The 90,285-nt window shown below is 41.9% G+C and carries 90 protein-coding genes and 1 tRNA gene (1 of these 91 cut by a window edge); 54 read left to right on the top strand and 37 right to left on the bottom strand.

What is annotated here, in order from left to right; all coding sequences use genetic code 11:
• The 4 genes from HY063_03230 to HY063_03215 form a co-directional block, all read left to right on the top strand.
• A partial coding sequence (locus HY063_03230; GenBank protein MBI3500783.1) for an aminotransferase class V-fold PLP-dependent enzyme occupies nt 1-919 on the top strand: 919 nt, incomplete at its 5' end.
• A gap of 99 nt (nt 920-1,018) precedes the next feature.
• Complete coding sequence (hemF, locus tag HY063_03225) at nt 1,019-1,918, top strand: oxygen-dependent coproporphyrinogen oxidase (GenBank protein MBI3500782.1); 900 nt, start codon at nt 1,019-1,021, stop codon at nt 1,916-1,918.
• A gap of 209 nt (nt 1,919-2,127) precedes the next feature.
• A complete protein-coding gene (locus tag HY063_03220; protein MBI3500781.1) occupies nt 2,128-2,376 on the top strand; it encodes a DUF433 domain-containing protein in 249 nt (82 codons plus the stop codon).
• Nucleotides 2,360-2,680 carry a DUF5615 family PIN-like protein gene (locus HY063_03215; protein MBI3500780.1) on the top strand — a complete coding sequence of 107 codons (321 nt, stop codon included), beginning with the start codon at nt 2,360-2,362 and terminating at the stop codon, nt 2,678-2,680. Before HY063_03220 ends, HY063_03215 begins: the two co-directional genes overlap by 17 nt.
• Nucleotides 2,681-2,711: 31 nt before the next feature.
• Here HY063_03215 and HY063_03210 read toward each other — a convergent pair whose 3' ends face one another.
• From HY063_03210 to HY063_03200, 3 genes are read right to left on the bottom strand one after another with little or no spacing between them, the layout of a single operon-like run.
• Nucleotides 2,712-4,289: a hypothetical protein gene (locus HY063_03210; protein ID MBI3500779.1), complete on the bottom strand. Its 1,578-nt coding sequence runs from the start codon at nt 4,287-4,289 to the stop codon at nt 2,712-2,714.
• A 21-nt stretch (nt 4,290-4,310) separates the two neighbouring features.
• Entirely contained in the window at nt 4,311-4,595 is a 285-nt protein-coding gene (locus HY063_03205; protein MBI3500778.1) for a type II toxin-antitoxin system RelE/ParE family toxin, read from the bottom strand.
• Nucleotides 4,579-4,788 (bottom strand): hypothetical protein, encoded by a 210-nt coding sequence (locus tag HY063_03200; protein MBI3500777.1) that lies wholly within the window; start codon nt 4,786-4,788, stop codon nt 4,579-4,581. The genes HY063_03205 and HY063_03200 overlap by 17 nt, the downstream gene beginning before the upstream one ends.
• Nucleotides 4,789-5,332: 544 nt before the next feature.
• Here HY063_03200 and HY063_03195 point away from each other — a divergent pair.
• The 5 genes from HY063_03195 to HY063_03175 all read left to right on the top strand — a co-directional run bounded on the left by HY063_03195 (nt 5,333) and on the right by HY063_03175 (nt 8,498).
• Nucleotides 5,333-5,674: a hypothetical protein gene (locus HY063_03195; GenBank protein MBI3500776.1), complete on the top strand. Its 342-nt coding sequence runs from the start codon at nt 5,333-5,335 to the stop codon at nt 5,672-5,674.
• 402 nt (nt 5,675-6,076) lie between these two features.
• Nucleotides 6,077-6,847, top strand: a complete 771-nt coding sequence (locus tag HY063_03190; GenBank protein MBI3500775.1) for a hypothetical protein — start codon at nt 6,077-6,079, stop codon at nt 6,845-6,847.
• Nucleotides 6,848-7,045: 198 nt separating this feature from the next.
• On the top strand, nt 7,046-7,243 hold the full coding sequence (locus tag HY063_03185; protein MBI3500774.1) for a T9SS type A sorting domain-containing protein: 198 nt from the start codon (nt 7,046-7,048) through the stop codon (nt 7,241-7,243).
• A gap of 53 nt (nt 7,244-7,296) precedes the next feature.
• Nucleotides 7,297-8,301: a T9SS type A sorting domain-containing protein gene (locus HY063_03180; GenBank protein MBI3500773.1), complete on the top strand. Its 1,005-nt coding sequence runs from the start codon at nt 7,297-7,299 to the stop codon at nt 8,299-8,301.
• A gap of 41 nt (nt 8,302-8,342) precedes the next feature.
• Nucleotides 8,343-8,498 (top strand): hypothetical protein, encoded by a 156-nt coding sequence (locus HY063_03175; protein MBI3500772.1) that lies wholly within the window; start codon nt 8,343-8,345, stop codon nt 8,496-8,498.
• On the opposite strand, the gene HY063_03170 is transcribed toward HY063_03175, so the two are convergent.
• A complete protein-coding gene (locus HY063_03170) occupies nt 8,488-8,793 on the bottom strand; it encodes a type II toxin-antitoxin system RelE/ParE family toxin (GenBank protein MBI3500771.1) in 306 nt (101 codons plus the stop codon). The genes HY063_03175 and HY063_03170 overlap by 11 nt on opposite strands.
• On the bottom strand, nt 8,769-9,065 hold the full coding sequence (locus HY063_03165; protein MBI3500770.1) for a hypothetical protein: 297 nt from the start codon (nt 9,063-9,065) through the stop codon (nt 8,769-8,771). Before HY063_03165 ends, HY063_03170 begins: the two co-directional genes overlap by 25 nt.
• A 44-nt stretch (nt 9,066-9,109) precedes the next feature.
• Here HY063_03165 and HY063_03160 point away from each other — a divergent pair, with 44 nt between their 5' ends.
• From HY063_03160 to HY063_03125, 8 genes are all read left to right on the top strand, one after another.
• The gene (locus tag HY063_03160; GenBank protein MBI3500769.1) at nt 9,110-9,505 is read left to right on the top strand and encodes a hypothetical protein; all 396 of its coding nucleotides are present in this window, start codon (nt 9,110-9,112) and stop codon (nt 9,503-9,505) included.
• 114 nt (nt 9,506-9,619) lie between these two features.
• The gene (locus tag HY063_03155) at nt 9,620-11,155 is read left to right on the top strand and encodes a PAS domain S-box protein (protein MBI3500768.1); all 1,536 of its coding nucleotides are present in this window, start codon (nt 9,620-9,622) and stop codon (nt 11,153-11,155) included.
• Between the two features lie 97 nt (nt 11,156-11,252).
• Entirely contained in the window at nt 11,253-11,885 is a 633-nt protein-coding gene (locus HY063_03150) for a response regulator transcription factor (protein ID MBI3500767.1), read from the top strand.
• An 18-nt stretch (nt 11,886-11,903) separates the two neighbouring features.
• Nucleotides 11,904-11,975: transfer RNA gene (locus HY063_03145), tRNA-Met, on the top strand.
• A 162-nt stretch (nt 11,976-12,137) separates the two neighbouring features.
• Nucleotides 12,138-12,716 (top strand): hypothetical protein, encoded by a 579-nt coding sequence (locus tag HY063_03140; GenBank protein MBI3500766.1) that lies wholly within the window; start codon nt 12,138-12,140, stop codon nt 12,714-12,716.
• Between the two features lie 213 nt (nt 12,717-12,929).
• Nucleotides 12,930-13,304, top strand: a complete 375-nt coding sequence (locus HY063_03135) for a response regulator transcription factor (protein ID MBI3500765.1) — start codon at nt 12,930-12,932, stop codon at nt 13,302-13,304.
• An 8-nt stretch (nt 13,305-13,312) separates the two neighbouring features.
• Nucleotides 13,313-15,334, top strand: coding sequence for a T9SS type A sorting domain-containing protein (locus HY063_03130; protein ID MBI3500764.1), 2,022 nt, complete (start codon nt 13,313-13,315; stop codon nt 15,332-15,334).
• Nucleotides 15,335-15,341: 7 nt separating this feature from the next.
• The gene (locus HY063_03125; protein MBI3500763.1) at nt 15,342-15,797 is read left to right on the top strand and encodes a hypothetical protein; all 456 of its coding nucleotides are present in this window, start codon (nt 15,342-15,344) and stop codon (nt 15,795-15,797) included.
• On the opposite strand, the gene HY063_03120 is transcribed toward HY063_03125, so the two are convergent.
• The 10 genes from HY063_03120 to HY063_03075 form a co-directional block, all read right to left on the bottom strand.
• The gene (locus HY063_03120) at nt 15,794-17,614 is read right to left on the bottom strand and encodes a tetratricopeptide repeat protein (GenBank protein ID MBI3500762.1); all 1,821 of its coding nucleotides are present in this window, start codon (nt 17,612-17,614) and stop codon (nt 15,794-15,796) included. The genes HY063_03125 and HY063_03120 overlap by 4 nt on opposite strands.
• Nucleotides 17,611-17,847 carry an ATP synthase F1 subunit epsilon gene (gene atpC / locus HY063_03115; GenBank protein ID MBI3500761.1) on the bottom strand — a complete coding sequence of 79 codons (237 nt, stop codon included), beginning with the start codon at nt 17,845-17,847 and terminating at the stop codon, nt 17,611-17,613. Before atpC ends, HY063_03120 begins: the two co-directional genes overlap by 4 nt.
• Nucleotides 17,848-17,957: 110 nt before the next feature.
• A complete protein-coding gene (locus HY063_03110; GenBank protein MBI3500760.1) occupies nt 17,958-19,163 on the bottom strand; it encodes a homoserine dehydrogenase in 1,206 nt (401 codons plus the stop codon).
• A 42-nt stretch (nt 19,164-19,205) separates the two neighbouring features.
• Complete coding sequence (locus tag HY063_03105; protein ID MBI3500759.1) at nt 19,206-19,760, bottom strand: thioredoxin family protein; 555 nt, start codon at nt 19,758-19,760, stop codon at nt 19,206-19,208.
• Between the two features lie 9 nt (nt 19,761-19,769).
• Nucleotides 19,770-20,555, bottom strand: a complete 786-nt coding sequence (locus HY063_03100) for an SDR family oxidoreductase (GenBank protein MBI3500758.1) — start codon at nt 20,553-20,555, stop codon at nt 19,770-19,772.
• Nucleotides 20,556-20,651: 96 nt separating this feature from the next.
• Nucleotides 20,652-21,092, bottom strand: a complete 441-nt coding sequence (locus HY063_03095) for a peptidylprolyl isomerase (protein ID MBI3500757.1) — start codon at nt 21,090-21,092, stop codon at nt 20,652-20,654.
• 63 nt (nt 21,093-21,155) lie between these two features.
• Nucleotides 21,156-22,367 (bottom strand): NAD(P)/FAD-dependent oxidoreductase, encoded by a 1,212-nt coding sequence (locus HY063_03090; GenBank protein MBI3500756.1) that lies wholly within the window; start codon nt 22,365-22,367, stop codon nt 21,156-21,158.
• 1 nt (nt 22,368) lies between these two features.
• Nucleotides 22,369-23,187, bottom strand: a complete 819-nt coding sequence (proC, locus tag HY063_03085; protein ID MBI3500755.1) for a pyrroline-5-carboxylate reductase — start codon at nt 23,185-23,187, stop codon at nt 22,369-22,371.
• A gap of 32 nt (nt 23,188-23,219) precedes the next feature.
• On the bottom strand, nt 23,220-25,247 hold the full coding sequence (locus HY063_03080) for a urocanate hydratase (GenBank protein MBI3500754.1): 2,028 nt from the start codon (nt 25,245-25,247) through the stop codon (nt 23,220-23,222).
• A gap of 11 nt (nt 25,248-25,258) precedes the next feature.
• Nucleotides 25,259-25,447: a hypothetical protein gene (locus tag HY063_03075; protein ID MBI3500753.1), complete on the bottom strand. Its 189-nt coding sequence runs from the start codon at nt 25,445-25,447 to the stop codon at nt 25,259-25,261.
• 26 nt (nt 25,448-25,473) lie between these two features.
• Here HY063_03075 and HY063_03070 point away from each other — a divergent pair, with 26 nt between their 5' ends.
• Both HY063_03070 and HY063_03065 read left to right on the top strand, forming a co-directional pair.
• On the top strand, nt 25,474-26,370 hold the full coding sequence (locus HY063_03070; GenBank protein MBI3500752.1) for a 1-aminocyclopropane-1-carboxylate deaminase/D-cysteine desulfhydrase: 897 nt from the start codon (nt 25,474-25,476) through the stop codon (nt 26,368-26,370).
• A gap of 77 nt (nt 26,371-26,447) precedes the next feature.
• The gene (locus tag HY063_03065; protein MBI3500751.1) at nt 26,448-27,398 is read left to right on the top strand and encodes a glucosaminidase domain-containing protein; all 951 of its coding nucleotides are present in this window, start codon (nt 26,448-26,450) and stop codon (nt 27,396-27,398) included.
• A gap of 414 nt (nt 27,399-27,812) precedes the next feature.
• Here HY063_03065 and HY063_03060 read toward each other — a convergent pair whose 3' ends face one another.
• Genes HY063_03060 through HY063_03050 form a run of 3 tightly spaced genes read right to left on the bottom strand, consistent with a single transcriptional unit; the run spans nt 27,813 to nt 31,219 of the window.
• Nucleotides 27,813-28,112: a GIY-YIG nuclease family protein gene (locus HY063_03060; protein MBI3500750.1), complete on the bottom strand. Its 300-nt coding sequence runs from the start codon at nt 28,110-28,112 to the stop codon at nt 27,813-27,815.
• A 23-nt stretch (nt 28,113-28,135) separates the two neighbouring features.
• Nucleotides 28,136-29,368 (bottom strand): hypothetical protein, encoded by a 1,233-nt coding sequence (locus HY063_03055; GenBank protein ID MBI3500749.1) that lies wholly within the window; start codon nt 29,366-29,368, stop codon nt 28,136-28,138.
• 18 nt (nt 29,369-29,386) lie between these two features.
• Nucleotides 29,387-31,219 (bottom strand): T9SS type A sorting domain-containing protein, encoded by a 1,833-nt coding sequence (locus HY063_03050; protein MBI3500748.1) that lies wholly within the window; start codon nt 31,217-31,219, stop codon nt 29,387-29,389.
• Nucleotides 31,220-31,305: 86 nt separating this feature from the next.
• On the opposite strand from HY063_03050, the gene HY063_03045 reads away from it, so the two are divergent.
• From HY063_03045 to HY063_03035, 3 genes are all read left to right on the top strand, one after another.
• The gene (locus HY063_03045) at nt 31,306-31,716 is read left to right on the top strand and encodes a BrxA/BrxB family bacilliredoxin (GenBank protein ID MBI3500747.1); all 411 of its coding nucleotides are present in this window, start codon (nt 31,306-31,308) and stop codon (nt 31,714-31,716) included.
• Nucleotides 31,717-31,760: 44 nt separating this feature from the next.
• Nucleotides 31,761-32,168, top strand: coding sequence for a single-stranded DNA-binding protein (locus HY063_03040; GenBank protein MBI3500746.1), 408 nt, complete (start codon nt 31,761-31,763; stop codon nt 32,166-32,168).
• A gap of 70 nt (nt 32,169-32,238) precedes the next feature.
• Entirely contained in the window at nt 32,239-33,555 is a 1,317-nt protein-coding gene (locus HY063_03035) for an adenosylhomocysteinase (GenBank protein ID MBI3500745.1), read from the top strand.
• 8 nt (nt 33,556-33,563) lie between these two features.
• Here HY063_03035 and HY063_03030 read toward each other — a convergent pair whose 3' ends face one another.
• Together HY063_03030 and HY063_03025 are read right to left on the bottom strand one after the other, a co-directional pair.
• Entirely contained in the window at nt 33,564-34,535 is a 972-nt protein-coding gene (locus HY063_03030; protein ID MBI3500744.1) for a universal stress protein, read from the bottom strand.
• A gap of 198 nt (nt 34,536-34,733) precedes the next feature.
• A complete protein-coding gene (locus HY063_03025; protein ID MBI3500743.1) occupies nt 34,734-35,789 on the bottom strand; it encodes an AI-2E family transporter in 1,056 nt (351 codons plus the stop codon).
• Nucleotides 35,790-35,828: 39 nt separating this feature from the next.
• Here HY063_03025 and HY063_03020 point away from each other — a divergent pair, with 39 nt between their 5' ends.
• Complete coding sequence (locus tag HY063_03020; protein ID MBI3500742.1) at nt 35,829-36,860, top strand: metal-dependent hydrolase; 1,032 nt, start codon at nt 35,829-35,831, stop codon at nt 36,858-36,860.
• Nucleotides 36,861-36,888: 28 nt separating this feature from the next.
• Entirely contained in the window at nt 36,889-38,793 is a 1,905-nt protein-coding gene (locus tag HY063_03015) for an amidophosphoribosyltransferase (GenBank protein MBI3500741.1), read from the top strand.
• Here the strand turns inward: HY063_03015 and HY063_03010 are convergent.
• Nucleotides 38,790-42,380 (bottom strand): hypothetical protein, encoded by a 3,591-nt coding sequence (locus HY063_03010; GenBank protein ID MBI3500740.1) that lies wholly within the window; start codon nt 42,378-42,380, stop codon nt 38,790-38,792. The two genes, HY063_03015 and HY063_03010, sit on opposite strands and share 4 nt — an antisense overlap.
• A gap of 74 nt (nt 42,381-42,454) precedes the next feature.
• On the opposite strand from HY063_03010, the gene xth reads away from it, so the two are divergent.
• On the top strand, nt 42,455-43,222 hold the full coding sequence (gene xth / locus HY063_03005) for an exodeoxyribonuclease III (protein MBI3500739.1): 768 nt from the start codon (nt 42,455-42,457) through the stop codon (nt 43,220-43,222).
• A gap of 93 nt (nt 43,223-43,315) precedes the next feature.
• Nucleotides 43,316-45,076 carry an ABC transporter substrate-binding protein gene (locus tag HY063_03000; protein MBI3500738.1) on the top strand — a complete coding sequence of 587 codons (1,761 nt, stop codon included), beginning with the start codon at nt 43,316-43,318 and terminating at the stop codon, nt 45,074-45,076.
• 42 nt (nt 45,077-45,118) lie between these two features.
• Here the strand turns inward: HY063_03000 and HY063_02995 are convergent, their stop codons facing one another.
• Complete coding sequence (locus HY063_02995) at nt 45,119-45,841, bottom strand: hypothetical protein (protein ID MBI3500737.1); 723 nt, start codon at nt 45,839-45,841, stop codon at nt 45,119-45,121.
• Nucleotides 45,842-45,991: 150 nt separating this feature from the next.
• Between HY063_02995 and HY063_02990 the strand changes: the two genes are divergently transcribed.
• Nucleotides 45,992-46,138, top strand: coding sequence for a hypothetical protein (locus HY063_02990; protein MBI3500736.1), 147 nt, complete (start codon nt 45,992-45,994; stop codon nt 46,136-46,138).
• Complete coding sequence (locus HY063_02985; protein ID MBI3500735.1) at nt 46,135-47,154, top strand: OmpA family protein; 1,020 nt, start codon at nt 46,135-46,137, stop codon at nt 47,152-47,154. The genes HY063_02990 and HY063_02985 overlap by 4 nt, the downstream gene beginning before the upstream one ends.
• A gap of 26 nt (nt 47,155-47,180) precedes the next feature.
• On the opposite strand, the gene HY063_02980 is transcribed toward HY063_02985, so the two are convergent.
• The 4 genes from HY063_02980 to HY063_02965 all read right to left on the bottom strand — a co-directional run bounded on the left by HY063_02980 (nt 47,181) and on the right by HY063_02965 (nt 50,388).
• Entirely contained in the window at nt 47,181-48,581 is a 1,401-nt protein-coding gene (locus HY063_02980; GenBank protein ID MBI3500734.1) for a T9SS type A sorting domain-containing protein, read from the bottom strand.
• 234 nt (nt 48,582-48,815) lie between these two features.
• Nucleotides 48,816-49,628, bottom strand: coding sequence for a hypothetical protein (locus HY063_02975; protein ID MBI3500733.1), 813 nt, complete (start codon nt 49,626-49,628; stop codon nt 48,816-48,818).
• An 11-nt stretch (nt 49,629-49,639) separates the two neighbouring features.
• Nucleotides 49,640-49,939: a hypothetical protein gene (locus tag HY063_02970; GenBank protein MBI3500732.1), complete on the bottom strand. Its 300-nt coding sequence runs from the start codon at nt 49,937-49,939 to the stop codon at nt 49,640-49,642.
• Nucleotides 49,940-50,046: 107 nt separating this feature from the next.
• Nucleotides 50,047-50,388 (bottom strand): hypothetical protein, encoded by a 342-nt coding sequence (locus HY063_02965; protein ID MBI3500731.1) that lies wholly within the window; start codon nt 50,386-50,388, stop codon nt 50,047-50,049.
• A 280-nt stretch (nt 50,389-50,668) separates the two neighbouring features.
• Between HY063_02965 and HY063_02960 the strand changes: the two genes are divergently transcribed.
• Complete coding sequence (locus HY063_02960) at nt 50,669-52,534, top strand: hypothetical protein (GenBank protein MBI3500730.1); 1,866 nt, start codon at nt 50,669-50,671, stop codon at nt 52,532-52,534.
• A gap of 111 nt (nt 52,535-52,645) precedes the next feature.
• Here HY063_02960 and HY063_02955 read toward each other — a convergent pair whose 3' ends face one another.
• From HY063_02955 to HY063_02945, 3 genes are all read right to left on the bottom strand, one after another.
• A complete protein-coding gene (locus tag HY063_02955; GenBank protein ID MBI3500729.1) occupies nt 52,646-53,101 on the bottom strand; it encodes a hypothetical protein in 456 nt (151 codons plus the stop codon).
• A gap of 70 nt (nt 53,102-53,171) precedes the next feature.
• Nucleotides 53,172-55,265: a DUF1736 domain-containing protein gene (locus HY063_02950; protein ID MBI3500728.1), complete on the bottom strand. Its 2,094-nt coding sequence runs from the start codon at nt 55,263-55,265 to the stop codon at nt 53,172-53,174.
• On the bottom strand, nt 55,265-55,684 hold the full coding sequence (locus tag HY063_02945; protein ID MBI3500727.1) for a GNAT family N-acetyltransferase: 420 nt from the start codon (nt 55,682-55,684) through the stop codon (nt 55,265-55,267). Before HY063_02945 ends, HY063_02950 begins: the two co-directional genes overlap by 1 nt.
• Nucleotides 55,685-55,820: 136 nt before the next feature.
• On the opposite strand from HY063_02945, the gene HY063_02940 reads away from it, so the two are divergent.
• From HY063_02940 to HY063_02865, 16 genes are all read left to right on the top strand, one after another.
• The gene (locus tag HY063_02940) at nt 55,821-57,425 is read left to right on the top strand and encodes a T9SS type A sorting domain-containing protein (protein ID MBI3500726.1); all 1,605 of its coding nucleotides are present in this window, start codon (nt 55,821-55,823) and stop codon (nt 57,423-57,425) included.
• Between the two features lie 71 nt (nt 57,426-57,496).
• Nucleotides 57,497-59,089: a T9SS type A sorting domain-containing protein gene (locus tag HY063_02935; GenBank protein MBI3500725.1), complete on the top strand. Its 1,593-nt coding sequence runs from the start codon at nt 57,497-57,499 to the stop codon at nt 59,087-59,089.
• Between the two features lie 30 nt (nt 59,090-59,119).
• Nucleotides 59,120-59,914, top strand: coding sequence for an orotidine-5'-phosphate decarboxylase (gene pyrF / locus HY063_02930; protein MBI3500724.1), 795 nt, complete (start codon nt 59,120-59,122; stop codon nt 59,912-59,914).
• Between the two features lie 42 nt (nt 59,915-59,956).
• Entirely contained in the window at nt 59,957-61,225 is a 1,269-nt protein-coding gene (locus tag HY063_02925) for a DUF2851 family protein (protein ID MBI3500723.1), read from the top strand.
• 49 nt (nt 61,226-61,274) lie between these two features.
• On the top strand, nt 61,275-61,505 hold the full coding sequence (locus HY063_02920) for a PspC domain-containing protein (GenBank protein MBI3500722.1): 231 nt from the start codon (nt 61,275-61,277) through the stop codon (nt 61,503-61,505).
• Nucleotides 61,506-61,608: 103 nt separating this feature from the next.
• Nucleotides 61,609-62,616 carry a potassium channel protein gene (locus tag HY063_02915; GenBank protein MBI3500721.1) on the top strand — a complete coding sequence of 336 codons (1,008 nt, stop codon included), beginning with the start codon at nt 61,609-61,611 and terminating at the stop codon, nt 62,614-62,616.
• Nucleotides 62,617-62,682: 66 nt separating this feature from the next.
• Entirely contained in the window at nt 62,683-63,630 is a 948-nt protein-coding gene (locus HY063_02910) for an SDR family oxidoreductase (GenBank protein MBI3500720.1), read from the top strand.
• A gap of 44 nt (nt 63,631-63,674) precedes the next feature.
• The gene (locus HY063_02905; GenBank protein MBI3500719.1) at nt 63,675-64,328 is read left to right on the top strand and encodes an outer membrane beta-barrel protein; all 654 of its coding nucleotides are present in this window, start codon (nt 63,675-63,677) and stop codon (nt 64,326-64,328) included.
• Nucleotides 64,329-64,348: 20 nt separating this feature from the next.
• Complete coding sequence (locus HY063_02900; protein MBI3500718.1) at nt 64,349-64,960, top strand: hypothetical protein; 612 nt, start codon at nt 64,349-64,351, stop codon at nt 64,958-64,960.
• 106 nt (nt 64,961-65,066) lie between these two features.
• On the top strand, nt 65,067-65,378 hold the full coding sequence (rplU, locus tag HY063_02895; protein MBI3500717.1) for a 50S ribosomal protein L21: 312 nt from the start codon (nt 65,067-65,069) through the stop codon (nt 65,376-65,378).
• A gap of 39 nt (nt 65,379-65,417) precedes the next feature.
• Nucleotides 65,418-65,675, top strand: coding sequence for a 50S ribosomal protein L27 (gene rpmA, locus HY063_02890; protein ID MBI3500716.1), 258 nt, complete (start codon nt 65,418-65,420; stop codon nt 65,673-65,675).
• 63 nt (nt 65,676-65,738) lie between these two features.
• Nucleotides 65,739-67,004, top strand: coding sequence for a hypothetical protein (locus tag HY063_02885; protein MBI3500715.1), 1,266 nt, complete (start codon nt 65,739-65,741; stop codon nt 67,002-67,004).
• Between the two features lie 30 nt (nt 67,005-67,034).
• Entirely contained in the window at nt 67,035-68,306 is a 1,272-nt protein-coding gene (gene serS / locus HY063_02880) for a serine--tRNA ligase (GenBank protein ID MBI3500714.1), read from the top strand.
• An 80-nt stretch (nt 68,307-68,386) separates the two neighbouring features.
• The gene (gene lpcA, locus HY063_02875) at nt 68,387-68,959 is read left to right on the top strand and encodes a D-sedoheptulose 7-phosphate isomerase (protein MBI3500713.1); all 573 of its coding nucleotides are present in this window, start codon (nt 68,387-68,389) and stop codon (nt 68,957-68,959) included.
• Nucleotides 68,959-70,497, top strand: coding sequence for a YifB family Mg chelatase-like AAA ATPase (locus HY063_02870; GenBank protein ID MBI3500712.1), 1,539 nt, complete (start codon nt 68,959-68,961; stop codon nt 70,495-70,497). The genes lpcA and HY063_02870 overlap by 1 nt, the downstream gene beginning before the upstream one ends.
• Nucleotides 70,498-70,507: 10 nt before the next feature.
• The gene (locus HY063_02865; protein MBI3500711.1) at nt 70,508-71,506 is read left to right on the top strand and encodes a glycosyltransferase family 9 protein; all 999 of its coding nucleotides are present in this window, start codon (nt 70,508-70,510) and stop codon (nt 71,504-71,506) included.
• 4 nt (nt 71,507-71,510) lie between these two features.
• Here the strand turns inward: HY063_02865 and HY063_02860 are convergent, their stop codons facing one another.
• Nucleotides 71,511-72,023, bottom strand: coding sequence for an acyl-CoA thioesterase (locus HY063_02860; GenBank protein ID MBI3500710.1), 513 nt, complete (start codon nt 72,021-72,023; stop codon nt 71,511-71,513).
• Nucleotides 72,024-72,066: 43 nt separating this feature from the next.
• Here HY063_02860 and HY063_02855 point away from each other — a divergent pair, with 43 nt between their 5' ends.
• Entirely contained in the window at nt 72,067-72,615 is a 549-nt protein-coding gene (locus tag HY063_02855; GenBank protein MBI3500709.1) for a CopD family protein, read from the top strand.
• Between the two features lie 3 nt (nt 72,616-72,618).
• Here HY063_02855 and HY063_02850 read toward each other — a convergent pair whose 3' ends face one another.
• The 3 genes from HY063_02850 to kdsB are packed head-to-tail and all read right to left on the bottom strand — an operon-like array spanning nt 72,619 to nt 75,230.
• A complete protein-coding gene (locus HY063_02850; protein MBI3500708.1) occupies nt 72,619-73,383 on the bottom strand; it encodes a hypothetical protein in 765 nt (254 codons plus the stop codon).
• Nucleotides 73,384-73,422: 39 nt separating this feature from the next.
• On the bottom strand, nt 73,423-74,487 hold the full coding sequence (locus tag HY063_02845; GenBank protein MBI3500707.1) for an HU-CCDC81 and SPOR domain-containing protein: 1,065 nt from the start codon (nt 74,485-74,487) through the stop codon (nt 73,423-73,425).
• Nucleotides 74,484-75,230 carry a 3-deoxy-manno-octulosonate cytidylyltransferase gene (gene kdsB / locus HY063_02840; protein MBI3500706.1) on the bottom strand — a complete coding sequence of 249 codons (747 nt, stop codon included), beginning with the start codon at nt 75,228-75,230 and terminating at the stop codon, nt 74,484-74,486. Before kdsB ends, HY063_02845 begins: the two co-directional genes overlap by 4 nt.
• 63 nt (nt 75,231-75,293) lie before the next feature.
• On the opposite strand from kdsB, the gene HY063_02835 reads away from it, so the two are divergent.
• From HY063_02835 to HY063_02825, 3 genes are all read left to right on the top strand, one after another.
• Complete coding sequence (locus HY063_02835; GenBank protein ID MBI3500705.1) at nt 75,294-76,133, top strand: DUF1571 domain-containing protein; 840 nt, start codon at nt 75,294-75,296, stop codon at nt 76,131-76,133.
• A gap of 49 nt (nt 76,134-76,182) precedes the next feature.
• Nucleotides 76,183-76,353 carry a T9SS type A sorting domain-containing protein gene (locus tag HY063_02830; GenBank protein ID MBI3500704.1) on the top strand — a complete coding sequence of 57 codons (171 nt, stop codon included), beginning with the start codon at nt 76,183-76,185 and terminating at the stop codon, nt 76,351-76,353.
• A gap of 90 nt (nt 76,354-76,443) precedes the next feature.
• Nucleotides 76,444-76,554 (top strand): T9SS type A sorting domain-containing protein, encoded by a 111-nt coding sequence (locus tag HY063_02825; GenBank protein ID MBI3500703.1) that lies wholly within the window; start codon nt 76,444-76,446, stop codon nt 76,552-76,554.
• 12 nt (nt 76,555-76,566) lie between these two features.
• Here HY063_02825 and HY063_02820 read toward each other — a convergent pair whose 3' ends face one another.
• A complete protein-coding gene (locus HY063_02820) occupies nt 76,567-79,038 on the bottom strand; it encodes a TonB-dependent receptor (GenBank protein MBI3500702.1) in 2,472 nt (823 codons plus the stop codon).
• Nucleotides 79,039-79,105: 67 nt separating this feature from the next.
• Here HY063_02820 and dprA point away from each other — a divergent pair, with 67 nt between their 5' ends.
• From dprA to frr, 4 genes are all read left to right on the top strand, one after another.
• A complete protein-coding gene (dprA, locus tag HY063_02815; protein MBI3500701.1) occupies nt 79,106-80,221 on the top strand; it encodes a DNA-protecting protein DprA in 1,116 nt (371 codons plus the stop codon).
• Nucleotides 80,222-80,459: 238 nt separating this feature from the next.
• Nucleotides 80,460-81,434, top strand: coding sequence for a ribonucleotide-diphosphate reductase subunit beta (locus tag HY063_02810; GenBank protein ID MBI3500700.1), 975 nt, complete (start codon nt 80,460-80,462; stop codon nt 81,432-81,434).
• Between the two features lie 118 nt (nt 81,435-81,552).
• Nucleotides 81,553-84,015, top strand: a complete 2,463-nt coding sequence (locus HY063_02805) for a ribonucleoside-diphosphate reductase subunit alpha (GenBank protein ID MBI3500699.1) — start codon at nt 81,553-81,555, stop codon at nt 84,013-84,015.
• Between the two features lie 113 nt (nt 84,016-84,128).
• Nucleotides 84,129-84,692, top strand: a complete 564-nt coding sequence (gene frr, locus HY063_02800) for a ribosome recycling factor (protein MBI3500698.1) — start codon at nt 84,129-84,131, stop codon at nt 84,690-84,692.
• 30 nt (nt 84,693-84,722) lie between these two features.
• Here frr and HY063_02795 read toward each other — a convergent pair whose 3' ends face one another.
• From HY063_02795 to HY063_02785, 3 genes are all read right to left on the bottom strand, one after another.
• Nucleotides 84,723-87,278 (bottom strand): T9SS type A sorting domain-containing protein, encoded by a 2,556-nt coding sequence (locus HY063_02795; protein ID MBI3500697.1) that lies wholly within the window; start codon nt 87,276-87,278, stop codon nt 84,723-84,725.
• 398 nt (nt 87,279-87,676) lie between these two features.
• On the bottom strand, nt 87,677-88,336 hold the full coding sequence (locus HY063_02790) for a T9SS type A sorting domain-containing protein (GenBank protein MBI3500696.1): 660 nt from the start codon (nt 88,334-88,336) through the stop codon (nt 87,677-87,679).
• An 80-nt stretch (nt 88,337-88,416) separates the two neighbouring features.
• Nucleotides 88,417-89,430: an SPASM domain-containing protein gene (locus HY063_02785; protein MBI3500695.1), complete on the bottom strand. Its 1,014-nt coding sequence runs from the start codon at nt 89,428-89,430 to the stop codon at nt 88,417-88,419.
• Between the two features lie 96 nt (nt 89,431-89,526).
• On the opposite strand from HY063_02785, the gene HY063_02780 reads away from it, so the two are divergent.
• A protein-coding gene (locus HY063_02780; protein ID MBI3500694.1) for an MMPL family transporter crosses the window boundary here: on the top strand, nt 89,527-90,285 show its beginning. The gene runs 1,665 nt beyond the window's last position; 759 of the gene's 2,424 nt are visible here — the first part of the coding sequence; the start codon lies at nt 89,527-89,529; the stop codon falls past the right edge of the window.

The following is a 90,285-nucleotide window of genomic DNA, read 5'->3' as shown; positions in this document are numbered from 1 at the left end:
TGCTGTGTTCGCAAGTTTCATGGCATTTCTGAAAACAGGAGACCATATTATTTCCGCGCGCGCAATTTTCGGAAGTACGCATACCATGCTCGTAAAATATTTTCCGAAGTGGGGAATTGAACATTCCTATTTTGACGGTGATAATCCGAAAGAGATTGAAAAACTCATTAAGAAGAATACGAAAATGCTTTTCGTGGAAACCCCTTCCAATCCCGGGCTGGAAATTTTTGATCTGGAAGTTCTCGGAAAAGTTGCGAAGAAAAATAAATTACTTTTCCACGTGGACAATTGTTTCGCCACGCCTTATTTGCAGCAGCCCGTAAAATACGGAGCCGATTTGATTACACATTCCGCCACAAAATTTATTGACGGACAGGGAAGAGTTCTCGGTGGCGTGGTATGCGGAAAAAAAGATTTAATAAAAGAAATTTATTTATTCTGCCGCAACACGGGTCCGGCAATTTCTCCCTTCAATGCGTGGGTGCTTTCAAAAAGTTTGGAAACACTTGCCGTGCGCATGGACAGGCATTGCGAGAATGCGTTGCATCTGGCAGAACATTTAAGCAAGCATAAGGAAATTGAAAAAGTAAATTACCCCTTCCTGCCTTCACACTCACAATATAAAACCGCGAAGAAGCAAATGAAAGCGGGCGGAGGAGTGGTAACTTTTGCCGTGAAAGGCGGCTACGAGCGCGCAAAAAAATTTATGGACGCGCTTGAATTGATTTCTCTCTCGGCAAACCTGGGCGATGCGCGCACCATTGCAACACATCCCGCTTCTTCCACCCATCAAAAACTTTCGGAAGAAGAAAGAAAAGCGGTGAATATTTCTTCCGCGCTCATCCGCGTTTCTGCGGGGCTGGAACATATTGACGATATTATTTCAGACATTGAACAAGCGCTCAAGAAATCAAAGTAGCAGTCGGCAAAGATTCTGTCACATAATTGTAATTTTCTTTTTGGCATTTACTCTCATCGGCTGTTATTAGTACATTAGTACGCATTAGTAAATTAGCAGATGAAAGCGGAAGCAGCAAACTATTTTAGAAATCTTCAGGATACTATTTGCAAAGGGCTGGAAGAACTTGACGGCTCGGCAACGTTTCAGGAAGATGTATGGACGCGCGAAGGCGGTGGCGGAGGAAGAACGCGTGTGATTCAGCAGGGAACTGTTTTTGAAAAAGGCGGAGTGAATTTTTCGGAAGTGTTTGGCAATGCGCCTGAATTTCTTTCAAAAGAAGCGGGAGATAATAAAGCAAAAACTTTTTTTGCAACGGGTGTTTCACTGGTGATTCATCCGCAAAGCCCCATGGTTCCCATTATTCACATGAACGTTCGTTATCTCCAACTTGAAACGAAAGAATGGTTTGGCGGGGGAATTGATTTAACCCCCATTTATATTGAAGAAGCCGATGCAAACTATTTTCATCAAACGCTGAAAGCAACCTGCAGCAGGTTTCATCCTTCGTTTTATCCCGAATTCAAAAAACGGGCGGATGACTATTTTTTCATCCCGCATAGAAATGAAACGCGCGGCATCGGGGGAATTTTCTTTGACCACATGGGCAGGGATGAATCGCAGTTAAAAATACCGCTGGGGCAATTTTTCGAATTCGTCATGGCTGTCGGAAATATTTTTCTTCCTATATATATGCACCTCGTCCGGAAAAACAAAGACAAGCCGTTCGCAGAAAAAGAAAAGCAATGGCAACTGCTGCGCAGGGGAAGATATGCCGAATTCAATTTAGTGTATGACCGCGGAACCAAATTCGGATTGGAAACAAACGGGCGGACAGAATCCATCCTGATGAGTTTGCCGCCCGAAGCAACATGGCTCTATGATTTTATTCCCGAAAAAAATTCCGCGGAAGAAAAAACAAGTTCATTGCTGAAGAAAGGAATGGAGTGGGCTGATTAAACGTATACTAATGCTGTTTGAGTTTGCAAAACAAGTCGCCAATCTCCAGTCCACAGTCAGCAAAATTGCCGACTGAAGATTGCGGACTGCTGACTTGTAAGTTTCTTGCAAACTCATGTTCGTTCAGTATATCTGATGCGCCCTTTCTTTCTCTCACGGGAGCAGGGCAAATAATAATTTATATCTTTGTATCAGAATAATGACAGGCAATGAAAAAATCTTTTGTAAAAAGCCGTATTACTTTTAACCCTAAAATTCTAAGGGGCAAACCTATTGTTCAGGGAACACGAATTTCTGTTGAACTTATTCTTGAACTTCTTGCGAGTGATTGGGCGTTTGCCGATATTCTTCTTCAATACCCTCAGTTAACCAAGGCAGACATTCTTGCTGCATTGGGCTATTCTGCCAAACGGCTAAAACGCGAGGAGATATTGTTCACTCATGCGCTTGCTTCTTGACGAAAACATTCCTCACGATATTTTTATCCACTTAAGCGGAAACAATATTCCTGTCAGGCATATTATAAAAACAAAATATGCGGGAAGCGGGGATGAACTTATTTTCAATTATTCGCTGCGGGCAAAAATGACTATTGTTACGTATGATAAAGATTTTTTAGACGACCGGTTTATCAACCAAACTCATTACGGAATTATTTTCCTGCAAGCGAGAACTAAAGATTTTAAATCCATCGCAAATACAATTCTTGCTGAAGTGAAAAGACACAGGTCGTTAAAAAATAAAGTCGTAATTATTGATTAGTTTTTTTTGCTCCCCGGTTGTTTTCCACGGGTTAGCTCTCCTGCGCGAATTCTTTCTCTGTTGTTTTCTTTTTTCCGGCAGGCATCCTGGAAGCAAACCATTGGTGGAAAGGAATTACTTCGGGGGTGAAGGGCTGCCAGGAGAGAAGCCCCTCTCCATCTCTCCCCGAAGGGGAGAGGGCTGCGCGCGCATGTTCACCCCTTCGGGGGGAGGGAGGGCTGAGTTTAGCAATATTTTCGTGCGCCACTCCGTTGAGCAGGTTAAACATAAATCCTGCGCGCTGCGCCTGCATGAGCAGGTTGAGAATAATTTTATCGCGCGGGCTTGCGCTGCCCATGCGTTTGAAAAATTGTTTGAGCGCGAGAATGTTTAGCGTGGCTTCGCTTTCTTTTTTCATTTCGAGCAGCGTCATTATTTTCAGCACGCGCAAGCCGGTTTCCCAGCCCTCTTTGTCTTTGGAGATTTCCCATTCCTGCGAGAGAATGTTTAATGCCTGGGTGAACCTGCGGAGTTGGAACAGCGCGTTGGCGCGCAGCAACTGGTATTTTGCGTAGCGGAACTTTCCGAGTTCTTTTTCGGTGGCGGAGGAAAGCATTCTCTCGGCAAGCGCGAGCGCGGGCTCGTATTGTTTCAGCGCGAAGAGCGCGTAGAACTCCTGCTCCAGCGCAATGCAGTAATTTTCAGAAGCGGCATTGAACTGCTTTTGTGCGTGCTGCGCCCATTCGATTGCCTGCTGAAAGTTGCCGAGGTAACACTCGCAGCGCGAAAGGTTATCGTACACCACGCCTATGCGCTGCCTGCGGTAAACGGATTTGTTGCTGCGCACAATGCCGAGCAACTCCAGACAAACGGTGCGGGCAGTGGTGTAACTTTTTTTATGCAGGTAAAATCCCAGTTCTAAAAACTTGCGGTGGTATTTTATCAGGGGCGATTTTGTTTGCTGGTAGTATCCGTCTAATTCTCCAATTGCATTTTCAAAGAAGGCGGATAGTTTTTTTTCAGCGGGCTTGCCGGAATACTCAAGCAGTATGATGAGTTCGTAATAGCGCTGCTCTGCCTGGTTTATCATGCGGCTGCATTCGGAATAATAATTCATTTCCTTACTTATCTTTTCAAATTCTTTTTGGCTGCTTTTAGGACCTGTTATTGCTTTCTTTAACCGGAGGTGTTCTGCCAAGGATGAATAATGTTCGTATTCTTTTGCGAGGGAAATAATTTCATCGAGCAAACCATATAATAAATGGATTCTTTTTTTTGAATAAAACAGGTGCTGGAACTGCGCGCTCTTCTTTTTTATTTTAATGATGGCGTAATCGGCTTCATCCAGTTCTTTCTTCTTGTCGCACGAAATATCGGTGAGCAGAAAGTCCAATGTTTTTTCTTTGAGGCGGTATTTCAAATCGTCAAACTCATGCGCATTCCTGGTGCCGTAAAGTTGTATGCAGCATTGCGCGTGCGTGGGAGAAATGTTTTCCTGCATGAGCATTTCGGCTAACTGCACTTGTTTGAGGTCTTCCTTATTATAGGTGGTGAAGCAGGTGAGGTAATTGCGGAACGCTGCCCATTCAGCGCTGGTCAAACTATGCAGGAGAGAATGAAGTTCGTTCATAAAGATTTTAAATGTTAGGATTTAAGGAAACTCCTCATATATTTTACGTCTTTTAAGAAAACGGAGCAGCCAAACTTTGTTTCCTTTTATCATTATTCCTAATCTATAATCTTTTTTATGGCTGAGTTTTATTTTTATTCTGTAAAACACTTCATACTCATCCAACTTTTTCAAATTATTTATTTGCCCCTTGTTTTTTGCCGACCTGATGTTGTAAAGAACTGCCGCCAGCGCCCATGATAGTTCCGAATCGGATTTTATTTTTCGCACATCGCGCGAATATTTCGGCTTATATTTTACATCCATGCGCCCTGAGAAATTTCAGCGGGTCACCCATTTTTTTTTCGCCTTTTTCTTTCAGGGCGGCTTCTAATAATTTTCCCAGCAAAAAATCTTCTATGGATTCATCCTGCATGATATGAACCGATATGTTTTTTGAACCTCTTTTCAGGTGTTTCAGTTCCGATTTCTTTTCAGAAGTTACAATGGCTACGGGCATAATGGGTTCTTTTTTAAGTAAAGTATTTTCAAAGATAAACTTTTTTCACTCTACTGGACATTTTGTACGATTTGTATAGTGAGATTCCTCATTTCGCTTCGCTTCATTCGGAATGACAGCGTTGACGGTTTGGAGAGGAGAGAGCGGGCGCGGGCAAAGCCCGCGCCCGCTCTCTCTTTACCCTAAATAAGAGGCATGTCATTCCGAACGAAGTGAGGAATCTCATAGAAATATCCAGTAGTGTAGATTTTTTTCACTCTCAATCTGAATAACTGCGCCATTTGTACCCCAACTTGTTTTCGCTTTCGGCTTTCCTTTGAACTGTTCTTTTCCAACCGCTTCATCTTTTACTTAGCAATTAAAGATGCCTGGAAAGAATGGCAAACCCTCGTCAAAAACTCCCCGTCTCCCCGATGGGGAGAAAGAGGGAAAAGAAAAAAATGAAAATGAAAAACAAATAAACATAAACAAACTCTCCCCTTCCCCTCTCTTTCAAAAAGAGAGGGGTGACGAAGTCGGGGTGAGTTACTAAAACCAAACCACAATGAAAAAAACAATTTGGCTCAGCATCCCGATAAAATCGGGACTTCTCTTCACGCTCGCGCTCGGCTTGTTTGCCATCAGCGCAGGAAAAGCGGTGAAGCCGGTAACCAAAAAAGTTTCTGCCGGCAACGCTTCGGAACTGAAACAATGCGGGGTGAGCAACGCGCAAATCACTTCGTATCTGCAAAACTGCTCGCACCATCACAGTGTGTTTTGGGTGAGCGATATTCCGGGCACCTGCAACAGCAATGCCGGCATTGAAAACTGCGGCACGGCTACCGTGTATGTTACCGATGGAGTTATTGTGGGGCATGTGGATGCAAACGGCATTTGCCCGGGATGATAGAAAATAGAATGACAAATAAGAAAACACCGAAGGAAACAGCCCTGCGGGAGAGTAAAAAAGAAGCAGTAAAAAAACAATGAACAAGCATTTGCACTCTTGCGAAGCGATAGCGTACTATGGAAAAGCCATAGTACGCTATGCCGCATTTATAGTAAACTACAGCAGATTTAGCGTGTACGCCAGCAAGTTTAGCGTATACGCCAGCAAGTTTAGCGTATACGCCAGCAAGTTTAGCGTATACGCCAGCAAGTTTAGCGTATACGCCAGCGAGTTTAGCGTATACGCCAGCAAGTTTAGCGTATACGATAAATCAGTAAAACCTAATTTTTTGCTTAATTCTCAATTTTCACTACTCACTACCCACTACCCACTACTCAATTCTAAACCCTTAAACAAACAATGAACAATTCAAATTTTCCAACCACCCTCGAGGAACTCAACTCCTATTTTGAATTAGTAGTTCCTTACCTGAGCGCCAATGCAGCCCGCCTTGTGATTGATGCGGCAAACATTACCAACCTGAACACGCTCTTTGATGCCACCACGCCCACGCCCAACACGCCCGTGAACTGGCAGGATACCTGGACGCTTTACAACAACAAAAAAGTAACGCGCACCACTGCCGTAAAAGACCTGATACGCGACCCTGAAACCGGGCTGGAAAAAAAAATGAAAGACCAACTCATGCTCATTTACAACGACATTCCCAAAACCAAATGGAACGCTGCCGACCGCGAAACCCTGCACCGCAAAACAGGAGCCCACGATGCCAACCCCACGCCCACCCACGCGCCTGAAAAAGCGCCCGGGCTCAGCGTAGATAAAAACGAACATCTCGTAACCACCCTCCGTTTTACAAACCCCGACACTCCGCATAGCCATGCAAAGCCCGAAGGAGTTATTTCGGTAGAAGTATATGAATTCATAGTGCAAAATCCGGTTCCGCCTCCTCCGCCCGCACCCGGTGGCGGAGCCGGCCAGCCGCCCCTGCAGGCAGCAGCGCCTCCGCTGAGCAGTTTCACCCACATTGGCAGCACTGGGCATTTCCTCTTCCGCGCCACCCATGCCGATACCGATGAAGGCAAAAAAGTTTTTTACTATGTGAAATATAAAACCCAGCGCGGACAAATGAGCCCGCCCAGCGAGGTGAAGAGCGCAATCATTATATAATAAGGAAGAAAAAAATGAAACCTATAACCAGAAACAAAACCAAACCACGGGTTGGTAATCCCCAAAAGCGTGGCAAACAAAAATAATATTTAACTTTAATCTCAATTCAAATGAAAAACAAAATCACTTTTAAAGCATTGCTGCTGGGAGCCTGAAGGATTATATCCCAATCCTTTCAACCAAACAGCCATCTTTAAATTGCCAGATGAAACCATTTACTACAATTCTTCGTTCATAGTGTATGATATGTTCGGTAGGGAAGTGAAACGGATTGATAACATCAATACAAATGAAATTCAAATAAATCGAGTCGACATGAAAAGCGGAATATATTATTACCGCTACATGCAAGGCGAAGATTTAATATCTTCGGATAAATTTGTAATTGCAGAATAATATTTAACCTGTCCCGCCCATAAAATTTATGTGCGGGACAAAAAATAAAAACAATGAAAATTTTTTACGCACTTCTTGTATCAATTGCAGTTTGCGGGAATGTAGGTTTCCACCTCTTCGAGGCAAACGCACAATGCACGGCATCCATTGCCGGAAATACAACTATGTGTAAAGGGCAAACCGATACGCTTATTGCTTCGGGCGGTGCAACTTATTCATGGAGCACAGGGCAAACAACAACATCAATTATAATTTCGCCTACTGCAAATACAACATATTCTGTAACTGCAACAACGGGCACTTGTGTTGCAACAGCAAGTATTGCTGTTACGGTGAACCCATTACCTATTGCTAATTTTAATGCACCTTGTGTGTGCTTCAATAACCTCACTCCATTCACCGACCTATCCACTGGTGTCGTAATATGGCATTGGGATTTCGGAGATGGAAATTTTTCTACGCAGCAAAGTCCAGCACATACTTACAATGCTCCGGGAACTTACACCGTAACGCTTGTTGTTTCCAATAATTACGGGTGCACTGACACGGCAATAAAAAATATATGCGTACTTCCATTGCCTTTGCTTAGCGTTACTGTTGCCAATGCTTCCTGCACCACATGCAGCAATGGCTCTGCCACCGCAACAGCAAGCGGAGGCAATCCGCCTTACACTTACTCATGGAGCAGTGGGCAAAGCACTCAAACAGCTTCTAATTTGCAGCCAGGGTCTTATATTATAACTATTACCGATTCGTCTGGTTGCGCAGAAACATCAACGGTTACTGTTAGCTCCTCAAGCGGTATTAATGAAATAGATTTTGCAAACAGTATTTCTATTTCCCCCAACCCCTCTTCCGGCATTTTCACACTTCAAAGCAGCGTAGCAATAAAAAGCATTGAGGTCTATAATGTGCTGGGCGGAAGGATATACGGAAAAAACAGCATGACATCTTCCCCCTGCACAATAGACCTTTCGGCAGAGCCCGAAGGAATTTATTTTATGAGAGTAAATACAGAGAAAGGAATCATGAGCAAAAAGATGATTGTGATAAAATGATATTCGCCTATGCGCATTCGTCAACGCTATTTGTATATACTATGAAACGAAAAACCAAATGGAAAAACCTCACCCCCGCGCAGGAAGAAAAAATCATAGATGATTATTACAGCGGGCTCGTTCGAACCAAAATAATTCTCAAGCATAAAATTCCCGAAGGGCAGTTGTACAGCATCCTAAAAAAAATCAATACCTGATTGCCCTGCCGTGAACCACATTGTAAATAACCAACCGGTGATGAATTGTTTTGTAAATAAAAATATAGTTCTGTTCAAACACCGCGCAGCGCAGGTTTCGGTCAGCAAGTTTTTTGAAACGGCATACGGGATATTTTTCGGGAAAGTTGGCGAGCGAGTCACCGAAATCATAAAGGCGGGCGGCATATTTTTCAGAAGTATCAGGATAACCTTTATCCCTGATATATTTGGAAATTGCCTTTATGCTCCGGTTCGCCCTGGGTTTATAAATTATCTCTTCCGAGTGGTTTCCCATTCCCGCAATTCTTTTAAAGTTTTTTCCCGCGCTTCTTTGGCAGGAATGCCTTCTTCGGCTTCACATTCCTCCAGCATCTTTTCAATCTCCTCCTCCGTGGCGGGGCGGTCAGGATTAATCCAGTTGTATTCTTCTGCCGGTTCATTTACAACTCCGGTTTTAGTTTCATCGGCAACCGGGGTAATGGATTTTACCAGGCGAACGGTTTTTAAAAAAGCAAGCAATAGTTTTGCTGCCGCCTCGCTCTCGGTTTTTACAATAAATGCGCGCATGTTTAATCTTTTTTGTAAAGATAAAAAATAAGGACTAATACCCAATGCCTGCCTTAATCAAAATCCTCCACCTCGAAGACAACCCCTCCGATGCCGATTTGGTAAAGCGCACACTGCAGCGTGCCAACCTGCCTTGCGAAATAAAAGTGGTGGACAGCAAAATTGATTTTCAGAACGCGCTCAAGTATTTTTCTCCCTCCGTCATTCTTTCCGACCACACCCTGCCGCAGTTCAATTCAGCCGAAGCCCTCCGCATTACCAACGTGCGCAAAGCCGCTGGCAATGCCCTCAAACTGCTCGACTATGATAAGGTGGCGCTCTTCGGCACCAGTGTTTTTCATACCATACTCGCCCGCATCATCATTCTCGCATCGGGCATGAGCCATAAAGTAAAACTCTTGAACACCAAAGAAGCATCCGTCAAATGGCTGAACGCATAGAAAAATATTTACTTCTACCAAATACCAATCTGTACCAATATACTAATTGTTGCCTGTTTTGATTGGTATATTGGTAATGAATTAGTATTTAGTAGGGATAAATAGAACGCAATCATGGAACTCCATCCCGATATAGAAAAAACCGAAGCCAGCCGCAATCTTTATTCCACACTTTTTTATAAAAGTCCGCTCATGATGGTGCTCACCGAAGCGGCATCAGGAAAAATCATAGAGGTGAACGAGCAGTTCATAAAGTTTTACGGCTATGAAAAAGAAGAACTCATAGGCAAAACCCTCCTGCGGCTCAACATCATGCTTCATAAGCAAGACCACGATGATATTTTGCGGCTGGTAACTAAAAAAGGCATTTTGCATGACAGAGAAGTTATGGAAAAAACAAAGAAGGGAGAAATAAAATGGATAAACGCATCGGTGAGTGTGCTGAACTTAAACGGAAAAAAATGTTTGCTCGGAATCGGCACGGATATTACAGAGAAGAAAAAATACGAGGAAGAATTTAAGATGACAACTTTCCGTCTGGAAGACAGCAGCAATCTTTTCTCCAGCGTTTTTTACAAAAGCCCCGTTCTCAAAGCCATTGCCGATGCAGCCACGGGAAAATATATTAAAGTCAATGATGCCTTTGCGGAGTTCTGCGGATTTAAAAAAGAAGAACTCATCGGCAAAACATCGCTGGAACTTAACCTCATTCCAAATCCGCGGCAGCGGGAAGAAATAATAAAAGCCGTTAATAAAACCGGTCTTGTAAAAGACGCATTAATCCAAGCGCGAAGAAAAAGCGGAGAACACCGATGGGTGTCCGCTTCTGTGCACAAGGTGAATATCAACGGCAAAGATTGTTTTCTCTCGGTAATGGTAGATGTGGATGAACGAAAAAAAGCCGAAGAGCAAATTATCAGGATGAATGCCGAGTTAGAGAAAAAAGTGATTGACCGCACCGCAGAACTGGCAAAATCAGAAGTTCAGTTGCGCAGTTTTGCCGAGCATCTTCAAACCGCGCAGGAAGAAGAGCGCGCACGCATTGCCCGCGAAATTCACGATGAACTCGGACAGCAGGTGGTGGGAATAAAAATCGGCTTGTCATCGCTCAAAAAATTCAGCACGCCCGAAAACAACCTCGAAGAAAAAATTAACGACCTTCTCAAAGATGCCGACCTCACCGCCCAATCGCTCAGGCGCATCGCCACCGAACTGCGCCCGGGAATTCTTGATACGCTGGGATTAATTCCCTCTATTCAGTGGCTCGTGAGCGAGTTCGGAAAGAAAACAGGAATAAAACCATCGCTCCTCCTGCACGCGAAAGAACAGCAGTATGAAAAAAATTTATCCACTTGTTTTTTCCGCGTCTGCCAGGAAGCGCTCACCAACATTGCCAAGCATGCGCAGGCAAGCGAAGTGAAAATAGAAATACAACATCAAGCCCTCCCCCCTTCGGGGGGAGATGGAGGGGGGCTTTTGATTCTGAAAATATCCGATAACGGAAAAGGAATGGACAGTGAAAAACTGAAGAACCCTTTTTCCATGGGCTTGCTCGGCATGCGCGAGCGCGCGAATATTGCCGGAGCATCTCTCGAAATAAAAAGCGAACAGGGAAAAGGAACAACAGTTACGTTAACAGCAAGAATATGATTACACCGATGAACCCTACTAAATACCAATCCGCACCAATATACCAATCAAAACAGGCAACAATTAGTACATTAGTATTGATTAGTATTTAGTAGTAATGAAACACATCCTCATAGCCGATGACCATTCCGCCATTCGCAAAGGCGTGAAGCAACTTCTTTCTGACGGATTCAGCAGCGTGGAATTCGGGGAAGCAAGCGGTGCGGCAGAAGTTTTTAAACGGCTGAAAGAAAAAGAATGGGACTTACTGATTCTCGATATAGACATGCCCGGCAGAAACGGATTGGAAGTGCTGCATCAACTGGAAGCGGAACACACAAAAATTCCCGTATTGGTTTTCAGCATGCATCCCGAAGAGCAGATTTCGCTGCGCGCATTAAAAGCGGGAGCCATGGGATACGTTTCAAAAAATTCGGTGGACGAAGAACTCATCAAAGCGGTGCAGCAGGTGCTGAGCGGAAAACAATACCTGCCTCCTTCCGTTGCCGCGCTCATGCTGGAACAAATGAAGCATCCCGAAAACAAACCGCTGCACGAACTTTTATCCGACCGCGAATACCAGACGTTCATTCTCATTGCCAAAGGAAAACAGGTTTCGCAGATTGCCAAAGAACTTTCGCTCAGCGTTCCCGCCATCAGCACCTTCCGCCACCGCCTTCTTGAAAAAATGGGAATGAAGAACAATGCCGACCTGATAAATTATGCCATCCGCAACAATCTGGTAAATTAATTTTTTATAGTTTAACACCGCGGAGTAGAGCAGGGGTAGCTCGTTGGGCTCATAATCCAAAGGTCGTGTGTTCGAATCACACCTCCGCAACAGCGCAGCGTTCCTTCCTCTGAGAATTTATTATTTGTAGTTCTAACCACTACGTTTTCCATTTTTTCTTTTTACACGAAACACATAGTTGCTTCTATTTCCCGCGTGGCGCGGCTTGCTTTCCGTTGTTTCATAAAAAATCATCAACTAAAATTTATAAACATGAAAACAAAAACAACATTACTACTGCTGCCCGTCTTTATTTTTTTCTTCCGAATGGAAATAACACGCGCGCAAACCATAAGCGCATCGCTCCGCGAAATGGTGAGCGGCAGCGGAATTGGCGCTTCGGTTTCTCCGCAACTTGCATTGAATACCGAGCGGCAAAGTTTTTCGGCAGGAATAAATATTCAGAACCGCAGCAATAATATTTCCGGCTTGCGCGGAAATTATTCGTTCACTATTAACCCGGGCGATGCCGCAGAAATTTTTTTGTTCTATGATATAGGTTGGCATTACAACGCCCTGCTGGGAAATTATGTGGTTCATCAGGAAAGTTCACTGAATCCGGAATTCTCGGATTACTATGCGGGCGCGCGAATCAAAACACTTGAACAGCATATCGGCTTCGGCATGAATAAATATATTACGGGTCCGCTCCAGTTATTTTTTTCAGCGGGCGCGGGCTATTATACAACCCTGAACTGCCCGCAGCAGAATTTATTCTGGTTCCGTGAGAAGAATAATTTCTCCCTGCTTCTTTCTGCCGGAATAAAAATAAATATTAAACGGTTTAATTAAAGTCCCGGTTTCTTTTTGGTAAAAGCCCTTGGCAGAAATGCCGGGGCTTTTTTATTTATTATCAGAGGGGAAAAGGATGGCTTTGTAGTACAAGTACTACAAGAACATAAATTCTTATTACGAAAAAAATAATTCCGCATTACGCAATAAGCATAGTCCTTTCTATTTCCCGAATGGCTGCCATGCTGTTCCTTTGTTTCATAAATTTTTTGTATGGAAAAAAAATTAAACGTACTGCTGGTGGATGATTCGCAAATCATCCTCTCCCACTTAAAAGAAATGCTGCTCGATGTGAAAACGGTGGAAGTGCTCAACACGGCAACCACCATAGGCGAAGCAAAAACACTGGTTGAACAACACAAACCCGACCTTATCATATTAGACATACAACTTCCCGATGGCAACGGAATTCTTTTTCTGAAAGTGCTCAAGCAGCAGCATCCCGAAATAGTGGTGGTGATACTTACCAACATGGCGGATGCTTTTATTAAAGCGGCTGCCGAAAAATACGGAGCCGATTATTTTCTGGATAAGGCAATGGATTTTGCAAAAATTCCTCAACTCCTTTCCGAAGTCAAACCTAAATAAATAGAACCATGAAAAAACTTTTTGCCGTTTCAGTTTTCATCCTCTGTTTTCAGATGATGAATGCGCAGGTAACCGATGCGCTGAAAATTAAAATTGCGCGCGCAAGTTATTCCGATGAAACCATTATCCGCTACCTTGACAGCGCGACTTTTGGTTTCGACAGCAATTACGATGCGTATAAACTTTTTTCATTCAACGCTGCCGTGCCGAATATTTTCACCAAGGACAGCGCTGCGGAAGAACTTTCCATCAATGCAATGCCGGAATTTTCTACGCGCACTACTACGGATGTATTTTTAAAAATAGGTACGGCAGGAACGTACAGCATTACACCCGAAGAAACAGGACCCTTTACTTCGGGCGTTTGCATCAAGATGAAAGATTTATCCACCGGGCAATTATACGAAATGCGCACGGCAAGCACCTACACTATTTCGCTTCCGGTGATTGCGCAAACAGCGCCAGCGCGGTTCCGGGTTTATTTTTCTTATCCTGCTTCTTTTACGTATGTGAGCGGAAACAGCGGAAACTGGAGCAGCGCTTCCTCCTGGAAAATTCCGGAATGCGGCTGCGCAACGGCAACGGCTGCGCCTTCCGCAGGAAATGATGTAACCATAAATTCAGGAAACACCGTAACGCTCGATTCAAATTTTTCCTGCACGAATCTTACCGTTAACGGAACATTCACCGCAAATGCCGATTTAACCATCAGCGGAAACTGGACGAACAGCGGAACTTTTAACGCGGGCGCGAATAAAATAACTTTTAACGGAAGTGCGCTTCAAATCATCAGCGGAAGTTCAACAAGTGCTTTCAACAACCTCACTATAAATAATTCCACTCCTGCCGAAGCGCTTCGCCTGAACGCTCCGGCCACCGTGAACGGAACGCTTACATTGAAAGACGGGCACATCACAACATCCTCCGTAAATATTTTAACCTGCGGCTCATCTGCTTCCATTGCGCTGCAATGCTTTCCGCAGGACAGCAGTTTTGTGAAAGGCCCCCTGCGCCACATTGTGAATAGTGATTACGGCATCACAAAACTTTTTCCGGTTGGGAAAAATAATTCGTACCGCAGAATTGATTTAACTCTTGACCAGCAAACCAGCGACTCCACTTCTTACACTGCCGAAATGATTGACAGTTCTGCCGAAGCGCTGGGTTACACAAAGCCGGCTGGAATTTCAAACGCATCGTATGTGCGCTATCATGCCATTTCGCAATCGCCCGCCACACCGCTCGATATGGGGCAGGTGAGAATTTATTTCGGATGCGCGGGAGTAAATGACAACGTGCAAACGCTTCCGCCCGTCACCGTATTGCAGGATGACGGCTCTGCCGCGTGGGTTGATTTGAGCCATACTCCCTGGGGATTTTCCTGCGGAAGCAATTACTGGGGAAATATGCTCTCGGGAAATTTTTCTTCCTTCAACGGAAATAAATTTTCTTTGGCAAATACCGGGGGCGCTCCTGAAATTCTTGGCGTAACAATGATGGATTTTTCTGCGAAGGCGGAAGGAAGAATTGTGGCAACAACCTGGGCGACTGCTTCGGAAAGCAGCACTTCTTCTTTTGCGCTTGAGCGCTCGAAAGACGGAACAACTTTTTCAACAGTTGAAATAATAAATGCCGCAGGAAATTCTTCCGCCATTATTCATTACAGCGCGCAGGATGAAAATCCCTATGGCGGAGTTTCCTATTACCGCCTGAAGGAAACCGACAGCAATGGAAATTTTTCTTACAGCAAAATTGTTTCGGTGAACCTGCAAAGCGAAAACGCTGTCAGTGTGTATCCGAATCCGGCTTCTGAAATCATTCATGTAACTATTTCCGAAAGCATGGGAAAGGAATCTATGCTTTCCATCCGCGATGTTTTAGGAAAGGAGCATTACACAGCAAAAACAATTCCGCAATCGGAGAATGAAACGCTAAGCATTCCGGTGGAAAATAAATTTCCGGCAGGAATTTATTTTGTGACTGTTTCGAACATGGACAAAACTTCAGAAGAAAAAATAATCATCAAATAAAAACAAAATGAAAAAACTTTTTGCAATTGCCTGCGCTGTTTTCCTGCTGGGAAATACAAATGCAAAAGCGCAACTGGTGTATGTTTCCAAAGGCGGAGACAGTACGCGCTATGTGGAAGACAGCATTGCCGAAATAAAGCTGTTCACGGCAACGTATAACGAAGGGAAAGTGTACCTGAAATGGCTGGTGGCAAACCAACATGCGGACGGCACGTATATTATTTTCCGTTCTTCCGATGGGAAAAATTTTGAAACCATCGGCACCAAAAATGGAATTGGCGTTCCCATCTCAAATGATATTGCCTATTATTTTACAGATGAAAATCCATGCGCCAAGACAGCGTATTATAAATTGCTGCATATAGGCAGCGCCCCGACTTATCTTCTCAGCGAAGCAATTAATATTGCCACCATGCCAGAAGAATTATGCAACACAAAAAATAAACAAGCGGGAAAATATTAATGACTATTTGCCAATGCCTGTTCGGCTTTTTCAAGATTGCTTTTTACATTTTGATTGGCAGGATTTATAGCCAGCGCTTTTTTATAATAGTCAACTGCTTCTTTCAGATTCCCGAGATTGTGATTAATGGCTCCGAGATTTCCCATTGCGTCTGCGTTGTTGGGCTGGTACTTCAGCGCCTGCTCAAAATATTTTTTTGCTGTTTCATATTCTTTCCGTTCAAAATAAATAACGCCAATGTTATTTGCCGCGTTGGTATATTCGGGAGAAACTTTTAAAGTTTGCCCGTACATCTTAAGCGCATTTTCTTTGTCGCCCATTCCGTAATAAGTAACACCTGCGTTGTACAGCGCTTCGGTATTCTCCGGCAGGATTTCAATTGCTTTCAGATAGTAGGGAATTGCTTTTTGATATAACGCATTGCGTTGGGCAGGGTCTGTTTCTTTTTCCGCCATGTCGCGATAGGCAGAGCCAAGCGCACTCTCTGCCCGCGAACTGTTGGGCGTTGCTTCCACGCCTGATGCAAAGAGGGAAAAATTATCTTTCCAGTCATTGTTGCGGGTAAAAGTTTTGAAGGAAAACAAAAGAAGAACTGCTCCGATGCTTCCAAATAAAATATTTTTTCCGAACCGCTGAAGGAAAAACGGAACCGCAATGCAGAAGGCGAGAGAAGGCGCGAATAAAAACCGTTCTCCCAACGTAGAACCAATCATGATAAAAATATTTGACACGACCGACATGGTGATGAAGAAAAATAAAATGCAGTATGAAAAAATATTTTTCTTTTTAAAAGTTAAAGCCGCATAAATTCCCAGCGCGGCAAAAACCAGCAGTGTAATAATTGTTTTAATGTCTGTAAAAGACACTATCGGAATCTGGTTGTAAGAATAATCCCACGAAAGCGGATGCGGAAAAAATAAAAGCAAAATATATTTTCCGAGAATGTAAATGGCTGTTGCGATTCTGTCGGATTCGGTTGTTGCTGCGGCAAGCGCATTGTTCACCACTTTCATTTTTTCTTCGAAGGTTACAACCTCCAGCACAGATTTCCGGATAAGGAAATAAATGATGAATGCCCCAGCATATGGCGCCATTCCTGTCAATATTTTTTTCAGTGATTGATTCGTGAAAAAGAAAACCGTCATGGGAATAATAACGAGAAAGGTCACCGCCATTTCTTTGCAGAGGAGCGATAGAAAGAAAAATAAAACCGAAAGGCCGAGAAATAATTTCTTCCCGGTTTCAACATGGCGGAAGATGAACAGTAGCGATAAAATCAAAAACAAAAAATTTAAAATATCATCCAGCCCTTTTATGTTAGCAGCCGCTTCGGTATGGATGGGATGAGCAGCAAACAACAAAGCGGCAAGAAGCGAGAAGTGAGAAGTGAGTAATGAAAATGAAAAGCGCGCAAATAACTTCTGAAGCAATTTATAAAGCAGCAAACAGGATAATGCAAACAACAGCACATTCACAAAATGCATTGCGTGCGGATTGTTATCGAATAAACTTTTTTCAATTGCATATACCACCTGCACCATCGGGCGGTACGATTGGTCATTGTGGCCGGTGAAGCCGTAAATAAAACTGTGAGAAAAAATTTCCTTGATGCCGCTCATGCCTTTTTGCACGAGAGAATTTTTCAGGTACACCACATCATCGTCCAGCACATAGCCGTGATTCAGCGTGTTGCTGTAAATTAAAAAGGCAAATGCGAAAACAATAATTGAAAAGAGGCGTTCGTTTTTTGCTGAAGAAGTAGTAATAGTGGATTGGAATTTTAAATTCCGACCAGCGGACATCTTCTTTTTACTCATTCAGCGAGTACGGTGATTTTATTTTTCAGAACTTCCACAACACCGCCTTTCACAGGAAAAGAATGAGTTTGCTTTTGCTCGTCTACTACTTTTACATTTCCTTTTTTAAGAGAGGAAATTAATGGCGCGTGATTTTTCAAAACCCCAAAATAGCCGGCAGAACCGGGAAGATTTACGGATTTAACTTCTCCGCTGAAAAGTTTTTTGTCGGGGGTGATAATTTCTAAATGCATATTTCAGTTTTTGGTTTATGATTTTGATTGGATAGTTGTCGGTTTTGATTTTTAACTAAAACTAACAACAAAAGAACTATAACTAAAAACCAACCAACCAACAACTAAATTTATATTGCACAAATAAAAACTTTGCTGTTTTTGTTTCCTGCGAAATGAAACAGCGATTTAAAATTTACTGTTGCGATGATGTAATTATTTTTTGCTGATTTATATTCTTCTTCTATTGAAACAATTTCCAGTTTTTCTATTTCAGATTTATTGGAGAAACGCACATACACTTTGATTTTAAAATCTGTATCTAAAAGTTTTGCTGAATCAGGAACAGAACCATTGCCATTCATAAATTTCTTCAACTTCTTGTAGCCGTAGCGGTAATTGTACGTGAGCGCAGAAATATCTGAAAGCACCGCGCTTCCCGTGGGATGGCTTCCCGCTCCTTTGCCGGTGAAAGTTTGCTTGCACGAAAACGCTCCTTCCACTTCCACCGCGTTGTATTCATACAGAACATTGAAAAGTTCAGAAGTTTTGTCTATGAAATGCGGCATCACATACACGCGATACTTGTCTCCTATTTTTTCAGCGCGCGTGAGAAGTTTTATTCGCAAACCTTTTTCCTTTGCATATAAAATATCTTCGTAACGCACATTCTGAATTCCGAGATTCATAATTTGTTCGGGCTTCAGCAACAATCCGAATGCGTGAACAGCTATGAGAAGAATTTTATATTTCGCATCACAACCCGAAACATCGAGCCAGGGATCTGCTTCGGCAAAACCGCTTGCCTGCGCGTCTTTCAGAATTTCAGAATAATCTTTCCCTTCCAGTTCCATTCTTGTAAGAATATAATTGCATGTGCCATTCAGAATGGCGCGAACACTTTGCAAAAGTTCGTTGTCATAATATTCTTCGAGGTTTCTGAGAATGGGAATACTTCCGCCCACGCTTCCTTCGTAAATCAAAGAAACATTATTCTGCTGCTGAAGTTTATAAAGTTCGGGAAAATATTTTGCCAGCATTTCTTTGCTTGCGCTCACCACGCTCACTCCGTTTTTCATCGCGGTGCTTACAATTTCAAACGCGGCATCGGTGTCGCTTATTAATTCCACCACAACATCCAAATCTTTTCTTGAGAGAATATCTTTTTTGTCGTACGTAAAACGATTTGCATCTAACCTGCGGGTTTTATTTCTATCCTTTACACAAATTTTTTCGATGCTTGCTTCCAAACTTTGTGATTGGTTCAATACATCGTAAAGCCCTTGACCCACGCAGCCGAACCCGAATAATCCGAGAGATATTTTCTTGTTTTCCATAGAGGAAAGCGAAGATACAAAAAGATTGCAGCGATTAAATGATTACTTCTTCCACTTGATGTTACAGCCAATGCTTGGCTTCTGCTCTGCAGAAATTAATTTTCCTGCGAGCAGATTATCAAGCGCATTACGAATATCTTTTCCTGTAACCGGAATTCCGTTTGAAGGGCGAGAATCATCCAATTGCCCCCGATAAACTAATTTCAAATCTTTATCGTAAATAAAAAAATCAGGCGTGCATGCAGCATCGTATGCGCGTGCTACATTCTGCGATTCATCGTAGAGATATGGAAAGGGATATTTTAAATCTTTCGTAGCTTGTTTCATTTTCTCCGGAGAATCTTCAGGATAATTTGCAACATCGTTGGAAGAAATTGCGATGAAAGAAATTCCTTTGGGGATGTAATCATTTGCCAGTTGCACTAATTCTTTGTTCACGTGCTTCACAAACGGGCAATGATTGCAGATGAACATAATCACCGTTGCCCTTCCTGAAAGTGAATGAAGGGAAATATTTATTCCCGAAGCTGTATCGGGCAAAGTAAAATCAGGAGCTTTTGTCCCGAGCGAAATCATGGTGGATGGAGTTACTGCCATAAGAAAATTTTAAAGAGAGTTGGTTCTTCCCCCATCCACCGGAAGATTTATTCCATTTATGTAAGAGGCTGCAGGTGACGCAAGGAACGCAACCGCGTTTGCAATTTCAGAAGCGTCAGCAAATCTTCCTATAGGAATTTCTTTCAGCCAATCATTTTGCTCTTCTGTTAAACTCATTCCGGCTTTCTTCGCGCGGATTTCCTGAAGGGATTTTAATCGTTCGGTATTCGTGGCGCCAGGTAAAATATTATTCACTGTGATTCCGAATTGTCCGAGTTCCATCGCTAAAGTTTTTGACCAGTTTGCCACCGCAGCGCGAATTGTATTTGAAACGCCCAATCCTTTTATCGGTTGTTTCACCGAAGTAGAAATAATATTTATGATGCGTCCGTATTTTTCTTTTTTCATTCCGTCAATCACCGCCTGCGTCAAAATATGATTGCAGATAAGATGATTCGAAAATGCCTGAGTGAATTCTTCCGTCTTTGCATCTATGATAGGTCCGCCTGCCGGTCCTCCGGTATTATTCAGAAGAATGTGAACAATATTTTTTTTCGTGTGCGCTTCGATTTTCTTTTTCAGTTCATCGGGTTTTGAAAAATCTGCAACAATGTAATTATGCTTTTGCTTTTTGGAGGTGTCGAGTATTTTTACAACTTCCTTCAATTTATTTTCATCGCGTGCAATAAGTGTAACGTTCGCCCCCAATTTTGAAATTTCAATTGCAGATGCTTTGCCGATTCCCTGCGTGCTTCCGCAAATCAATGCATTTTTATTTAGTAATTCTAAGTTCATTTAGAAGTTCGATTTTCTGGTTACTAATTAACGAATCTTGTTACGAATATTACAAATTGCTATTAGCTGTTGGCTGCAAACTGCTGCTGCCACTGCCTACTTGCTTTCTGTGATTACAATTTTATTGATCTTGTCTCCTGCTTTTATTTTATCAATCACTTCCAATCCTTCCGTTACTTTTCCAAAACAAGTATGAACTCTGTCGAGATGCGAAGTATTATTTCGGCTATGACAAATAAAAAATTGCGAACCGCCTGTATCTTTTCCGGCATGTGCCATGCTCAGAACTCCGCGGTCATGATACTGATTTCCGCCATTAGTTTCACATTTTATTTTATAACCGGGACCTCCGCTTCCTGTTCCTTTCGGGCAGCCGCCCTGAATCACGAAATCAGGAATTACTCTATGAAAATTCAATCCATCGTAATATCCTTTTTCAGCGAGCTTTATAAAATTTGCGACTGTGTTTGGAGCATCTTCGTGAAAGAATTCCACTTTCATGTTTCCTTTTGCGGTTTGTATTTCTGCTTTTTTCATAGGTGCGAATAACCTGCCTGCGGCAGGCAGGCGAATTGCTGCGAATCTACGAATAATACATTTTCAGGAATTGCTTTTTAATTTGCCTGCTATGAATCCAGTTGTCCATGCGTTTTGGAAATTGAATCCGCCAGTGATTGCATCCACATCTAAAACTTCTCCTGCAAAATAAATCCCCGGACAAACTTTGCTTTCCATGGTTTCAAACGAAATCTCCTCCAATGAAATTCCTCCGCAGGTTACAAATTCTTCCTTGAAAGTTGTTTTGCCTTCGGCTTTGTAAGAATCGTTCACCAGAGTATTAATAAGTTTGTTCAGATTTTTTTTCGCAAGTTGGTTCCACGAAGTTTCAGAATCAATTTCATTTTTCTCCAGGAAGAAAAGCCACAGCCTGTTTGGAAGTCCGAAAGGATTTTTATTTCCGATTTGTCGTTTGCTGATTGTTTTTAATTCTTGTTTAAGAAAATTTCTTGTGTCACTTTCTGTTTTATTTACCCAGTTGATTAACACTTCGAATTTATAATTCATCGCATTCAAATTTCTCGCACCGAAAGAAGAAAGTTTTAAAATTGCCGGGCCGCTCATTCCCCAGTGAGTAATCAGTAGCGCGCCTTCGCTTGAAAGTTTTGTTCCTTTTATTTTTACTGAGACAGGATTTGCTACCACGCCCATGAGTTTTTTTATTTCTTCGTTCGGCATGTTGAAAGTGAAGAGCGATGGAACAGGAGGAACGATTGTATGTCCGAGTTCTTTCAGCCAATTGAATCCTTCCAACTTTGGGCTTCCTCCTGAAGCAATAATTATTTTATCAGCATAAATATTTTTTTCTCCGGTAAATAAATCAAATCCGTTTTCTTTTTTTCTGATAGTAGAAATTGAAATTCCTTTCTGAATTCTAACTCCGAGTTTGTTTGCTTCGTTCATTAAGCAATCAATAATTGTTTGGGAATTATTTGTAACCGGAAACATCCGATTGTCTTCTTCCGTTTTTAATTTCACGCCACGGCTTTCAAACCATTCCACGGTATCTTTCGTGCTGAACTGGAAAAAAGATTTCTTCAATTGCTTTCCGCCTCGCGGATAAAATTTTGCGAGTTGAGAATTTTCAAAACAAGCGTGGGTAACATTACATCTTCCTCCACCGGATACTTTTACTTTAGATAAAAGCTTTTCGGACTTTTCAAGAATAGTTACGGAAAAATCCGGATGATGTTTTTTGCAGGAGAGCGCTGCAAAAAATCCTGCAGCACCTCCGCCAATGACAATTACATTCATCTTAATCTTTCGGATACAACGCCCCCGCTTTCTGCTGAGAAACCCGGATTCCTTTTATGAGCGCGGAAGAAAATCCAGCATGTTCCATTTCGTTCAATCCGGCAATCGTGCAGCCTTTCGGAGAAGTTACTTTGTCAATTTCATTTTCAGGATGAGAATTGTTGACGAGAAGAAGTGAAGCCGCGCCTTTCGCAGTTTGTGCCGCCATGCGCAACGCGTCTTCCGCGTGAAAACCAATTTCCACTCCGCCTTGTGATGCAGCACGAATTGCTCTGAGGAAAAATGCAATGCCGCAAGCATTGAGAGCAGTGGCTGATGTCATCAACTCTTCATGAATTTCTATAGTGATTCCTACCGTATCAAAAATAGATTTTACCAAAGACATATTTTCTTTCGAAGCGCTGGAAGAAGCAATGCAAGTCATGGATTGCTGAATGGCAATGGCTGTATTCGGCATCGCGCGAATCACTTCTACTTGTTTTCCTAATCGTGAACTGAAATCTTTCGAAGTCACGCCCGATACAACAGAAACCAAAACATGTTTCTTCGGATCAACTGCAGGTTTTATTTCATCAAGCAGATTATTTAACTGCTGAGGTAAAACCGAAATCACAATTAATTCATTTGCTGCAACAGCAGAAGGATTTTTATCGCTCACCGTAAATCCCAGTTTAGAAATTTCTCCGAAGTGAGATTTATTTCTGCGCGTGATGGTGATTTCTTTTGCTTTGTACTTGCCCGCCTGCACCAATCCTTTCGCGAGTGACAATCCGATGTTACCTGCGCCAAGGATGGCAATTTTTGGTTTTTGATTTTTCATGGGAAGAAATTAAGAAAGTAAAAGTACAAAAATCAGAAGAGCGGATTCAGAAGAGAATCGTCCACAATATTCGGCAAAGTAACTTTCAGATTTTTGCTGCGTTTCATTTCTCTTTCTATAGCGAAGATGGCTTCTTTGTTTCTCGCCCAACTTCTTCGGGCAATTCCGTTGTTCACATCCCAGAAAAGCATCGACTTCAATCTTCGTTCAGAATCTTTAGTTCCATCAAGCACCATCCCGAAGCCACCGTTGATTACTTCTCCCCAACCCACACCTCCACCGTTGTGAAGCGAAACCCAGGTTGCTCCGCGAAAAGAATCACCAACAAAATTCTGTACCGCCATGTCAGCGGTGAATTGCGAGCCGTCATAAATATTTGCTGTTTCGCGGAAAGGAGAATCGGTTCCCGAAACATCGTGATGGTCTCTTCCTAAAACTACAGGAGCCGAAATTTTTTTCTTCTTTATTGCATCGTTGAATGCTTTGGCGATTTTTATTCTTCCTTCTGCATCGGCATATAAAATCCTTGCCTGTGAACCGACCACTAATTTATTTTTCTGCGCCTCCTGTATCCATCGGATGTTATCTGCGAGTTGCTGTTTGATTTCTTCAGGAGATTTTTTGTAAATAGTTTCTAAAACTTTTATCGCAATCTTATCCGTTGTTTCTAAATCTTTCGGATCGGCAGAAGTACAAACCCAACGAAACGGACCGAATCCAAAATCAAAACACATTGGTCCCATGATGTCCTGAACATAACTCTGATATTTGAAGCCCCCTCCTTGTCCTCCCCCATTGGGGGAGGATTTAAATACATCAGCGCCTGCTCTTCCCGCTTCTAAAAGAAAAGCATTTCCGTAATCGAAGAAATACATTCCTCGCAAAACAAGTTTATTTATTGCATTTACTTGCCGCACTAAACTTTTCTGAACTTCAATTTTAAATTGCGCAGGATTTTCAGTCATCATTTTTTTCCCGTCTTCAAAAGAAATTCCTGCGGGATAATATCCTCCCGAATATGGATTATGTAAAGATGTCTGGTCAGAACCTAATTCTATTTTTATATTTTTCTCTGCGAACTTTTCCCATAAGTCAACAATATTGCCTTGATAGGCGAGCGACACAGCTTCTTTATTATTTCTTGCAACATCAATTCTAGCTATGAGTTTATCCAAGTCAGAAAAAACTTCATCCACCCATCCTTGCGAATGACGAGTGTGTGTTGCTTTCGGATTTACTTCGGCAATCACAGCAATTGCTCCTGCAATTACGGCTGCTTTCGGCTGAGCGCCACTCATTCCGCCCAGACCGGAGGAAACAAAAACTTTTCCTGCGAGATCAGTTTCTCCTTTGGAAATTTTTCTTCCTGCATTTAGAATCGTAATCGTAGTTCCGTGCACAATTCCCTGCGGACCGATGTACATAAATGAACCTGCAGTCATCTGTCCGTATTGCGTAACGCCTAGTGCATTAAATTTTTCCCAGTCATCTTGTTTCGAATAATTCGGAATCATCATTCCGTTCGTGACAACAACGCGAGGCGCATCTTTGTGCGAAGGAAATAATCCAAGCGGATGTCCGCTGTACATTACGAGTGTTTGTTCATCCGTCATCGTTGCCAGATATTTCATCGTGAGCAAGTACTGCGCCCAGTTTTGAAACACCGCACCGTTTCCTCCATACGTAATTAGTTCGTGCGGATGTTGCGCAACTGCGTAATCCAAATTATTCGAAAGCATGTGCATGATTGCTCCCGCTTGCTTTGACTTGAACGGATATTCTGAAATCGGCCGCGCGTAAATTTTATAATCCGGACGAAAACGATACATATATATACGTCCGTATTCTTTTAACTCCTCTGCAAATTCTTTTGCAAGGACAGAATGAAATTTATTTGGAAAGTATCTCAGCGCGTTTCTTACTGCAAGTTTTTTTTCTTCTGCCGATAAAATATCTTTTCGTTTCGGAGCGTGGTTGAGCGTTACATCATACGTTTGAACTCCTGGGAGTTTATCGGGAATTCCCTGCTTAATTATTTTTTGAAATTCTTTTGTGGTCATTACGCTAATGTCTAACTTTTTTTCTTCCCTTCAACTTTCCCCGTTTTCTTATTAAAGCCATACGGACAATGCTTGCAGCCACTCATGCAGCAGATGCCGCGCTTAAGATGATATTTTTCCGTGAAGACGATATAGCCATCTTCGCTCATGTAATAATCTTCGGGGTCGAGATTTGGTTTTGAAAAATTCTCTTCAGACATCGAAACAAAATTAGGTAATTTAGAGAATGGAAATTCCTTTGCAGAAAATTTCAAATCCCGCTATAGAAAAATCAGGAATTAACCTGTTCATTCTTCGGCTGGATAAAATCCATCCAACTATTTCCGGGAACAAATGGTACAAACTGAAATACAATCTTGAAGAAGCGAAGAGACAGAAGAAAGATACGCTTCTCACTTTTGGCGGAGCATATTCCAATCACATTACAGCAACTGCTGCTGCAGGAAAAGAATTTGGATTTAAAACAATCGGAATTATTCGCGGAGATGAATTGGCCTCCCCCAACCCCTCCGAAGGAGGGGAGAAAAACCAAACTCTAAAGTTTGCTGAAGATTGTGGGATGAAATTAATTTTCGTTTCTAGAGAAGAATACAAAAACAAAAACTCTTCTGAACTAATTCACTCAATCACCTCATCACTTACTAACTTTTATCTTCTTCCCGAAGGCGGAACAAATTCTCTCGCAGTAAAAGGGTGTTCTGAAATTATTTCTCATGTTAACATTCCCTTTGATTTTGTTTGTTGCCCTATTGGAACTGGCGGAACAATAGCAGGAGTCATTTCTTCTCTCAGAAAAGATCAGAAAGCAATTGGGTTTTCGGTTTTGAAAGATGGAGGGTTTTTGAAAAATGAAATCGAAAAACTTTTAACATCCCCCTTACCCCCTTCAAAGGGGGAAATCAATACAAGCTACCACTTCGGTGGTTATGCAAAACACACACCCGAACTTTTAAAATTCATTTCTGATTTTGAAAAAGAAAATAATATTCCGCTCGAACAAGTTTACACAGGCAAGATGATGTTCGGCATTTATGATTTGATAAAGAAAAATTATTTTCCAAAGAATTCTACCGTTATCGCCATCCACACAGGTGGACTACAAGGCAAGTTGCCCCAACTCTAAAGGGAGTTAACATCGCAGTGTTTATAATGAGTTTATCGCCACTCTGATTTTCCATTCTTCCAAACTATTTTTGTTATATGAGACATTCTGCATTTTGCATTTTACTTTTAACTTTTAACTTGTCACTTTTAACTTGCTTCTCCCAGCCTGCAGAATACAAAATGACCCGTGCAGATTATGTAGAGAAATATAAAGACGCTGCAATAAAAGAAATGCTCGTGAACGGAATTCCCGCCAGCATCACGCTCGCGCAGGGACTTTTAGAATCCGATAACGGCAATAGCGCGCTCGCGATGTACGCCAATAATCACTTCGGAATAAAATGCCATGGCGATGATTGGAAAGGCGAAACCTATATTCAGGATGACGATAAAAAAGATGAATGCTTCCGCAAATACAAAGAAGTGGAAGGATCTTTCGATGACCATTCCAGTTTTCTGAAATCAAAAGGGCGCTATGCTTTTTTGTTCGAGCTGCGGAAAACAGATTACAAAGGATGGGCAGAAGGGTTGCACGAAGCCGGCTACGCCACCGATCCAAGCTATGCCGACCGTTTGATAAAACTCATAGATGATTTAAAACTGTATCAATACGACCGCATGCAGGAAATGGCAATTGACAAACACGCAAAGAAAAAAGAAGAAGCGCAAATAATAAAACCCACCACTTCAAAAATTTCTGCATCGCGAAAACTTTTCATGAACAACGGCATAAAATATATTGTGGTGGAAGATGGCGACACGTATTACAAAATTGCGTACGACCTCGACATGCGCCTCTGGCAATTGCACAACTATAACGAAACCGGAAAGCAAACCTGCCTCGAAGTGGGCAACGTGGTGTACCTGCAGCCCAAGCGCAGGCATTCGCACAAAGAAGAATTTCACACAGCACGCTTTGGCGAAACCATGTATTACATTTCCCAGTTATACGGAGTTAAAACTGCCCGCCTCTACAAACTCAATCACATGACGGACGGACAAGAACCCACCGCAGGACAGAAAATTTATTTGAAGAAGCATAAATAAAATTCCCCCTTGCAAAGGGGGCGCACACGAAGTGGCGGGGGATTTTCTTGGGCGTGCCCGCGCGAAACGCGCGGTCGGGCTTTACGCTACAATTTTTTTGAAACAAAAAAGATTTCCGCTGCAATCCCTCACGCAAACAGCCGAATGACGTGTGGGTTTTTATTTCACCCCGCGCTGAAGCACGGGGCTACTAACATTTTTCTCCTACGGAGAAAAGAAAAACCCCGCAGGGGTTTCATATTAATAGCCCCGACATTTATGTCGGGGTAAAAGAATCCTCACACAATCTCTCCCCTCTCCTTCAGGAGAGGGGTTGGGGGTGAGGCAAGGAGGGGCAGGGGTGGTAATTTAATTTCAGGAAAGCGCTTCTATACTTCGCGCGAATATCAAATACAACTTCGCGCCTCCTGGGGATTATTTATTCGAACCTTTGAATTTTGGCCATTGATTGTAGCCAATTTTGGGATCATTCGAATTATTTAGTTTAATAAATTCAACTTCTTTTTCAGATAATTCTTTCTCGCTTGCGGTTTCAGACTCCCAGAGTATTTGTTTTCTTATAGAGTAATCAAGTTTTATTTCTTTGGAAAGGTTCTCAAAATCTTTATTAATAAAATCCATATCCGGGCTTCCAAAATATCTGTGACTTCCAATACTGTCTTTCCCAATGTAAATTTTTCCAGTTGGGTATGTTATTTTATATACTTGCTTCATGTAATTGAAGATTTTAAAACGAACTATTTTCCTTTCCAAAATAAATACGCCACTAAAATCGCAGCAATCACTCCTGCAAAATCTGCAATCAAACCGCCCGCAACTGCGTAACGTGTTTTTTTAATTCCCACTGAGCCAAAGTAAAGCGCAATAATGTAAAAGGTAGTATCTGCCGAGGCGTACATGATGGAAGAAAGTTTTCCTACAAAAGAATCCACTCCGTAAGTTTTTATGGCGTCAACGGTTAATCCCTGTGTGCCGCCACCGCTCAGCGGTTTCATAAATGCAATGGGGAGCGAGGGAGTGAAATCGGTATTCAATCCGCAATAAGCAATGGCGTGGGAGATTCCGCTGATGAGATAATCCATCGCACCGCAGGCGCGGAAAACCGAAATGCCCACGAGCATGGCAACTAGGTAAGGAATAATTTTTATCACGGTGGAAAATCCATCCTTCGCGCCTTCAATGAACGCGCTGAACACATTTATTTTTTTGTACGCCCCCGCGCCAATGAACGCCACTACAATGGAGAACAAAATAATGTTTCCGCTCACGCCCGAGAACAATGTTTTTTCTGCCGGAGGAAGCGAGTAAAAAAAATAAACCACACCAGCCATGATGGCTGTGACAATGGTAAGCCATAGTAGCATTACTCCATCTAAAATTTTTTGCCAGAGCGAAACGGCAATGATTCCAATCAGCGTTGCGCAGTAAGAACAAATCAGTATCGGAACAAAAACATCGGTGGGGTCAACTGCTTTTTGCTGCGCGCGTATCGCCATAATGCTTACGGGAATCAGCGTGAAGCCGGCAGTGTTCAACACCAAAAACATAATTTGAGAATTGCTTGCCGTTTCTTTTTCGGGATTCAGTTCCTGCATGCTCTGCATGGCTTTTAATCCGAGCGGTGTGGCAGCGTTGCCCAGCCCGAGCATGTTCGCAGAAAAATTTAAAATAATTTGTCCGAATGCCGGATGGTCTTTGGGAATTTCAGGAAACAATCTTCTGAAGAACGGACCGATAATTCGCGAAAGAAAATTTATCGCGCCTGCTTGTTCTCCGATTTTCATCAGTCCCATCCACAATGTGAGTGCGCCTGTTAGTCCGAGTGAAACTTCAAAAGCAGTTCTTGCGGAAGAAAAAGTTCCGTCCACAATTTTTCCGAATACTTCGGTATCGCCAAAGAAAATAAGTTTGATAAGTCCGACAACGAAAGCAATCAGAAAAAAGGCAACCCAAATATAATTAAGAATCATTTTAGCAAAGATAATTTCCTAATGCTGGATAATTATTTTGCTTGTGAAATGTTTTCCACCGGAATTTGTTTGCAGGAAATAAATTCCGTTTGGCTGAGAAGACAAATCAATTGTAAGTCCTCCCCCTGCACCCCCTCCGGAGGGGGACAAAGAATAAATTTTTTCTCCCATTACATTATAGATTTCCAAACTTGAGACTTGAGACTTGAGGATTGAGACTTGGAACTTTCCTTCGGATGGATTAGGAAAATTTTTTATTTCATCTTCTGAAATTTCATTGATGCCCGTTGGCGTGCAAGCAGAAAGCGTTCCGCCCAAATCTAAAAAGTTCTGGTAGAACGATTGGTAAAACATATTCGCAATGGAATCATCGTGAATAATTAACATGTTCTCGTCATTTTTTGTTTCCGCAGAATTTGTCCAGTTATAAGTTCCGGTCACAACCAGCGGGTCAGAAAGAGAATTGCACGGGTCTGCAATTAAAAATTTATTGTGATACAACGTGGGCGTGTTCGAAAAAATTTTCAGATTGCTTCCCATCATGGGCTGAAGTGTTGTGTATGGGGAGTAAGTTTGGCTCCACGCATCCATGATTCCCGCTGTGTAAATTCCTTTTTGAATTCTGCTCTTAATGGAATCGGCAGTGGTGTTGTAATTGAAAGCATAAATTCCAAAATACAAATCATTGTCTGCGCTTTTGATGGAAGAAAGAAGATGCGAAGCTGCACTGTCGGTCGGACGGAAATATACTTCCACTTTTTTTCCGCCAACATAAAAAACATGAAACGTATTATTTGTTTTGTACGGACCAAACTTTGAAAGTATTGTATCGGGAGCAAGCGCGGTTCCTCCCCACATTTCATTGAACTCGGTTGTGTAAGCATTCGCAATATTTTTATCCTGAATGATGACATAATTATTCACATCGTTGTAAAACTGCTGGTAGTTCCAGTTGCTCGAAGCCGTCCACACAATTGCATCTTTCTGATTCGGGGAGTTTACATCAACTACCATAAACTTATCATGCATGATGCCGTAATTTCCCGAAGTGGGACTTGCAAGAGTTTTAATATTTGCATTCAACTGAGCCAGCCCGCTGTTGGTCGAAGAGCCATCGTATATCCAACGTATTTTTACTCCGCGGCTATACGCATTATTTATCGCACCAGAAATATTTGCAATGCTTGGAGATTGGGAATAATTATAAACGGCAACATCAATAGAATATTTCGCGCTGTCAATATATCGCACAAGCGTATCGTCAATGGTTTGATTTAAGTAAATCGCATTTGCTCCTGTGGAAACAGAAGTATTCACCGGGTGATTGAAATAAACTTTTATCCATCCACCGGAAGCAAGCGTGCTGTCACGAAGCAAAGCAAAATCATCAAACGCAAGATTGCCTGCCGATTTTGTATAGGTGAAACGAAGTTCAATGGAAGAATTTTTTACCGGCAAACGAAAAGTTGTTCCGGTGGTTGGAATCGGAATTATTTTTGAAATGCTACTCCACGAAATGCTGTCGGAAGTTTCTTCCACCGTAAGAAAACTCAGCGTGTCGGTTGCCGAACCTTTCAGCCAGAACAAAACCGAATCGGCATTTGAAAATTTTGGCGTGATGATTCTTGCTGCGGTCGCTCCGAACTTGTATGAGTTTGGTCCGCTGTTTCCTGAAAAAGTGGAGGAAGTATAATTTCCGTTGTAGGAAAAATTCCATCCTGCGGGAACGGTGGCGGATGTGCCAAGATAGTTTGTAAAATTTTCCTGAAGAATTATTGTGGTTTGTGCCTCGCTTAAAGAAAAGAAAAATAAAAAATGTATAACAAAATAAATCTTTCTACAGATTTTCATAGGTGTAAATTTAATATTAAAAGAGTACTTATCAAGATTTTTTTCTAACTTTAACTAAACTTTTAACCAGTAACTTAAATTAAAATATGTATCCCGAAGCAATCACAAAACCAATGAAAGCCGAACTCACGAACGTTGGCTTTGAAGATTTAACAACTCCTGACGCAGTTGATAAAGCCGTTAGTTCAAAAGGAACTGTATTAATCATGGTAAACTCCGTATGCGGATGTGCCGCAGGTGCTGCGCGCCCCGGAGTGAAACTTGCCATTCACGGAAATAAAAAACCGGATAAACTCACCACCGTTTTCGCGGGCGTTGATACCGAAGCCACCGCGCGGGCGCGAAAATATTTTTTGCCCTATCCGCCATCGTCACCATCTATTGCACTTTTTAAGGATGGAAAACTCGTTCACTTCATCGAGCGCCATCACATCGAAGGAAGAAGCGCTGACATGATTGCAGAAAATTTGAAAATGGCTTTTGAGCAGTATTGTTAAATGATTTTCTGATTTTATTATCTTCGCCTCCTAAATTTTACAACATGAAAAAAATTCAAATCATCGGCAATGTAACTAAAGATGCAGAGGTTCGCGCATTCGAAGGCGGACGCAGCGTCATCAACTTTGATGTGGCGGTGAACGAGCGCTTCAAAGACCGCAACGGACAAAAACAGGAGCGCACTACTTACGTACGCTGCGCCATGTGGAGAGAGGTTACAACAATCGCACAATACATCACTAAAGGAACAAAAGTTTTTGTAGAAGGTTCGCCCGATGCCGATGCCTACATTAATAAGGAAGGAAAAGCAGTAGGTAATTTAAAAATTAATGTGCGCGAGTTTGAATTCCTCGGCTCGGCAAAAAAATCTGAAGGAGGAAGTGCAGATTCTTCATCGCAATCTTCCGAAGATATTCTGACTCCTTCTGCGAATGATGACCTTCCGTTCTAAAAAAGTGATTCGTAAAATTTGTAACAAGATTCGTAAATTCGTTACCAGGAAATATTAAAAACAAATCTCAATGAAAACTATCGTGGAAAAATTCATCAAGCATAAAGTGAAAGATATTTCCCTCGCAGCATGGGGAAGAAAAGAAATTCAATTGGCGGAAGTTGAAATGCCCGGGTTGATGGCGCTCCGCGAAGAGTATGGAAAACAAAAACCCTTGAAAGGCGCGCGCATCGCGGGATGTTTACACATGACGATTCAAACCGCGGTGCTGATTGAAACGCTGAAAGAATTGGGTGCGGAAGTTACCTGGAGTTCCTGCAATATTTTTTCTACGCAAGATCACGCTGCTGCTGCGATTGCCGCTGCAGGAATTTCTGTGTATGCATGGAAAGGAATGAACGCGGAAGAATTCGACTGGTGCATTGAGCAAACTTTATTTTTTGGAGAAGGGAGAAAACCGCTCAACATGATTCTGGATGACGGTGGCGATCTGACAAATATGGTTTTTGATAAATATCCTGAACTCATCAAAGGAGTGAAAGGATTATCTGAGGAAACCACAACAGGCGTTCACCGTTTGTATGAGCGCATGGAAAAAGGAACGCTTCCTATTCCCGCCATCAATGTGAATGATTCAGTTACTAAGTCAAAGTTCGATAACAAGTACGGCTGCCGCGAATCTTTAGTGGATGCTATTCGCAGAGCAACTGATTTAATGCTCGCAGGAAAAGTAGCAGTGGTTGCAGGATTCGGTGATGTTGGAAAAGGTTCTGCAGAATCTTTGAAGGAAACAAAAGTGCGCGTGATTGTTACAGAGATTGATCCTATCTGCGCACTGCAAGCCGCGATGGAAGGATACGAAGTGAAAAAAATGGATGACGCTGTGAAGGAAGCCGACATTGTTGTAACCGCAACAGGAAATTATAATATCATTTCAGAAAGACATTTCAAATCCATGAAGCACAATACGGTTGTGTGCAACATCGGTCACTTTGATAATGAGATTGACATGGCGTGGCTGAATAAAAATTACGGAAAGACAAAAGTTGAAATTAAACCGCAGGTGGATAAATATACAATTGACGGAAAAGATATTATTGTTCTTGCTGAAGGCCGATTAGTAAATCTCGGCTGCGCAATGGGTCATCCGAGTTTTGTAATGAGTAATTCGTTCACGAATCAAACGCTGGCGCAATTAGAACTCTGGACAAATTCTTCCAAATACGAAAACAAAGTTTATACTTTGCCCAAAGCGCTTGACGAAAAAGTGGCCCGACTTCACCTGAAAAAAATCGGTGTGGAGTTAGACACACTCAGCGATGTGCAGGCAAAATATATTGGCGTGAAAAAGGAAGGCCCGTTCAAGCCGGATTATTACAGGTATTGATTCCATCTTTATAAAGCAGGAATGTGTCCTGAAAAAAGTGTTTCTGAAATTTTAGTTTCTTCCAGCGTTTCCTCGGCATTAATTTTTTTGCCCGATTGCATTTTTTTCAGTTGCTTCTTGTGAAAATTTATTGTAAGCACCGGCAGAGGAGAATGATTTACCACATCTTCGGCAACACTTCCTCTGAAAAACAGGGCAAGCCCATGCCTTCCGTGCGTGCCGAGTGTAATCAAATCGGCATTTACTGCATCCGCAAAATATCGTATGCCCGCTTCTTTTATCTGGTGATAATAAAAATGAGTTGAAATATTTTTTTCATTGCCGGATACAAATTTACTGAGCATTTTTTTCATTTCACCTCGCTTTGCCGAATTGGGCGCAGAAGATATTTTCACCAAGTGAACTTCCGCATTAAAAATTTCAGCAAAGTTTTTTATAGAAGGGAAAATCAAATTTGTTTCTTCTGAAAAGTCCGTGGCAAACACAATTGTTTTTATTTCCGGCTTCACATGTCCTTCTTTTACGGAGAGCACCGGAATTTCTACATCGCGCACCACATGCTCGGCATTACTGCCAAGAAAAATCTCATTCAAGCCGCTGGTGCCATGCGTACCCATCACAATCATATCGGCATTATTTTTTTTTGCCGAAGCATTTACACGCGTGCCAATATTTCCTGTTTCAATGGAATCCATCATGGAAATTTTTTTGCATTGCGGTAAATTCATCAAGGCATTCATTTTTCTTCTCACCGATCTTAAAAGCTCCAGCATTAGCGGAACTTCTTCTGTTAATCTTTCTGCCGTCTGTTGTCGTTTCATCCATAATTCCCCCTCACGTACAGGCGAATCAATTTGAAAAACATTCAACACGTGAAGAAGAATAATTCTTGAATTTGTTTTTTCAGCAAGGTAGCATGCATAATTCAATGCATACAGCGCACATTCGGAAAAATCGGTTGGAACCAATATCGTTTTCATATAATTTAATTTTTTCTTCTTTAAAGATACGGCTTAAAAATTTTATTTCAAAATGATTTCCATAATTTCTTCGTTAAATTTTTTCGATGAATGGTATAAAATAGTTGTTGCATGGCAATTATGTTGCCGAAAAGGCAAATACTCATGAAATACTTCAAGAAAAATTAATTTTTTGTTTTTGAGCAGGAACTTGTGGCGTTACTGAATTTTTTTCTTTGCTAAAAATTCTTTTGCAAACACACGCAGGATTGTATAGGAAGGAACTGCCAGAATCATTCCGCCAATTCCCCCGATGGCAGCGCCTACAAGAATTACGAGGAAAATTTCCACCGGATGCGCTTTCACCGAACTGGAATAAATTAACGGCTGAAGAAAAAAAGCATCGGAAAGATTTACGGCCGGAAACACAATCAGAATTTTTACAATCACAGAAAGCATACTCATATCGGGATTTGTCGTAAGTCCGATGAACAATGCAAACGCACAGCCGATGAGCGGACCAACATACGGAATCACATTCATTAGTCCCGCAAAGAGTGCAATCAGCATTGCATGGCGTATTCCGCAAGCCCATAGCCCGATGGAAAGAAAAGTGATGACGAGCAAAACTTCGAGAAGAACTCCGATGAAATATCTTTTCAATAAACTTTCCGAATCATGCCAAACCCTTTTTACTTTTTCAGAATAACTTGAAGGAACAAGTGAAAACAAGGTGGGAATAATTAATTCTTCATCGCGCAAAAAGAAAAAAGTTAAAAAGGAAATGGCAAAAACAGCTATGAAAAAATCTCCAAGTGTTCCAATCAGTTGGTTTACAAACAAAGAAAGATTCGTCACGCTGAGAAGGGGAATTAATTTTTCCTGAATATATGCCTGTAGATTTATTCCTTCAGCATCTATGTTAAAACTTTTCAGCGCCCGCTCAATTCCGTCAATCGGTTTCTGAAGCGATAAAAGGATAGTGTCTCTATCCAATGAAGAAATTATTTTTGTTTCTTCCGCTATAAGCGGAATAAAAAATATAGCGAGCAGAAAAAAAACAAGAAACAACGTGAGAAATGCCAGCGCTGCGCTGAGCGTAGGAGAGAGTTTGAATTTTCCGAAACGAAGATGTTTCGTATAGAATCTGTCTATGGGTTGCCCGATAAGAGAAAGAATTCCCGCTATGATAATATAAATAAAAATGGTTTTAAAATACCAAACTATTAACCCGGCAACGAGCGTTATCAGAATTCCCCAAAAGTATTTTTTCATTTCCATAAATTCTACTGGCGAAATTACGAACTTTGCCCGATGGATACGCTCTCACATACGGTTCTTGGCGCCTGCATAGGCGAAGCAATGCTCGGAAAAAAAATTGGCAAGAAGGCAATGCTCTGGGGCGCACTTGCCAACAATCTTCCCGATATAGATGTTTTCTTCACTCCGCTTTTTAATCCGGAGGATGCGCTGTTTATTCATAGGGGAATTACACATTCATTTTTATTTGCGATTCTTCTCGCGCCAATTCTCGGATGGATTTTTTCAAGATCTTGCAGGTTTTCAAAACCTGAAAGGCCTGAATTTCGCGAGTGGACTTTATTTTTTCTCATCGCACTCATCGCCCATCCTCTTCTTGATTCCTGCACGCTTTACGGAACAGGAATCTTCGAGCCGTTCAGCCATTACCGCGCGCAGTTCACTTCTCTTTTCATAGTGGAACCGCTTTACACGCTTCCGCTGCTGATTGGATTTATTGCTATTCTCATTCTGAAAAAAGATTCTTTGAAAAGAAAATTCTGGGCGAAGTTCGGATTATATCTCAGCACAATTTATCTTTTGTTTTCCATCAGCAATAAACTTTATGTAGAAAAAATTTTTTCTGATTCATTGCGAAAACAAAATCATAACTTCACCGAACTTTATTCTTCTCCCACTCCGCTGAATAATATTTTATGGGATGTTTTCGCAAAAGACACAAACGGATATTGGTTCGGATTTTATTCCCACTTCGACAAAACAAAAGACGTAGAGTTTTCTTTCATTCCGAGAAACGATTCGCTTGCGGGAGATTTACTTCCGAATGAAGCCGTGCAAAAACTCATCCGCTTTTCACGCGGCTATTATTGCTTTACGCGCTGCGATGATGAACTTCGCTTCAACGATTTGCGTTTTGCTTTCTCCGGAGAATTTTCCTGTAATGCTGACCGGAAAAATTTTGTTTTCTCTTTCGCGCTGAAAAAAAATCCTTCCGCTCCCTATGGAATTGAAGTCAAACGCAGTTCGTGGGGGACTTCTCGCTTTATGGGTTTCTCAAAACTTGTTGAAAGGATAAAAGGAGTTTAACTTAAAATTTCGTATCTTCGTTCTGCTTATGAGCGAACCCATCAAGCACGAGTGCGGCATCGTGCTCCTCCGCCTTCTCAAACCACTCTCGTATTACCACGACAAATACGGCACGGCACTCTACGGCCTCAGCAAACTTTATTTGCTGATGGAAAAGCAGCGCAACCGCGGGCAGGATGGCGCGGGCGTTGTGAATTTGAAATTGGATGTCGAGCCGGGAACAAAATATATTTCGCGCTACCGCTCCACTTCGCACAACGCGCTCGATGAAATTTTTCAGAAGATAAATTCCCGCTTCATTGATTTGGAAAAAAACAAACCGGAAAAACTTTCGGATGCTGATTGGCTGAAAAAAAATATTGCGTTCACAGGGGAACTATTTCTCGGGCATTTGCGCTATAGTACGTATGGGCAGAATGGAATTGAATACTGCCATCCTTTTCTTCGCCAGAATAATTGGATGACGCGCAATCTGGTTGTAGCAGGAAATTTTAATCTCACCAACACAGAAGAATTATTTCAGCAGTTGGTTTCGCTCGGGCAGCATCCGAAAGAAAAAGCCGACACGGTTACCGTGATGGAAAAAATCGGACATTTCCTCGATGAAGAAAATCAGTTGCTATTTAAAAAATACCATAGCGAAGGATTAAACCATACGGAAATCACTGAGAAAATAATTCTGAACATTGACATTCCGAAAATTCTGAGAGACGCTACGAAAAAATTTGATGGCGGCTATGCGATGGCCGGCATAATCGGTCACGGTGACGCATTTGTTCTCCGCGACCCGAATGGAATCCGTCCTGCGTTTTATTATTGCGATGATGAAATTGCCGTGGTGACTTCCGAACGACCGACCATTCAAACAACTTTCAATGTTCCGCTGGAAAAGATCAAAGAGATAAAACCGGGACACGCACTTATAATAAAGAAGAATGGAAAAATTTCCGAGCAGGAAGTGCTGGAGCCGAAAGAGAAAAAATCCTGTTCCTTCGAACGAATTTATTTTTCGCGCGGCAGCGATGCGGATATTTATCAGGAAAGAAAAAATCTTGGCAAGGAACTCGTGCCCGCTGTACTGAAAGCAATTGACAATGATTTGCGCAATACTGTTTTCTCTTTTATTCCGAATACGGCTGAGGTTGCTTTCATCGGAATGATGCACGGCATTCATTCTTTCCTCGATGAATGGAAAGAAAAAGAAATCGAAAAAAACTTTTCGAAGAAGAATGGAAGCAAAAGCATAAAAGATATTGTTTCGTTCCGCCCGCGCGTGGAGAAAATTGCAATCAAGGACGCGAAACTCCGCACATTCATCACTGCCGATTCTCACCGCGATGACATGGTGGCGCACGTATACGATACAACTTATGGAGTGATTCGAAAAGGAATTGACAATTTGGTTGTGCTGGATGATTCCATAGTGCGCGGAACAACTTTGAAGCAAAGCATCATCCGTATTTTTGACCGGCTCGGTCCGAAAAAAATTGTAATAGTTTCTTCCGCTCCGCAAATCCGTTTTCCCGATTGCTATGGAATTGATATGGCGCGCCTCGGGGACTTGGCGGCATTCAAAGCAGTAGTGGAGTTGCTGAAAGAAAAATACAAAGACAATCTCCTCGATGAAGTTTTAGAAAAAGCCATAGCTGAAAATTCAAAACCGCTTGCTGAAATAAAAAATATGATGAAAGAAATTTACAAACCATTCACCGCGCAGGAAATTTCAGATAAGATTACGCAGCTGCTCACGCCTGCCGGCACGCAAGCCGAAGTGCAAATCATTTACCAGTCCATCGAAGGGCTGCATGCTTCCTGCCCCAATCACAAAGGCGATTGGTATTTCACAGGCGATTATCCCACTCCCGGAGGAAATAAAGTTGCCAACCGTTCCTTCATAAATTATATGCAGGGGAAAAAAGTTCGCGCTTATTAAAAGAACGCTCTCACCTGTGCATTTCCCGTATGAATTGTTTTTACGCCCGGAGATTGCCTTCCATCGTAAGATAGAGTAAGCTGAATATTATTTGCAAGTGTTCGGCTATAGCCAACGCTCCACGTATAATTTTTTCCGGTCTTCAATCCTTCAAGCATTTCAAAAGCGAGCGGAGTATTTTCGGCATCGTTGTAGGCAATGAGAATAAAATTTGCTTTCGCGGTTAAACTTCCTTTGTTGAGCGCGTTGTATTTTATTTCGCTTCCGAAATTTTGCGCAGTGGTTTTCGCCTGCGGATTTGTTCCAATCACGAGTGTATTTTTCTTTTCGGAATATTTATACGACACGCTTACGCGGAACGAAGCGTTGGGCTGAAAAGAAATTTTCGGTTCGGTTTCATAGTAGAAAATGCGGTAGTTGCGCGCGGTAAAAAATTTTGAGTTGTTCTTTTTTGTTCCTTCTTTGTATGAACTCTGAAAAGTCCATTGCTGATTTACATTCCAGCGCAAATGCGTTTCGCTGTAAAGATTCTGCCGCGAAGAAGTATCATTTTCCAAAAGTGTTTTGTTGCGCACATCCTGCACCGTGTAATCCATTCCGAAAACAGGCGCGGTTTGATTGAAGTAAACCGTATTTCTCATAGAGGAATTCAGCGTGATGAGCGTATTGTCTTTTGTGTCGGAGAGAAAAGGATTGTAGGCAACCGATAAATCTTTGTTTGTAGTTTTCCGGTCGGTACGGTAAGCGGTTTGATTAGAAAATCTGGAAATAAATTTTTGTACTCCTTTTTTATCCGACCATTTTGCAGCGGGCTTCACGGTGAAAACTTCGCTGAACTGATTTGTGAACGCGCTGATGTAATCATCGGTGGGTGTCCACACTTTTATATAATTCGCTTCATTCGGGAAAGGAGAAATTTCAAACTCGTTGAGTTGTTTTACTCCGTCACCATTGTAATCTTTCCAAACATAAATTCCTTTTCCGGGCGCGACTTCGAGAAAAATAAATTCCTTCTTCAATTCTAGGCCGGAACCGATTTCATAAAACGTGTTCGAAGAAAAAAATCCTTTCAGCAGAGAAAAATTATATTCCGCTCTTCCCACTACCGTGTTCTCCGGCTTTTGCGAAGTGATATTTGTATCGAGAATGGTGAGCTTGCGGTAACTCCCCGTAATTCTGAATTGCGAATTCGGATTGCTGAACAACTCGATTCCTCCTCCGTAATTTTCCGCGAAGGTTGCTTTTTGCAAAGAAGGAAATCCTGTAACGCCAATGTTTTTTAAAGCGTAATCCGTTCGCTGCTTATAGTTAATTGTGTATTTGTTATTCGATGAATCGCGAAACTCCGCGAACGGTTCCCACTCGTAATACTGCAACGTTCCTGCTACAAGTGAATCAACATTTTTTGACTTAATCAGATTTTGTTCCTGCTGTTCGCGGATTCCTAGGGTGAAGTTTTTTATTTTCTGCGAAAGGGAAGATTTGCTGCGCAGATAATTTGTGCGGTTGACAAAACTTTTCGAATCGAGATAACTTCCATCGAACGTGAAGAGCAAACCTTTGTAGCCAAGATTTGTGCGGGCGGAATGTTTCGCTCCGTTGTAAACATCTCCCTGCAAAAAAGATTTATAATCATAGGCAATGATATTTTCTTTTTTCGCAACGCCAATGCTTCCGCCAATGATGTGCTGGTCATCTTTTGCTGTGAGATTATTCAAATTCCAGTCGCGCTCAAACTCCACCGAGCGGAATCTTTCTATAGGAGAAAAAGTTTTCTGGACGAACTCATAATTTATATTCGTCAGTAAATTCCATCGCGAATATTTTCCCTTTGCAGTATCGCTGCGAGTTGAATCGGAAGAATGAAAAATCGGCACAGCCATATCCCAATTCATTTTTCCCGCAAACCCTTTGTCATTTGCTTTATCAAGATTTGAAAAAGTATTTATGTTGTTGTTGCTCGCTGCGCCTTCGAGAGAAAGTTTTGAATTTTTCCCGATGAGAAAATCCGCTCCGGCAGTGATCATTTGTTTTTGCTTTGGTGCAATGAGAAGAATTTCCGGCTCGTAAGAACCTTTGAGTTGTCCCGTAATTGTATCGGGCAAAATCCATTCGTAAACTTTTCCATTCGCTGCCGATTGTTTCAGATTATAATTTCCTTTGTTCGCGCCCACGAAGGAAAAACTCAGACGGTAATGCGCTTTCGTGCTGTCGGTGGAGTAAACAAAAATTCCGGGATAGAAATGCGTGCCGATGGTTGTGTCTTCCTTATGATACAAAACTTCCGTTCCGTTGAACGCAATGCTGTCGGCAGAAGGCCAGATTGCATATTGCAAACTATCGCCAATGCCCGCGAGCAATTTTTTCTGCGGGTCGGTGAGTTCCTGCTGAAGCGGTTTGTTTTTGTTGTCCTGCTCGTTGTAAATATTTATGCGCGCGCTCACTTTTTTGCTTTCGTATTCCGTTCCCGCGTGAATGAGCGAACGCGCATAATTTTTATCCGAATACTGAAACTCCACCACAATGCGTTTGTCTTTCGTAATTAAATTTTTCGGAGTGAAAATAATTTCGGAAGTGTTGTAATTAATCGTGTAATCATTTTCCTGCCCGCGTTCGAGCAATCTTCCATCGAGAAAAACTTTTTCCGTTCCTGCGAGAACAATAATGAATTGTTCGTTCTCCGCTCCGCGAAGTTTATACGGACCCTGATTTCTTTCCTGCTTCGTTCCGTTGAAAGTATTTCCATTCGAACTTTCCGCAGAAATATTTCTTGCGAACTTTCCTTTTGAAATGGCAGCGCTGGCTTTTACAGTTAGGAGGGATTGAGTTGGAGAATATTTTGTTTCGAAACTTAATCCTTGCAACTTTTTGTTGAAGTTCATAAAATATCCTTTCGGCTTACCGATTTGGAAATCTCCGGCAGTCACAGTGGTTTTTCCTTTCGCGGGTAAATCTTTTATGCCAAGTTGAATAAAAACTTTATCAAACTCCTGCAACTGCTGCGTGTTTCCCTCGGGCTGAATGGGAATATTCTGGTCGGTGGCAGCCATGAGAATGTCAATGTTCTCGCTGAGTTTTCCTGCGAGCTGAAGATTGAGATTTGAATTCAGAACTACATCCTGATTATTTCCGAACGACAGCCCGCGCGAAATGCTTCCACTTTTTGTGAGCCCTTCCGTTTTGAAAAAGTCAACATCATTTTTTTTATCATAGGAGTAAATGTACGGTTCGCCAAATTGATTGTTCTGAATTTTACTAATATCCTTGTGCTGAAATTTTTTGGAGAAGAGAAAGGGAAAAACTTTGTAAGAAATATTTATTGTATCTGAAAACTTTCCTTTTCGAATCAGCAAAGCATTTACGTAGTCAATTTTATATTTAGAAGAATCAATGATTGCCCCGTTGGAATCTTTCAGTGAAACAGTTCCGGGAATTATACTGAGCGAATCAAGTTGCGTTGTGTCTTTGGAAAGAGAAATTATTTTTATGCGCAAATTTGATTGGGAAAAAGAAGTAATAGACAGTAAACAAAAAACAATAGACAATAAAAAAGCAAAAGCAATTCGTAATTCGTAATTCGTCTTCATTCGTAATTCGTAGGATTGAGCAAAAATCGGAATTCAATGAATACAAACGACCAATTGTTATATTTGTTTTCCCTATGACAAAAATTATTTCTTATAATGTAAACGGCATTCGCGCTGCGGTGCGAAAAGGATTTTTGGATTGGCTCAAGAGCGCCCACGCAGATATTGTCTGCCTGCAGGAAATCAAAGCGCACCCGGAGCAACTCGATAAAGAAATTCATGATAAACTTCACGAACATTCTTACTGGTACCCCGCGCAAAAGAAAGGATACAGCGGAGTTGCAATTTTTTCCAAACGAAAACCCGACCGTGTGGAATATGGCTGCGGAATAAAAAAGTATGATGAGGAAGGAAGAGTTCTTCGTGCGGATTTCGGAGAGGTGTCGGTGATGAGCGTTTATTTTCCTTCGGGAACCATGGGCGATGTGCGGCAGGATTTCAAGTATGAATTCCTCGATGACTTTCAGGAATACATTAATGATTTAAAAAAGAAAAGACCAAATCTTATTCTCTGCGGTGATTTTAATATTTGCCACAAGCCGATTGATATTCACAACCCTGTTTCCAATGCAAACACAACCGGCTTTCTTCCTGAGGAAAGAGAATGGATTGACAAGTTTATGCAGAGCGGATTCATTGATTCGTTCCGCCATTTTAATAAAGAGCCGCATAACTATACCTGGTGGAGTTTTCGTTTTGGCGCACGCGCGCGAAACCTCGGCTGGCGGATTGACTACCAACTCATCAGTTTATCGCTGGAGAAAAAATTAAAGCGCGCGCTTATTCTGCCCGAAGCAAAACATTCGGACCACTGTCCTATTGTGCTGGAAATTGATTTTTAACCGGTCGAATTGCAGTTGATAACCTCCTTTGATGTATAAATTAAATTTTATATTTGCACCTGCCTGTTTTGGGCACTCTCAATCCTTATGAATATGAAAAAAATTTTCTACTTATTTATTCTTGGCGCAATCATTTCTTCCTGCGGAAATCCCGTGGAAACCGAAGGCGGTCTTCGCAAACTCAAAGGAGGAAAATATGGCGGAGGCGTTCTCCGCATGAACGAAGTGGAGGACTTCCGCAATTTATATCCGCTCGACATTACCGAAGTTACTTCGCACCGCATTGCCAACCAGGTTTACGAAGGGCTGATTAAACTCTCGCAAAAAGATTTATCCATTGTTCCCGCGCTGGCGGAATCGTGGTCGAAAAATGCCGATGCAACCGTGTGGACTTTTCATCTTCGCAAGGGCGTTAAGTTTCACGATGCCGATTGTTTTGACGGGGGAAAAGGAAGAGCCGCCACTTCCAAAGATTTCAAATGGGCGTTCGATAATCTCTGCACGGCAAGCGCGCATAATCAAATGTACGACCTTACTTTCAGAGGAAGAGTGAAAGGCGCAGACGAATATTACCAGTCCACAAAAGATAAAAAGCCGCTCGAAGGCGGAGTGAGCGGAGTGAAAACACCCGATGATTACACGGTTGAAATCACGCTCAACAATTCGTTTGCCGGCTTCCTGAATATTCTTTCCATGCCCGGCTGTTATTTGTTTCCGAAAGAAGCGCTGGAAAAATATGGCGAAGACGGTATGCGCACAAAAGCCGTGGGCACCGGTGCATTCATGCTGAAAACCGTGAAAGAAGGCGAAGCGGTTATACTCGACAGGAATCCTGATTACTGGGCGAAAGATGCCGATGGAAATCAACTTCCGTATTTGGATGCCGTGCGGTTTTCTTTCGTGAAGGAAAAGAAGCAGGAGATTCTCGAATTCAGAAAAGGAAATCTTGACATGATGTACCGCATTCCCACCGAAAACCTTCAGGATGTGCTGGGCGAATTTGAAAAAGCAAAAGAGAACAAGCCCTTCGAACTTCAAATCAGCCCCGCCATGGCAACTTTCTACTATGGATTTCTGCACCCCGTAAAACCGTTTGACGACAAGCGCATTTGCCTTGCTTTCAATTATGCCATTGACAGGAAAAAAATTGTGGACTACACGTTGAAAGGCGAAGGCATTCCTGCCGACTACGGAATTGTTCCGCCTGCTCCGGCTTTTGAAGCGCAGGGATATAATTTCAAATCGCTGAAAGGATATTCGTATGACCCCGACAAAGCGAAAAAACTTTTAGCCGAAGCAGGATTTCCCAACGGGAAAAATTTTCCGAAACTTATTTTGCAAATCAACAACGGTGGAGGCGACCGCAACGTGCTCACCGCGCAGGTGATTCAAAGCATGCTGAAAGAAAACCTGAACATTGATGTGAACATTGAAACGCTTCCCTTCGCGCAGAGTTTGGATAAAATTGAAAGCGGGCAGACACTGTTCTGGCGCACGGCCTGGATTGCAGATTATCCCGACCCCGAAACTTTTCTCACGCTTCTTTATGGCCCGCACATTCCGCCCAACCTTTCCGACCGCTCGTATGTGAACTCGGTGAGGTTCAAAAATGCAAGGTACGATTCTCTTTTCAGCACTGCCATGCGCGAGGTGGATGATAAAAAAAGATTCCAACTTTACCTGCAAGCCGACCAGACGGGAATTGACGAAGGCGCCATCATGCCGATTTTTTACGATGAGATTTACCGCCTTGTGCAAACTAACGTAAAGGACTTTGACGTGAATGCCATGGAATACCGCGATGTATCGCGCGTTTATTTTGTGCCGGAAAAAGAAGGTAAACCAAAATCCTGAACTTAATCCTTCAAGGTTTTTAAAACCTTGAAGGATTTTTACTCAACTCTCTTTCTTAGGTTCCTGCGAGAGATACCTCACCAGCATTCTTTTGGCAACGGGTAAAAAAGTTTCTTCGAGCGGAAGAGATAATTCGCTTTCAATTGCGTAAGCCGCGGGGTTCGGCAGAAGTTTGTTCCCGCGCATCAAATCGCTTTTCATGGATTGAAACGTAGAGGAAATATTTTTTTCAAATGCCCTTATAAAATGCGTGTGAATGGCTTTGTATTTTTCCGAAGCCGTTTCCCAGAAAGTGATTTGATATTCATACGCGTTGGTCTCCGCGCTTTTTCCGCCTTTCAGAAAAATGTAGCCGCATTCGGTTTTCAGCGGAATGATTCCAACGGGCAGAATGGATAAATGCTCTTCCACAATATCGTAAATGGATTTGCCTTCTTCCACGCGCGTTTCAAACTGCGGAATGGCGAACTCAACAATCTGTTCAATCTCATGGAGCAGTTCGTCATCGCTTAAAAGATTTTCGAACGTGAGCCCGCCTGAATTTATTCCGGATATTTTCTGCGGGAAATTCTTCTGAAGGTTTTGCTTATTCTCTTTTACTGCGAGCGCTTCCTTATAATGCTGAATGATTTCCGCCAGCCAGGGATAAAGTTTGGTGGCGTCAAATTTTTTTTTCACATCCTGCAAATAAGCAAGCAGCAGGTATTTCTTGTATTCAAAGTCAATGTGCTTTTCGGTAAGCCAGTTTTTACTGAGTTCTGTCATAACAAAAAAGTTTAAAGTTACACAGCCGAAATTCAATTATTCTATATCTCGTTCTAAATATGAAACGAAAAACTATGCCAAATGTTTCATGCGCGCTGAATTATTAGCAGGAATATGTTAATAATTGAGCATATTGCTGAAATTTCACCTATGAAAAAAGCCCTACTATTGCTTTCAGATTGGATGAGTGGAAGAATGGAAGAATGGAAGAATGGGAAACAGCCCGCTTCCTCCGAAGGAGTTCCTTCGGTACAATTTTTCCGACTTCCCACCTTCCGTAAAACTTTTACATCATGAAAAAACATTTCACCCGCCTGTTACTGCCCGCTGCTTACTGCTTGCTGCTTACCGGCTTTTTCGCCTGCGTTCCGCAAAGCAAATTCCTTGATGAAAAAACCAAGCGCGAGAACTGCGAAAAAGATTTAGCGAACTGCAAATCATCTTCGCAGAAAATGGAAACCGAACTTTCGGAACTGAAAAATAAAATGGCGGAAGAAGAAAAACAATTGGCAGGATTGCAGAAAGACACTTCCATCACCGGCACCAATTACAGAAACCTTGTTTCGAAATACGATAAGTTAAATGATTTGAATGAGAAACTTCTTGATAAATACAACCGGCTGCTTTCCGGAAGCAATTCCGAAAGTCAGAAACTGAGCGGGCAGTTATCCTCCACGCAGGAGCAGTTGCAGCGCAAAGAAGACGACCTCAAGCAACTGCAAACCCAACTTGATCAGAAGAAAAAGGACTTGGACGCGCTCACCGACCAACTCAAGCAGCGCGAGCAGCGCGTGAAAGAACTCGAAGATATTCTCAAGCAGAAAGACGAAGCGGTGAATGCGCTGAAGAAAAAAATCTCCGATGCGCTCACGGGCTTTGAAGGAAAGGGCTTGACCATTACGCAGAAGAACGGGAAAGTATATGTATCCATGGAAGAAAGTTTGCTCTTTGCCACCGGCAAATGGGCGGTAGAACCCAAAGGGCAGGAGGTGCTGAAAAAACTGGCGAAGGTGCTCGAAACAAATTCCGATATAAACGTAATGGTGGAAGGGCATACCGATGATGTGCCCATGAAAGGCATGGGCGATGTGAAAGACAACTGGGATTTGAGCGCGGTGCGCGCCACTTCCGTAGTGAAAATAATTACTTCCAACAGTTCAGTTGACCCCAAGCGCTTAACCGCAGCGGGCAGGGGAGAATATTTTCCGCTCGATGATTCAAAAACAAAAGAAGCCCGCGCCAAAAACCGCAGAACGGAAATCATTCTCACTCCTAAATTAGATGAACTGCTGAAAGTGCTGGAGACGAATTAAAACCGAAATAAAAAACGTTTGCAGCATTATTTCTCAATCACAATTTTCTTCGCCACAATTCCGTAGGCAGTTTTTAATTTCAGAAAATAAATTCCGCTTGAATGTGAAACATCTATTGCTTGTTTTCCGATTGCGGGAACAGTTGTTGCGTAAACAATTCTTCCCATAACATCGCTAAAAGAAATTTCTGCCTTGCCGGAATTTTTATTTCCGAAATCAATAAATAAACTTCCCGAAGAAGGATTCGGAAAAACAGTTATTTCATTTTCTGAAATTTCATTTGCTGCACTCAGGCAGGTATCTGTAGGCGTGAATAGTAAATAAAAATTGCACACGCTTGGCTGCATTACATGAACCCAAAAAGTATCTCCTTGTGTTGGCGAAGGAGTAATACATGTTTGTGTTCCGGCAGGAGGAGGAATGGCGCTTCCGTTTAAATACCATTGATATGCATAACTGATATTGGGGTCAGTAGGGGCGCATAAAGTTATTTGCTGCCCGCTGCAAAATTGCGGCTGAAATGGTACAGAAGAACTACATAAAAAATCCCAATAGGAATAGGCAAAATGACTGCCATAAATGCAGTCGGCATTGATGATGACAACGGTTACTGTTTGCCCTATATACGCTGCAAGATTTACTCCTACAGTTGTCCATGGTTTATACTCGCCAATACTGCTTGGGGCGCAACCGTTTCCATTCACCGAGTAAAGACCGGGAAGCGATGTTCCGGGAGTATATGTAAAACATCCGCAAGGAACAGGATTTCCGGTTGTATCATAAATACAAATACCGGCAAAGGGCTGCTCATTGGGAAGATGCCCGGCATCCTCTATCACGAGGGCATAAGCATAAGTAAAATTTGTGTCTTGAACAGTAACAGTTAGCGGATAAGTAAGCCGTTCCACAACACCGTCTCCTGCACAGGTTGCTCCTATTTGTATGGAATGATTTCCAAAACCGGGGCATACATAGGGGATGGAAGGACTGCTTGGGCTGCCTGGGGTATTGGGGTCAATACCGGGTCCGGAAGTAATGCTGAAGTTGGGTGCTGCGGGATTAAGAGCAGGCGGATTCGTAAACACAGGAGGGTTTCCTCCGCTGTTGGTTCCCATTTGCCATTGCCATACACCCCAACCGTTTTCAACTCCCATTCCGCTACAGGAGGAATTCGCGGAAGGATTTTGTTTCATGCTTATCCAGTTAACTTTTCTTCCGACCGCTTCAAGTTCTTTGTTCTGCTGAATTAATTTATCAATCACAGGAAAAGGCAAACCTTCTTCTTTCATTTTCTGGCGGGTTATTTTTTCCTCCGATGTGTCTTGCGCTTTTTGATTTTGCGCAAATGCACAAATGGAAAAGCATAGTGTAAAGAGGAATCCCGCTGAACGCGGAATCAATCCGCTGGCAGATAATTTTTGTTTCATGAATTTTTATATTATCCGAGGGTGAAGAATGATTAAATCTATGCCCTTCAAGAGTGAAGACGATGAAATACCTGAAATGGTTGCCTGAAAGCAAACAAAAAGGTGATGCTAAAAACCGCAGAACGGAAATTATTCTCACTCCTATAAATTAGATGAACTACTGAAAGTGCCGGAGACGAATTAACCAAAAAGAAAACAGCAGGCAGATTTTTGCCGCCTGCTGTTCTCGGCATTTTATCCAATCAGCACCGTTTGCATTTCGTTCCAGTCGCCTGCCAGTTCGGGGTGTTTGGAGTTGAACCAGCGGCTCCATACGCATAAATATTTTCCTTCGGCAGCGGCACCGAATTTAAAATCGTGCGTGGCGCCTGAAAAAAATTCCTGCCTGGTGCCGTCATCGGGATGCTGGGGAACGGGCTGCGGAAGCGGAACAGGAACCGTTGATTTTGCATTGGCGGAAACAACAGCAGCTGTGCGCTGCGCAATTGTTTTCGGGTTTTCATCCATAATCACGTAGGCATACTGCACTCCGTCTGCTCCTTCGGGAACCGATGCGCGCCCTTTCGCCTCGTCTTCTTTATGCGATGCCGCGCGTTTGTTTCCCCCGTTTCCGCCTTCCCATTTGGTGAAACACTGGTCTTCAATTTTGGTATGCGTGTGGCTGGGTTTTGCGCGGTTGGCATTCAGCACGAGGTTGAAAATTTTTTCTTCCACGCCCGTTGCGTTCGGGCTGGATGCGATGATATTCAAAAGAGGATTTGCAAAGGTGCGGAAGTTTTTAATGAATGTTTCCACTTTCTTTTTTATAACACTGGTGCTGGTGGCTGGGTTGCTGTAGAGGGCGAACAATCCTGTGTTGGGTGCATCCCAGTACAAACGCTTGTTATGCCAGTCGGTGGCGTTGGCGCTGCTCAGCCCCAGGAACTGCCAGTAGGGATTTCCGGTGGTTGGCTCAATGGCTAACAAATGGTCATCAGTGGTGCTGATGAACGGGTCGAATTTTTTGGGGCTGGTTGAGATACGAGCCCTTGTTTTTTTCGTTTTCATTGTTGTTGAATTTAATTTATGTTTTGTTTTTTAATTGATTTTTGCTTTTTACAAGCCGCCAGAAAATCTGGCGACACCACCAAACAATTCTGCGTCACCGCGAGAAAACCTTGCGTCAGCACTGAAAGTTCCTGCGTCAGCACAGAGAAATTTCGCGTTACCGCGAGAAAACCTCGCGTCAGCACTGAAAGTTCCCGTGTCAGCACAGAGAAATTTCGCGTTACCGCAGAGAAATGCTGCGTTGCCTCAGGATTATTCTGAAACGTTTCAGAAGCTTCTGCCGTTCTCTGATATGTAACTCTTGTTTTCATTTTTTCTTTTTGCTTGTTTGTTAATTCCACCTCTTTGACGCAAACAGAAGGGAGAATGTTGCGCGATTCTCCCGAAGCGACAGTAGTTTCTCCTGAAACGACAGTAACTATTCTGCCGGAGGGTGTTTTTTCAGATACGCTTTCAGCCGTTTGTTTCCTTTGCGGGTGAGGACAAGAATAATGTTGTTGTAAAATTGCGCTTTGAGCCATGCTCGCTTTTTAATTTTTATCACTTTTACGAGAAGAAAACGGTCGAGCCGCCTGAACCAGTTTATGCTCCACACCTTGTCATGAAAATAGTTTAAAGGATAGCCGTAGATGAGCGGCTCTTTTTCATTTTCAAAATAGAGTTCGCAGTTTTGCCCCCGCGCTTTTGCGTAGAGCACATCGGCTCCGTCTTTTTGGTAGGGAAAACCGTTTGCATCCCTGAATGTGAGAGGCACAAGCATTGCGATTCTTTTTTTCTGAGTAGTGATGCTGCATGCGGTGGTTTTTTAAATGCTGAAACGAAGGAAGGGAAATATTTATTGCATTGCTCCTGTTAAAAATTGTTAACTGCGCGGATGAGGAGCGGTTAATTCAATAACAATAAATGGTGAACTTACAGTTCCAGCAGGAGCGGAATTCACTATAGAACCAACACCATGCAATTAGGATAAAATAAATAATGTTTTTAAAAAAGGTGAATGATGAGTTCACCTTTTTTACTTTTGTGAAATGAAGATTTGCATGAAGAAGCTAATTAATGAAGGCACGATGAAAAATAAATTTTCTATTCTCGCTCTTTTTCTTGTTGTAATTACAGTTTTGTTTTTTAACTTTTATGAACCGCCTGGGCATCTTATCGCATGGGATCAGTTCGGTTATTATCTCTATCTCCCGCTGATATTTATTTATCACGATTTGGGAATGAAAAATTTTTCCGTGGTCGAAAACCTAATTCATAGTTATCAGCCGATACAATATTTTTACCAGGGAATTCAACTTACAGACGGTTCATACGCGCTCCGGTATACTTCCGGTCTTGCAATTCTTTACAGCCCGGGATTTTTTATAGGGCATTTATACGCCTATCTATTCAATTATCCCATGGATGGATTTTCACCTCCTTATCAATATGCCATTCTTTGCTGGAGCGTGCTGTTTTTGCTCATCGGGCTTTATTATTTCCGTTTACTTCTTTTATATTTTTTCAGTGACAAAATTACTGCTATTGTTTTGCTTGTTTTTTATTTCGGAACAAATTTTCTACACATGACAACGCACTGGGGAATCCTGCTTGTTCATACCTATCTGTTCACCGTTTTCACAATCATGCTATGGCATACTATCAAGTGGCACGCAGAACATAGGTTTTCTTCGGCAATCATTATCGGTATTACGCTTGGACTCTCTGCCATAATACGTCCAACGGAAGTTTTATCTATTATCATTCCTGTTTTATGGGGAATAAAAAACGTAAAAGACCTGAAACAAAAAATCTCTTCTGTTTTTAGAAATTATCTCTCTCACTTGATAGCAGCAGCAGCCATAATTTTTTTATTTGCATGTATTCAACTGGGCTATTGGAAAAACATAACAGGATATTTTTTTTTCGACAGTTATGGAGCAAATGCTGGTGAAGGATTTGATTTTCCTCCTTATCTATTACAGTTTCTTTTCAGTTATCGCAAGGGGTGGTTATTGTATACTCCTGTCATGGCATTTGCACTTTCAGGATTTATTTATATTTATAAAAATAAACGGGAACTTTTTCTTTCTCTTTTTTCTTTCTTCATTCTTTTCCTATTAGTTGTTTCATCGTGGACATACTGGTGGTATGCCACCTGTTTCAGCCAGCGCACTATGATACAGATATATCCCCTTTTGTGTATTGCCCTTGGGTTTTTTATTCAATGGTGCTTCAAATGGAAAAATATCCTTAGAATAGGCTCAGGCATTCTGATTTTATTTCTTATGTTTTTAAATTTATTTCAAATATGGCAATATTCCCATGGAATCATAGATGGAGACCGCATGACGAATAAATATTACTGGAAAGTTTTTTTTAAAACTTCTGTTCCAACAGGAGCAGACAGCTTGCTTCTTGTTTCACGAGATTCTGAACTTAAAAATGAAAAGTTGCTAATAAAGAAAACTATTTTCAGCAATGACTTTGAAAAAGATAAACAGGCAATTAAAAATATTTCCTTTAGGGACACAACCATTAATTTTTCAAGTACAACGGGTAAAATAGATTCTGCTTCAGAATTTTTCAACCTTTATGACGAACAACTCAAAAACCTTTCCGATAAATATTTTTTCTGGGTTCGGATAAAAATGAAAATTATGCCGCTGCTACCCATAAAAACTACAGATGCGATGCTTGTTATAAATATTCTGCATAATAACAAAGCATATCAGTATTCTACCTTTCCCTTTGTAACTGACACTTCACACCTTTATATCTGGCATGAACTGAAAGCCGATTATCTTACACCTGAAATCAGGTCATATAATGACAGGTTGCAGGTATATGTCTGGAATGGGGGCAAAGGAATGTATGTCATAGACGATTTGTCTATAGAAATGTTTGAACCGCCTGAAAATCCTTAAAGTTATTTTGTAGCCGTTAGCGGAAAAACCGCAGAGGGAATTATTACAAGGAAAATTATTGTGCAGTCCGCAGAATGACGGACTCCGTATTACATCGGAGCGGTAACACGCTCACGGCTTCTGCCCCGGTTTCTTTTTCAGTTTGCCGGTGAAAGCAAAATTCTTTTCGGTTTTTCCTTTTTTGTTAATCAGTTCAATGTTGCCTTCAATGGCATCGCCCATAATGGTTCCGCTCCAGGAGAGTTTTTCGTTCTGCTCGTTCACCAGATCGCCCATCCAGGAATAAACTTTCTGCCCATCGGCAGTGGTGGAGTCGTGCAGGATCTGGTACTTGCCTGCTTTTTCAAATCCCCAGCCCTGGTCGGCAAAAATGGGGCATTTGAATTTGCCGGAGTTGAACGCCACTTCATCGGGCTCCCAGGGTTTTTTCTTTCCCTCTTCTTTGATTTCGGCAATGAATTTTTGCCCGTCAAGCGGCATTTTCTTTGGCGCCTGCGCAGATGCTTCGACTCTACTCAGCATGACAAGCGCGCTCATCATCAGCAGGGAAATAAAAAATTTAGTCATAAAAAATGTTTTTGCAATTATAGAAAAGAAAATAAAGTTTGCAAAAAAAAGTTTTTAACCGCGCGGCTGCTTACTGTTTACCATTCACCGGCTGCTGCATCTGCTGCATTCTCGCCTTCAGCGCTTCAAAGCCGCTGCGCGCTTCCGTGTTGTTGGGATTCAGTTGAAGCGATTTGGTAAATCCGCGGTACGCTTCGTTCAGGTTTCCGATTTGAAAATTCGCTCCGCCATAGTGGTACCAGGTTTCGGCATTCAAACTATCGTACTTCAGCGCGCGCGCAATGAACTGAATTGCCAGCGGAAGATTTCCTTTTCTTCCTTCCTGTTTTGCGCGCTCAATGAATGCGCCCACCAGCGCAGGGTCGTAGGATTGGCGGAAGAACGGATGCGTTGGAAAATACCTGCGCGCCATGTTCCAGTAATATTCGGCTTTGTCCAAATCTTTTTTCTGAAACCAGGCGAGCCCGAGATTCAGATATCCGTTCACATATTTAGGATGAAGCGTAACGGCTTTGTCAAGATGATAAATTGCCGAGTCGAGCATGGCAAGGCGGTGCGTGCTGTCTTTCTGCGCGCCTTCAATAAATGCTTTGCCCGCGTTGCCGTTTGCCAGCACGCTGTTGGGCACCACCCATGCATCGTGCGTGAAAAGAATGTTGTCGGTTTCCCAGTTCGGGTTGCGCTCAATGGTTTTGAATCCCATGGGAATCACCAGCAAAATCACCAGCGCAATATATGCCCAGGGCTTTATGGTGAATGTGAGTTTCATTTTTTCAAGAAGCCATAGCAGAAAAAATGCTGCCGCCATTGCAAAGCCGAGCGATGAATGGTAAATCAGCCGCTCGCCCATGGTGGCGCCAATGGGCATGGCAAGATTGGAAACAAGAAAAAGATGAAAGAGATAAAACGCAATGGCAAAGCCGAGCCAGTGTTTTTCTTTAATAAACTTTAACAGGTAAAAAACAATTCCTGTGTGAACGAAAATGGAAAGCCACACCAGCCCATCGCCAAAAGTATTGTAGGGAATTGTCTTCCACGAATAATCGGCAGAGAGCGGATGTGGAAAAATCAGCAGGCGCAGATATTTTACGAGAACAAAAATTTCAGTGGCGAGTTTCTGAGTGGGGTTTGCATACACATACGGATTGTTCAGCACTTCGGTGATTTCTCCCTGCCTGCCTGCGCCCACAAATTTATAGCGGAGAATCATGTAAAATGCCGCCACCGCAAAATAAGGAAGAGAAGTTTTTATGGTTTGCCAGAGGGTTTGCTTTCTGAAAATATAAAGTGCCAGCGGAATCAGCGCCACCAGCGTAATTGCCCATTCTTTTGAAAGCAGTGCAAGAAAATAAAAAAGCATTCCGAGCGCGAGCGTTTTGGTTTCTTTTTTCTCTTCGTTTTTGAAAACAAAAATAAAAGCGAGCACAATAAAAAGGAACGAAAGAATTTCATCGCGGCTTTTTACGTTCGATACCACTTCGGTGTGAATGGGATGCACAAGAAAAATTATGGACGTGAGAAAAGCCAAATCGTGCGGGTGAATGAATTTCAGGTTGGCATATTTGAAAATATAATCGCGCAGCAGCCAGAGCAAAAGCACCACCGAAAAAATATACAGTACCACGCTCGTGATATGGCGGGGCTTGGCAATGGCTTCGTGCGCCTGCCCGATTTTATTTTCTATCTGCGCCTTTTCTCCTATGAGGCGGTTGATGATTCCCACGGTTGCCGGGCTGGGATTTTGCTGAAGCGCGCGCAGCGAATCGCTCGCTTCGGTATAGCGGTTTCCGTAGCAGTCACCGAACAGTTGCTGTTCAATGGCAAACGTAACAATGGAGAGCGGGCGGTATCTTCCTCCCTGCAGTTCGCCTGCCGAACCCATGGAGCGGAAAAAACTATCGTACGAATCGGTGCTCATTATTTTTCCGATGCCCGAAAATCCCTGCTGCACATATTCATTCAGGCGCATCACAATGTCGTCATCAAGCGCGTATTTATTGTTGAAGGAATTCCAGTAAATGGCAAAACCCACCAGCACAATGAAAACCGACTGGTGAAAAAAGGTCTTCAGCGGAGAAAGCGGCTGAACGGACGCAAGCGCAGGAGCAAACGGCTGCGCTTGTTTTTTCTGCTGGGAAATATTTTTAGGTTTCTGCTTTGCCATTATTTTATCTTTCGCATAACAAAAATTTCTTCTTCCGAAAAATTATAGCATTTGCAAAAGTCAACTTTTTTTTGAAGCACGGGCGGATATTGTTTCACCGGTGTAAAACCCAGCCGTTCGAAGAAATGCGGAATCACGCACGTTACGAAAATTTCTTTTGGTTCAAGACGAAGAAGTTCTTTCACAATGGAACTTCCTATGCCTTTGTTCCTTTCCTCCGGAATAACTCCCACGGTTGCCACTTCCGAAAATTTTTCATACGAGCGCAACCTGCCAAAGCCAATAATGCGGTTGCCTTTCATCGCAACCAGAAATTGTTTCCACGAAACGTTTTCCCAATCCAAATCAAAACTTCTGGCAAGCCGCTCAATCACAGGCAACTCTTTTTCGGCAGCGGAACGAATTAAAATAGCGGGCATAAAATTTCCGCTGCGAATATAAAAATGAACTTCGATAGAGACATAATTTTTGGGGAAAAAACGAAATTGTTTCTGAATAATATTTTTGTAACTTTGAACGCATTAAATTCGTCTTACCACAACCTAAATTTATTTCATGAAAAAACTTTACCCCCTCTTATTCATCGCAGTTGTCACCCTGAGCGGAGTCGAAGGGACTTTCACTGCCAGCGCACAATTAGTTTATAAAGACGTTGCCGGAATTTTTTACAACCGCTGCACCGTGTGCCACCACAATGGTGGAGGCGCGCCTTTCTCCATGATGGATTATTCGGAGACCTCTCCTTGGTGCCCGCAGATTAAAGCCGATTTGAACAGCGGCAAAATGCCGGTGTGGCCGCCCGACACAACGTACACGCGCTTTCTTCACGAGCGCATTATCACCACTTCTGAAAAGGCAACCATTCTTCAATGGATAACCGATGGATGCCAGGGAGGAGATACTACCAAAGCGCCTGCTGCGCCTGTGTATACAAAAATCCAACTTTACGGAACTCCGAGTTTGATACTGAAGATTCCCACCTTCACCAGCAATGCCAGTTCTGCCGATGCGTATGATTGTTTTGCGCTTGCCACCGGTTTGACGCAAGACAGGTATTTGCGCGCGTTTGAAATTATTCCGGGAAACCCGGCCATTGTGCACCACGTGGTGGTTTCGGTGGATACAACCGGAACGGTTACCGATAACACTTCCGGCACTTGCTATAATCAGCCGGGACAATTTGGAATAGGAGGATATGCTCCCGGTGCAGGACCCACTGTTTTTCCCGGAGTTGCTCCGCTGAAAATGGGAATGCGCATAAAGGCGGGCTCTAAACTTGTGCTGCAAATTCATTACCCGGTGGGCAGCGGAGGAAAACAAGACAGCACGCAAATACGTTTATACTTTTATCCCACTAGCACCACCGGCATCCGCGAAACTTACAGCACGGTATTTTTGCAGAACTGGTCGCTGTTTATTCCTGCCAACACCACGCAGACATTCACTGCAAAATATCCTTCGAGCGGTGGCTTGACGGCTGCGCTTTCGTTGTATTCTGCTTTTCCGCATTGCCACGAAGTGTGCACCAGTTTGGTGAATTATGCCGACAACGGAACAAATACAATTCCGCTCATTCGCGAAAACAAATGGGATTTCAAATGGCAGGGATATTATACTTATAAGTATTTGGTAAAAGTTCCTGTGGGATATACGTTGCGTTCGTCTCACGTTTACGATAACACTACGGCAAACCCTAACAATCCGAATAGCCCTCCGCAATTGGTTACTGCCGGGCAAACCACAAAAGATGAAATGTTGTTTGATGCATTCATGTGGATGTATTACCAGAATGGCGATGAAAATATTGACATAGGCGGATTGCTGGCGAATGATTCCTTGCTGAATCCTCCTCCCACCTCTGTGAATGAATTTTATTTTGCTTCCGGCCTTACTTCGTTTGCTTACCCGAATCCGTTTGCCGATAAAATTCATATCGGCTACCAGTTGAGAAACTCTTCCAGAGTTACGGTGGAAGTTTATACTATTTTCGGAAGCAAAGTAAAAACTCTTCTTAGCAAAGATGTGAAAGCAGGCGCCAATGATGTGGAATGGAACGGAACGAACGATGAAGGAGTAAAAGTTCCCGATGGAATTTATTTTTACGTTATCCGTGCGGGGAAATCGGAGAACAGCGGAAAAATTGTTTTAATGCCGAGATAACTCTCCCCTCAACCCCTCTCTTTTATAAAGAGAGGGGTGACGAAGTCGGGGTGAGTTTTAAATATATCACTATGAAAAAACTTTTCTCTTTTGTTTTCATCGCAGTTGTCACCCTGGGCGGAGTCGAAGGGTTCGCGCAAACTCTGGAATACAAAGACGTGGCGGGAATTTTTTACAGCCGCTGCACCTCGTGCCATCACCAGAATGGCGGAGCGCCTTTTTCCATGATGAACTGGAGTGAAACTTCTCCCTGGTGCCCGCAGATTAAAGCCGATTTGAACAGCGGAAAAATGCCGCCCTGGTCGCCCGATACAAATTACACGCGCTTTCTTCATGAGCGGATTATCACGAGTACAGAAAAAAGCACCATCATTAACTGGATAAACCAGGGATGTTCGCAAGGTGACACCACCAAAGCCCCGCCTGCGCCCACGTATACAAAATATAAATTGAACGGCACTCCCGATTTGATTCTGAAAATTCCCACGTTCACCAGCAATGCCACCGGTTCCACCGATGCGTATAATTGTTTTGCGCTTCCCACCGGATTAGCGCAGGACAGAATCATTCGCGCTTTCGAAGTGATTCCGGGAAACGCGCCCATTGTTCATCACGTGGTAATCAAAGTGGACACTACCGGAACTGTAAACAGCGACCTCAGCGGAGGATGTTTCACCGAGCCGGGGCAATTTGATTTGGGAGTGTATGCGCCCGGAAGTTTCCCCACCATTTTTCCCGGGCAAGCGCCATTAAAGGCAGGAATAAAATTAAAAGCCGGTTCAAAAATAATAATGCAGATTCATTATCCTGCCGGTTCCGGAGGAAAACAAGACAGCACGCAAATCCGCTTGTACTTTTATCCGCTGAGCGCAACCGGAATCCGCACCATGTATGTTTCCACTCTGCTGCAGAACTGGAGCATGTTTATTCTTGCCAACACCACTCCGTCTTATACGGCAAAATATCCTAACAGTGGTGGCTTGACGGTTCCGCTTTCTGTTTACGCAACTTTTCCCCACTCGCATCTCATTTGCAAAACCATGCTGAATTATGCCGATAACGGAACCAACACCATTCCACTGATTCGAATCAACAACTGGGATTTCAACTGGCAGGGATTTTACACCTTCAAGAACCTGGTGAAACTTCCTGTAGGGTATACGATTCATTCCAGCCACATGTATGATAATACTACGGCAAACCCGAACAATCCGAACAACCCTCCGCAAAATGTTGTGGCGGGCACAAGCACTACCGATGAAATGCTTTTCGATTCCTTCCAGTATTTGATTTATCAAACGGGCGATGAGAATATTGACATAGGAAGTTTGTTCACGAATGATTCGCTTTTGAATCCTCCGGGTTCGGTGAATAATATTTTGGCTTCGCTCAGTTCCGTCTTCGCTTACCCGAATCCGTTCAATGATTTTGTGAAGATTGGCTATGAACTTAACTACCCGGCCGAAACTTCCATTTCGGTGTATTCTGTTTTCGGAAGCGAAGTGAAAAATCTTTCTGCCGGATTTAATTCCGCAGGCGCATATACCCTAAACTGGGATGGAAGAAATTCTTCGGGCGCAAAAGTTCCGGCAGGAGTTTATTTCTATACCGTGAAGGCGGGTAACTCCTCCACGAGCGGAAAGATTATGGTTTTGCCGCGGTAAGTTTTACTATAATAGAGAGCCAGATAAAAAGTGACGCGAGAACAACTTTACGAAAACATAAAAAGCAAAAAATCTTTCCTCTGCATCGGGCTCGATACCGACCTGAAAAAAATTCCCAAGCACCTTCACAAATCTTCCGACCCGATTTTTGAATTCAACAAACAAATCATTGACGCTACTCACGATTTATGCGTGGCATACAAACCGAATATTGCCTTCTATGAATCTATCGGAAGCGCAGGATGGGAATCACTGGAAAAAACTGCTGACTATTTAAAAAACTTCAAAGATATTTTTACGATTGCAGATGCCAAGCGCGGTGACATCGGCAATACTTCCTCTATGTACGCGCAGGCATTTTTCGGTTCTATGGATTTTGATTCTATCACCGTTGCTCCATATATGGGCGAAGATTCCGTAACTCCGTTCTTGCAGTACGAAGGCAAGTGGGTGATTTTGCTTGCGCTTACTTCTAATAAAGGAGCGAATGATTTTCAAACTGAAAATAATTTATACAAAACCGTTCTGAAAAAATCTCAACAATGGGGAAATGCCCATAACATGATGTATGTAGTTGGCGCAACGCGAGCGGAAATGCTGGCTGATGTAAGAAAAATTGTCCCCGAACATTTTTTATTGGTGCCGGGTGTTGGCGCGCAGGGCGGAAGTTTACAAGAGGTTGCCACATTCGGAATGAACAAGCAATGCGGACTTCTCGTAAACTCTTCCCGAAATATTATTTACGCGAGCGACAAAGAAAATTTTGCAACCAAAGCAAGAGAAGAAGCAATGAAGACGCAGAAGGAGATGTCTTCCTTATTATAGTATTTGCTTTTCGTAAATTCGTATTCATTAGTTATCCGTACCATGACCGAAGAATTCCTCTGGCATATCTGGAAGTTCCGTTTGTTTGATAATAAAGATTTACAAACCACTTCGGGAGAAGAAATTAAAATCCTGAAGGTTGGTGAGCATAATTCAGATTCAGGTCCTGATTTTTTTAACGCGAGAATTAAAATTGCCGGAACTGAATGGGCGGGCAACGTGGAGATTCACACCAGCGCTTCCGACTGGCATAAACACAAACACACCACCGATAAAGCATACGACAATATTATTCTTCACGTGGTGCATGAAGCAGATGAAAAACTTCATAGGAGAAATGGAGAATTAATTCCAACGTTGGAATTGAAAAATAAAATCCCTCAAAATATTTACGGAAAATATCTGCAATTCAAATCGAGCAAGGACTGGATTCCCTGTGAAAAGCAAATTGCTTCTGTAGATAAATTCACGCTGAATAATTGGCTCGACAGATTATTGGTTGAACGTCTCGAACGAAAATCAAAAATTATTACCGATTCGCTGAAGCAGAATAAAAATAACTGGGAAGAAACTTTTTATCAGATGCTCGCCCGCAACTTCGGACAGAAAATAAATTCAGATCCATTTGAATTGCTGTCGAAACAATTGCCTGTTTCCGTTCTCTCAAAACACAAGAACAACTTATTGCAGATTGAATCTTTGCTTTTCGGAACAGCAGGAATGTTAGAAAAAGATTTCAAAGATGATTATCCCAATGAACTCAAAAAAGAATTTAAATTCCTGAAAAGTAAATTCAAACTCAAACCCATTGATTCTTCCCTCTGGAAATTTATGCGATTGCATCCGCCAAATTTTCCAACCATTCGCATTTCACAATTTGCAAATCTTATTTATAAATCTTCGCATCTCTTTTCAAAAATTCTGGAAGCGGGCTCAGTAAAACAAATCATCATTCTGCTTGAAACCGAAACCAGCGAATACTGGCAAACACATTATCAGTTTGATAAATTTTCTTCAAAGCGAATAAAAAAAATAGGAAAAGATTCCATTAACACAATTATCATAAATACTATTGTTCCCTTCCTGTTTATATACGGCAAAGAAAAAGGTGAAGAGAAATACTGTGACAATGCATTAATCTTTCTTGAAAAATTAGATGCGGAAAATAATTCCATCATTTCAAAATGGAAATCAATCGGGCTGCCTGCAAAATCTTCCTATGAAACACAAGCATTGCTGCAGCTTAAAAACGAATATTGTTCAAACAAGAAATGCTTGAGTTGCGGAATTGGAAATGCGCTGCTGAAATAATTCTCACTTTCGCATTTTCGTATCAATTCGTTTTTCGTAGATTTGTGCTATGCTCAACCGCTTCCGGAAATTTATTGAAACGCCTCTCTTCGGTGTGTGCACCTGGCTCGGGGAGAAAATGGGAATTAAAACCACCAAAGTCCGGCTTTACTTTGTTTATATTTCTTTCTTCACCTTCGGCTCGCCCATCATCGTTTATTTTGTGATGGCATTTCTTCTCGAGAACAAAGAATATTTCAAGCCGAAAAAACACAAGCGCCCAAGCGTTTGGGATTTTTAGAGTATCTACTAATTTACCAATCACTACTAATCTACTAATTAACAGCCAATGGATTTTGGTTTTCATTCGTACATTAGTGCCCATTAGTAAATTAGTAGATTGAATGAATCACTTCCGCCAATTCTCCCGCCTTTATATTCCGCTTGCAATTTTATTTGTCATTCTTATTATCGGAATCATCGGCTTCATTCTCATAGAGCATTTCACCTTCATCGAAGCATTTTATATGACCATCATCACGGTGGCAACAGTGGGCTTTACCGAAGTTCATCCGCTGTCCGATGCCGGAAGATTGTTCACCGCCTTTCTCATCATCACGAGTTTTGGTACTTTTGCTTACGCGATTACATCCATCACGCGCTATATTGCCGATGGAGAGTTCCGCGAATATTTTAAATCGAAACGATTGGCAAACCAGTTGGAACAATTAGAGAATCACGTTATCATTTGCGGTTACGGGCGCAACGGCAAGCAGGCATCGCGCGTGCTGCGCGAACACGGAAAACTTTTTGTGGTGATTGAACAAAAAGATGAACCCATTCAGTCAATGCAGGAAAAATATCCGCACCTGGTTTTGAAAGGAGATGCAACGCAGGATGAAATTCTTTTACAGGCGGGAATTCAGCGTGCGAGTGCGCTCATCACTTCGCTTCCCGTTGATGCGGATAATTTATTCATTGTACTTTCCGCGCGCGCGCTGAATCCGAAACTGAATATTATTTCACGCGCTTCGGGTGAAAATTCCGACAAGAAATTAAAAACTGCCGGAGCAAATCACGTGATTATGCCCGATATGGTGGGTGGCGCACACATGGCATCGCTCGTGATGAAGCCCGATGTGGTGGAGTTTATTGATTACGTTACGGGAGTTGGCGTTGATATTAATCTGGAAGAAATAACTTTTGAAAAACTCCCGGAGAGTTTCAAAAATAAAACCATCAGTGAACTGGACGTTCGCAGTCGCAGCGGAGCAAACATTATCGGATTTAAAACTGCGCAGGGAGAATTTGTCATCAATCCTTCTCCCGAAACAAAATTAATTCCCCACGCAAAACTTTTTGTGCTCGGCACTTCAGAACAAATTTCCAAGCTGAAAGAAATTTTTGTTTAACAAAATCCCGCTGCCATTCCTTTGAATTTCTATTCGTAGATTCGCAGTCAATTCGCTATTCGCACAATGAAAATTTTGGTCACCGGTTCAAACGGAATGCTCGGGCAAAAAATAATTTACGGTTTGCTTGGCGACCCGCTTTGCAGAATTCCTGATGATATTCAGAAAAAAATAAAATCCGAAGTTCAAATTATTGCCTGCGCACGAGGAGAAAACCGCTTGAAAAGAAAAGACGGCTACATCTACGAGAAACTCGACATCACAAATAAATCCGAAATAGAAAAAATATTTTCCAAATACAAACCCGATGTTGTCATCAACACAGCGGGAATGACCAACGTGGATGCCTGTGAAACCAAACGCGAAGAAGCGATGCTCGCAAATACAACAGCTGGTCAGTATATGGTAGATGTTTTGGAAAAATTCGGAGCTCATTTTATACATCTTTCTACCGATTTTATTTTTGACGGAATGAAAGGAAGCGAATATGATGAAACCGATAAACCAAACCCGCTTCATTATTATGCGTTCACAAAACTTGAATCTGAAAAAATTGTGATGGCGAGCAAACTAAAATGGTCCATCATTCGCACAATAATTATTTTCGGAACAGTGGATGACAGAACCAGAAGCAATCTTATTCTGTGGGTGAAAAATAATCTGGAGCAGAAGAAAAAAATAAATGTAATCACCGACCAGTTCCGTTCCCCAACTCTTTCAGAAGATTTGGCGCAGGGTTGTATTCTCACCGCAATGAAAGGCGCGGAAGGAATTTTTCACATCTCGGGAATAGAAACTAAAAGCATTCTTGAGTTGGCGTATGAAGTTGCAGATTTCTGGAAGCTGGACAAATCGTTTATCAACCCCGTTTCTTCCGAAGAATTAAATCAGCCCGCCAAACGCCCGCCAAGAACTGGCTTCATTTTGGATAAGGCAAAGAAAGTGCTTGGATATAATCCGCATTCATTCAGAGAAGGTTTGGAAATTATTGACCGGCAATTGAAGGTAAAATAAATCCGCTTTCAATTCGTTTATCTTTGCAACCAAATTAAAATCCAATGAAAAAAATTTTGCTTTTGTTTTTTCTGCTCCCCATAATTGCGCTTGCACAAAAAGATTCCATTTCAAAAAAAGAAACCGGCAAACTTATGCTCGGAATGCGCAGCACCATCAGTGCGTTCAGCGATGCGGGATATTTAGGAATGGGAACTGGCGGGCAGTTTCGTTTGCGCTTTGGCTCGCGGATGAATTCCGATTGGTTTGCCGATTATATCACCACCGATATTGGCGGGCTTGCCAGGCGAACCGATTATCACATCGGCTGGTCGGTGCTGTGTTATCCGTTCAACTATAAAACCGTAAAAGGAAAATTCACTCCGTATATTTTAGCCGGACATTGTTTTGATTGGACACGCGTGGAGAAAAATGGCTACTACACGGATTACAATATGCCGCAGAGCAGGTTTAGTTCCGCTGTGCAAGGGGGAATTGGAGCGCACTATAATCTCGCAGATAATTTTGATATCTCGCTCACTGCGCAATATATGTTGCATCTTGGAAAAGATATTCGCACAACAATTTTTTACAATGATGCGACACAAGGAAATGATATTAAAATTGAAAAAGGGGATTTAGGTTTGGACGGGCACTTGCTGATTAATCTCAGCGTGAATATTTATGTTGCAAAACTCTGGGGAAGGAAAAGCAAGTAGGCGTAATAAAAATATTTCAAATGAAAAAAATTATTCTATTAGCTGCCATCCTGAGCGTAGTCGAAGGCTCTTTTTGTTTCTCGCAGCAGGAAAGCGAACAATATATCCGCAAAGGATTGATTCGTTCGATGGCGACAATTTCCCCGGGAATTCTTCTCAAAGAAAATGCATCCACCATTTCTCTTCACGGGAATTTAGAATATTACGTTGCCGATAATATTTCTTTGCGTGGCGACAGTTATTATTTTCTGAAAGCGAAAGATAATAATGGCAACAATCCTTTTGATTTTAATCATTCCACTTTTGCAGGAGCATCTTTTCATTTCAAAACAAAAAATCATTTTGATCCGTATTTTGCATTTGAACCGGGAGTTTCAATTGCAAGAATTAACTACACTTATTCTTGGGGCTTTGAACAATATGAATGGCGACAAAGCAATATTCATGTTAATCCTTTAATTTCCTCTGCAATCGGATTTAATTTTTATTTCCAAAAGTTTTTTCATTTATTCATGGAAGGAAGATATGTTTACGGTAAAGATTTATCAAACGTAACGATTCCTCTTTCGCTTTCCGAACTCCGCTTCTCCTTCGGATTGGGCTGGAATTTAAATCTGATAAAGAAGAAATAAAAGCCATTTTTCATAGTGAGAATTGACGTAAACTACCTTCTAAAAATCTATACAATCACTTCAGGAAAATTTGTTACCTTCGCTCCCCTTTTAAAACAAAAAGAAAATGTACGCTATAGTAGATATTGCCGGACAGCAATTCAAGGTTCACAAGAACCAGCAGATTTTTGTTCACCGCCTCGAAGGAAACGAAGGCGATTCAGTGAACTTTGACAAAGTTCTCCTCGTGGATAACGAAGGGAAAGTGGATGTGGGAATGCCTAACGTGAAAGGCGCTTCCATCAGCGCGAAAATTGTTGAACATCTGAAAGCCGATAAAGTGATGGTCTTTAAAAAGAAAAGACGCAAGGGCTACGCGAAGATGAACGGGCACAGACAGTACTTAACCAAAATCGAAATTCAGGATATCAAGTCATAATTTATAATCTATAATTTTTAATTTATAATTTCTTAAGTCATGGCACATAAAGCAGGTGAAGGTAAAACCAAAAATAACCGGGAGTCGCACAGCAAGCGCCTCGGCATAAAAATTCACGGAGGGCAGTTTGCAAAATCCGGAAATATTATTCTGCGCCAGCGCGGAACGCATCATCATCCCAGCAAAAATGTTGGAATCGGTGTTGACCACACGCTTTTTGCATTGACAGATGGAATCGTAACTTTCAAGCGCGGAGCGAAAGACCGTTCGTTTGTATCGGTAGAACCTGCTAAATAAAGCCGAGCGAAAACTATTGTGAATCTCCTGGCTGCTACAGTCAGGAGATTTTTATTTTTACCGATGAAAAAAATTTTCCGCTTCCCTTTTCTTGCCACGCTTTTTCTTTTCACGGGAAACGGAAAATTTTTTTCGCAGGATACAATTCCCAAAACCGATTCGCTGAGGAAAGACGCCATAAAAGTTTTCATTGACTGCTACTGGTGCGATATTGATTATTTCCGCAGGGGAATCACTTTCGTAAATTATGTGCGCGAGCGCAAAGAAGCGCACGTGCATATTCTTTTTTCATTTCAGCGCACGGCATCGGGAGGCGGTGCATATTCCTTTTTTTTCATAGGGCAGAAAAATTTTTCGGGCGTGAACGATACGCTTGTTTACAATTATAAAGCTGATGCCACCGAAGATGAAATCCGCGAGGGGCAGGCAGCCACAATGAAAATGGGATTGATGCGCTATGTTTCAAAAACTCCGCTTGCAAAATTTATTGAGATTACTATGAACAACCCGCCTTCGGCAGAAAATGTAAAAGACAAATGGAGAAACTGGGTGTGCAACCTGGACGCGAGCGGATTTTTTAACGGGCAGCAAACGTATTATTCCATTTCATCGTGGACTTCTTTTTCTGTTGACAAGGTCACCAAGGATTGGAAAATTCATTTTGGAATTGGAAATAATTATAGAGAAAGTTATTATAAAATAGATGACACCACCACGGTGCGCAGTATTAACCGCTCCAACAATTTTAATAATCTTCTTGTGAAAAGTATTAGCGACCATTGGTCTGCCGGAGGATTTTTGCGAGCGGAAAATGCCGACTACAGCAACCTTGCTTTCAAGGGCGGGCTTTCTCCTGCTATAGAATATGATTTATTTCCTTACTCGCAGGCAACGCGCAAGCAGCTCCGCATTTTATATTCGATCGGATATTCTTATTCGATGTATTACGACACAACCATTTTTAATAAAACGCGCGAAGGATTATGGGGCGAGCGCCTTGCCGTTGCGCTGGAGTTAAAACAAAAATGGGGCTCGGTTTCCGCTTCGCTTGCCGCTTCGAATTATATGAATGATTTTTCGCTGAACAATATTTATTTTCGCCCGTGGGTGAATATCCGTGTGTTCAAAGGAATGTCGGTGCGGCTGGGCGGAAGCGTGTCGCTCATCCACGACCAGATTTCTCTGCCGAAAGCAGGCGCTTCGCTCGCAGAAATTCTTTTGCAGCAGCGCCAGCTTGCAACCGCTTATAGTTTCTGGGGAAATTTTGGAATCACTTACACGTTCGGCTCCATATATAACAATGTAGTGAATCCGCGATTCAACGATTAGTGTAGGATAGATTTTTATTTTTGCAATTCAATGCTTCAGTTAAATTACATACGCGAAAACAAAGAAGAAGTCATCACACGGCTGGCGGTAAAAAATTTTGACTCGAAGGTGCACGTAGAAAAAATTCTATCGCTTGATAACGACCGCAGGAAAATTCAAACCGAATTGGATGGATTGAATGCAGAAGCAAATACTTTGGCAAAACAAATCGGAGAACTTTTTAAAACAGGAAAGCAAGCCGAAGCGAATGAATTAAAAAGTAAAAGCACTACGTTAAAAGAATCCGCGAAGAAATTAGAAACCTCACTTGCTTCTGCCGAAGAAGAATTAAATAAAGTTCTGGTTCTGCTTCCCAATCTTCCCAGCTCAAAAGTTCCGAAAGGAAAAACTCCCGCGGATAATGAGAATGTTTTTTCAGAAGGAGAATTACCAAAACTTTCTACTAACGCAAAACCTCACTGGGAACTTGCGCAGAAATATGATTTGATAGATTTTGAATTGGGTGTGAAACTTACGGGCGCAGGATTTCCAGTATATAAAGGTAAAGGCGCAAAACTTCAGCGCGCGCTCATAAATTTTTTTCTCGACAAGGCAACTGCTGCAGGATATTTAGAAGTCGAGCCGCCAATTCTTGTGAATGAAGATTCCGGTTTCGGCACCGGACAGCTTCCCGATAAAGAAGGACAGATGTACAGCGTTCCACTCGATAAACTTTATCTCATTCCAACGGCTGAAGTTCCCATTACAAATATTTATCGCAACGAAATTCTGCAAGCAGAAAAATTGCCAATCAAAAATTGCGGGTACACTCCTTGTTTCCGCAGGGAAGCAGGCTCGTACGGAAAAGATGTTCGCGGATTAAATCGCTTGCACCAGTTTGATAAAGTTGAAATAGTTCAAATAGCTCATCCTGATAAATCGTATGACGCACTGGAGGAAATGAAAAATTATGTTGCAGGTATCGTTCGCGAACTTGGTTTGCCTTTTCGGATTCTGAAACTTTGCGGAGGCGATATGAGTTTTGCTTCCGCGCTTACGTACGATTTCGAAACTTACTCTGCCGCACAGCAAAAATGGCTGGAGGTAAGTTCGGTTTCCAACTTTGAAAATTTTCAGAGCAACCGGGCAAAAATTCGTTTCCGCGAAGCAAATGGAAAACCGCAACTCGCGCATACGCTTAACGGAAGCGCGCTTGCGTTGCCAAGAATTGTCGCCACGCTTCTGGAAAATAATCAAATGGATAATGGAATTAAAATTCCTAAAGCGTTAGTGCCATACACGGGCTTTGAAATAATTTCGTAATGATGTTCGACCCCGAAGAGGTCGGAGATGAATAGATATATTTGCACTATTAATATGCGACTCCTTCGGAGCCGAACAAGATGAAAAAAAATATAATCCACCAAAATTTTTCCGAAGCCACCGACATTCTTGCAAAGTTTGTCTCTGACCATAAAAATTTTTCTGCGATTGAAAAAGCAGGAAGTCTTTTAGTTGCTTCATCCAAGAAGGGAAACAAAGTTATTTCCTGCGGAAACGGAGGTTCGATGTGCGATGCTATGCATTTTGCCGAAGAATTTTCAGGAAGATTCCGAGAAAATAGAAAAGCGCTTCCCGCAATTTCAATTTCCGACCCTTCGCATATTTCCTGCGTGGCGAATGATTACGGATACGATTTTGTTTTCTCCCGCTTCATCGAGGCCGTAGGAAACAAAGGCGATGTTCTTCTCGCCATCAGCACCAGCGGAAATTCAAAAAACGTTTTGAACGCAATTTCATCCGCAAAGAAAAAGGGAATGAAGGTTATAGGACTCACAGGAAAAGACGGAGGAAAAATGTCTTCTCTCTGCGATATTGAAATCCGCGCGCCTTATTCAAAATACGCAGACCGCGCACAGGAAATTCACATCAAGGTTATTCACTCGCTCATTCACTTCGTTGAAGAAAATATCTGATGCTCGTCAAAACTTTCGGCTGCGCAGTTCACGGAATAAAAGCAACGCTTGTTACCATTGAAACAAATATTTCAGGAGGAGTTTTCTTTTTTATGGTTGGCCTCCCGGATGTAGCTGTGAAAGAAAGCCAGCATCGCATTGGCGCAGCATTAAAAAATATCGGGCATAAAATTCCGGGCAAAGGAGTTACCATCAATATGGCGCCTGCCGATATTAAAAAGGAAGGTTCGGCTTATGATTTAACAACCGCCATCGGAATTCTTGCCGCGGACGATAAAATCAAAAGCGAACAGTTAAGCGATTACATTATCATGGGAGAACTTTCTTTGGATGGAGAAGTTCGTCCGATAAAAGGAGTTTTGCCGATTGCCATTGAGGCGAAAGAAAAAGGATTCAAGGGAATTATTCTTCCGAAACAAAACGCGCAGGAAGCCGCAGCCGTTGGCGAACTGGAAGTTTACGGAGTGGAAAACATAAAAGACGTAATTGATTTTTTCAACGGAGAAAAAAATCTTGAGCAGACGAAAATAAATATTGCTGAAGAATTTTATTCCCGCCTCGGAAAATCAGATTTGGATTTTGCCGATGTGAAAGGACAGGAAAATATCAAGCGCGCTTTGGAAATTTCTGCTGCTGGAGGACATAACGTGATTATGATTGGCCCTCCGGGCGCGGGAAAAACAATGATTGCAAAACGCCTTCCGACCATTCTTCCCCCGCTCACCATTGAAGAAGCACTCGAGACAACAAAAATTCATTCGGTGGCGGGAAAAATGGGAAAAGGAACTTCACTCATTACGGCTCGTCCGTTCCGTTCGCCTCATCACACGATTTCAGATGTGGCGCTTGTTGGAGGCGGAAGTTTTCCTCAGCCGGGAGAAATTTCTTTGGCGCATCACGGAGTTTTATTTTTGGATGAACTTCCGGAATTTTCAAGAAATGTTTTGGAAGTTATGCGCCAGCCGCTCGAAGACAGAACAGTTACAATTTCCCGCGCAAAATTTTCAGTGGAATATCCTGCAAGTTTTATGCTGGTTTCCGCTATGAATCCTTGTCCATGCGGTTACTACAATCATCCCGAAAAAGATTGCGTGTGCGCGCCCGGTGTTGTGCAGAAATATCTGAATAAAATTTCCGGACCGCTGCTTGACAGAATAGACATTCATATTGAAGTTACTCCCGTTGCTTTCTCCGAACTTTCCAGTGAACGAAAAGCCGAGCCGAGTGAAAAAATCCGCGAGCGGGTAATCAATGCAAGAAAAATTCAATCGAAGCGTTTTGAAAAAAATTCCGGAACCTACTGCAACGCGCAGATGAATGCAAATACGCTGCGGACAATTTGCAAAATAGATGAAGCCGGACAAACACTTCTCAAGAACGCGATGGAAAAACTTGGTTTGTCTGCCCGCGCTTACGATAGAATTCTTAAAGTATCACGCACCATTGCCGATTTGGATTCTTCCGAAGAAATAAAAACCTCTCACCTTGCCGAAGCCATTCAATACAGGAGTTTAGATAGAGATAATTGGGGAGGATAATTAAAATTCTATCTTGACTAAGATACTTATCATACGCTTCAGTTCCATCGGAGATATAGTTCTAACTACACCGATTATCCGCTGTATTAAACAACAAGCGAACAGTGCCGAGGTGCATTACATTACCAAAAAACAATTCTCTCCGATTCTTGAGAGTAATCCGTACCTCAATAAAATTTATACCATCGAAAAAAATGTATCCGAAGTTTCTGCGGAACTGAAAAAAGAAAATTATGATTTCATAATTGACCTTCATCATAATCTGCGCTCGGCACAAGTGAAGTCCATCCTTAAAAAGAAATCAAAATCTTTTTCCAAATTGAATATTGAAAAATGGCTGATGGTGAATTTTCGAATCAACAAACTTCCGAACATTCATATTGTTGACCGGTATTTTTCAACGGTGAAATCTTTGGGAATAGAAAATGATGAAAGAGGACTGGATTATTTTATTCCAACAAAGGATGAAGTGGATTTAAAAACGCTTCCTGCAGAATTTCAAAATGGATATGTTGGGTTTGTAATCGGTGCAAAATATTTTACCAAGCAATTGCCTAAAGAAAAAATTATTTCCATTATTCAAAAAATAAACCTACCGGTAATTTTGCTGGGCGGGAAAGAAGATGAAGAGAAAGGAGAACAAATCAAGTCAGCAGTCGGCAGCCGGCAGTCGGCAGTATTTAATTCATGTGGCAGATTTAATCTCAATCAATCGGCTTCGTTGGTTAAGCAAGCAAAAAAAATTATTGCTCACGATACCGGACTCATGCATATTGCTGCCGCTTTCAAAAAAGAAATTGTTTCTGTGTGGGGAAATACCATTCCCGAGTTCGGAATGTATCCTTACTATGGAAAATCTCAAATCCCAAATCTCAAATCCCAAATCTCAAATCTTTCTTGTCGCCCATGTTCCAAACTCGGTTTTTCAAAATGTCCGAAGAAACATTTCAAATGCATGAATGAAATAAATGAAGAGGAGATTCTTCGCTTCGCTCAGAATGACAACTAAGTTGTCATTTTACGAAAAGCGCTTTCAGTTCGGTAGCGTCATCAGGTTTCATTTTCCCAGCGAGAATCAAACTTAATTGCCTTCTTCGCAATGCGCCCGCAAATCTTTTTTTCTCTTCCTCGTTTTCAGGAACAACTTCCGGAACAGGAATAGGTTTGCCATTCTTATCCAACGCAACAAAAGTGAAAATGGCTTCGTTATGTTTTTTCTTATTACCTGTCAAACGGTCTTCCACCCAAACATCAATCACCACCTCCATAGAAGTATGAAATGAACGGGAAACTTTTGCTTCGAGCGTAACAATGCTTCCGAGTTTTATTCCTTCGCGAAAAGAAATATTATTTACCGAAGCAGTGACTACCACCTGGTTGCATAACCTGCTGGCGGAAATTGCCGAAACAACATCCATCCACAGCATTAACTTGCCGCCATGTAAATTTCCCAATGCGTTTGTGTCGTTGGGAAGAACAATTTCAGTGGTAGTAGTATAGGTTTCTTTGGGTGATTTTGATTTCATAGTAAAAAATTTTGTCAAAGATAGAAATACTTAACTTTGATTCATGAATCCGTATCTTTTAGCGCTCCACATTATTTTTATTGTTACCTGGTTCTCCGGGTTGTTTTATTTCGTGCGTTTGTTTATTTATCATGCGGAGGCGGAGAAGAAACCGATTTCTGAAAAAGATATTTTGCAGAGGCAATATAAAATTATGGAGAAGCGGTTGTGGTATGGAATCGCCTGGCCGAGCATGATTGGCACTTATGTTTTTGGATTCTGGATGGCATTTTCAAAGTTCGAATATTATTTTTCTTCCCCCTGGTTTATTCTCAAACTTGCTTTTGTATTCGGGCTCACGCTTTACCATATTCAATGTCATGTAATGTATCTGCAGTTTCAGCGCGATGAAATAAAATATTCGTCTTTCAAATTACGAATGTGGAATGAAGTGGCGACTATTTTTTTAGTGGCAATTATTTTCATAGTAGTAATGAAAGATACGTTGAATTTTATCTGGGGAATTATCGGGCTTTTTCTTTTTATCGCGATGATTTACCTCGCCATTGTTATTTACAGGAATCAGCGAAGAAAAAAAACAGGAGAAGAATAAAATTTATTTCACCCGCATCAGCAGCATCGGGCTTTCGGATTTTTTAAATGCTTCCAAAATTAATTTTGGATTCATGGAAGCGCGAAAGCCAATCACTTTTTTATCAAGAACAACAGGGTTCAAGCCGGGATAAATATTTTTTGTGGAAGCCGTGAGGGCGGCAACCGTCTGCGCGCAATTATCGTAAGAAGTAAAATAAAAAGGGCGCACACTCAAAAATTTTTCTTCCCATGTTTCCATTTGCAGAATTTCCCAGCCAAAAGGAGTTTTAAAGTTCAAAAAATATTTTCCGGAGTATTTTGTAAGAACTGTGTTCATGTCCAGTTTTGCCAGCGTGTCATAATGATTCACCCCCGCTGAATCAACAGAAATAGCAATGGCTTTGTCATACATGATTTTGATAATGCCCGCCACATCGTGCGCGCTTTTTTCACTTTCCATTTTATCAACTGCCAGTTTATTAAACTTTGCCAATGAACTGTCGCATTTTATTTCCTTCTTTTCCTTAGAGGAATCTTTGCCTATGAGTTCCTTTATTTCATCGTAGTTAATTTCTTTTTCATTTGGCTTAATGGAATTTTTGTTCTTAAAAATAATTTTATCGTATCGGATTTCATATTTTTCCGAAAACTCATGAATGCTTTTATCTAAAATATCATCGAGCGGAAAATAGTTGCCTGCCAATGTTGTATCGAAGCCCTGAATTTTTATTCCGATAGGTTTGTCAAAATATACAGGAACGGGCGGCTTGCACGAATATGCAAGCAAAGAAAGAAAAATGGAAAGAAAAAAAATCTCATCTGAAAATCAATTTTTCATAAGCCATGCATCTGCCTGAACGGTGCGAATTTTTTCGAGCGCGCTCAATGCTTCTTCGCGTGAAGAATAATTTCCGTAAGAAACCAACTGTAATTTTTTTTCAAGAATAGAAGCGCTGTATCCGAGTTTTTCGAGTTTATGTTTTAATCGCTGTGCATTTTCGGGAATAGAAAATGCTCCTCCGATAATATAAAACCGGTTTGATGTTTTTAGTTTGATGTTCCCGGTTTTTTTGACAATGGTTTTATCTTCCTGCAAATTTACCACAACCGGAATTTTTTCATCCAGCATCATATTCAGATAGTGCATAGTGTCATTGACAAAAATATTTTCGGCACTATTTTTATTTTTATATGCAGGCAAATTAATTTCCGAAGAATGGTAGAGTGGAATAATCTTTTCTGCAAAAGGATTCAGGTTGGCGAGGTTTGTATTTTTCAGCATATCGGTTTTCAGAAAAATAAAAACAAGCGAAGCAACTACCAATAAAAAAGCAGCAACAGCCGCATATCGTGCAAGAGGAATTCTTTTTCGTGATAAAGTATCTTGTTTTGAAGAAGTAATTTTTCTGTCTTCGAGTTTTGTTTTAATTTTTCTTTCTAAGGTTTCGCGCTTAATGGTAGGAGTATAGAAAGCTGTCATTCCAAACGAAGCGGGCAAGTAATTTGCTGTTTCATCCTGTTCAAACAGCAATATATTTTCTTCTCCCAAATAAAATTTTCCGATATTTTTTAATTCAAAATGTTTTTCAGAAGCAATTGCTCCGTTCAGATTTTCAACAAAAGAAAACATAAAATCAGTTGCTTCTCTATAAGAAATATTTTCTTCCTGTGAAATTTTATTTGCCAGCAAGCCGTCATTGTTCTTCAGGTTCCGGTTAAAAGAAATTTTTTTACGAGGCGGAACGAATAAATTTTTTCCTGAAATAATTTTTGCCGGAGAGTAATTGCAGACAAATCCTCCGAAGGAAGGAATAATCACACAGTCGTGTTCAACTAAAAGTTCGCAGATATATTCCCCGACATTCATCTCAGACGAAGGTATAACTTTCATTTAGAAAATTTCTTTAATGCATTTGTTAAATCTTCTGGCGTGTCAATGGAATAGGATTCATTTTCGGTGAGTTCAACTTTTATTTTATATCCGTTCTCGAGCCAGCGCAATTGTTCCAGCGATTCGGCAATTTCGAGCGATGAGCGTTCGAGTTTTGTTATTTGCGCGAGCACATCCGTACGGTAACCGTAAATTCCAATATGCTTGTAGTAAGTATGCAGTTTCGGCCACTCCGAAAAATCTTCTCCTCTGTAATACGGTATGGCGGTGCGGCTGAAATAAATTGCTTCTTTATTTTTATTGACGATAACTTTTATGGCGTTGTGATTGGTGAGTTCGTGAATGCTTTCCAATTTTTTTATCAGCGTTGCAATTTGAACAGTTGCATCTTTAAAACAGTTTGCCACTTTTGAAATCTGTTCGGGGTTAATGAATGGTTCATCGCCCTGAATATTTATTACAGCGTCAAAATTTTTTTCTCCTATTTTTTTTAATGCTTCGTAGCAGCGGTCGGTTCCGCTTTCGTGTTTTGCCGATGTGAGCACCACTTTCCCTTTGAATTTTTTTACTGCCGCTTCAATTCTTTTATCATCGGTGGCAACTATAATTTCCGAAAGCGCTTTGCATTTTTTTGCCTGCTCATACACGCGTTGAATCATCGGTTTCCCTTTTACATCTGCCAGCGGTTTGCCGGGAAAGCGCGTGGAAGCATAGCGTGCGGGAATGATGCCAAGAATCTTCATGGCGCAAAGGTAGGCGTAAATAGTAAATGAAGATAAGAATTTGAATTTTCGTAGTTTCGTCCAATGGTTCTGAAAAGAATTTTTCTTTTACTTACCGCCTGCTGTTTTTTTTCTGCTTCGCATTTTTCTTCCAATTCATCCTGCAAAGAACTTCTTCAGAATATTCTTTCCTCTGTTGCGAAAATAGAAACCATGAAATTTCATCTCTCCTGCCTTGAACGGTTCAACGGAAAACTTATTGCCACCGAGTCGCAAATAAAGATGAATGCTTCTCCGAGAAAAATTTATATCTGGCTGAAAGGGCCGGAACTTTTATGGCTCGAAGGAAAAAATAACGGCAATGCGCTGGTGAATCCCGATGGTTTTCCCTATATAAATCTCAACCTCGACCCGATGGGAAATATCATGCGCGAAAACCAGCATCACACCATTCACGAAGTGGGCTTTAATTATTTTGCAGGCATTATAAAAAATTCAATGGAGATTGCCGGGGAAAAATTTGATGACTATTTTAAGTGCGTTGGCACGATTGAATGGGACGGGCATGAATGCTACTTGATTACGGCAGAGTATCCGTTTTTCAAATACGAAGAATATACGGTGCAGAAAGATGAAACGCTTGTGAGCATTGGCAAAAAATTTAAAGTGAGCGATTATATGCTCCTTGAGTTGAACAATAAAAAAAATTACCGCGATGTGAAAGCCAATGAAAAAATAAAAGTTCCGAATGTATATGGAAATAAACTCATTTTATATATTGACAAAGAACTGCTGGTGCCGCGTGTAATAAAAGTATATGATGACAAGGGTTTATTCGAATCGTATGAGTACCACGATTTGCAGGTGAACTGTAAAATTTCCGAAGAAGAATTCACGAAAGAGTATAAAGCGTATGGCTTTTGAAATTTTTTTCCGGGAAAATTAATTTCCTCCTGCTATTACGTTCACAGGAATGGCTTGCAATTCTTCTGCAGGGGTAATTGTGTTTGCTGTTTCCACAGAAACTTTTTTTACAGTGCTGCCGCTTTCGGAATTAAACTTATCTGACCAGCCCGCAGGGCTCTATATGATTAAAGTCACCAAGGGAGACAAAATTTACAACGGCAAAATAGTATTGCAATAAATCTGTAAAACCAAAAAAGTTTATACGGAGAAGGTGGTGATACAATAACAGAATGGATAATGTAAAATGGTTAATGGCTAATGGAAATACATCAACCATCAACCATCAACCATTGATTTATCTTCCCAGCCCAAAGGAATTTATTTTGTGAAGGTGCAGGGCGAGAGCAAGATTTATACTGAAAAAGTGGTGATACAGTAACCGAGCCGTATTTTAAATCTTCGCGCTCAGCACAACTGCATAGGTTCGTGGCGGCTGCACATCGCCCGGGCGCCCCATGTATTCGCGGTTGAAAACATTATTTACCACAATAGAAGTTTTCACGGTTTTCGAAATCCAATAGGATATGCGGTAATCAAACACCACATCTCCTTTGTTATGTTTCTCGCGGTATTCTTTCAGCCCAGGCAACACATAAAAGTTCGTGTGGTAGTTGGGAAAAACCGCTTGCGTAACATCTACGAGCAATTCCTTCTGAAAACTTTCATCAATGTTTTTCATGAAACTGCTGTAGCGCATGCTTATTCCTGTGCTGAATTTTTTATAGTCCGCCTGCACATCAAATTTTGCCGTGTGCTCGTAGCGGTATTTCAAAATGTTTCCTTTATAGGTGCCGCCCGATTTGGTAGAATCGTAATCCAAGTCAATGGGGTGAATGTGCGTGTATCCGCCTATCATAGATAATTTCACTTTGCCAATCATTCCTTCGCCTGTCATTGTAATTTCTTCGCCTTTAATTTGCGTGTGTCCCACATTGATTGACTTTGCGCCAAAACTTTTAAGCACATACGCAAGCAAATTGGACTCTTCCAAGAAATTAAGATTTCCACCCGTAAGTTTCTTTACGCTGTCTTGCGGGCACCAATAATCAAAAGTAAATTCCATCATGTTTTTATATTCCTGCCAGAAACCCGCCACATCCACATAGCCGCGGAAGTTCCTGATTTTAAAATCCTGCTTGGCACCTATTTCTGCGCTCCATCCTGTTTCCGGTTGAAGTTGCGGGTTGGGAAGAATTTGCAGCCCGTTCACGTTCGTGGAAATAAATTTTTCTGCCACGCTGGGAAAGCGATAACCCTGCCCGTAGGAAGAACGGAGCCATGTATGAGAAAAGAGATGGTAATTCACTCCCGCTCTCATCACCGGGTAAACCGGAAGTGTGCTTGTATTTTTTCCCAACGTAAAAGAATATTTTGTTTGGGCCGTATCCACTTTAAAATATTCTCCGCGCAGGCCCAGCGAAACTATCAGCCGGTTAAATTTTTTATCGAGCTGTGTGAACACACCCGTGTTGGTGCTGGAATGGTTTCCATATAAAGGAGCAACGGTGATTTGTTTCCCTGTGGGTTTTCCGTTGGCATCAAGCGAATCGGTAGTAGAAGATTCCGAAATAACTTCTGAATGGGTTTCTGAAATTCCGCTTGTAATGGTCAGTTCTTTTTTCAGGTGAAGTTGATACTGGTACTCTCCGTACAAAACTTTTGAAATGGATTGCTGGTTGGTATTATTGGTATTGTTCGTGAAATAATAACGCGTGCGTAAACTATGCTTGTTTCCGTTCGGAGTAAAGTAGGTGATATACGGATCTATCGTAGCGCGAACAGTGTGATAGTCACTGACACTGCCGCCACGGGGATAGTAAGCAGAGTCACCGCTCTTCCATAAAATAAAGTAGCCGCCATGGGTGTCCATGTAGTTTCCGTTCAGGCCCACCGCTAATCCTTTTATTTTCTGAAACCGGTAACGCAATCCGAAATTGGCGCGATAACGTTGCGTGGATTCCAGCTGGCGGTAACCTCCATCGGAAAAGGCATTACCTCCTACAGTCACATCCAGATTTTTTATCTGTCGTGAATGAAAAAAAGAAGCGTTGCTGAAAATAGGATTTTGATTTTTCCACCAGCGAAGCGTGTCGCGCCTGGGATTATCGTAAAAGCCCGATGATAAACTCACGCTGGTATGCGCAGTATCTTTGGGATATTTTGTACGGAAATTAATTACACCGTTCATTGCTGAAGAACCGAACAGAGCCGATGACGCGCCTTTGATTACTTCCACCTGCTCAATATTTTCTATGGGAATAAAATCCCATTTCACATCGCCTGCATCGGCAGTGATGAGCGGCAAATCATCCACCAGAACCAAAACACGTGTTCCGGCTCCGTAACTGAAGCCGCTTCCTCCGCGAATGTTTGCCTGCCCGTCAAGAATATTCACGCCCGGGCATTGCTGCATGAAATCTTCCATGCTTGTTGTATTTTTATTTTCCACCAGTTCCTGTTTCATCACTTCCATAGAAACAGTAACCTCTTCTAACTTTTGTTCAAACTTTCCTGCGGAAACCACCACGGTGCCGAGTTCTGTTGCTTCAACAGAAAGCGAAAGGTTAAGCAACATGGTTTCATTTTCTTTAATATCTACTTTATGAATCACAGTGCTGTAGCCGATAAATTTAAATTCCACTGAATGAGTTCCGGTGGGGCATTGTGTTTTATAATTTCCGCTTGTATCGGAAACCGTTGCGCCTTTCCCATCAATGTAAATACTTACACCGCCAAGTCCATCTCCTGTTTTTGCATCGGCAATTTTTCCCTTCAGAGTTCCTTCCTGCAAAGTGGAAATATCCTGTGCCGCAAGAAAGCAAAATGGAAAAAAGAATAATAGAGGAAGTAATCGTTTTAGCATTATTATAAATTTGCGGACTATTCCGTTTAATTAGAACAAAAGTAAAAAAAGATTCAAAGAGAAAATCTTGAAAGACCAACTCATATATAATATAGGTATAACCCTTTTGCCGGGCGTTGGAAGCATTACCGCAAAAAATCTTGTTGCTTATTGCGGAAGCGCGGAAGAAGTTTTTAAAGCAAAAAAAAATAAACTGGAAAAAATTCCCGGTATCGGAACTATTCTGATGGACGTGATTTCAAACGGAGAAATTCAAAGAGATGCACTGAAGCGAGCCGAAGAAGAAATTAAATTTATTGAAAAAGAAAACATCACTCCGTTTTTTTTCACGGAGAAAACTTTTCCTTTCCGGTTGAAGCAATGCGAAGATGCTCCGGTTATACTCTATTATAAAGGTAACGCTGATTTGAATGCGGAAAAAATTATCAGCATTGTAGGGACAAGAAGCGCTACTTCATACGGAAAAAAGATTACAGAAAAAATTATTGAAGAACTTTCTCCGTTTTCTCCGCTCATAGTCAGCGGGCTTGCGTATGGAATTGATATTGTTTCGCACCGCGCATCGCTGAAAAATAATTTATCCACCGTTGCAGTTCTCGCGCATGGATTGGATTTGCTCTACCCCGAGGTTCATACTCAAACGGCAAAGCAAATGACCGGACAAGGCGGACTGCTCACCGAATTTATTTCTAAAACAGAAATGGTCCCCGAATTTTTTCCGAGAAGAAACAGAATTGTTGCCGGGCTCTCCGATGCAACAATCGTGATTGAATCAAAAAAATCAGGCGGCTCGCTGATTACTGCCGACATTGCCAACTCGTACAACCGCGAAGTGTTTGCAGTGCCGGGAAGGTTGGATGAAATTTCTTCCGAAGGTTGCAATCTGCTTATCAAAGCGAACAAAGCGATGCTGATTCAATCGGCAGAGGATGTGATAAAAACTTTGAACTGGGATGTGGAATCCAAAAAACCAAAACAAATCCAACAGGAACTTTTCAAAAACCTGTCGGGCGAAGAAGAATTAATCGTAAATTTATTGAAAGAGAAAAAAGGCGTGCACATAGACGAATTAAGCATAGCAAGCAATCTTCCGATGAGCAAAACCGCATCACTTCTTCTTAATTTAGAATTTTCAGGAGTGATAAAGTTGCTTCCGGGAAAAATATATGAGTTGAATAATTAGTTGAACTAAATATTTTTTTGAATTAGAAAAATTTTTCTTCAAAAACTTTTCAAACAAAGAAAAATAATCGCTTGTTCAAAACTTAGTTGAAATGTTGATTGAAAAAATGTTTTTGTAAAAATATTTTTCGAAATATTTGCTTCAACATTGAAACCCCGCATAGAAAAAATTTTGTGCGGGGTTTTTCAGCCCCCGACAAGAAAAAATTCAGATAACAACAAAAAATTTTCACTTCAAAATGAGCAAAGAATCAGAGCCAATCCTACAGGAGAACAAAGACCGCTTCGTGTTGTTCCCCATCCAGCACCACGACATCTGGGATATGTACAAAAAAGCCGAAGCAAGTTTCTGGACTGCTGAAGAAATTGATTTGTCGCCCGACATTCAGGATTGGGAAAACAAACTCAACAACGATGAAAAGCATTTCGTCAAGCACGTGCTCGCGTTTTTTGCGGCAAGCGATGGAATCGTGAACGAAAACCTCGCGGTGAATTTTATGCGCGAAGTGCAGTGGCCCGAAGCGCGCTGCTTCTACGGTTTTCAGATTATGATTGAGAACATTCACTCCGAAACTTACTCGCTGCTCATTGATACCTATATAAAGGATGCGAAAGAAAAAGATTATCTCTTTCACGCGGTGGATACTGTTCCTTGCGTTGGAAAAAAAGCGGAGTGGGCTTTGAAATATATCGGCAACGGAAGTTTTGCAGAGCGCCTCATTGCTTTTGCTGCGGTGGAAGGAATTTTCTTTTCAGGAAGTTTCTGTTCCATTTTCTGGCTGAAGAAACGCGGGTTGATGCCGGGCTTAAGTTTTTCAAATGAACTTATTTCGCGCGATGAAGGTTTGCATTGCGATTTCGCTTGCCTGCTTTACTCGAAATTGAAAAATCAATTGCCGAAAGAAAGAGTGAGAGAAATTATTACGAGCGCTGTAACAATTGAGCACGAATTTGTCCGCGATGCGATCCCCGTAAAACTTATCGGAATGAATGCGGATATGATGTGCCAGTATATTTCGTTTGTGGCCGACAGATTATTGAATGCGCTCGGATGTGAAAAAGCATATAACGTGACAAATCCGTTTGACTTTATGGAAACCATTTCACTGCAGGGCAAGACAAACTTTTTTGAGAAGCGTGTTGCGGAATACCAGAAAGCGGGCGTTCGCGCAGACAAAAAGGACAACATCTTTTCACTGGACGAGGAGTTCTAAATTTTTAAAAGAAAAACCTTAAACGAAATTAACAATCGACAGAGGAAATCTTTTCCCTTTTCATAGGAAAATAAAAAAATAATCACTAACTTTCGATTAAACAAAAAAGATTTAAAAAATGTTTGTAGTAAAACGTGATGGCAGAAAAGAATCAGTGAAGTTTGACAAAATCACTGCGCGAATCCAAAAACTTTGTTACGGCTTGGACACAACCGTTGAACCGGTAAAAGTGGCGATGAAAGTGATTGAAGGGATTTTCGATGGAGTAACCACATCGGAACTCGACAATCTTGCTGCGGAAGTCGCGGCTTCGCTCACAACAACTCATCCTGAATACGGTTCGCTTGCTTCGCGAATTGCGGTGAGCAACCTGCACAAGAACACGCAGAAGTCGTTTTCAAAAACAATGGAAGCGCTCTTCAATTACATTGACCCGAAGACCGGAAAGAAAGCCCCGCTGCTTGCCGAAGATGTTTACGAAATTATTATGCAGAATGCCGAGGTGCTTGACTCTACTATTATATATGACAGAGATTTTGGTTACGATTATTTTGGATTTAAAACGTTGGAGCGTTCTTATCTTCTGAAGTTAAACGGAAAAGTTGCCGAGCGCCCGCAGCATATGCTGATGCGCGTTGCCATCGGCATTCACAAAAAAGATATTGACTCCGCAATCGAAACTTACAACCTGATGAGCGAGCGTTGGTTCACGCACGCTACGCCAACTTTATTCAACGCGGGAACTCCCAAGCCACAGATGTCTTCGTGTTTTCTTTTGACAATGCAGGACGACAGCATCGAAGGAATTTACAACACGCTCAAACAATGCGCAAAAATTTCCCAGAGCGCAGGCGGAATCGGTTTAAGCATTCACAACATCCGCGCAACGGGTTCTTACATCCGCGGAACGAACGGAACATCGAACGGAATTATTCCGATGCTGCGCGTGTTCAACGACACCGCGCGTTATGTTGACCAGGGCGGAGGAAAGCGAAAAGGAAGTTTTGCAATTTATCTGGAGCCATGGCACTCTGATATTTTTGATTTCCTCGAATTGAGAAAAAATACCGGCAAAGAAGAAAACCGCGCGCGCGATTTGTTTCTCGCTCTCTGGATTTCGGATTTATTTATGAAGCGCGTGGAAGCAAACGGCAAATGGACTTTGTTCTGTCCGAACGAAGCGCCCGGGCTTTATGATTCCTGGGGAGAAAAATTTGAAACGCTCTATGAAAAATATGAAGCGGAAGGAAAAGGAAGAAAAACAATTGAAGCGCGCGAACTCTGGAATGCAATTTTGCAGGCGCAGATTGAAACCGGAAATCCCTACCTGTTATATAAGGATGCGGCAAACCGCAAATCGAATCAGCAAAATCTCGGAACGATAAAATCTTCCAACCTCTGCACGGAAATTATTGAGTACACTGCTACGGATGAAGTGGCGGTTTGCAATCTTGCTTCGCTCGCGTTGCCAAGATTTGTTATCAATGGTGAATTTGACCATCAGCGCTTGTATGAGGTGACGCGTGCGGCTACAAAAAATCTCAACCGCATCATTGACGAAAATTATTATCCCGTTCCCGAAGCAAGAAAATCAAATATGCGCCATCGCCCGATTGGTTTGGGAATTCAGGGATTGGCGGATACTTTCTGTCTCTTAGGATTATCTTTTGAATCGGAAGAAGCGCGCGCACTCAACGCGGAAATTTTCGAGACGATTTATTTCGCTTCGATGACGGAATCAAAAGAGCAGGCAAAACAATTCGGAGCGTATGAAACCTACGAGGGCTCGCCTGTGTCGAAAGGAATTTTCCAGTACGATATGTGGGATGTAACTCCTTCTTCGCGCTGGAACTGGACAGAATTGAAAACCGAGGTGAAAAAATACGGAGTGAGAAATTCCCTTCTGCTTGCGCCAATGCCCACTGCTTCCACTTCGCAAATTCTCGGCAACAATGAATGCTTCGAACCGTTCACATCCAACATTTACACGCGCAGAACTTTGTCCGGAGAATTTGTGGTGGTGAATAAATATCTTCTGAAAGATTTAGTGAAAAGAAAATTATGGAACGAAACGCTGAAAAATAAAATTATTGCCGGAAACGGTTCTGTTCAGAACGTCGAAGAAATTCCGGAAGACCTCAAAGTACTTTACAAAACCGTTTGGGAAGTGAAACAAAAAGCCATCATTGATATGGCGGCTGACCGCGGAGCATACATTTGTCAATCGCAATCGCTGAATTTATTTATTGAGAATGCCAACTTCGCTAAACTTACTTCCATGCACTTTTATGCATGGAAAAAAGGTTTGAAGACCGGCATGTATTATCTGCGCACAAAATCTGCGGCTGACGCAATTAAATTTACTGTTGACCAGTCGAAGTTGCAACAGCCGGTAGCAGCGGCAGTAGCGGTTGCCAGTGAAGGCGCAGAAGTTGAACAACAAGTAGTGGTTGCTTCTGAAAGAGCAAATACTTTTATTGGTGAAGAAAATAATGTAATGTTATCCGAAGAAAAAGATTCTATATCTCAAATCGCATGCTCGCTCGATAATCCGGATGCGTGCGAGAGTTGTTCCGGTTAAGAGCAAAAGATTCAAGAGTAAAATTCAAAAGCCCTGACAAAAAGTGTCAGGGTTTTTTGTTTTGTATAATTTTGATATTCGTATATTCGTAGCCAATTCGTTATTCGTAACCCATGAACCCCAACGCACAAATCGCAATCGATTCTACAAAAGAACAGATGGACAAAGCCATCTCTCATCTTGAAACGGAACTCGCAAAAATCAGAACGGGAAGAGCAAATCCTTCCATGCTGGATGGTATCCGTGTGGATTATTACGGGAACATGACTCCATTGAATCAAGTGGCTAACGTGAATGCTCCTGAAGCGCGCACGCTGATGATTCAGCCCTGGGAAAAAAACATGATAGAACCAATTCAGAAAGCGATACAGGCAGCAAATCTTGGTTTCAATCCGGGAAGCAACGGAACAGCAGTGATTATAAATGTTCCCGCACTTACGGAAGAACGCAGAAAGGATTTGGTGAAGAAAGCGAAAGCAGAAGGAGAGAATGCGAAGGTGAGCATCCGCAAAGCGCGCCAGGAAGGAAATGAAGCGGTAAAAAAAATAACCAAGCCCGCGCTCACTCAGGATGAAACAAAAGAAGCGGAAGCAAAAATTCAGGAGCTGACAGATTCATATATAGGAAAAGTGGATAAATATCTTGAGGGAAAAGAAAAAGAAATTCTTACGGTGTAAATCAGATACCCAAACCCTAAAGGGAGAAAATTATTTTTGCACTACTATTTTCTTAACCGAATTTCCGATTTTCAAAAAGTAAATTCCATTCGATAAATCCAGATTCAGGATTAAGGAATTAGTATTTAGAATTTTTTCAGAATAAACTTTTTCTCCAAACACATCGTACACTTCCACATTTTTAATTTTTATCCCGATAGCTATCGGGATTTCATTTTTAATTTCGAATGCTCCATTAGAAGGATTCGGATAAACAAAAAAACTTTCTTCATTGTTATTGCTGAACTCTGCAACTCCATTCGGATTCATCAATCCCATTTTCATTCCGTTTCCGAAACTTGAAACCCACATTTCGTTTGTGTTGGAAGGATTGAAGAAAACTCTTTCCGGTTGTCTGAAAGGATAATTCGCAACGTTGCTGAAAGTTGGAGAAGGAGAATTTATATTGCTGCTCATCCACAATCCCTGCGTTTCGGTGGTGAGATAAATTTCATTTGCGTTCATTGGATTGAAGGTGCAGGAAGTTACTCTGTCAAGAGTTGTTCCCGTAAGTTTTGTCCACGATGTTCCGCGGTTGGTGGTTTTGTACAAGCCGCCCAAACCATTCGGAGGCCCTCCCCATCCGCTGAAGACACCAACATACCATGTGTTTTGCGTTACATCATTCGGGTCAACCACAATATCTTTTGTCCAGTATTTCATTCCGTTGTCGGTAACATTTGTCCAGGAATTTGCGACCGGGTCATAGATAAAACAACCTGAACTCGCAGTAAAAGTTCCCGAAGAATTTCTTCTGCCGGAAAAAGTTGCAACTAATTTTCCATCCTTGAGCACAACCAAACACGCGGGATGTTTTTCTGTGTTCGGTGGGTCAGGAAGTTTTGTCCAGGTGGAAGTGGAAAGATTATTCAAGTCATTGCAAATGTAAACTCCGCCAATTCCGCTTCCGCTTGCGTAATGAATCACGCTCGCATAGGCGCGGTTGGAATTATTCGGGTCGAGTGCAATCCAGAAAACCGGATGGCCGAATGAATGAAGCTGCGTCCACGTTAAACCATTATCCGTGGAGTAAGAAATTTTTCCGCTTGCATCTGCGGCATCCAATTGCGCATCGGCTAAGCGCGTGCTCTGGTACATATCGTGAATGCCGGAAGTAGCAGCATACAAAGTTCCGTTCGTTCCCTGCGCAACTCTGTAAGTTGAGTTCACTGTCATTCCGGAATAATTGAACGACCAACTGTTTCCTCCATCGGTGGAACGGATTCCTCCTATGTCAGAATAAGACGACCACATCGTGTTTGCGTTCACCCAATGCACTTGCCAGCAAGTTGTGTTTTCCATTCCGATGGAATTGTAATTTGCTTTTTTCGGAGTGGGCGCGTTTGCCGGATGCTGATTCGTTGTGTCAACATACGCCTGCTTCCACGTTGTTCCTCCATTGGAAGTTTTATGGCAGAAACCAAAGTCGCCAAAAATTACATAGTTGGAATTTTGCGGACAAACCGAAACTCCAAACGGACATTCTCCCCAGCTCCAATCTTTATCTCCCTGGTATCCGCTCCAGCCGGTAATAATATTTTGATTGTTGTTCGTGTTGAAAACGTGCGACCAGTTCGCGCTAGCGTTTGTTGTTTTCAAAATATTCGGATAACCGCTTGAGTTGCTTCCCGCGAGGTAAGCAGTAGCAATATCATTCTGCGCCATCGCAACGAACATCGGGTAATCGGTGTTGAGCGTGATGCCCGTGTTCTTCGCCACCCATTGCGTGCTTCCGTAATCACAGGAATAAACGCTTGTGTAAAATCCCCAGTAGTCAGAACCCTGCACGCCTACATAAATATTTCCCGCGTTGGCGGTGAGGCAAAAAAACCGTGTGGTAACGCCAACCTTCGCGCCCGCGAAAGAAAAAATCTGGTCACCGTTTGCAATTCCTGTGATGGATGCCGTGCTCCAGCTTCCTCCGCCATTGGTAGAAATTAAAACGCCATCATTTGTGCCGATGTAAATATTATTTCCATCCCAGAAAACTCCGCCCACAACATTTCCGCTTCCTGAATTTGCTGCTGTGTGAATTTTTGTGAACGTAGTTCCTCCGTTGCTTGAGAACCAAATGTCAGCGTAAAAAGAAATGATGACGCGATTGGAATTATTATAATCCACATCGAGCGTCCATACATCTGAACTCGGGTCGGGATTTCCAGCGAGCGGAGTCCATGTTACACCGTTGTCCGTACTGTTCACGGGGATTCCCACCTGCGCGGGGTCGGGATAACTGATGCTGTACAAAAGATTTGCGGTGGAAGTAAAACAAACTTTTGAATTGTGCCCGCCCACAAACTGCGAAAAGTGTAATTGAGAATACGATTTTCCGAAATCGGTGCTGTGAAAAAGTTCGCTCATATCGCAGGCGATGTAATATTCATTGGGGTTGGCGGGATTAATGCTTGGCGAAAACAGCGCGCCTCCGCCACCGATGCCGCGGGGAGACCAGGTTGCGGGTTGAGCCGAGACCCCACCCCCTAACCCCTCTCCTGAAAGAGAGGGGAGTATGATTGCTGCCAGACAAAAGAATAAAAGTTTTTTCATGATAATGGATGATTATTAATAAATATTGCTTGTTTGTCTTGTTTCATTACTAAATCGTCTGAAAATGATGACACATTAAGCCGCGATGTATCTACCTTGAGGCATAAGGTATGTACATCGAAGCGTGATGTATGTATGTTAGCGTGCAAGGCATCTACCTTGAAGAGCGATGTATCTACATCAGAGCGCAAGATATCAACTTTGATGCGGGAGGTATGTATATTAAAGCGTGATGTATCTACATTGAAGCGCGATGTATCTATATCATAGGACAAGGTATCAATCTTGAAACGTGATGTATGTATATTAGACCGCAATGTATGTACCTGCAGAGATAATGTATATACATTGAGCGGTGATGTATATGCTATTCCTTTAGGTTTAAATGCTTCCATCTTTTACTCAATAATGAGTTTGCCTGTTGCGACCTCACCCCGACCCTCTCCTGCAGGAGAGGGGGAAGAGAGTTGATAGAAATAAACTCCGCTCGCTGCGCTCAGGTTTATGGTTTCCTGTTTGCTGTTTACAGTTGCATGATAAACAAGTTTACCTGATAAATTATAAATCATTATTTCCTTAACCGGAAACTGAAGACAGGAAACTGTAAACTTGCCGTTTGATGTATTTGGAAAAACGGAAATGGAAAATTGATTTTCAATTTCATTTACTCCCGCACCAGTACAAGTGTCACAATATTCCCAAAAATCTTTTGTCATACCAGAAGAAGTACTGCCTGTCCCTATATACCCTTTTAAGCCGATGGAAAAACCTACAGCGTCATTTCTTGCTGTTCCGCTAAAGTTTATTTTCTGCGTCCATGTATTTGTTACCTGATCCCATTCCCAAAAATCCTGTTTTGAACCGCTGTAATCATATCCTGTTCCGATATATCCTTTTGTTCCTATGGAAAAACCAACCGCCAAGTATCTTGCTGTTCCACCAAAGTTTGCTTTCTGAGTCCAGGTGCCCTGTGCAGAAATTATAAATGAAGAATTATAAATTAAAAATGATATGAGCCCCGATTTTATCGGGATGCAGAGCCAAAATATTTTTTTCATTTTGTTTTTTTGTTTTTGTCCTGTTGAGCGAAGCGAAACATCTACGTAGATTCTTCGCTGCGCTCAGAATGACAAAAATACTACAACCACACTTTCGTTCCTTCCGAACAGTTTTTGCAAATATCAATTTCTTTTCTTGATTTCAAAAGTGCTGAGCGAAATTTTGTGTACGAGCCGTTGAACCAAATATCCTTAAAACTTCTTTCTTTCAAATCTCCTAACTGGTGCTTTGCATCCTTGTCAAAACAGCAGGGAACAATTTTGCCGTCCCACGTAATCACACAACTGTTCCACATGCGCCAGCAACTGGCAATAGATTGCGAATTACGGATTTCAAATTGCGAATTGGTTTCTGATTTTTTATACCGCGAAAATTCTTCTTTGGTTGGGATGCGTTCATTCCCGTTTTCGTAATCATATATCTGCGCGGATTTTATTTTTACTTCATTCACTCCAAGTTCTTTGCCAAGTTTTTTTATTTCTTCCACTTCATTTTCATTCTGCCGAAACACAACAAACTGAAAAATTACGTAGGGAGTTTTTGATTTCAATTTCTTTTTCCATTTCAGAATATTTTTTGTTCCGTCAATTACTTTTTGCAAATCGCCACCGATTCTGTATGATTGATAACTTTCTTGAGTCGTTCCATCTATGGAAATAATTAATCTGTCAAGCCCTGATTCAACAGTAGCTTTTGCATTTTCATCATCCAGATAATGAGCGTTAGTGCTCGTGGCAGTGTAAATGTTTTTTTCAGAAGCATACTCGACCATCTCCAGAAACTTCGGATTCAAATACGGCTCGCCCTGAAAATAAAAAGTGAGGTAAAAAATTTCTTTGTGGAGCTCATCAATTATTTTCTGAAAAAAATTTTCGTTCAGCATTCCTGTTTCTCTTGTGAAACTTCTCAAACCGCTTGGGCATTCGGGACAACGCAGGTTGCAGGATGTTGTCGGTTCGATTGCAATGCTCACCGGCATTCCCCACTGATGCGGCTTTTTTGTCCACTTCGAAAAATAATATCCTGCCAGAACTTTTCCTGCGTTAATTCCTCTTCGGAAAGTAAATTTTGAGATAAGGTTTAGTGAATCCATTTACGAATACAGATTGTTTACGAATGTACGAATTACCAACTTAAAACCTCTAACCTCTAACTTCTAACCTCTGCTGAATTATTATCTTCGCAACTTATGTGGCAAAAACTCAGCGCGCTGATTTTACGGAACAGGATTGCTTTCCTTGTCGGACTGGGTTTGCTCACCATTTTTTTCGGATGGCGCGCTTACAACATTGAACTTTCTTATTCTTACGCGCGCGCGCTTCCTGAAAAAGATACCGCGAACATTGAATACGAACAGTTCAAAAAATTGTATGGCGAAGACGGAAGCGTGATGGTGCTCGGCTTTTCAGACAACGATTTTTTCACGCTGAAAAAATTCAACGGATGGTACGACCTCGGGCAGAAAATAAAATCCATAGCTGGAATCAAAGATGTGCTTTCGGTGGCAACGCTCTACGACATGAAGCGCAATGATAGTTTGAGCCGTTTTGATTTTATTCCGCTGCTGAAAGAAAAACCGCAAACACAAAATGAACTCGACAGCATTCACAGAAAAATTTTATCGCTTCCGTTTTACGAAGGATTAATTTTTAATTCCGACTCGAATGCCACGCTGATGGCAATTACGTTCGACAAAGAACATTTGAATTCAAAAGACAGAATTACCATTTCGCAGGACATACAAAAACTCGGAGATGAATTCGGGCAGGCAAATAATATTGCCATGCATTATTCGGGCATGCCGTACATCCGCACCGTGTTTATGAAAAAAGTTTCGAGTGAAATGTTTTTGTTTCTCCTGCTCGCCATCGCGGTAACTTCCATTTTGCTTTTTCTTTTCTTCCGTTCATTCCTCGCGGTATTTTTTTCCATTCTTGTTTGTTTGGTG

The sequence above is a fragment of the Bacteroidota bacterium genome (assembly GCA_016195025.1).
Classification (GTDB): domain Bacteria; phylum Bacteroidota; class Bacteroidia; order Palsa-948; family Palsa-948; genus Palsa-948.
Note: the sequence above shows the minus strand (reverse complement) of the source record. Positions and strands in the feature narration are given on the sequence as shown.

Bases quoted from the DNA above. Each gene is read 5' to 3' on its own strand.
- hemF (MBI3500782.1), top strand. From the start codon at position 1,019: ATGAAAGCGGAAGCAGCAAACTATTTTAGAAATCTTCAGGATACTATT.
- HY063_03220 (MBI3500781.1), top strand. From the start codon at position 2,128: ATGAAAAAATCTTTTGTAAAAAGCCGTATTACTTTTAACCCTAAAATT.
- HY063_03215 (MBI3500780.1), top strand. From the start codon at position 2,360: ATGCGCTTGCTTCTTGACGAAAACATTCCTCACGATATTTTTATCCAC.
- HY063_03210 (MBI3500779.1), bottom strand. From the start codon at position 4,289: ATGAACGAACTTCATTCTCTCCTGCATAGTTTGACCAGCGCTGAATGG.
- HY063_03205 (MBI3500778.1), bottom strand. From the start codon at position 4,595: ATGGATGTAAAATATAAGCCGAAATATTCGCGCGATGTGCGAAAAATA.
- HY063_03200 (MBI3500777.1), bottom strand. From the start codon at position 4,788: ATGCCCGTAGCCATTGTAACTTCTGAAAAGAAATCGGAACTGAAACAC.
- HY063_03195 (MBI3500776.1), top strand. From the start codon at position 5,333: ATGAAAAAAACAATTTGGCTCAGCATCCCGATAAAATCGGGACTTCTC.
- HY063_03190 (MBI3500775.1), top strand. From the start codon at position 6,077: ATGAACAATTCAAATTTTCCAACCACCCTCGAGGAACTCAACTCCTAT.
- HY063_03180 (MBI3500773.1), top strand. From the start codon at position 7,297: ATGAAAATTTTTTACGCACTTCTTGTATCAATTGCAGTTTGCGGGAAT.
- HY063_03175 (MBI3500772.1), top strand. From the start codon at position 8,343: ATGAAACGAAAAACCAAATGGAAAAACCTCACCCCCGCGCAGGAAGAA.
- HY063_03170 (MBI3500771.1), bottom strand. From the start codon at position 8,793: ATGGGAAACCACTCGGAAGAGATAATTTATAAACCCAGGGCGAACCGG.
- HY063_03165 (MBI3500770.1), bottom strand. From the start codon at position 9,065: ATGCGCGCATTTATTGTAAAAACCGAGAGCGAGGCGGCAGCAAAACTA.
- HY063_03160 (MBI3500769.1), top strand. From the start codon at position 9,110: ATGCCTGCCTTAATCAAAATCCTCCACCTCGAAGACAACCCCTCCGAT.
- HY063_03155 (MBI3500768.1), top strand. From the start codon at position 9,620: ATGGAACTCCATCCCGATATAGAAAAAACCGAAGCCAGCCGCAATCTT.
- HY063_03150 (MBI3500767.1), top strand. From the start codon at position 11,253: ATGAAACACATCCTCATAGCCGATGACCATTCCGCCATTCGCAAAGGC.
- HY063_03140 (MBI3500766.1), top strand. From the start codon at position 12,138: ATGAAAACAAAAACAACATTACTACTGCTGCCCGTCTTTATTTTTTTC.
- HY063_03135 (MBI3500765.1), top strand. From the start codon at position 12,930: ATGGAAAAAAAATTAAACGTACTGCTGGTGGATGATTCGCAAATCATC.
- HY063_03130 (MBI3500764.1), top strand. From the start codon at position 13,313: ATGAAAAAACTTTTTGCCGTTTCAGTTTTCATCCTCTGTTTTCAGATG.
- HY063_03125 (MBI3500763.1), top strand. From the start codon at position 15,342: ATGAAAAAACTTTTTGCAATTGCCTGCGCTGTTTTCCTGCTGGGAAAT.
- HY063_03120 (MBI3500762.1), bottom strand. From the start codon at position 17,614: ATGAGTAAAAAGAAGATGTCCGCTGGTCGGAATTTAAAATTCCAATCC.
- atpC (MBI3500761.1), bottom strand. From the start codon at position 17,847: ATGCATTTAGAAATTATCACCCCCGACAAAAAACTTTTCAGCGGAGAA.
- HY063_03110 (MBI3500760.1), bottom strand. From the start codon at position 19,163: ATGGAAAACAAGAAAATATCTCTCGGATTATTCGGGTTCGGCTGCGTG.
- HY063_03105 (MBI3500759.1), bottom strand. From the start codon at position 19,760: ATGGCAGTAACTCCATCCACCATGATTTCGCTCGGGACAAAAGCTCCT.
- HY063_03100 (MBI3500758.1), bottom strand. From the start codon at position 20,555: ATGAACTTAGAATTACTAAATAAAAATGCATTGATTTGCGGAAGCACG.
- HY063_03095 (MBI3500757.1), bottom strand. From the start codon at position 21,092: ATGAAAAAAGCAGAAATACAAACCGCAAAAGGAAACATGAAAGTGGAA.
- HY063_03090 (MBI3500756.1), bottom strand. From the start codon at position 22,367: ATGAATGTAATTGTCATTGGCGGAGGTGCTGCAGGATTTTTTGCAGCG.
- proC (MBI3500755.1), bottom strand. From the start codon at position 23,187: ATGAAAAATCAAAAACCAAAAATTGCCATCCTTGGCGCAGGTAACATC.
- HY063_03080 (MBI3500754.1), bottom strand. From the start codon at position 25,247: ATGACCACAAAAGAATTTCAAAAAATAATTAAGCAGGGAATTCCCGAT.
- HY063_03075 (MBI3500753.1), bottom strand. From the start codon at position 25,447: ATGTCTGAAGAGAATTTTTCAAAACCAAATCTCGACCCCGAAGATTAT.
- HY063_03070 (MBI3500752.1), top strand. From the start codon at position 25,474: ATGGAAATTCCTTTGCAGAAAATTTCAAATCCCGCTATAGAAAAATCA.
- HY063_03065 (MBI3500751.1), top strand. From the start codon at position 26,448: ATGAGACATTCTGCATTTTGCATTTTACTTTTAACTTTTAACTTGTCA.
- HY063_03060 (MBI3500750.1), bottom strand. From the start codon at position 28,112: ATGAAGCAAGTATATAAAATAACATACCCAACTGGAAAAATTTACATT.
- HY063_03055 (MBI3500749.1), bottom strand. From the start codon at position 29,368: ATGATTCTTAATTATATTTGGGTTGCCTTTTTTCTGATTGCTTTCGTT.
- HY063_03050 (MBI3500748.1), bottom strand. From the start codon at position 31,219: ATGAAAATCTGTAGAAAGATTTATTTTGTTATACATTTTTTATTTTTC.
- HY063_03045 (MBI3500747.1), top strand. From the start codon at position 31,306: ATGTATCCCGAAGCAATCACAAAACCAATGAAAGCCGAACTCACGAAC.
- HY063_03040 (MBI3500746.1), top strand. From the start codon at position 31,761: ATGAAAAAAATTCAAATCATCGGCAATGTAACTAAAGATGCAGAGGTT.
- HY063_03035 (MBI3500745.1), top strand. From the start codon at position 32,239: ATGAAAACTATCGTGGAAAAATTCATCAAGCATAAAGTGAAAGATATT.
- HY063_03030 (MBI3500744.1), bottom strand. From the start codon at position 34,535: ATGAAAACGATATTGGTTCCAACCGATTTTTCCGAATGTGCGCTGTAT.
- HY063_03025 (MBI3500743.1), bottom strand. From the start codon at position 35,789: ATGAAAAAATACTTTTGGGGAATTCTGATAACGCTCGTTGCCGGGTTA.
- HY063_03020 (MBI3500742.1), top strand. From the start codon at position 35,829: ATGGATACGCTCTCACATACGGTTCTTGGCGCCTGCATAGGCGAAGCA.
- HY063_03015 (MBI3500741.1), top strand. From the start codon at position 36,889: ATGAGCGAACCCATCAAGCACGAGTGCGGCATCGTGCTCCTCCGCCTT.
- HY063_03010 (MBI3500740.1), bottom strand. From the start codon at position 42,380: ATGAAGACGAATTACGAATTACGAATTGCTTTTGCTTTTTTATTGTCT.
- xth (MBI3500739.1), top strand. From the start codon at position 42,455: ATGACAAAAATTATTTCTTATAATGTAAACGGCATTCGCGCTGCGGTG.
- HY063_03000 (MBI3500738.1), top strand. From the start codon at position 43,316: ATGAAAAAAATTTTCTACTTATTTATTCTTGGCGCAATCATTTCTTCC.
- HY063_02995 (MBI3500737.1), bottom strand. From the start codon at position 45,841: ATGACAGAACTCAGTAAAAACTGGCTTACCGAAAAGCACATTGACTTT.
- HY063_02990 (MBI3500736.1), top strand. From the start codon at position 45,992: ATGAAAAAAGCCCTACTATTGCTTTCAGATTGGATGAGTGGAAGAATG.
- HY063_02985 (MBI3500735.1), top strand. From the start codon at position 46,135: ATGAAAAAACATTTCACCCGCCTGTTACTGCCCGCTGCTTACTGCTTG.
- HY063_02980 (MBI3500734.1), bottom strand. From the start codon at position 48,581: ATGAAACAAAAATTATCTGCCAGCGGATTGATTCCGCGTTCAGCGGGA.
- HY063_02975 (MBI3500733.1), bottom strand. From the start codon at position 49,628: ATGAAAACGAAAAAAACAAGGGCTCGTATCTCAACCAGCCCCAAAAAA.
- HY063_02970 (MBI3500732.1), bottom strand. From the start codon at position 49,939: ATGAAAACAAGAGTTACATATCAGAGAACGGCAGAAGCTTCTGAAACG.
- HY063_02965 (MBI3500731.1), bottom strand. From the start codon at position 50,388: ATGCTTGTGCCTCTCACATTCAGGGATGCAAACGGTTTTCCCTACCAA.
- HY063_02960 (MBI3500730.1), top strand. From the start codon at position 50,669: ATGAAGAAGCTAATTAATGAAGGCACGATGAAAAATAAATTTTCTATT.
- HY063_02955 (MBI3500729.1), bottom strand. From the start codon at position 53,101: ATGACTAAATTTTTTATTTCCCTGCTGATGATGAGCGCGCTTGTCATG.
- HY063_02950 (MBI3500728.1), bottom strand. From the start codon at position 55,265: ATGGCAAAGCAGAAACCTAAAAATATTTCCCAGCAGAAAAAACAAGCG.
- HY063_02945 (MBI3500727.1), bottom strand. From the start codon at position 55,684: ATGCCCGCTATTTTAATTCGTTCCGCTGCCGAAAAAGAGTTGCCTGTG.
- HY063_02940 (MBI3500726.1), top strand. From the start codon at position 55,821: ATGAAAAAACTTTACCCCCTCTTATTCATCGCAGTTGTCACCCTGAGC.
- HY063_02935 (MBI3500725.1), top strand. From the start codon at position 57,497: ATGAAAAAACTTTTCTCTTTTGTTTTCATCGCAGTTGTCACCCTGGGC.
- HY063_02925 (MBI3500723.1), top strand. From the start codon at position 59,957: ATGACCGAAGAATTCCTCTGGCATATCTGGAAGTTCCGTTTGTTTGAT.
- HY063_02920 (MBI3500722.1), top strand. From the start codon at position 61,275: ATGCTCAACCGCTTCCGGAAATTTATTGAAACGCCTCTCTTCGGTGTG.
- HY063_02915 (MBI3500721.1), top strand. From the start codon at position 61,609: ATGAATCACTTCCGCCAATTCTCCCGCCTTTATATTCCGCTTGCAATT.
- HY063_02910 (MBI3500720.1), top strand. From the start codon at position 62,683: ATGAAAATTTTGGTCACCGGTTCAAACGGAATGCTCGGGCAAAAAATA.
- HY063_02905 (MBI3500719.1), top strand. From the start codon at position 63,675: ATGAAAAAAATTTTGCTTTTGTTTTTTCTGCTCCCCATAATTGCGCTT.
- HY063_02900 (MBI3500718.1), top strand. From the start codon at position 64,349: ATGAAAAAAATTATTCTATTAGCTGCCATCCTGAGCGTAGTCGAAGGC.
- rplU (MBI3500717.1), top strand. From the start codon at position 65,067: ATGTACGCTATAGTAGATATTGCCGGACAGCAATTCAAGGTTCACAAG.
- rpmA (MBI3500716.1), top strand. From the start codon at position 65,418: ATGGCACATAAAGCAGGTGAAGGTAAAACCAAAAATAACCGGGAGTCG.
- HY063_02885 (MBI3500715.1), top strand. From the start codon at position 65,739: ATGAAAAAAATTTTCCGCTTCCCTTTTCTTGCCACGCTTTTTCTTTTC.
- serS (MBI3500714.1), top strand. From the start codon at position 67,035: ATGCTTCAGTTAAATTACATACGCGAAAACAAAGAAGAAGTCATCACA.
- lpcA (MBI3500713.1), top strand. From the start codon at position 68,387: ATGAAAAAAAATATAATCCACCAAAATTTTTCCGAAGCCACCGACATT.
- HY063_02870 (MBI3500712.1), top strand. From the start codon at position 68,959: ATGCTCGTCAAAACTTTCGGCTGCGCAGTTCACGGAATAAAAGCAACG.
- HY063_02860 (MBI3500710.1), bottom strand. From the start codon at position 72,023: ATGAAATCAAAATCACCCAAAGAAACCTATACTACTACCACTGAAATT.
- HY063_02855 (MBI3500709.1), top strand. From the start codon at position 72,067: ATGAATCCGTATCTTTTAGCGCTCCACATTATTTTTATTGTTACCTGG.
- HY063_02845 (MBI3500707.1), bottom strand. From the start codon at position 74,487: ATGAAAGTTATACCTTCGTCTGAGATGAATGTCGGGGAATATATCTGC.
- kdsB (MBI3500706.1), bottom strand. From the start codon at position 75,230: ATGAAGATTCTTGGCATCATTCCCGCACGCTATGCTTCCACGCGCTTT.
- HY063_02835 (MBI3500705.1), top strand. From the start codon at position 75,294: ATGGTTCTGAAAAGAATTTTTCTTTTACTTACCGCCTGCTGTTTTTTT.
- HY063_02830 (MBI3500704.1), top strand. From the start codon at position 76,183: ATGGCTTGCAATTCTTCTGCAGGGGTAATTGTGTTTGCTGTTTCCACA.
- HY063_02820 (MBI3500702.1), bottom strand. From the start codon at position 79,038: ATGCTAAAACGATTACTTCCTCTATTATTCTTTTTTCCATTTTGCTTT.
- HY063_02810 (MBI3500700.1), top strand. From the start codon at position 80,460: ATGAGCAAAGAATCAGAGCCAATCCTACAGGAGAACAAAGACCGCTTC.
- HY063_02805 (MBI3500699.1), top strand. From the start codon at position 81,553: ATGTTTGTAGTAAAACGTGATGGCAGAAAAGAATCAGTGAAGTTTGAC.
- frr (MBI3500698.1), top strand. From the start codon at position 84,129: ATGAACCCCAACGCACAAATCGCAATCGATTCTACAAAAGAACAGATG.
- HY063_02795 (MBI3500697.1), bottom strand. From the start codon at position 87,278: ATGAAAAAACTTTTATTCTTTTGTCTGGCAGCAATCATACTCCCCTCT.
- HY063_02790 (MBI3500696.1), bottom strand. From the start codon at position 88,336: ATGAAAAAAATATTTTGGCTCTGCATCCCGATAAAATCGGGGCTCATA.
- HY063_02785 (MBI3500695.1), bottom strand. From the start codon at position 89,430: ATGGATTCACTAAACCTTATCTCAAAATTTACTTTCCGAAGAGGAATT.